Origin of the sequence: Gracilimonas tropica DSM 19535, assembly GCF_000375425.1 — a bacterium.
GTDB classification, from domain to species: Bacteria; Bacteroidota; Rhodothermia; order Balneolales; family Balneolaceae; genus Gracilimonas; species Gracilimonas tropica.
Map to the genome: position 1 here is coordinate 115344 of NZ_AQXG01000003.1, position 115343 is coordinate 230686.

Here is a 115343-nt window from a genome sequence, read left to right on the forward strand (position 1 = left end):
CCAAAATGCTTTTTCTTTAAGTTTAGCGGCCATTTTCGAAAGATCTAAGGAATGAAGATAACAAGTCTTTCAGCTCGTTTTCGTTTGAAAATAGGTCCACATTTGGCCGGTTATGTTCTTCAGACAAGCATCCTTTGTCCGGGGCCATAACTTTTTTACCGTACGATTTTGCCATATGATATCCCCCAGAAGAAAGAATTTCACGGTAATAAAATACGCAAAGATCGGCAGCGGAATAAAACCAGGGGAGATGTTCCTCCGGTATAAACTTTGCGATCAATAAGATATTTTTATGTGCTCCTGCTTTTTCGGAAAGTTCTTCGAAAAGGTTTTGATTTCCTTTTTTAACCGGTCCCACGATCATGAGTGTACAGTCTAATTTCTCTTCAATAACAATATCAGCTACCCGTTCTAATTGTTTGTAGCCACTTATGTTACCAAACATCAATAAAATTGGCGAGTGCTCTTCCAGAGCACAGTTGTAGGTTTCGTTGAGGTGTTGTATCGCCTTGTTTTTTGGGATTGGAAAAGCAGGAAAATCCGGGTGGGGAATAAGGCGAAATTTTTGAGTTGAGGTATTCAGGCGGCTACTCATTATTTCAACGGCAGTTTTACAATGCACGTGAAGAATATCAGCCCATTGCGCCATTTTTTTATGCAGAAAAGTATGCAGTTTCAGAAAACGGCGGTCATGAGGAAATTCATTGTGAAGCGTCCATACTATATTTCCACCAAGTTTGTGGAACAAGTAAATGCATAAGATCTTCCAGGGCATTCCGGCCAACGATCTCAAATCCTGAAATTCCAGCCAATGATAATGAAGAACTGCTTCTCTTTTATTTAATAAAAGGCCGACAACGATCTTAAAGTGGTTGAAGACGCTGATCGACTTAATATCAAACTCAGAATCCTCAATCAGATCTTTATAAAGCAGGTAAAGATAATCCGATTTTTTTACGTTGAACCGGATCAGGGGGACTACAAATATAGTTTTTGCCTCCGAATTAATTGATGCATAAATCTCCTTAAGAGAAGTTGCCTGCATAAATGTCCCAAACAGTCTGATTAAAATTTATACTGTAATCCGATGGAATGTACAGTTCCGTAGCCTGTATTAAAAGGGATAAGTGCATAATTAAAAGCAAGCTCACTCAATTGTAATTCTACCCCAAAAGAAACGGGACGCACTTCATCATCGGGCTTAAATCCACCGCTGACTTCAATAATTTCGGCAATGTTGAAAGCCAGGCCGAGGTTGAAGTATGGATCGCCAGCCGAATAATCAGCAAAGTCTTTTCCCTGCGTATCCTGAAGGGGATACACGTAATCGGCGAATACTTTTACAAGGATGGGAAGATCATCATTTTTAGGGGGAAGAAACCGGATCACATCTGCAGATGTACCTATCCGAAAATTTGTGGGGAGGGTTGTCGCCTCCGTGACCAACACTTGCATCTCGCCAAGATTGGAGACGGAAGCTCCGGCTCTGATCCTGTCATCCAGAAATTGACTGGCAATACCCAGGTTGAATGCATAGCCATTGGCTCTGTAGGTGTAGTTTTGTTCGTTCAGGAATTGAAAAGAGCCACCCAAAGAGAAATAATTAAAATCATAAGCATAGGCTGCTGCAATAGAGATATAACCTATGGAAAAAGTACCGTTTGAAGGGCCGGGATTGTTTCTTTGCTCATAATCATTAGCTCCGGAAGTGTAAAAGGAAAATGCAATGGCTCTTTTTCCATTTTTGAAATTAACCCCTCCAAAAATGTTATTGACGCCTGCAATCCATGCAGAATATCCGAGATCTATGGATGAAAATTCATTCATAGAAAGCAGTGCAGGATTCGAATAAATGGAGGCGGCTCCATCTGTTACAGAAACAGTGGCTTCTGCTTTGGAAAGTGCATACGGAGTAGGAGAAATGTTTAACAGCTCAAAACCTGAATTCTGAGCAAAAAGTGATACTTGTCCTGCCATTAAAAATAGCAATACGGTCAAAAAAGTTGATTTCATAGGTTCAGTCGAAGTGAGAAAACATGCATGTTTGAAATTCGATAGGGCTCTATCACAAAAGCATAATCAATAGAAGGAGAAAATACATCAAATGGCAAATGAATAGAAAATCCGGAGCTTAATCCCCAGCTATCAAAATTTGTTGTTTCCGGCAGATTCCATCCGCCACGCAAGGTAAATCGTTCGTGGGCTTTCCAGGATGCTCCTACCCGGAATTGAGTTGAACTGGTGTTGATGGTTTCGGATGAAATGATCTCTGTAAGCATTCCATTATCAACAAAAACTTCGGTTTGAGTGACCTCAGAAGTATAAGTTTGAATCTCAAAATCACCGGAAAGCGTGAACTGTTCTTCTTGCCAAGCTAATCCGAAAATAATCCGTGTCGGAAAATTGTTAATTACATTCTTGCCTTGCTCCAAATCATACAGATCCTGAGAATTCCATGAATAATTGGCAAAAAGATCCCGAACGGAACCGGCAACATTCAGCCTGGGACTAATCTCATATAAAAATCCAAGATCCACACCTACGGCTACGGCATTGCTTAATTCCTGGTGATAATCGGCCAGGTTAAACTTCAAACCAATGCCGGCATTGAATTTTTCGCTGAGCCGAATTCCAAAGTTGCTGGCCAATTGATATTCTGAAGCATCAAAAGTTCCGGTTGGATAGCCGCTGAGGGTACGGCCATCAATGTCATTCACGCCGGTTCGTAATAAGGTAAATGAAAGTCCGGCTGTGGGAGGCAGGGCAAATTGGGCTCCTGCACTTTGCAGAACCCGGTCAAATGATAATAAGCCAACGGTGAAATCGGTTTGCTGAGCTCCTCTTTCCAGCGCTGCTTGTGCGGGGTTGTAGTAGGAAAAAGCACCTTCTGAAGTTACAGCCGACATGGCATTTCCCATGGCCAACCCACGGGCAGAATAACCGAGTCGGGTGGAAGCTCCGGCAAAACCGCCATTCTGGGCAGCTACTTCGGCAGGATGGAATCCAAAGGACAACATTGCTGCCAAAAATAGCAGGAGAAAAGTATGAGAGAAAGAATTTTTCATTATTCAACCACTAAAATTTTACCGCTTATTTGCCGATTCCCCATTTCCACTACATAGATATAAGGTCCATTGGCCACTTTTCGGCCTTTGCCGTCATAACCGTCCCAAACGGCTTCGTAATTACCGGGGGAATAGGAACCATCTGTTTCCAATTCACGAACTAAATTCATTCCCACATCGAAAATACGAACGTTAACATTTGCCTGTTTTTGCACTTCAAATTTAATTCGAACGATGCGATGAACATCCATAGAAAAAGGGTTCGGATAAGCATAACTATTTACGGATTTGGCATCCGGGGCAAATATATTTCCTCCTTTCAAAGGGAAATCGACGCGTGTTATTTGCCAATCATCAAATTCTTGTCCTTGAACACAACATTGATGTGAAGCAATTCCATCATCGGTTCCGATCCATATTCGGTTGGTTGTAGCCGCAACCGTATAATATGCTGCGGAAGGTTTTATAAATGTATTGGGACTTTTGATTTGGGGAGATTTGATCCATGTTTTCCCTCCGTTAGATGAAATGAAGAGTCCATTATCGCCGGTGGCAAATACGTAGCCATCCTTGAACCCTATATCATTAATGCGTTCTCCAATCAACATTTGGGTGAACGTCTGTCCGCCATCTTCGGTAAAAACGATGCCTTGTTTTTGGGGTGATGAGGCGATCCAGTTGGTCATCCAGATTCGCCCGGTACCGGGTTCTTCTTTGATGGAGATGATCCAATCACCCAGCAACCCATCCTGTGTGTTGTCAGAGCGGATGTGCCGCCAGGAAATACTATCAATTGGAGCTTCCAAAGCATTTTCGGAAACATTAATGCCACCCGCACTACCAAACCAAACCCTTTGTTGAGAATCTACTAAAACTCCAAATCCCTTAAGATTGTCGTCATCAACGGAATTATATTTATTTATGGATTCAATACAATTCCCTTCATCATCCCTGTCAGTACAAGTTACCCAGTAGTAATTATCCCGCTCTGGCGAAAGCTCGAGTTCTGAAAAAGGGGGTAGGATTATACGCTCCCAGGTTGAACCCAGATCCATGCTTCGCAGTAAACCGGAAGCCCAGTTAGCTGAAAATAAAACATCTCCCTCAAAGTCGACGGCATACGGAGGCGACTGCTGCGGGACGGTAATTCTAATTCGGTCATACACCTGTCCGCCATAAACAAAGGTTGTATCATTATCGCCTTTTGGATCGGTGAGGAAATCATTGAAAACCCATGTTTCTCCGCCATCAATGGAGCGATAATAGCCATAAGCTGCAGGTACGCTCCCATTTTCAATTTCAGCGGTATAGCCTAACCCGGCAACCACCGTATCCTTAGCTAAATCGATAGAAAAAACGCGCCCGATTCCTGTCAATATACTATCCGCATTTTCAGGCGTGTACCATTCGGGGCGATTATCAATATTTCGATTTAAAGATGGGCTGATCCAAACCGTATCACCTATTGCTTTTATGGTACTTACACCATTTTGGCGGATGGAGTTGAATTGGCTATTTGTAGGCCCAAGAACTTGAGCAATGAGTGATAGCGGCAATAAAATGAAGAATAATGTGATCAGGTATCTCATTTACTCAGTTATATAAAAGATAGATTTTAAAGTATCACTCACTAAACCACCACGATCTACAGCATAAAATTCGACATCATACTCATCCGGCTCATTACCGGCATTGAATTGAAACCCTCTTGAGAAAACAGAATCCATAGCAACGCGGTCTCCATTTGTACCGTTGTCATATAATAAAAAAGGAGAGCTGGATAATTCGCCGGTAGTACGGCTGATCAATCTTAAGAACACTCCTTCCAGGGAAGCTAATCCCTCTTGATCAGAAACCTTTGCTTGAAATAAAACAGATTTTGCATTTTCACCTGCAGCGGGGAGCCGTACTGAATCCGGATGATTAATTTCAAGAATTTCAGGGGGAAAAACTGAAAATCCATGAATATTTATCAATCCTTCCGCATACCCAGTATTTCTCGTTGATTCCGAGATACGCGCGAAAACTTTAAAGTCGTGAAAAAAAGTAGTTGGCGTTTCAAACTCAAACTGAGTTTCAAAGCTGAGATCGTTTTCCGAAATATCCAGTGTTTCTTCTTTATACAAAACTCCTGAATTTTGATCGAAAATACTTACAACCACTTTTTGATCCGGAGAGATAAAATCAGCTTTTCCGCTAATTAGTATGGTAACAGTGGTATCTTTTATGCCATCGCTTGAGGTGAAATTTACATCAGATGGGACTATATCAAAGCTTTTGATTGCAGGTGAATCAGCCAATGGGTTTTCCGGTGAAGTAGTTGAATCGCAGGAAATAAAACCCATGGTAATAACCAATAAAATGGGGTAGATGAATAGAGATCGCAAGCTCAAGGGACTATGAAAATTAATTTCTTAATGGTAAGAATTCGTACTTCTTAAATCCAATACGTATTCACCTTTTACAAATTGTGCAGAATCAATATTGCATGTACTTGTTGAGCCTTTTATATTCTGCGCGTTATGAAAAACCGAATTGCTGAATTACATACCTGGTGGTGGCCTGTTATTGGATATAACAGTGGGACTGCTATGTAATTGAGCAATTTAGAAAGAATTAAAGAAAACCCACTGTTCAGCCGAATGGTGGGTTTTTTTGTTTGTAGTAGCATAGCCCTATTGGTTCCAACGCGGAGCGTAGGAACCAGTAATTTGATATGGAAGAAATGATATATGACCTCGTTCCACATGTTTTGCGTTGGAACGGATGAACGAATGACCAAATGAATAAAGAACAGTTTTTAAAACTTAGTAAAGTGTACACGGCGGTTCCGGTGTTCCGGAGATTGCTGGCCGATGTTTTGACCCCGGTTTCCCTCTTTATGAACATCAGGGAAGGAGCTAACTATCCGTTTTTGCTGGAATCGGTGGAAGGCGGGGAACAGTTAGCCCGATATTCTTTTATCGGACGAAATCCTTATCAGATTCTGAAATTTAACGGACAAGAAACCACACTTTCTCAGAATAACGAAACCGAAAAAGTAGAGGCTTCCTATTTCAATAAACTCAAAGAACTCACCACGGCATATTCTGAGCCAACGCTTCCTGAACTCCCCAGATTGAAAGGCGGAGCCGTAGGATTTTCAGCCTATGACACCTTTCGCCTGGTGGAAGATCTTCCCAATGTTCCTGAAGATGACCTGAATCTCCCCGAAGCCATCTGGGCTTTTTATGATGAGATCTTTGCCTTCGATCACGTGAAGCATCAGGTCGTATTGATTAAAACGGTGTTTGTGGAAGAAGAGGATGATCTGGAGGAAGCCTATCAAAAAGCACAACAGAGTTTGGATGAAATGGAGAATGCTGCCTTGGATTCCAATTACCAGAATCGTCCTTTTAGTATTGACACGGATTCCCTTGCAAGTAATATGAAGCAGGATTACTTCGAGCAGATCGTACAGAAAGGGAAAGAATATATTTACGAAGGCGATATCTTCCAGGTAGTTTTATCCCAGCGTTTTCAAGCTGATATGAGTGGGGATCCTTTTATGTTGTACCGGGCTTTGAGGATGGTGAACCCATCTCCATATCTCTTTTATTTAGATTTTGAGGGTTTTCAGCTGGTCGGTTCATCGCCGGAAGTGTTGGTGCGTGTGCAGGAAGGAGAGACAAGAGTTTTGCCGATTGCCGGAACCCGTCCCCGTGGGAAAACACATGAAGAAGATTTAGCGTTGGAAGAAGATCTCAAGAACGATCCCAAAGAAGTGGCCGAACACATCATGCTGGTGGATCTTGGCCGAAATGATCTTTCCAGAGTATGTAAGCCGGGCACGGTAAAGATGGAACGAAATCAGGTCATCGAGCGCTATTCGCACGTGATGCATATCGTCAGCGATGTAGTAGGTGAGTTGCAGGATGATCAAACTTCGGTGGATGCCCTAATGCAATGTTTCCCCGCTGGAACGGTAAGTGGTGCTCCTAAAATTCGTGCCATGGAGATCATTGATGAGCTGGAACCTACCAAGCGTGGAGTCTATGCCGGAGCCGTTGGCTATTTCGATTTTTCCGGAAATATGGACACATGTATTGCGATCCGCACGATGGTTGTCACCGATAACAAAGCGTATATTCAGGCCGGAGCCGGGATCGTCGCGGATAGCGATCCCACCAAAGAATTCGAAGAAACCCAAAACAAAGCGGGCGCACTCATTCAGGCGCTCAGTGTAGCTTTAGATATTCAATGATTTTGAACCACGGAGAACACAGAGTTACACGGAGTTTTAGAACCTGCGAGCGTTGCTCTCAAAGAAATTGAAGTAAATTTAAGAACAGATAAAACTGATCAATGAGTAAAACAAAGACCATACTTTCAGGTATTCAGCCATCCGGTAAATTGCATATCGGGAATTATTTTGGTGCCATTCGTCAACATATTGCCATGCAGGAGGAAGGCGAGGCTTTTTATTTTATTGCCAACTATCACTCACTGACCTCTTTGAATGACGGTGAACAGCTTCGCCAAAATACCATTGATGTCACCTTAGACTATCTGGCTTTAGGATTAGACCCCAAAAAAGCAACCTTCTTTGCGCAATCTGATGTTCCCCAAGTGACTGAACTGGCCTGGATCCTTGGAACCTTAACTCCGGTTTCCCTGATGGAAAAAGGCGTTTCCTACAAAGACAAGATCGCTGCGGGACTCAGCCCAAACATCGGACTATTCACTTACCCGATCCTCCAGGCAGCCGATATCCTTATTTATCATTCTGATATTGTACCGGTAGGGGAAGATCAAAAACAGAATATTGAGATCACCCGAGATCTGGCCGGGAAATTTAATCACGCCTACGATGGTGAATACTTGAAGCTTCCTGAAGAGCACATTGTAAAATCAGTGGCGGTAGTTCCGGGTATCGATGGTCGTAAGATGAGTAAGAGTTACGGAAACACCATCAATATTTTTGCAGAAGGAAAAGCACTGAAGAAGCGGGTAATGTCTATTGAAACAGATTCTACACCACTGGATGATCCCAAAGATCCGGACAGTGATAATGTTTTTGCCCTCATTAAGCTGTTTGCGGATAAGGAAACACAGGATGAGATCGCTGAGAAATATCGCGCGGGTGGGTATGGATACGGTCATGCCAAGAAGGAACTCTTAGGCATGATCGAGGATTACTTTGGTGAAGCCCGAGAACGCCGTCATGAACTGGCCAAAGATCTTGATTACGTGCATGATGTACTTCGCGAAGGAGGGAAGAAAGCCCGTGAACGTGCCGAAGAAGTCATGGAGCCGATCCGTGAAGTAACCGGCATTGTGAGACATTTTTAAGCTATGATATTGATCATCGATAATTACGATTCATTTACTTACAACCTTGTACATCTGGTAGCAGCTGAAACAGATGATTATAAAGTCATTCGTAATGATGCTATGACGCTGGATGAAGTACGTGAACTCAACCCTGATAAGATCCTTATTTCGCCGGGACCGGGTCGACCAGATGAGGCAGGAATCACCGAAGAAATTATTCGCGAGCTCGGTAAACAGACGCCGATTCTGGGAGTTTGTTTAGGGCATCAAGCTATTGGTGAGGTGTTTGGAGCAAAAGTAGTGCATGCGCCTAAACTCATGCATGGCAAAGTATCACGAGTTTCACATGATGATCAGTTTATATTTTCCGGAGTTGCCAAAGACTTCACCGCAACCCGATATCATTCTTTAGTTTTAGATCCCGATACCATTCCCGAAGTACTCCAGATCACCGCGCATTCTGATGATGGAGTGATACAAGGCGTACGACATAAGGAGTATCCAATTCAGGGAATTCAATTTCATCCAGAAAGTATTTTGACAATCGAAGGACCCAAAATCATTCAAAACTGGTTACGACAATAATGGATTTTAAAAGTATTCTTAACAAACTCTCTTTTTCTGAAGATCTCACTGAAATTGAAGCAGAAGCGGCTATGAACCTGATCATGTCAGGGGAAATTTCTGAGCCTAAGATTGCCTCATTCCTTACAGCAATGCGCTTAAAAGGCGAAACCGTAGAGGAACTCACCGCTTTCGTAAAGGTGATGCGCTCCAAGGCCGTTAAGGTTGATGTAGATGTGACCGGAGCTATTGACCTGGTAGGAACCGGAGGAGATCAATCCGGAACCTTTAATATCTCCACGGCCGCTTCTTTTATTACCGCTGCGGCGGGCGTGCCGGTAATCAAACATGGAAATCGCAGTGCCTCCAGTAAATGTGGAAGTGCCGATGTATTGGAGCACTTGGGGGCGTCCATCGAGCTTGGAAAGGAACAAGTAGAACAGGTCTTTGATGAAGTGGGTATGGCCTTTATGTTTGCCCCCATGTTCCACCCGGCTATGAAATATGTGATGCCGGCACGTCGGGAAATTGGGTTTCGTACCTTCTTTAATATTTTAGGTCCTATGGTAAACCCTGCAGGCGTTCAGCGATATGTGATCGGAGCCTTTAACAAGAATGTGGCTGAAAAAATGGTCCATATTTTAGCCAATCTTGAAACCGATTTTGCCTACACCTTTAACGCTCATGACGGACTGGATGAAGTAAGTTTAACATCTCAATCAGAGATCTTTGAGTTGAAAGATAAGGTAGTCTCAACTTCAATTATTTTCGATCCTGAATCTATTGGCTTTCAGAAAGTTGAAATGAAGGATATTATGGGAGGAGGTAAAGAAGAAAATGCTGAGATCCTGATCAATATCATGGCTAATAAGGCGGATGAGGCTAAACAGAATATTGCCTTATTGAATGCCGCTTTTGCCATTCAAGCCTCCGGCAAAGTTGAAACATTAGAAGAAGGAAAAGAACTGGCTGAAGAAGCTTTGAGATCCGGTAAAGCCCGTAAATTGTTCAATGATTTTGTGGACGCTACGAATGATGCAATGGGAACTTTTAAATATTAATTAACAGAAGACTTATAGGATATTGTAATGGAATACGGATGACACGTATCAGGCAGATTTCCGTAGATTTTTTTGATGAATCACATAATTTCAAATCTGTGACTAACCGTACCACCAGTGTTATCCGCGTTCCATTTAAGACTTTTTAATTAGAAAAATGTCGAACATTTTAGAAAAAATAACTATACAAACGGCTGAGGATCTGGCAAAAAGGAAGCGAAAAGTTTCCCTGGCAGACTTCAATTCTTTTGAAGGATATGAAAAGGACCGTATCTCATTTAAAAATGCTTTATCCGGAAATGATGCTGTTTCCATCATAGCGGAAGTCAAAAAGGCTTCGCCATCCAAAGGCATTATTCGTGCTGATTTTGATCCGGTGGATATTGCACTTAGATATGAGGAGGGAGGCGCATCTGCCATTTCTGTGCTTACGGATGAACCGTTTTTTAAGGGTGATTTGAAGTTTCTCGAAGCCATATCCAAACGTGTTCAACTCCCAGTTTTACGCAAAGATTTTATTATCGATCCCTATCAAATAAAAGAAGCACGGGCTCATGGAGCTGATGCGGTATTGATCATCGTGGCCATCACGGAAGGTAATCAGCTTACAGAACTACAACACGCCGCCCAAGAATTTGGAATGAATGCATTGGTTGAGTGTTACGATCAGGATGATTTTGACCGGCTGGATTTTGAACTGACTGATATCCTTGGCGTGAATAACCGCGATCTGAAAAATTTTGAAGTGGATGTCCACCGCGGCATCTCTATTTTACAACAGGCACCTGAAGAAACTATTTTGGTTTCTGAAAGCGGATTGTCAACCGGAAAAGATCTGGCTTTATTGAATAAGGAAAGAATTCATTCTGCACTGATAGGAGAGCATTTTATGCGGCAGAAAGATCCCGGTCAGGCCGTTAAGGATTTATTGGTACAAACAGAAGAAGAAATTGAGCGTTTATTAACAAAGGAATAGAACACGGATGACACAGATTGGCGGATATTTATACTCGTTCCTACGCTCTGCGTTGGAACTAAAATGTTAACGACGCAGAGCATCGTTACCAGTGCAAACAGAAGAATTTGAAAAGCTATTAGCGAATGACTAACACCGAACTAACAAAAATTAAAATATGTGGGATCACAAACCTGGAAGATGCCCGGTTTGCTGCAGGCGCTTTGGTGGACTACCTCGGCTTTATATTCTATGAGCCATCACCCCGATACATTGAGCCTGGAGAAGCTGGAGCGATCATTAACTGGCTGGAAGGACCGGAGAAAGTGGGCGTGTTTGTGAATCAGCCATTAGATGATGTAAATCAGATAGCCAAGCAAACGGGGTTAGATTATGTACAGCTACATGGCGATGAATCGGTCGAATATTGTGAATTGGTGGAGAAACCGATCATCAAAGTCATTCATATTGAAGAGGAAACGGTCGATTATTTGTTGAAGCATCAAATTGAGCAATATGCAGAAGTCGCGGATTTCCTGTTGTTTGACACCAAGATCGACGGACTCTGGGGCGGAACCGGAAAAAGCTTTGATTGGTCTATGATCACCGATCTGGATATTGATATCCCGTTTTTCCTTTCAGGGGGATTGAAGGCAGAAAATATCAAAGAAGCCATCGAAACGGTTCAGCCCTATGCCATTGACGTTTCAAGCAGTTTGGAGCAGAAGCCGGGATTAAAAGATTTTGCCAAGATTGAGGCTTTTATGGATGAGATCAGAACATTGGAAACAAAAGAATAGAACACGGATGACGCGGATTTAAACGATATTTAAGCTCGTTCCTACGCTCTGCGTTGGAACGAAATTGGTGGCGAGGAAGAACATCCTTACCAGTGCCAATCATATCTTTGAAGATTCGCCTCAAGCGTTTTCCATTACAGAATTATTATGAGCACACAAACCAAGACCAAAACCTACAACTTTCCCGATGAACGAGGCTACTACGGTCAGTTTGGGGGAAAATTCGTTCCTGAAATTCTTATTCCAGCCATTCAGGAACTGGAAGCTGAATTTGATAAAGCCAAAGATGATCCGGCTTTCAACGAAGAACTGGCGGGACTGCTGGATGAATATGTGGGTCGGCCCACGAAGCTTACATATGCGAATCGACTTACTGAGCATTACGGCAAAGCAAAGATCTATCTCAAGCGAGAAGATCTGTGTCACACCGGAGCGCACAAGATCAATAATGCCATTGGACAGGTTTTATTAGCCCGAAGAATGGGGAAGAAGCGGATCATTGCAGAAACCGGAGCCGGTCAGCATGGAGTCGCAACGGCTACAGCTTGTGCTAAATTTGGCCTCGAATGTATTGTTTATATGGGCGAGGAAGACATGGTTCGCCAAAAGCTGAATGTAGATCGAATGCGGCTGATGGGTGCTGAAGTTCGTAGCGTAACGAGCGGCTCCAGAACGTTGAAAGATGCAACCAATGAAGCCATCCGAGACTGGGTAACAAATGTTGACACTACATTTTATATCATCGGCTCGGTAGTGGGACCTCATCCATATCCCAAAATGGTACGACATTTTCATGAGGTGATCGGAAATGAGGCCAAAGAACAAATTCACAAAGCAGAAGATCGCAATCCGAATTACCTGCTGGCCTGTGTGGGAGGTGGCTCTAATGCCATCGGGTTTTTCTATCCGTTTATTGAAGATGAATCGGTGAAGATCATCGGTATAGAAGCGGCCGGATTTGGCGTAGATTCCGGTAAAACAGCCGCTACAATGACCAAAGGAACGCCCGGAATTCTGCACGGTTCGCTCAGTTATTTACTGCAAAGTGATGAGGGACAGATCGAACTGGCTCACTCCATCAGTGCCGGACTTGATTATCCGGGAGTCGGGCCTGAACACGCTCATTTGAAAGATCTGGGACGTGTTCAATACTATGCTGTGACCGACGAAGAGGCAATGAATGCAGTAAAGTTGCTCTCAGAAACCGAAGGTATCATTCCTGCACTTGAAACCGCACACGCATTCGCTTGGTTGAAAAAATTGATGCCTGAGACTTCAGAAGATGAGATTGTGATGATCAATCTCTCAGGAAGAGGGGATAAAGATATGGGCACGATCTCTGAATATATTCGTGAACATGAGTAATGCCAGATTGGTGACGACGCAGAGCATCGTCACCAGCGAGATTAATTCATAAGCTTAATAGAAGATACCGACTTGCTCCACACGCTCAGCGTTGGAGCGGATAATGGATAACGAAATAACCAAATGAACCGAATTCAAAACGTATTCAAAAACAAAAAAGCCGATGAAAAGCTGATGAGTTTATTCATTACGGCTGGATATCCGGACCTGGAGTCAACCGTCGATCTAATCCTGGGATTTGAGGAGAATGGAGCCGATTTGATCGAATTAGGCATGCCTTTTAGCGATCCGTTAGCCGATGGCCCCACCATTCAGCACTCCAGTGACGTGGCCATCCAAAATGGTATCACCATGAACAAGATCTTTGAGATGGTGAAGGAAGTCCGCAAACAATCCGAGATCCCGATCATTCTGATGGGATATATGAATCCGGTGTTGCGTTATGGCGTGAAGGCCTTCACCCAAAAAGCAGAAGAAGCCGGTGTGGATGGATTGATCATCCCGGATATTCCTTTAGAAGAGGATGGTATTATCAAAGAACATGCTGCTAAGAACAACCTTGATATCATTCATCTTGTGGCACCTAATACCTCCGATGAACGCATGAAACTGGCTGATGAAAACTCTCAGGGATTTGTATATTGCGTATCAGTTACCGGAGTAACCGGAGCGCGTGATGGTGAAGAAGTTTCGAATTCAGTTGGACGCTTTATAGAACGAGTACGTGCGAATGTTACCCGAAATCCGGTGATGGTGGGTTTTGGAATTAAAACTCACAAAGATGCTCAAAGCATCGCATCAAATGCCGATGGATTTATTGTGGGAAGTGCCTTAATTGATACCATCAAAAATCATTATCCGGACGAAGGCTGGCAATCAGAGTTGTTCACTTTCGTTCATTCACTGAAATTTGGAAATTAAATAACCGTTATGCGAATTTTATCAGGTTTTTTACTCTCTTTGTTGTTAGGAATGTTCATGATCTCTTGTGACGGAGACTATCGCCCGCTTGCTGAAGGTAATACCCGGGAAGTATTTGTGGTTATGGATTCAACCAAATGGAACAGTGAAACCGCTGAAGCAATTCGACTTACCTTTGGGAAATGGGTACAGACAGTTCCTAATGGAGAACCGTACTATGACCTGACCTTCACGCAGATCACATCTCAAAACCAGTTAGACCGACTCAAGAGTCGAAAAAATGTAATCTTTGCGGCACCTATTGATGAAGATTCCAATGTAGGCCGGCAAATTCGCGGGTTTTTAGATGATGAAGTAGAACAGCGCGTGCGGGAAGGGGAAAGTTTTGCTTTTCCGGTTGAAGACCAATGGTTTAAAGATCAATATGTGTTAATTCTTACCTCAACTTCTGATGAAGCTTTAGCTCAGAAGATCAAGAATACGGAAAACTCTCTTCTTAGTAACATGCTTGAAAAAGAATTAAAGCGATGGGAGTATTTCGTATATGAAAAATATGAGCAAGATGAACTTGCTGATTCACTTTGGGAGAATTACGGTTATAAAGTCCGTTTTCAGCACGATTATATTCCAAATATAGATACACTCAATTTTAACAGCTACCGGAGGTTCCTTCCTGAAAATGATCGCTGGATGTGGACCTGGCATATGGATAATGTAAATGACATCTCATTTCTGGATGATGAGTGGATCATCGCTACAAGAGATTCCCTATCTAAGCAGTACATTAAAGGTGCACGTGATTCCATGTATGTTCAAACTTTTGAACGTCCGGAATTAGGCCGTCCGGTAAAAACAAATTCATTCCAAATGGGTCGGCTGATTGTGTACGAAACTCTCGGAACCTGGCATATGGTAAATGGAGCGATGGGAGGGCCCTTTGTAAACTTCACCTATTATGATCCGGATACCAACCGGTTGTTTATGGTAGACTATAACCAATTTGCTCCCGGAGTTCGCAAAAAACTTCCTTTTGTGCGTCAGTTCCGTGCCATGGGACGAACTTTTGAGTCTGATTCTACCTGGAACTCTTCTAATACAGAGCCGGCACTTTAGTCTTATGATACCCGACCAATTTGGAAGTGCTGCTGCAACTTATCATCAGGAAGCCAAGATCCAGAGGAAAGTAGCAGATGGCCTGATGTCTTCTTTGCTTCCCTGGAAAGGGATTTTACCGGAAGGTACTATCCTTGAAGTGGGTTGCGGAACCGGGTTTCTTACCGAACAGCTGATCAAACATTTCCCCGAAAGGAAGTTCCTGATCACAGATGTTTCCCCTAATATGCTTGATTTCTGTAAGCAACGATTACAAGCGGAGGGGCTTCTCAAGGGGAAAGATATTCAATTCATCGTTTTGGATGTCCATGATTTTGAACCGGATTCCCACTCATTTTCCATGGTGATCTCCAATTTCACCCCGCATTGGTTTAAAGACACCAGTATGGTTTTAGAACGTTTGTCAGAAAGCCTTTTGCCCGGAGGATTGCTGCTAACCTCATTCCCGGGCAATCATACTTTTGAAGAATGGTATGAGCATTGTTTAAAACTCGGGTTGCCTCATACCGCCAACCCGCTGCCAAACGTAGAAGAGGTGGTTGTTAAGTTATCAATGGGGCCGATGCAGATCGACTATTACGAAAATGATCTGTTTCAGGAATTTGAAAGCTCATTAGAATTTTTTCGCCATCTAAAACGCATTGGAGCTTCTTATTCCATCAAAAAAAACTCCCTTGGTTACAAGCAATTTAAGTTACTAACAACGCATTGGGATGAAGAAGCGGATGGCAAAATAAAAGTAAAATGGCATATCGTTTACCTTGCTGCAAAAAAGGATGTGGCTTAGGAAAAACTATTTTTTATTTTTTGAAATTATAATGAGTTTTTGATCTCATAATTTATTACAATAGAAATAATCCGTTTAGGGTTTGGGTTTTTGGGGTACAACTTTCTTCTCTTTTCTTTGAGACCTCACTGTTCAATATCCTTCCTAAAAAAATCTTTTAAACCGATAAAATAATTGGACATTAAAGCATGGAATTTGGATGTTTGCTTTATGACAGATATTAGAAATCGAAAAAAAGATCACGTTGAGCTAACGGTTACGGAAGGCACACAATATCAACATCAGGCGGGTTTTGAGGAGTACAAATTTATCCACAACGCCTTACCGGAAGTTAATTTCGATGAAGTAAGTACCAAAGCAGAGCTTTTGGGCCACACCTTTGACTTCCCCTTGTTTATATCTTCTATGACGGGAGGGTATGCCGAAGCCGGACCGGTGAATGCCATCATTGCTGAGTTTTGCCAGCAGCATAACATTCCTTTTGGTGTTGGCAGTCAGCGTGCGATGCTTGAGAAACCCGAACTTACAGATACTTTTTCCATTGTTCGTAAAAAAGCTCCTGATGCTTTTATATGTGCCAATATTGGAGGAGCTCAATTGATCGGCGGTTTGCCAAAAGAACGTCTCAAACGCCTTACAGATTCTATTGATGCGAATGCAGTGATCGTTCACTTAAATCCTCTGCAGGAGTTGATGCAACCTGAGGGTGACCGGAATTTTAAGGGGATTCTGGAAGGCATCGAAAAGCTGGTACAAGACAGTAAAATACCTGTGATCGTAAAAGAAACAGGTGCAGGAATTACCGAACATACCGCCCGCAGATTATTGAATGCCGGTGTTGATGTGATTGATGTAGCTGGATCCGGAGGGACGAGTTGGGCGAAAGTCGAAAATTTTCGTACCTCAAATACGAAGGCCAATCATCAATTTAATGAGTGGGGCACACCTACTGTTGACTGCATTTTGGAACTTAGTACTTTGGAATGGGAGCGAAGCTTTGAAATTATTGCCTCAGGCGGTATAAGATCTGCATTTGATATTGCAAAATCGCTTTGTTTAGGAGCTCATTTTACGGCTACCGCTCAACCTATAATCCGGGCCGTGGTTAATGAAGGACTGGATGGACTGACAACCCTGTTCACTGAGTGGCAAAAAGATCTCAAAACCATTATGACACTCCTTGGCTGTACTCACATTTCACTGCTGAATAAGACTCATCTAAAAAAGGCAGGTCAATCCCGGGATAGGCGCTAATTTGCTCTCTTAAATTACGTATATTCAGTTATTCATCTATTATAAAGAGCCATTGAGCACAAGCAAATTACACCGACAATTACTGGAAAAAATTGAAAAAGGACTTCAGGATCTGCTTCTTCCTGATGACCCACAAACCCTCTACCAACCTTTTCGCTATGCACTTGATGTGGGAGGGAAGCGCATCAGGCCTCTTTTAACTTGTTTAGCATGCGGCATCTGCGGCGGCGATACCGAGGATGCTTTACCGGCTGCTTTGGCTGTTGAGATCCTTCATAATTTCACGTTAGTGCATGATGACATCATGGACAGTGCAGAAACCCGACGCGGTGAACCCAGCGTGTATAAAAAATGGAATGAAAATATTGCCATCCTTTCCGGTGATGTAATGTTTGCTGATGCCTACCGCCAGCTTGCCGCATATGGCCAAAACGATGCGTTCACTAAACAAGAATATACTGCTCTCCATGATGTATTTTCAGAAGCTGTGATCACCGTATGTGAAGGGCAAGCGCTGGATATGGAATTCGTGAACCGGACTTCAGTCAGCCACAATGAATACATTCGTATGATCGCAGGCAAAACAGCGGCTCTTTTAAGTGCCTCTTTAGAGATGGGGGCTATAGCAGCTCATGCATCCCCGCAAATGCGAGAGGAATTAGCTGAGTTAGGTCATGAAATGGGAATCGCCTTTCAAATTCAGGATGACCTGCTGGATGCTGTCGCTGATCCTGAAAAATTCGGTAAAAAGCCCGGAGGAGATATTTATGAAGGTAAGAAAACATATCTCACCATTCTTGCGTTAGAACGGGCGGATGAGGATCAGAAGCGCTTTATCCAAAGCGTATTAGATGCACAAGATCCAACACAGGAAGAAGTTGAAAAGGTACTTTCACTCATGGGTTCACTGAACGTTTTGGATGATGTTGCCGCTGAAACGGATCAGCACTACCAAAAGGCGCTCAATTTGTTACAATCTTTCGATTCTTCCGAATATCAACAAGAACTTAAAAATCTTCTTATCTTTTTAAGAAATCGTGACCATTAAAGCACAATTCACACAAACCATTTCAATGCAGTCAAAATTATTACTACTTCTTGGTTTTACTTTTATTCTTTCAGCTTGCCAAAACGACCGGCTTATAAAAAGGGGAGATTCCCTGGAAGTAGCCTATCAAAAAGCCATGGCCTTTTATGTTGAAGGTGACTTTTCGGAAGCTGCCAAAGCCTTTGATACGGTCACACGCGTTGGGCGAGGTACCGAATACGGGCAAGATGCTCAATACTACCTTGCAGAAAGCTACTATAAAGATAAGCAATACCTGTTGGCCGCTTCCGAATACGACCGGTATGTAAGTTACTATCCACAGGATGAACGCCGGCAAGAGATGGAATTCAAGGCCGCGATGTGCTATTTCCATCAAAGCCCGCGATACAAACTGGATCAATCCGATACCCGGCGTGCTATCGAGCGCTTTCAGTTATTCATCAATCGATATCCCGACTCTGATCGGGTAACCGATGCCGCAGACCGCATTGATGAGCTCCGCTCAAAACTTGCGCATAAGGCATATGAAGCTGCTCAGTTCTATGTAAGAAATGAAATGTATAAAGCCGCCACGATCTATCTCGATCGGGTCATCGATCAGTATCCTGAATCCAAATGGGCTGAACGTGCGTTGGTAGATCAAGTGAAGACCTATATTGAATATGCCGATAACAGCGTGGTTCAGTCTCAGGCAGAGCGCTATTCCAAAGCCATTGAGAATTATGAGAAGTTCCTGCAGCTTTTCCCTCAAAGTGACCTCCGGGGCGAGATCGAGGACTATCATGATGAAGCCCAAAGCAAACTTGCGGACATCGTAACCATTGAAGAGGAAGCTGACGAAGGGCAGAGCTAATGACTGCCCGCATCGGTTTATTCGGGGGTACGTTTGATCCTGTTCACCGCGGACATATTTCTATAGCCGAGTCTTTTCTCAATTCCGGGTTGATAGACGAGCTTTGGGTGCTGCTTACACCGTATCCTCCCCACAAACAAAAAGCCCATCAAACTCCGTACAAACTGCGGCTGGATATGCTGAAAGCCGCTTTTAAGGGGAAGGAAAAGATTGTGATCAGCACGATAGAAAACGAGCTTCCCAAACCATCGTATTCGGTTCAAACTATTCGCCATTTTAAGGAATTACATCCGGATGCGCTTTTTTACTTTTGTATGGGAGAAGACAGCCTGCGGCATTTTCATACCTGGAAAAAATACCGGGAAATTTTAGATGAATGTGAGCTAATGGTTGCTCAAAGACCCGGCGAAACTCACGACCAAGTCAGGGACGAGATTCTTCGAAAAGCGCACATGGTAGAGCATGAGCCGCTGGATATAGCTTCTTCTGAGATTAGGAAAGGCTTCAAAGAAGGAAAGAATGTATCTGCAAAACTTCCCAAAAGTGTGCTAAAGATCATTGAAAAAGAGCAGTTATATAGCTAACTACTTTCTTTCACAAAACAATATAAAAGATGGCATTTTCACGTAAAGATTTTCTCAAAAGTACCGCAATACTTGGAACCGCAGGATTAACTTTTGGAGCTGCCGGAGTTTCTCCCGATTCCCCAAAAAAGAGAGTAACCAATGCGCCCAAGATCAAACCCAAAGCTCTCAAACCCGGCGATACGTTAGGATTGGTAGCACCTGCTAGCCCCATTTATGAAGATTCTGTTTTCGAAGAGATGTTAGAAAACCTCCGGGATATGGGTTTTAAACTTAAGTTGGGAAAACATGTTAGGGATCAGCGCGGCTACCTTGCCGGAACTGATGAGAACCGAGCTGCTGATCTTATGAGTATGTTCGAGGACGACCGGGTGGATGCCATCATGTGCATTCGCGGAGGATGGGGGTGTAACCGTATCTTACCTTTGTTGGATTATGAGCTCATCAGGAATAACCCAAAAATGTTGGTAGGATTCAGCGACATCACATCCCTGCATATGGCGCTGTATTCCCAAAGCGACCTGATCAGCTTCCACGGACCGGTCGGCAAATCTATGTGGACCGACTTCACGAAAAAGGCATTTATGAACATCACCCAGAAAGGTGCTAAAACTGAATTCACGATCCCTGCGGAATTTGACGACAGTTTTGTGGTTGCTCCCGGAAAGGTCAAAGGGCCTTTGTTTGGCGGAAATCTTTCGGTGTTCAGTGCCATGGTGGGTTCTGAGTTTTTGCCTTCATTTGATGGAGCTATTCTGTTTCTGGAAGATGTGGGAGAGAGCGTGTACCGTATTGACCGAATGATCACCCAATTGAAACTGGCCGGGATCCTGGACCGGATCAGTGGATTTGTGTTTGGTAAGTGTACTGAATGTTCAGCCGGTGAAAACAGCCTTACGATGCAGCAACTTCTGGACGACCATATCAAACCGTTGGGAATCCCTGCTTTTTATGGGGCTATGATAAGTCACGAGGACAACAATATTACACTTCCAGTAGGTCTGGAAGCCGAGATCGATGCCGATCAGCGAACAATTAAAGTACTGGAATCAGGAGTTAGAACTTAAAAATCGATCAAGACAGGTCATTATATTGATACAATCAACAAAGAGAAGATCATTTCGGGTACTTTGGGTGCTGTTATTCTGTATTTTGGCACTGACTTCACAACAGTTAATAGCCCAAACAGAAACGGGAACGCTTAGCGGTTTTGTTTTTGATGCGGAGACAAAAGAGCCTCTTCCATACGCCAATATCATTATTGAAGGGACAACGCGAGGCACGTATTCCAAAAATGACGGCTCTTATTCCATTAAATTACCTCCCGGCGAGACAAAGATCCGCTATCGTTTTTTATCTTATAAGGACACCGTGGTAACCGTTCAAATAACCGCAGGGCTTGAGACTGAACAAACAGTGTATCTGAAACCCGACCTGATGTCCATGGATGTAACCGTAAGTGCAAACCGGGTTGCCCGTGAAATGCAGAATCTGGCTCGAATGCGAGATCAAAAAAACTCGAACCTGAGATCCTATTCTGCAGATTTATACAAACTGGCCATCCTGAGTAACGTAGGACGAAATTTCAGCTATGAAAAGCTGGATAGTATTGATCTGGAACCCATTGCATTCTCAGAACGAAAATCTAAACTCAAGTATATAGCTGATCCTGAAAGATATTCCGAAACACTGGTTGCCAACCGGGCAAGTGAAAACTTCTTCAGTGAATACGACTTCTTTTCAACCGGCGGTGAACCGCTTAACCTGAACGATAATGAGATCTCCCTGAGTATTTTGTCGGAAAATATCACCGTGGTAGGACCTATCTCTGCTCGGGCAGGAGACTTCTATGAACTCTATGATGAGGACGCTGACAGTAGCTGGCCTGTAGGAACCATCGAAGTTTCATTTTATCCCATCCATGACAATCGTCCTTTATTTGAGGGAAAAGCTTGGTACAATCCCGATAACAATACGATTCTTGGCGTTGACGTCATGCTGAACGACTATGCTGAGACCAACACGGGAACATTCAGTATCTCAGACCTAAGGTACCAGCAATCCTATCAAAAAGTTGGGGATTTTTGGCTGCCTGAGCGTACGGAACTTTCGGCCGTGCTGAAGTTCATTACTTCTAAAGACAAGATCCTGTATAAAGACGAATGGACGTGGACCAACCTAAAGGTGAACCGGCAATCCGAACCTCAAAATGTGAAACTGAATACGGTCAATATCCTGCCGGATGCTCATCAAAAAGAAGCCGCTTATTGGGATACGCTCTCCGGAAAGCAGGAGAACCGTAATACCCGTTTGTTGAGTGAGGTTCAGAATTACGAAGAAGACCGGGTGGCTGTGAAAGTAGGGATGTCGGTCTTTCGATCTTTTTTCCGGCTTCCTTATCAATTAGAGCGTTTCTATCTTACCAACATCAGTCACATTTATAGCTACAATCGGGTACAGGGGCATTATCTGGGACTTGGCTTACGCACGCCCGTCAGTGATAACTACGAGTATCGCGCTATTGCCGGTTATGGTTTTGGAAATGAAAACTGGAGCTATCAATTAAGCGGGTATCATTTTCCGGGCGGAATCTTCATTGGACCAGAAGTATCCTATTTCAAGCGGACTTTCCAGCAGTATCAGGATTATGAATACAACCGCACTCCTCTCGATTTTTTTGAACTTCGGCAAACTATCAATGGACTTACTACCGGAACTACCGGCAATAATTTTTTTGAGAGGGAAGGAGTGAATGCCGGTTTGCGTTTCAGGCTCGATACCGAATCCTTCATTCGTATGCTTTATATGGCGGAAGATCATCATTCCTTAAACGCTACCACCGACTTTAGCCTGTTTGGAAGCAATCTGGAACCTCAAGAATTTCGCAATAACGATCCACTTTTTCCTGCTGAGGAAGGAAGTCTGCGCGGAATCTACATGCACCTGCATCACGATACACGGCAATACCTGAGAACCCAGTTTTTACGGGATTACAACATCCGCGAATTCGGTTGGCTGGTGGATGCAGTCCTCGAAAAAGGCGTAAACAGCATGGGCAGTGATTTTGATTATAACCGCTACCGGGTAGGATTGAAGTTCTATTGGCCGGTCTTTTCCACCCATTTCTTTCAAACCGATATTATTGTGGCGGCTTCGGATGAAGGTACGCCCAATCAACGTTTATTTACCTACAACGGCTATGTGGTAGATGATTACGTCCGGTATCGTCCCTTTGCTACCGTTGATTATCGACAGCCGTTGGGGCACCGGGTTTCACAGATCAAGATCCGATACAAATTCGGGAGTTCGCTCACCCGCAGCATCCCAATTGGTTTCATTCAGAAAAGCGGGATACAAATCTCCACCATTCTTACAGCCGGCGTTTTGGATCAGGAAGATTCGCTCCAGCCATTATATCCTCATTCCAATGCGGAGGCCCAGGCCGAGATCGGCATTGCTGCCTCTAAGATCTTTGGTATCTTCTATGCCGAATTCAGCAAAAAACTTTATGGTAAGTTTGGTAATTCATACGGTATAACTCTGCTTTTTTAGAAGGTTCGCTATTCTGATACTTTGCTGCAGAATGAATCAGAAGCCCTGTCACAAAAATTTAAATCGACTTGTGAAGACGCTTCTTCTTCTGAATACTCCGGATCAGCATGACTTATCTCATACATGAAACCTTCAAACCCGTGATTCCTCCATCGGGGACACTTGAGGATCCCGGATTTTAGCCCTCACCCATCTGAAAAGCAGATATACCATAACCGACCAAACAACAAGAATGACTTCCAGCACTAAAATGTAAGTAGGCCAGGGAGGGAGGAGGCTGAAAAAAGTAGTTCCGGGTGGTTTTGCCATCACGTACATATAATTACTGCCAAGCAGCAGGTTGATCCCATAGATTATTCCAGCAGCAACATTTAGCCAACCTACGGTTCGCAGGAGGTCGCCACGTCTAAGATCCCATTTCCAGCCTACTGCAGGATATAGTGCCAACAGCACAAGTCCCATGTGAACCAGCCAATAGCGGATGGCATCATAATGGAAAAGAGAAAAATCAACCGAAGGCGTCAGATTAGCTTGTGAGACACCCAGAACGATCCAAAAGAAAAGAGTGCCCCAAACTTTTCTGCTGCCGGTAGCAAACACCCAAACCAATATAAACGGGAGGAAGTTACATAAATGCAGGGGAATGTCTTTTTCAACATCAAAGGTTCCCAGGTACAAATTCACCGGAACCTTGAGAAGTTGGGTAGCTGACAATAAAAGAGCGAATCCGAGCAGTATTTTTTGTTGCTCAGTTTCTGTACGAGAGCCTAAAACACGAAAGAAAAAGTAACCAAAGATCAAAAAACCGAGAAGCAGAAGAAGGTGTTCCGTCTCGTAGGCAGTAAACTCGTTTGTGGTTTCAAAAAGAGAATTCAAGCTTTTTATTGGTATGGTTATAAAAAAGGATGAGCTAATAACCGAAAATATAATTGAAAATAAAAGGTGCAGTGAACGGCAAAGTTGTTGATTCTTCTATAACACCCGGCTGGCGTGATCGCCCACAAACATTGCCGCATTTCCACCGTGCAGATTCCCTATCAAGTCATTATAATTTGCAGGCGAGGTTAACTTTAAAATCAAACAGGTACTGTGATGAGAAAGATCAATGTAATATCCATGATCACTTTGGATGGCGTGCTACAAGGCCCCGGAGGCCCTGAGGAAGACACTTCAAACCAATTTGAATACGGTGGGTGGGCCGCTCCGCACGGGGGTGAGGAATCTGAGGAGATCATGGCAAAGCTGATGCAACCGTCAGATTATCTTTTAGGCCGTAAGACCTTCGATATCTGGGAAGATTACTGGCCGCTCCATGCCGAAGTATGGCCGGGCATCAATGATGGGATGAAATACATATTCTCTAATACCAAAGACTCCACTGATTGGAAAAACACGAAATTCCTGAAAAACCTTTCGGATATCAGAAAGCTTAAGCAATCAGAAGGATCAGACCTGCAGGTGTGGGGCAGTGGAGAGCTTATTCAGTTGCTGCTAAAACATGATTTAGTGGACGAGTTATGGGTGATCATTTTTCCCCTCACGCTTGGGCAGGGAAAGAAGCTTTTTTCTGATGGCGTTATTCCTGCAGCATTCACCTTAAAAGAAGGAACCGTGACACCTTCCGGACTAATCATCGCCAATTACAAGCGGGAGGGAGACATAGAGACGGGTATTGCAGGAGCATGATTAAGGCCTGAATGATCTAAAAGAAACCATTCCTTTGGCAACATATAATGAAAGGAATGAAAATTTTGATCATAGTCTTGGAGATTAACTCCAATACTTATTTTTTTTGCATCAACCTATAACTGATGATGCGGGGACTGAGCGCATTGGTTTAAAAAAGCATGTACAAATGGAAATAACTGCCAAATCTGTTATCACCTGTCCCGAGTGTGGACACGCAAAAGAAGAACAAATGGCTGCCAATGCTTGCCGATTTTTCTATCAATGTGAAAATTACTATTCTATTTTAAAGCCAAAGAATGGTGATTGTTGTGTTTTTTGCAGTTATGGATCAGCTCCTTGTCCACCGGTTCAACAAAAAAGGAACGGTTGTTAGATTTTTAATAGCCTTTCGATCCCGATCATTTCTTTTCACTCTTCAAATTCCGTACAATCCCATTCCTTTTACCTGAGTAAACATTTTTTTACGGGTGCAAACCTAACTAATTCGTTTTATTCCGTAGCAGGTAATTCATAATCATAATTAACTACAAAAAACAATGAATGTGCTAAAACCAACGAATCTTTTATTCTTGGTCTTTTTGGGATTGTTTTCAGTGCAGTCTGCTGAAGCATCGTTCTTTACGATGATTCAGGATACAGCTGAAGCAGATACTAATAAGATCAAAAAGGCCGAAAACGAACTTCCCATGGAACCCGGTCGGGTCGTAGAATTCTCCACCAATGAAGGCACGTGGATGTCGCTGGATGTGAGTCCGGATGGCCAACATATCGTCTTTGACCTGATGGGAGATATCTATCGAATACCTATGTCGGGCGGAAAGGCGGAACAGCTCACTGATGGAATGGCTTTCGATACGCATCCGCGTTACAGCCCGGATGGCAAATACGTGTTGTTCACATCGGATGCTTCAGGCGAAGAAGACCTTTATTACGTAAATGTGGAAGACACTTCCGAGATCACTCAGATCACCAAAGGCGAAAATACTAGGTACACCAATGCGGTATGGACGCCCGACGGTGAGTATGTGGTGGCTTCCAAAGGCGGGCTTACCCCAAAACTTTGGCTCATTCATAAAGAAGGTGGAAGAGGAACGGCGATGATCGACGAACCCGGTTCCCTAAAGATCATCGACCCTGCGATAACCCCGGATGGACGATATGTCTATTATTCACAACGCAACGGAGCCTGGAACTACAACGCTCAGCTTCCTCAATATCAGATCGGAGTGTACGATCGTGAAGACGGATCTACCGATCGGGTAACTTCACGGTATGGCTCAGCTTTCACCCCAACCATTTCACATGATGGAAAGTGGATGGTGTACGGTTCCCGTTATGAAGATCAAACCGGTTTAGTGCTCCGTGACCTGGAAACGGGAGATGAGCGCTGGCTGGCGTATCCGGTTCAAAGAGATGAACAAGAATCTATCGCCACGATGGGTGTACTGCCAGGAATGGCCTTTACGCCGGATAACAAGAATCTGCTAACTTCTTACAACGGAAAGATCTACAAGATCAATATTGAAAGCGGAGAAGAAACTGAAATCCCTTTTGAGGCCGATGTACACCTGGAGATTGGGCCGGAAGTATTCTTCAAATATCCTATTTCTGATGAGAAAGAAATAGTAGCCACACAGATTCGCGATGCGATGCCTTCTCCAAATGGAAAGCAATTAGCTTTTACGGTTTTGAATGATCTGTATGTTCAGGATCTGCCGGATGGCAAGCCTCGCAGGATCACAAATTCTGATGTAATCGAAGCGCAGCCGGCATGGTCCCCAAATGGAGAATGGATCGTTTATGCCACTTACGATGCGGAAGCAGGTGGAGCATTGTACAAAGTGAATCCTAATGCGCGGCGGGTACGTCCCGAGAAGATCACCAGTGAGCCCGGTATTTACAGTGAACCGGCCTGGTCGTACAACAGTGATCGCATTGTAGCGCTGCGAGGTGATAATCGCAGTTACGAGCGTGCTTATGGTCCATTTGCCTTTGGTGCAAGTGATGAACTCATCTGGGTTGATGCGGATGGAGGTTCTAACAATTTCATAGCCAAAAGCAACGGCAGAGAAAATCCGCACTTCGTTAAATCCAATGATCGTATTTACCTGAACCGGGGCAACGGCACGCTGATTTCCATGCGCTGGGATGGAACCGATGAAAAGGAGCATGTGCGAATCACCGGAATCACCACAGCAGGGTTTGGAACAATGGGTACAAATTATCCTTCTCCCGATATGCTTCATCCTGATGAAAATCCGGAGGAAAGCAATCCTCCTTCAAATGCCGGTTTGATTACAATGGCTCCCGAAGGAGATCAGGCTATGGCTCTAATCAACAATGATATTTATGTGGTTACTGTGCCTAAAGTTGGGGGAGATACGCCCAATATTTCAGTTGCCAATCCGGATGGCGCTGCTTTCCCGGCCAGAAAATTGACAACCATTGGCGGACAATTCCCTCATTGGTCGGATAATGCTTCCAAAGTACACTGGTCCATCGGGCACGGTCATTTTATATATGATCTGGAAGCAGCTGAAGCTTATGAAGACAGTGTAGAAGCTGCTAAAGAGGCCGAAGCTGAAAAAGCGAAAGAAGAAGAAAAAATGAAGAAAGATGATGCCGATAACGAAGACGATTCTGCCAACGAGGAGGAAACCGAAGAAGCATCAGACAAAGAAGAGAAGAAAGAAGATGAAGGCTACAAGCCTGAAGAACTCAGCATTGAAGTGATGATAGAACGGGACATTCCGGAAAGCAAGATCTTACTGCAGAATGCCCGTATCATCACCATGAACGGTGATGAGGTGATCGAAAATGGAGACATACTCATCGAAAATAACCGTATTGTAGAAGTAGGAACTAATCTTGAGGCACCTAACGGAGCCGAAACCCGCGACCTTCGCGGTAAAACGGTTATCCCGGGTTTTGTAGATACTCACGCGCATTTAAGGCCAAGCTGGGGCATTCACAAACAACGCGTTTGGGGATATGCCGCTAACCTTGCTTATGGTGTAACCACTACCCGCGACCCCCAAACCGGAACCACCGATGTACTTACTTATTCCGATATGGTTGAAACTGGCATGATGGAAGGTCCGCGTATTTATTCTACCGGTCCGGGACTTGGGTACTGGGCATATAACATCAAAAGCCTGGAGCACGCCAAGAATGTGATGAAGCAGTACAGCAAGTACTACGACACCAAGACCATCAAAATGTATTTGGCCGGCAACCGCGAACAGCGACAATGGATTCTGATGGCTGCCAAAGAGCAGAACATCATGCCTACCACAGAAGGGGCACTGGACTGGAAACTGAATATGACTCAGCTTATTGATGGTTACCCGGGTCATGAGCATTCCTTACCGATCTATCCGATCTACAATGATGTGGTTCACGTGACGTCGGAAGCGCAAATGGCCGTTACACCTACGCTGTTGGTTTCTTATGGGGGTCCGTGGGCAGAGAATTATTTCTATTCCCGGGAAAATCCATTTTTTGATGAGAAGCTCAGAACGTTTACTCCTTATGAAGAACTGGCTTCCAAATCCCGAAGAAGACCCGGTTGGTTCCATGAAGATGAGCATGTATTTCAAAAGCATGCTGAGTTTTCCAAACATCTGAAAGAGGCCGGTGGATTATCCGGTGTGGGAAGTCACGGTCAGTTACAGGGACTCGGATATCATTGGGAACTGTGGGCAATGGCCTCAGGCGGTATGGATAATCATGATGCTCTTCAGGTGGCTACTATAGACGGTGCAACTGCTATTGGCCTTGATGGTGATTTAGGATCTATTGAAGCCGGTAAATTAGCCGACTTGGTGATCCTGAATGAGAATCCACTGGAAGACCTCAGAAATACCAATACTATCGAAATGGTAATGAAAAATGGCCGTCTCTACAATGGCAATACGCTTGACCAAGTATATCCGCAGCAAGTCACGGCCGGGCCATTTGAATGGAATCACATAAACCCCGGAAAAGTAACTTTACCCGGTGTTGAATAAAATTTCACCAAGGCAATTGTAAACTATAAAAGGCTCTCGAAAGGGAGCCTTTTTTGTTTGAGATGAATTCCAGCAAACAAGGATTGTTCTAATATCAAACCAACCATCTTGGGGAGCCTTCCAAACCCGGGAAAATTCTCTTTCTATCCCAATTGATTGATCAACAAGGAGATCTTGCAATACCTTAGCGGTTAATTTAGTTGAAATAGTGATTTATTGGTTTATTTTAGAGAGACTTAAAAGAATCTTTTAACCAACATTCCGATATGAGAAAATTACTTTTATTCCTTTTCATTCCTTTTGCATTCATAAGTTGTGCAAAAAATTATTATACAAGCTATTCACCGAATACCGCAGATAAAGAATTTGGTAGCGTAATCGTAAAATTTTCAAATCCTGTTCAAAATGTGAATGCAACGATAAATGGGAACCTGATCGCTGAAGATAAATTTACCAAACGCATTGAAGTAGATAGTTTGCCCGCAGGTGAGCATGAGATTAAAGTAATTGCCTCGAGCTGGGAACTAAAAAGAGATATCAATAAGCTAGAAAATGTACATGTTGAGCCGCATACCAAAAGGACAATGTTGGTAGAAGTCCCTCCAAAAAGTACCGGTTATTGGATCTATCAAACGGCTGCTTTTATGGTATCCTTTATTGCTTCATACTGGATATATCATTGAAAACGGCACTTTTGTCATGTTATATACACCTTTGCTGTAACCACAACATCAAATATCATTTTGCCATGTCTCGATCATATTGCCTTTTACCCATTATCATATATTTGTTCTTTATGTCCGGTTGTTCTTCAGAAGCAACTAAAGACCCGGCAATTGATTACTCCGAACTTCCTCTCATTAATACAGAAAAAGAATTCAGCATCAGTGCTTCAGATGACTTCATTCCGGCTCTGATTACACGAATAATGGTGGCAGAGAATGGAGATATTCTGGTTAGTCAACGAAGCGATCGTACGATTACGCAATTTGACAGCTTGGGGAATTATATCGCCAGGGTAGCAGGGCCTGGTCGAGGTCCCGGTGAGCTAAGTGAATACCCAAACCCGCATTTTAATGGCCAAATTTTGGTAATGAGTAACAATCACGGGATGTTAACAGAATATCAACCCAATAAAGAGGGTATTTTCGAGTACACCACCGACTATACTTTTCGGTTACCCGGGCCAATGAGAGGCATTCGTTCCGAAAAGGATTTCAGTTCCTTTTATGTACAGGTCGATTCAGCCCGAACTCCATTTGGAACTATTCCTCCCGAGTTTACCACCGATCTTGTACACCTGGTAAAAGTGGTGGCCGATACCTTACAGGTAAAAGAAAGTATCTTGTCTTTAAGAAAACATTCAGCTTTTATAGAAATCTCTGATAATGGGAATAGAATGAGTTATGAGTATCTGCCTTACCGCTATAATGATTATTTTACCCCACTGGAAAATCAAAAGATTTTGGTAGCAAGAACGGGAGAATCGCTTATCCAGATTTATGACAAAAATCTGCAGGTAGAACACGAGGTAAAACTTGATGTTAAAGACCGATTTATAACGGAAGCAGATATGGAATATCACTTTCCCGAATTGAGTCGTACTGAAAGAAGAGATCGGCGTAAACTTATTAAAGATATAAAGCCACCTTTTACAGGGGTAATTTTAGACGATCAAGATCGATTCTGGATTTGGACTGATGAAACTCAAGAGGGTAAAGAGATGGTTATCCTAAATTATGAAGGAACGCCTTTGGGCCGAATGCTTTTACCTTCAGAAAGTTCTCTACAAGCCATTAGTAATGGAAAATTGTACACAGTAAACCGAGAATCAGAAACAACCATTGAAGCATATTCTGTTTCTTTCAGTAACTAAAACCATTTTGGCATAAGAATGCAATGAAGATGAAATATATTCTTGCATTACAAAAGTATTCACTTCCAAAATTATGTATTGAGCTTATATTTCTTTTATAGTCATATTAAAGATTAAATTACTGCAATTATTATATTTAACGTAGCAAATAAAAACTTTAAAACAACATAATTATGTGGTGTAGGTGTCAGGTGATTTTACTATATACCATTTCATATTAATTAATAGGGGTTGATAAATGGCTGATAACAAAATACCTCACGGACATAGTTTTAAGTTTAAGGGTTTTGAAAACGATGAAATAGAGTATATGCTTTTGAAAAAGGGCAGTGTTTCAAAACCACCTCCGTATAAAGGAAATATAATAGATGAAAAGGTTTCTATAGAACCTGATCACGATATCCTGGTAATAAGACAACGATTTAAAAACAACAAAAGAGACGCTTTTCAGGTGAGTGAGAGAACAAGTAAAGTTCGCCTGACCGGTAACCAATATGGAATAGAAAAGAAAAAAGGAAAAGTTTACAGTATAACTGTATTTGATATTGCTAAGAGTAAAAAAAAGGATCTTAACGATCACGATGTAGATATTGAACCTCCTCAGAACCCTATTCCACTACACTAAAGCTAATTATTTGTGAAGGAATTTCTGGTTAGTATTTGCATAAGCCTTTTTGTAGCCAGTATTGGATATGGGCAATCTTTTAAAGGATTTCCTGCAATCAAAAACTTTACTTCCGGTGAATACGATGGAAGCGTCCAAAATTGGGACTTTGCGGAAGATTCAAACGGGGTTTTATATATATCCAATTTGCAAAACATCATTAAATATGATGGGGTGAACTGGCTGGATATTTCAGTGCCAAACAGCCGTTCTTATTCCATCCATTTAGCCGAAAATAATCGCTTGTTTGTTGGAGGGGTAAACGAATTCGGCTATTTGGGCCCTCCAAAAGACAGCACGCTCACAGTAGAGCAGTATTACTCTCTCAGATCACTCATCCCTGATTCATTAGAGGTCGGCCGTATATTTGATATAACCTCAAGCGGAAATGATATTTACTTTCAAACCAGCGAAATTTTGATTCGTTATGATGGAAGTAAAGCCGATTATTTTTTACCTGAAAAAGCATTCTCCTATGTTTTTAATTATAAGGGGGAAATTTACGTAAGGGAGGCTTTAGAAGGACTAAAAAAAGTAGATGGAGATTCGCTTGTACTTGTCCCAGATGGAGAATATTTCGCAGAAAGAAACATCTTTAGCTATATAGGCCATCCACAAAAAGATCTTTTTTGTGAATACATGCAATGCAGTGAATTTGTGAATGGCTCATTCCGGCTGGTAAATATGGAGGTGAATGCCTATTTGAAAACCAATTACATGGATGAAGCCATCGTTTTGCAGGATGAAACCCTTTTGTTCGCAACTCGCCTGGGTGGACTTGTCCATACAACCGTAGATGGCAAAATTTTACAGATCATTGATGAAGATAAAGGGCTTATCAGTAATATGATTTATGGAATTTATGAAGACAAAAACGGGAGTGTTTGGGCAGCTACCGTTAATGGGATCTCACGAATAGATTTTGAATTACCCCTTCGCTTTTATGATGAGAGATCTGGAATTTCCAAGGATATCCTGAAGATCACAGAACACCGAAATAACTTAATTTTTGGCACAACCGATAAGGCCTATCATATAAATAGTGACCATGAAATTGAGACCTACACCTTTACGGGAATGTGTTCTGATGATATCACTGTAAATAATATTTTTTATTTGATCTGCGACCAGAATATCCATTATTACGATGGTACAAACTATACTGCTCTTCAGGAGATTCAAGCCTATAAAATAGCATTGCTCAAACAACCAAATATGGTGTTTTTTGGAAATGCATCTGGTTTCAATGTGGCAGCTTTGAATAGAGAAAACTATAGAGTTTTATATCAGTTAACTGATCTCACAATTCTTCCAAATTCAATTTTGGTGGACGAAAGTAATACTATTTGGGTTGGCAGTAACATCGGCCTCAATAAAATTGACTTAGAGTGGGAGGGAGATACCGTTATTGGGCATAAGTTAGAGCATTATTTTATCGACGTTAAAAACATCTATGATGATAAGCGTAGCTACGTAACTTCTTTAGGAGGTGAACCTGCTTTTTTAACCTGGGGAAAAGGAATACAACGTTACGACACTCAGGATCAAAAAATGGTTCAGGATTTGAGATATGGAAGTTCTTTCTCAGATACCTCAAAACAATTTTATTTAGCCGAAGAAGATCTTGAAGGAAATATTTGGTTTAGGTACGACAGTGAATATCAAGCGGCTTTGAAGGCTGAAAATGGGGACTATAAAAATTATCAAGGGCCTCTTAGGTTAATTGATCACCAGCAAAGTAATGACATTTACACACGAGATGAGCAATTTATTTGGTTTGGTACGGATCAGGGAGCTGTCAGATATCAAAAGCATCATACGTTTGATCATCGTTTTCCATTTCATACCCAAATAAATAAGGTTTTGGTAAAGAACGACTCCCTCATTAACGGAGGCTCAAAAAACCAACGTACTGTTTTAGCTTATAAAGATAATGAAATGCGTTTCACATATGCTGCAGCAAGCTATTTTTCGCCTAAAGAAACAGAATACCGCTCCAGGCTTGAGGGTTTTGAAGAAAATTGGGGAATTTGGACGAATGAATCTTTCAAAGACTACACCAACATTCCCGAAGGAGATTATACATTCAAAGTACAAGCCCGAAATGTATTTGGAGAAATCAGTGAATCTGCCGGCTACTCATTTTCTATTTTGCCCCCATGGTACCGGACCTGGTGGGCTTATTTATTATATACGGCTTTCATAGCAGGAGTTTTATATACTGCTTATAAAATTCGGGTCAATCAACTTTTACGGGTAGAGCGCATCAGAAATCATATTGCCAGCGACCTCCATGATGAAGTAAGTGCTACGCTTTCAAGTATCACCTACTTTGTGCAAGCCATTGAAAGCGATAAAGTAAAAGGTGATAAACATCGTTTTTTGAAGTTAATTTCGGGAAGTGCAGGCGATGCAAAAGAAAAGATCACCGATATTGTATGGGCTATTAATCCAGAGCACGATGACTGGCAAAGTTTTCTTTCTAAATGCAGAAGATACGCCTCCGATCTTTTTGAGAGCAAGGAAATCAGTTACAGCCTAAAGATCGATGAATACATCCCGGGCAAGTTAGACATGCAACTCAGACAGCATTTATGGCTTTTATTTAAGGAAATGATCACAAACGTGGCCCGACACTCTGATGCAAAAAATGTGGATATCATCATGAGATATGAGCAAGCCCACTTCAAGCTGGTGGTACAGGATGACGGGAGAGGGATGGATGTGGATCAAGTTCAAAAAGGAAATGGATTGGTTAATATCCAAAAAAGAGCCGAGCAGATCGGGGCTGATATTAACCTGAAGACATCCGCTGGATTTGGTACACGATGGAACTTAAAAGTGCCGGTTTGATCCTATAAAAAAGAGCTAGAAACCCATCATTCAAAGTTTATTACCATTCATATGATCTAATACTTGTCCGTCATTGGTATGATATTCTCGCATCAGATCAGCCGTCAGGCAGGAGTGAATAGGAAATATTTGGATGGTTTCGCCTATATTGATCTTCTTGAATACCTCATTACTGCATTGTATGATGCCATGTTCCTGGGAAAGGCTTTTGAGGTATGTCTCCTTGGAAAGATATTTGAGCATCGGTTCGCCAAAGCTTTTGATGCCCCCAATTTCAATAAAGTCTTTGGAGAAATGGACGGCCCCTCCATGAATCAGAACCTGATTTCGGTCTGGGAATTTCTCAATAACCGGACATTCCATGTATACCGCAATCTCATTGGGAGAACACGAGCCGATCTCTACCTGCATCCAGTCGTAAAAAACGAAATTACCCGGGCTGAGCTGATCTGCCGGTCCAAAATCATCCAATACACTGCAGGAAGGAGTATCCCCAAAACAAATAGGAAGACCCGGAAAATGATCCTTCAATCCTTGCAGCTGACCGAGCGCTTTGGATGAAATTTCTTTAACCTCTTCAGCCGAACGGGATTGATAAGTATGTCCTGCATGGCAATAAAATCCGGCCGGATAGAAATGCTCCGATTCCTCAATAGCTGATAAAACGTTTTGGATGGTATCGGTTTCAGATACCGGAATTCCACTGCGCCCGTAATCAGGATCGATCTCAATATATAGCCCCATTTCCTGAGCCATTTTACGGTCCAATAGCCTCACTACTTCCGCGGAAATAATCAGTGTTTTCAGAGAAGCTTGCTGGGCTATATTGTCATAATATGAAGTAGCTAATACATTGGCGGGGAATGCAATAGTGATATCATCCCAACCGTCATTCAGGAAATATTCAGCCATTTTGACAGATGAAACCGTAATCCCTGAAACTCCAAATTCCCGAAACATTCGTCCAATTTTATGCGATTGGTGTGTTTTGAAATGAGGTCGGAATTCCAGGGAATGATCCGTTGTCTTTCCGGCCATTCGTTGGATGTTTGACCGAACGATATCAAGATCAACAAAAAGGGTAGGGAACGGCTTCATTTTGCGGAAATTTTAGGCTTGTGATCAGTTTCGGGTATCAAGTCGCTTTTGAAGGATGGCGTTGCGTTCGTCTTGACTTAAATCATCTTTAAAATCGAACATGGCATTTTCCCACGAGCCATACACAGGATTCGGAAGTATGAACCACTTACGACCAAAGTAATCGGAATAGCGGGTTACATAGGTATCTCTTTTATCCTGAGTGATATTCTTGGCCGGAAAAAAATCATTGAGGTCATCGCCGAAAGCCATAATCACCCTGTAATTCTCTTCAATGATCTCACGCCGTTTGATCTTGGAAGAGTTCCAACCCGGTTCCTCACCGTTTAGCATGATGTTATCCATCTCTGAGGATACCGGAAATCCAAGTTCGATCATATTACGCCGAGTGGCATCTTCAACTTCATAGCTCCGATTTGATATATAAAAGATCTGAATGCCTTGTTCTGCTGCATATTGAGTAAATTGAACCGCTCCAGGAACAGCCTCCGCATTAGCTTCCATACACCAGGTTTTCCAATCCTTACTGTTATAACTCGTTCCTTGTTTGATCATACGAGCCTGAAAGGGGGAATTATCAAGTACGGTTTCATCAATATCCAGTATAATAGCCGGGGGAAGTTGCATATATGCTTCTGTTTCTTCCTGTGAGATGGAGGCTGTCCAAAATGAATCTTCAAGAGGAAGAGAAAGACTACGTTTGGCCGTTTCATAAGCCTGATGACTTAAAGCCTGATATTCCGCTGAGTTCTGAACCCAAAGAGTAGCTTGAACCGTTTTATCTTCAGGAAATGGTTCACTGGAAGTGATTTTTTGGGTTGAACTGCAGCCAACAGCGGTTATTCCGATCAAAAAGAGCGAGATAATTTTTAGATTTATCATCAGAAATTTTTTTTAATGTTATGCTAATTTTAGGTCTAAGATATAAAATCACAGTAACAGGGAAAGTATTTTTATTTGTTAATGTGATTCACCCTTTAAAACCTTTATTTTTGTTCCCGCAATGAATTCCGCACAACAACAAATTATTGGCCGAGTAGAACAGGTAGATCTTCCTGAATGGAAATTCTATGACCTGGAAGCTAAGATCGATACCGGTGCTTATACTTCCAGTTTGCATTGCCATCATTTGGAACAATTTTCAAAGGATGGAGAACCCTGGGTTCGGTTTTATTTACTGGATCCGGATCATGAAGCGTATAACGAACAGAAACTGGAAATGCCTGTCCACGATCAGCGAGAGGTGAAAAGTTCTAATGGCGAGATCTCACTCCGGTATTTTATACAAACACGGATCTTCTTTTTTGATAGGGAATATCTGATCGAGTTTTCACTGGCCGATCGTTCTTCGATGAAATATCCGTTGTTAATTGGACGAAAGTTTTTAAAAAAAAGACCCTTTATTGTGGATGTTACCCAAACAAATCTATCACCTGCTAAAAAGACCGGGGAGTCTTAAGAATGCACATTGCGATTCTTTCCAGAAATTCTTCACTTTATTCAACCAGCCGTTTGTATGGTACGGCCAAAAAAAGAGGACATGATGTCGAGATCATTGATCACCTTAAATGCGACATTGTAATCGAGCAAGATAATCCCAAGATCTATTATAAAAGTAAACGTCTCGATTATTTAGATGCCATTATCCCGCGTATCGGTGCATCGGTTACCTTTTATGGGGCAGCGGTGGTTCGCCAATTCGAAATGATGGAAGTATTCAGTGCGGTACATTCCCAGGCTTTGGTGCGGTCAAGGGATAAACTGAGAAGCCTGCAGTTATTAGCGAGTTCCGGTGTTGGACTTCCAAAAACCGTATTTACGAATTATTCCAAAGAGGTTAAAAAGCTCATAGAATCAGTAGGTGGGGCACCTTTGATCGTTAAACTACTGGAAGGCACGCAAGGACATGGCGTTGTATTAGGGCCTACCAAAAAAGCCTCTGAATCTATTATTGAAGCTTTTCATGCTATGAAGGCACGTGTGATCGTTCAGGAATTCATTGAAGAATCCAAAGGATCTGACATCCGGGCTTTCGTAGTAGATGGCAAAGTAGTAGGAGCAATGAAGCGGCAGGGCAAAGAAGGTGAGTTCCGTTCCAACTTGCATCAGGGAGGTACCGGAACCCTGATCAAATTGACAAAGGCTGAACGAAATGCTGCATTGACGGCAGCTCAGGCAATGGACCTTCAAATCGCAGGAGTAGACATGCTACAATCCGATCGCGGACCGTTGATACTGGAAGTGAATTCATCCCCGGGCTTGGAAGGCATAGAGAAAGCTACAGAAAAAGACATTGCTGCCAAGGTCATAGAGTATGTGGAAAAAGCGGTAGAAGAACGAAAACGTAATCCCTCGCGCAAGAAGAAGGCCAAGAAGCATGCCTGAGTTTATTACCATCAATAAGGAAAAGGTTGGATTGGGAGAACGCAGGGTCATTGATCTGAATATTGCCCGATTGCCAACCTATACGACTATCGACCTGCCGGTTTTGGTTTACCGTGCTCAGGAAGACGGGCCTGTTTTACTACTCACAGGGGGCTTACATGGGGATGAGATCAATGGAATTGAGATCGTTCGCCGTATGATTGAACGGGATATCGTGATGCCGGAACGAGGGACCGTAATAGCTATCCCAATTGTAAATATTTATGGATTTATTCAAAATGCCCGCGGGCTCCCGGATGGAAAAGATATCAACCGCAGTTTTCCCGGGGCTAAAGGTGGGTCGTTAGCCAAATTACTGGCCCACACGCTCATGAATGAAATTATTCCCGAAGTGGATTATGGCATAGATTTTCATACCGGCGGTTCAACCCGGGCTAACTTTCCTCAAATCAGATGCACCTTTAAAAGTGAAAGAGGCCTGGAATTAGGTAAAGCTTTTGGGGCTCCGGTTCTAATGCATTCCGGGCTCATAGCAAGGTCATTCCGAAGTGCTGCTCACAAAAAAGGAAAAGAGATCCTGGTGTATGAAACCGGGGAATCGCTACGCTATGACGAGCTGGGTATAGAGGAAGGCATTAATGGAACTCAACGGTTGATGAAACATCTTGGGATGATCAAGGAAGCACCACAAGCCAATGATACCAGGATATTCAACAGCTCTACCTGGATAAGAACCAAAAATGCCGGTCTTTTCATTACCCGTGCAGAATTAGGAGAATCATTTAACAAACGACAAGTATTGGGCTCAATTAAGGATCCATATGGAGAACTGAATTCGAGAGTTCATGCCCCACATAATGGAATGGTAATTGGCTTAAATAATTGTCCCGTAGTAAATAAGGGCGATGCTCTGATTCATTACGCATATAACAAATAATCTGACTTAAATTGGATATAGATCTACTTTTCACCGTTGTAACAGAAAAAGAATGGCGTTCGATCTCGGAAGAAGGACAGCTTAATAATACCTTTATGGATGGCGAGAGATCCATTTGGTGTTTTGAGGGTGCTGAAGCTGAGAAGGTCATCAATCATTATTTTGAAGGCAAAGACCAGTTACTGCTGATCGTTTTGGATCCGCTCAGGATACAGTCTCCGTTTAAACGGATCAAAGAGCATAGTTTTGACCTTGTTGAGGTAAAAGATGCTGTTTCTCTGGATGCTGTTATTGATAAGATCAAACTAAATCCCGATAAAAAAGGGAGTTATTCAGTGAATGTTAAACATTTCGATTGAGCTTAAGTACTACATATTGCTTTCTGATCAATTGTGCCTCAAATGCTTATCGAGCTGAATCCCTCTTTGAACAAAAAGAGAAAGAATTATCTGATCGATTTCCTGGTTCAGAGTTCATTTATATTCGTCAAAATGACTCAATTCAAGATATAGCGGCACAAAAAGCTCAAACCTATTCTCATATCATCGCTTGTGGAGGAGATGGAACAGTAAATCAGGTTGCCAATGGTATTATTGATACTAAAGCGATATTAGGTGTGATTCCTTTAGGGAGCGGTAATGATTTTGCCCAAAGCATAGGTTTGACTGGTAGTTTTGAGCAGGCCATGGAAACACTTTCCGGCAATTCTGTCTCAGCAATTGATGCAGTTTCTACAGATACCGGATACTTTTTGAATACGTTGGGAATAGGCGTTGACGGAGCTACCAACTATTACGCTTCTAAAAGCATGTTCAGATCCGGTTTTTTGCGCTATTTTTTTGGCGGACTCAAAGCCTTGATGAACTCCAAACCTTTCGATTTATCTCTTAAGACGGACGGCAATCCAGTCGAAATTACCCATAAAGTATGGATGGTTACGCTGGCAAACGGAAGAAACGAAGGAGGGAGGTACACGATCTCGCCCACCTCAGATCATTCAGATGGTGTAGTTGAAATCATCATTGTAAACCCTGTTTCCCGATACCGTTTGATCATGGAATTCATAAAACTTTCATTAGGTATTCCTTTCAAAAACGGGGTTATTCAAATCCGAAAAGCCAAAAATTTGATTGAACTGGGAGTAAATCCTTCACAAAGAGTTCATGCTGACGGAGAGCAATTGGCACTATTTTCTCAAGGCAAATTTGAAATCAACGCCTCAAAAATCCCGGTTGTTATAGCTTAAGATTTTCACGGAAGCGCTTCATCAAATCTTCACGGTTTGTGATTATCCTCAATTAACTTCTAACACAATCGGAGGTTACCATGCGAGGTCCGGTAAAAATCATCAATCGAAAAAATGACTTAAAACAAGGATATCTGATCCGTCTTGAAATTGGGATCATAGCATCTTTGCTGATCATGATTTCTGCTTTTAAAGTGAATATTCAATCTTCCGGTGATGGCGAAGAGATCGTAGTAGATCGCCAGGAAGAAGTGTTTATGGAAGAAATCGTACAGACAAAACAAGAACTTAAGGCTCCACCGCCACCAAGACCGGTGGTTCCAGTAGAAGTACCCAACGATGAGATCATCGAAAATGAGATCATAGAACTGGATGCGGAACTGGATATGGATGCCGGCTTTATTGATATGCCGCCGCCACCACCTAAATTTGAGGAAGAAGACGAAGAAATGGAGATCTTCGTGATCGTAGAGCAAATGCCTGAGCTGATCGGTGGTTTGGCCGGGATACAGAAAAGAATTGAATATCCTGAATTAGCACGAAAGGCCGGTATTGAAGGACGTGTAGTTATTCAGTTTGTGATCGACGAAAAAGGAAATGTCAATAATCCGGTTGTAGTACGCGGAATTGGCGGAGGATGCGATGAAGAAGCTTTAAAAGCAGTACAGGAAGCTAAATTTGTACCCGGTAAGCAAAGAGGCAAACCTGTTAAAGTTCGATACAGTTTACCAATAAGTTTTAAACTGGATAGAGCCAACAATAGCAGCCGTTAGATCAAGAATGTGGTAAGTAGCGTATATCTCAGTAAGGGATAGGAAAGGTCCTGAAGGTAAAACTTCAGGACTTTTTTTGTTCTACTAATTCGATGTTTCGTTTCAGATCCTCGTAGCCCACAGGTTTAATTAAATACTCCTCGAAATCAGTTTTTTGGGCTCTTTGCTGGTGAGAAGGATCAGAATTGCCTGTTATATAAATTACAGGGGTATTGAAACCTTTTTCACGAAGCCGGATCATTACATCAATTCCATCGATATCATCTTCAAGCATGATATCCATAAGAACCAAGTCGGGAAGCAGGTTCTGAATTTTATCTATAGCGTCTTGACCTTTTGATATAACATCCAGGACTTCGTATCCAAGGCGCTGGATCATTTTTGATAACAAGAGAGACAAAACTTTATCGTCTTCAACAATTACAATCTTCATGTCAGAAATATAAATAATTACACCATTATCTCTACACAAATTATAAAGTATTAGGGATAAAGTTTTAAAACTTAGTCATACTTAATTCCTATAATTTATATTATGTAAAGTTATATTATTTCTTCAATACTTCACATGATTGATATTGAAACGAACTTTATAAATTTTGCTTCTAAGCCCCTAACCTCTTGGACTTTTAGAACTTCTGTACTGTTTTGATCAGTCTAATTGCGCTAATACTTCCTGCACTTTATTCAGGTCCGGAATATTATCGGAATTTTCGAGAATCTCTTGATATTCTATATTCCCTTTTTTGTTGATCACAAATACAGAACGTTTGGAAACACCCTGCATCCCAAAGAAATCATCATACAGTGTATCGTATTTTTTACTTACTTCTTTGTTAAAGTCGCTTAGAAGTAAAAAATTCAAGTTGTGGGATTCTTTGAATGCCTTAAGAGTGAAAAAACTGTCTACACTTATACCTATGACTTTTGCATCCAGTGCTTCGTATATCTTCATGTTATCCCTGGTCGAACATAACTCTTTGGTACAAACGCCACTAAAAGCCAATGGAAAAAATAATAACACTACGTTATGTTCGTCTTTAAAATCGCTTAAACTTATGGGTTTACCTTTTGTATTCTGAAGTGTGAATTCAGGAGCTTTTCTCATTTAACTGTATTTTAAAATTTTTTAATCGGTGGCTTTTTCTTGTTCGCCAATAACAAATCGAAATGTTGTGAAAAGAATTCCCACACTCAGAAATATCTCAGATATCCAGTTTATCTCAGATAAATTATATTGGTTAAAAATGATCCAATGCGTTAGGTAAGCGATCCCAATACAGCTAATTCCTATTATATAATACCGCCTTTTCCTTTCTTTGGCTTGATTTAAGGCAAACACTAACAACGTTACCACCAAGGCTCCTCCCTGGTATATGGCATTAATCAGATCTTTGATGACGATAGAATCAATGATCAACGGGAAAAAAAGAAAACTGACAAATGGAAGAGCCGTCAAATAAGCCGGAAAACGGGCGAAAACAGGCTTTGAATCCCTGATCAACACCAATAATCCACTTATGTAAAAAGTTATGGATATCAATTTACCCCACTCAAATAGATCAAAAGGCAAATTAAATTCAAAAAGATCAACAAAGTAAGGTACAGTGATAGAAATAGCTGCTAAACCAAAATAAGATATGAGCAGATCTTTACGCTGTATATAAAGCCTGAGCAGTGAAATGAAAACAGTTCCGAAGGATAAAGAAACAACAAGATCTATCCATTTAGCGGTATCCATCAGCTCTCAGGATTTCGGCTTTCGATCTCCCTTTGCATCTGTTTCCCGTTTTGATAGGTCATTACCAAATCTGCTATATCTTTGAGTGTGCTGCGTTCGGCACGTACCATATGGTAAACAAAATCGTACAAACTGATCGTTTCCTTTCCTTTACTAATCTCTCTCTCCCAATCAATTAGAGGTATTTCCTCAATGATTTTCAATAAAGCAACCCGGTGTTTAGAGATCTTGTAAAGTAACTTTTGAATATCTTTGGCAAGTTCCTGGTCAACCTCAAAGGTTTCTTCCGGTGCACTGTACGCATTCAGGTTTATAGGCCTTACACTTTTGAAGGCATCTTCTATCACCTTGCGATAATAATTCTGTTGAGCGTGATCCAAAAACATCAAAATCTCTGAGATGGATCTTCCACCCGGTGGTGTTTCATCGTAAGGAACTGAATCTATTACATATTTAAGGGCTTCGGCCTCATGTTCAAGATAAGCTACATCATCAACCAGGGAATCAATTTGGCTCTGTTTTACTTCCATTCTGTGATTTCTTTCCTCTTAGGTATTCCAGCTGTGTGATGCCGGAGTTGAGTCATTCTTTTCTTGCTGTTCGATCATGTCAACCAGCGATAAGCCGGTATTCCATTCACGATCTCTGTCTCGCACGGAATGAATGTTATTCTCCTCCTGGAAATCCCAGAATGAACCAAATTGACGGTTTCTATAATTCTTGAGGTATTCTAAACGATCTGAAAGATCTTCTTTGGGTACCAAAAGTCGTTCTTTGTCATAGATCGCATCTTCTCTTGATTCGAATACGATATCATAATCCTGACTCATAACAATCGCCTCTTCAGGACAAACTTCCTCACAGTAGCCGCAGTATATGCAGCGCAGCATATTGATCTCGAAGAAATCAGGATATCGCTCCTTCTCGTCATCGGTTTCCTTGGCTTGCATGCTGATGGCTAAAGGCGGGCAAGCTCTTGCGCACAAGCCACATGCTACACATCGTTCTTTTCCATGATCTTCGACCAATACAGGTCGGCCACGAAAAATTGCCGGCGGGTCCCATTTTTCTTCCGGATAATTCAGCGTAAAAGTAGGCTGAAACATTTGTTTGAAAGAATACCACATCCCTTTAAAGATCTCGGGCAGGTACAGTTTCTCGAGGAAACTGAGCTTTCTTTCCTTTTTATAGTTATCGCTGACTGCGTTTAATATCGGTTTTTCGAGGTTCTTAGCCATTCAATCAGAATCGGTTTCGTGATGAACTAATTTGCGTTGAAAATAAACCTTTGTGCACTTAGCATCAAAGTAATTTAACAGCTTTTTGGGATTATTTTTGTCTGAAGATCATGGTAATGGGAACACCAATAAAACCAAAACGTTCCCGGATCTTATTTTCTATAAATCTTCGATAATTTGACGGGAGATCATGCGGACTGTTCATAAAGAACTTGAACACCGGCGGATTGCTTTTAACCTGAGTGGCATAAGTGATCTTAAGTTGCCTCCCTCTTTTCATTGGTAAGGGTTTTGCGCTCAGCATTTGTTCCAGAAATTCGTTGAACTCGGGCGTTGGAATTTCTTTTTTACGTTCGTCGATCACTTGTTGTGCCAGATCAATTACCCTATGCACCCGCTGCTTATTCATTGCAGATATCGTAACTATAGGGATATAATACATTTGAGGCACATTGGAATAAATATATTCTTCAAACTCCTTTACTACGTTGGTATCTTTTTCCGGAACAAGGTCCCATTTATTAAGAACGATCACCAGCCCTTTGTTAAATTGTTCAGCTTGTCGCAAAACCCGGCGATCTTGAGCATCAAACCCTTGCATGGCATCAACCAGTAAGATTGCAACATCACATTCTCGGATTGCTCGTTCCGTTCTGATGGTACTGTAGAACTCAATGTTTTCTTTAACCTTGGTCCGTTTTCTAAGGCCGGCGGTATCAACTAAAATATATTCTTTGCCATCATAGGTTAGATCACTGTTTATGGAATCGCGTGTAGTACCGGCAATATTGGTTACAATGGCACGCTCATCATCCAAAATTGCATTAAAAAGACTGCTTTTTCCCACATTTGGCCGTCCTATAAAAGCCAGCTTTGGTACTTCGGATTTAGTTTCCGGCTCTGATTCCGGTAGTAATTCTACAACTTTATCTAGCAATTCACCTGTTCCGGTGCCATTGATCGATGAAACAGGAAAAAGTTCTTCAAATCCAAGCTCATAAAATTCAGAGGAATTAAGTCGACGCTCTTCATTATCGGCTTTGTTGCTGACCAAAACAACAGGCTTATCTTGTTGGCGAAGCAATTCTGCTACAGATTTATCCAATGTGTTAATGCCATCCTTCACGTCAACCACAAATAAAATAACATCAGATTCCTCCAACGCAATATGCACCTGTTCCCGGATGCCAACCACCATAACGTTCATTTCATCGGGAAGATACCCACCGGTATCAATGACGGTAAAATCTCGCCCATTCCAGAACGTTTCCCCATAATGACGATCTCTGGTTACGCCATACTCATCATGAACAATGGCTTTTCGGGAACCGATAAGGCGATTAAAAAGGGTCGATTTACCAACATTAGGCCGTCCTACGATAGAAACTACTGGAAGCATTTTAACTATTAGATTCTTAGATTAAACAAGCAATAAAGATACGCATAATTCAGCACTTAATTATACTATGCTTCAAAGCATTTATGATACCCTCGGTTTTTTCGGAGCCCTTACAACAGCTCTAATCATTTTTATCATGTTCATTTTCTGGATTGCCGGAATTGCAGGTATTACCTTGCCCTATGATGGAGGCCGGAAAAAGGGAAATGACTGGCAGATCATGTTAGCGGTATTGTTTCCACCCTACCCTATATTTTGGCTGATCTATGATATGTATATGCAGCATCGTTATATGACTAAAGACTGAATTCACTCTTCAAGCAGGTTTTCATTGCCGTCCGGGAGCTGCTGGCGATCTTGCTCTTCTTCAACCAGCTTCCATTGTTCAGTTAATTTTTCATTCATGTCTTCCAGGAAGCGAGACGGTTGTGTAAAATAATCCCCATAAACAGATTGTGCCAATACCGGATAACTGAAATACAGCATTTCCTGAGCCCTGGTTGCAGCGACATATAATAGTCTTAATTCTTCATCCAATTGTTTTTCATCATCCACAGAGTATGCGGATGGAATGATACCATCAAGGCACTGTATGATAAAAACTTGTTTCCATTCAAGTCCTTTTGCTGAGTGAATGGTACTAAGGATAAGCGGAGCCTCTTCCCTGGTTTTTTGTTCGGTATCAACTGCTGTGGCGGTAATAGGATCCAAAGCGAGTTCTTCCAACATTTTGGGAAGGGAAATAAAGCTATCTGATACATTAATAAAAGCTTCTAAGTCTTTAAGCCGCTTTGGGTAATCATCATATCGTGACTTACAAAAATCGCGGTAATAATCCACGATCAATTCCACAACTTTAGACACAGAGTGGTCATGTTCTTTCAGTTCAACAAGTAATTCACTCAGTACTTTCAATTGATCAATGTAAGCCTTGCTTGTTGTATCCGAAAGGTCAAGTTGGTAAGGATTTTTGGCCAGCCGTATCCATTCGAAAAGGTCTTGGGCCGTTTTTGGACCAATACCATCCAGAAGCATTAATACCCGATTCCAGGCAATGGTATCCATTGGATTAACTAACACCCGAATATGAGCCAAAACATCTTTGATATGAGCAGCTTCCGTAAATTTCTGTCCACCATACTTTACAAATGGAATGTTTTTACGGTTCAATTCCACTTCCAGGTCAAACGAATCCCGACCATTTCTGAACAATATGGCCATTTCGTTCAGGTCCATTCCCTGCTCCCGAAGCTGAAGCACTACTTGCGTTATAAATCGACTTTGTTCGTGTTCGCTTGATGTTTGCACTAACGCCGGCAATTCTCCCTGAGAGTTTTTTGAATAAAGTTGCTTATCAAATTTAAAATTTGCCTGTTTAAGGAGGTTATTCGCAACTTCAAGGATCTCCGGTGTAGAGCGATAATTTTCTTCCAGCTTAATGAGTTTTGTACCTCCAAAACGATTTGGAAAATCCATGATGTTTTGATGATCGGCTCCTCTAAACGAATAGATACTTTGAGCATCATCTCCCACAGCCATCACATTTCGATGAACACTCGAAAAAAGTTCGGTTAATTCAGCCTGAAGTTTGTTGGTGTCCTGGAATTCATCCACCATTACATGCTGGTTTTTCGAAGCTACTTTAATTCTTATATCATCATGCTGTACAAGCATTTCTCGGGTTTTTATAAGAAGATCGTCAAAGTCCATGACGAAGTTTTTCTCCTTATAATCTTCATATCCTTCTGCCACTTTAAGGATCTTCTCTTCTTGTTCCAAAAACTGTGGATATTCTTCCTGCAAAACGATCCGAAGATCCAGATTTTTATTCTTACAGGAGCTGATGATATTTAACAGCGTATTCTTATTCGGAAATCGCTTTTTCTTCTTGTGAAGATCGAGTTGCGTACGCACAAATTGAATAACTTCCAACGCATCAGCCGTATCAATGATGGTGAAGTTTGAAGGGTATCCAATCGCATCAGAATAACGATGAAGCAGCATGCTGCAATAAAAATGGAAGGTACCTCCCTGCACTTGCTTGCAGCGCTCATCCAAAATTTTGCTAGCGCGATTCAGCATCTCTTTGGCCGCACGACGTGTGAATGTGAGCAGTAAAATATTCGATGGGTTCACCCCACTTTCAACAAGCCTTGCTACTCTATGGACCAATGTTCGGGTTTTACCGGTTCCCGCTCCTGCTACCACCAAAGCCGGGCCATTATCATGGAATACAGCATCCAATTGCTTCGTATTGAGCAGATCGGCATATGGTATGGTATAGTCTTCGGGACGTTTGCGCGGTTCTTCTTTTTGTAGAACAAATTTTTTCATGCCGAAAGATACCAATCTGTTGTAGTATGTAAAAATTATGTATTAAAGTATTATGGAGGAATGCAGGTCGACCAGCTTGTTCGAATAATATGTTTTAAGGAAAACATTCTAAAATTGTGGCCAAACCCATTGTAACTCTTTCTTATTTAAAGCTAATTCAATTTTCAAACTCTGCAGCATGATGAATTAAGGTGATATCTCACTCCAACAGAAATCCATCACTTTTCTTCTTTCCTTTTCTCCTGCTTGGCTGATATATTCCACCTCGAAAATCTTAAGGTTCAAACCAGAATTTAAAATAGTTAATGATCAACGAACCTTCGTTAGCACCCAGGGAATTTGGCTGGATTGAGGTCGTTTGCGGCGGTATGTTTAGCGGCAAAACCGAAGAACTAATCCGCAGAGCCAAACGCGCACATATTGCAGGACAAAAAGTTGTAGTTGTTAAGCCCGCGCTTGATAAAAGATACAGTGAAGATGAGGTAGTTTCTCATAACGAAACGGCACTGCCAAGCATTTTGGTAGATACAGCCGATCAGATCGTGCTTTTAACGGGAGATGCAAAAGTGGTTTGCATTGATGAAGCCCAGTTTTTTGATGACCGGGTTGTGGATGTAGCCAATACCCTTGCCAACGATGGCAAAAGAGTGATCGTAGCCGGGTTGGATATGGATTTTACCGGCAAACCCTTTGGCCCTATGCCCTACCTGCTTGCTATCGCCGAGTACGTCACCAAACTTCATGCGGTATGCGCTGAAAGTGGCACGATGGCTCACTACTCGCAACGCGTTGTTGAAAAAGAAGGTCAGGTTTTAGTGGGTGAATACGATGCCTACGAACCCCGCGCCCGACACTGTTTCCGCCCACCGGTTGACAAAAGACGGGGACGGCCTATCACCCCATTTAAGAATATAGCTTCCTCCTCAGAAAACACCGAGGACCAGAAACAAAAACAAACAGAAGAAACAAAAACAGAGCACACCTAATGGATATAATACGAGGGATCATCGGTATCGTAAGCCTGTTGGGGCTTGCCTTTATTTTCAGCAATAACAAACGCAACATAAACTGGAAATTAGTTGCCATTGGGGTCGGGTTTCAGTTTTTGCTTGCCATCTTCATACTCAAAGCTGATGTACTTGCAGCATTTTGGGCACCATTGGGCTGGCCTATGGTGGCCTTCAAGCAAGTAGCAAGCTTCTTCGTAGTAGTATTGAACTATACCACAGAAGGAGCTTCTTTTATATTTGGCCGGTTAGGTAAAGGTCCTGAAAGTCCGGATAGCCTTGGTGTATTCTTTGCATTTCAGGTATTACCTACCATTGTTTTCTTTGCATCCCTCACGGCTATACTATACCATTATGGAATTCTCCAATTTGTAGTAAAAATGGTTTCCAAGGCCATTCAAAAACTTTTGGGTACATCCGGAGCAGAGACTTTGTCAGTTGTTTCTAACATTTTTGTAGGACAAACAGAAGCTCCACTCGTCATCAAACCCTTTATTGAGAAATTGACCAAATCGGAGTTGATGGTGGTAATGACCGGAGGTATGGCGACCATTGCCGGAGGTGTGATGGCTGCTTATGTAGCTATGTTGGGTACTCCGTTTGCTGAAGCAAATGGCTTGGAAATAGCAGTAGCCCAACAGTTGTTTGCAGAACGCCTTTTGGGAGCCAGTTTGATGGCAGCACCCGCTGCTTTGGTCATCGCAAAGATCTTATATCCTGAAGATGGTGAACCAGTTACCAAAGGGGATGTTTCCATGCATGTGGAACAAACCGATGCCAATGGAATTGATGCCGCTGCAAGTGGCGCAAGTGTTGGTCTTAAGTTAGCTGCAAATGTCGGTGCTATGTTATTGGCCTTCATTGCTTTGCTTGCCATGTTAAATGGAATTTTAGGCTGGGGAAGCGACCTGCTGGGCATCAGTTCTTTACTGGGGGAAAGCCTTACAATCGAAATGGTTTTGGGATGGGTTTTTGCCCCTATCGCCTGGCTGATTGGAGTCCCCTGGAGTGATGCTGTTAATATGGGATCGATGTTGGGTACTAAAATCGTATTAAACGAGTTTGTAGCATATCTGCAATTAGCCGAACAGGTAAGTGCAGCTTCCATCTCGCCCAAAACCATTGCAATGGCAACTTTTGCTTTATGTGGCTTTGCTAACTTATCTTCTATTGCCATTCAGATCGGCGGAATAGGCGGACTTGCACCGAGCAGGAAATCAGATCTGGCTAAATTTGGTATTAAAGCAGTTTTTGCAGGCACCTTAGCTAACCTGATGACAGCTACCTTTGCCGGAATGTTATTTTAACAAAAATCAGAATTATCAATCATCAAGAAACAAATACATATGAACCTCGCAATGGTGAACACTTCTAAATTTCTCATTTTAGGTTCCCTTCTTTTCTTACTGACCCCAAAGCTTTCATTGGGGCAATCTAATGCGAACCAGATAATTGTTGGTGAAGTTGGAAATGCTGATGTTACTTTTTCTGAACTTCAGGAAAACTATACGCAAGGCATGAATAGCGATGTACCGCTTGAAGAACTTCAGTCCTTTTTACCCATTTATCTTGATTATAAAGCAAAATTATTGGCTGCAAAAGATCAAGGGTACTATGATGACTCGACCCTGGTTGTTGAGCACAATAATTATGTGAAACAGGCAGCCTATGCCTGGTGGCTCGAAAAAGAGATCAAACCTTCTGCTTTTGAAACCTTTAAGGAAAGATCTGAAGTAGAATTAAAACCCTATCATGTACTCATTGCCTTAGATGAAAACGCAACCGAACAGCAGATCAACGATGCTATTGCGAAGTTAGAGATGGCAAGAACGGAGATTCAGCAAGGCGTTCCCTTAAAAGAAGTAGATCAAAAATATTCAACAAAAAGAGGCGGAAGAAGCATGGGCGGAGATATTCCCTGGATATCTGCCGGACGTACGGTTCAGCCTTTTGAAGATACTCTGTATGGGATGGACGTTGGGGAAGTCTCTAAGCCATTTAGAACTCAGTTTGGTTATCACATTGCCGTACTTCAGGATAAAAGAGAACGTAAACCCGCACGCTTGACAAGCCACATTTATGTACGCGGGACCGGCGATAGTACTTCTTATGATAAAATCCATGAAGCTTATGACATGCTGGAAAGAGGACGTTTGTGGAGTGAGGTAGTTCCAAATTACTCAGAAGACGGTGCTTCCGTCAGGAATAATGGCCGTATTGGCTGGGTAAGTTATCAGTCTAATTTTGCTATGGATTTTGTGGATGCCGTTATGCAACAGGATCCAGATCAAGCTTTTTCAGAACCGGTTCAAACCAATTATGGATACCATATATTCAAAATTGACTCAGTTGAAAGTTATGCTACTGAAGCAGAAAAAGACAAAGCTTTGATGAGCAGGCTTCAGGATACTCCATATTATCAAGAGAATAATCAATTTGTCATAGATTACCTGGTCGATAATTATGGAACCGAGAGCAATAGCTCGTTCTTAAATCAGTATGAAGCGTGGCTATTAGGGAAGGATTCTACGGCCCTGGCCGATCTTTCATTCCCGGCAGATCTTACAGATGCGGTTGTATTTTCCTTTTCAGGGAATAAATATAACTTAAACGACTTCCACTCCTACCTTCAGGATCGGTTTGGAGATCGTTTGGCTATTAATTATCGGGAAAACTGGTTTGAAAATTTCAAAAGATTCGAAGCTGATAAGAACCTCATCAACCTTACCTTAGATCGATATCCTCAGTTTGAAGATCAATCAGAAAATTATCTGAATGGGCTGGTGGTGTATAACATAAACGAAGACTATGTATGGAGTGCGGCAACCGTTGATACTTCCCGCTTGCGAAGTATCTATCAAAATAACCTGGATAATTACCGTTATAAAGAGCGTCCTTTTTATTATCTGGTTACAGCACGCCATGACAGTACTTTGAAGGAGGCTATTTCTTTTGTGAATGAGGGTGGAGAACTAGACAGCCTTTCTTCAAAAATTGCCAACCTTGGAGTCTCCAGCGATTCAACAAGCGGCTATTCCGAGCCTCCCTTCGATCGGCTTCAAGGTATGGATGAAAATTCTTTTTCTGAGATCTTCGAGTACAATAACCGAAAAGCCGTATTTTGGTTAGAGGATATTCTTCCTGCCCGTAACATGACTTTTGAAGAAGCTTTCAACCGTTTGCTTTCCGAATTTCAGCCACAACGGGAACAAGAATGGCTGGAAGAACTCAGAGAAACCTACAATGTGAAGGTATATCCTGAAAAATTAAAAGAAGCCTATCAAAGAAGCAGTCGTTAAATGATATACAGCAGGTTATTTATAACTTCCCTATTGGTAATGTTATTGGTTGCTGCGTGCAGTAAACCAAAAAAGACCGATACTACCGTTTTGGCTGAAGTCGGACCGACTCAGCTAACAACGGAGGAAGCATTACACCAAATACCTGCGGTTGTTCTACAATCAGACAGTCTCTCAGCGCTGCAACAATACCGTGATGATTGGATTCGAAGACAATTAATCTTGCAGGAAGCTGATCGCCTGAATTTCACCAGCCGGCCCGGTATGGAAGAAAAACTTCGCCGGATGCGAGAAGAATTTATCTTGCAACAGGTTCAGGATTATATCATCAGTGAATTTGAGGAGGATCTTTCCGTATCCGAACAGGAAGCCCGTGATTATTACCAGCAGCATAAAGACCGTTTTGTGCTTGATGAACGATATGTTCGATACCGGCACTTGGTTGCAGCATCCAATGCAGAAGCTGAAAGTGCAAAACGGGAACTAATGCAAGGCATTGACTGGGAAACGGTAGCTCGTAAATATTCAAAATATGCTGAGTTGAAAATTCGAGAATCGGAACGCTACTGGCCTATTTCTGTTGCAGGAAGTGATATCAGGATGTTAAACCGATACCTGCAGATCATCGGCCCTTCTGAAATATCACCTACTTATAGAACCGGAGGTGAATATCATTTTGTTCAACTCTTGGATGAGCGACCGGAAGGAGATCATCCCGACCTGGATTGGCTTATAGGACAGATCAAAGAATGGCTGACCCTGGAAAAAAGGAAAAGAGCTTTTAACACATATGTAAAGAATCTTTATCTTCAGGGGCAGGCGAATAATGAAATTAAAATTCATTCCGTTATTGACGGACAAACGAATCAAGCAGTCATGAAAACTGATACATTGAATACCCCTTATAATGAATAAAAACTATTTAGTACTTCCCCTCCTTTTTATTTTTGGCGTTTTAACAAATCAAAAAACTCTCGCACAGCAAAATCCACAGCTGGCAGATCAGATTGTGGCGCATGTGAATGAGAATATCATCCTTAAATCGGAGATCGACCAAAGTGTGGCCGATTATATCCGACAAGCACAAGTATCCGGAGAGAATGTGGAATTCAGCAAAGACCTTTGGTATGCATTCCTGGAATCTGCGATCGATAATTATGTGCTGCTTGAGAAAGCACAAATTGATTCCATCACCGTTTCTGATGATGAAGTGAATGCAAGAATGGACTTAAGGATGCAGCAGTTGGTACAGCAAGCCGGAAGCGAACGGGCACTGGAGCAAGCTTTTGGAAAATCCATTATACAGATCAAAGCGGATTTCAGAGAGCAGTTCCGTGAACAAATGATCACAAGTATGGTGCGGCAACAAAAAATTCAGTCAATCGAGATAACACGTCCTGAAGTAAATGAATTCTTTGAGAGCATACCAACCGATTCCCTCCCAACCATTCCCGAACAAGTAGCTCTTTCACAGATCGTTATCATCCCTCCTGCTAAAAAAGATGCAGAAAAAGCGGCCCTTGAATTTGCCCAACAATTGAGAGACTCTATTATGACTCATGGAAAATCAATTGAAGAACTGGCTCGCCGATACAGTGATGACCCGGGGTCGGCTCAAAATGGCGGTAAACTACCTATGATGGGACTCAGTGAATTGGTTCCTGAATATTCTGCAGCTGCATCTGCTCTTAAGCCGGGAGGAATTTCTAAAGTAGTAAAAACCCAATTTGGCTATCACATCATTCGGTTAAATGAGCGGGTTGGCGATCAGATCTCGACCAACCATATTTTGATCTCGATCGAGGATGATCAGGTAGATGAGCAATATGCTATAGATCGTTTAAACACTTTACGGGATAGTATTCTTGCTAATCCTGACGTTAAGTTTGCCGATATCGCCCGTAAATTCAGTGAAGATCCGAATACAGCCAATCTTGGTGGTAAAGTTTTTGATCCACAATCCGGAGAGCGGCTGATTGCCCTTAACCGACTTGATCCTTCAATGTACCGCATCGTGTTGTTGATGGATGAAGAAGGAGCGATTTCTGAACCAAAACCGTTTACCCTTCAGCGTCAAAACAAAAAAGCATATCGAATTGTCCGTTTGGACCGGCAAATTCCGGAACATATTGCCAATTTGAAGCAAGACTATGAACGCATCAAGAATATAGCTTTGCAGCAAAAACAGTATGAGATCATGGATAAATGGATGAAGGAATTAAGGGAAACCGTGTATGTTGAGTACACGATCAAAGTTCCAGGAAAAGAAGAAATTGAGGAAGTAATGCCTGAAGCTGTCCCTGCTGCAACGGAGGGTGCACAATGAGTTCAACCTCTAATTCGACTGAGACGGTAAAACTTGCCGATGAATTTCACGCGGTTTTCCAACAGATCAAAACTGAGATTCATAAAGCCGTTATTGGACAAGATGATATCATTGATCTGCTTTTGATTAGTTTGTTTTCAAAAGGACATTGTGTCTTGATCGGTGTTCCCGGATTAGCTAAAACATTACTCATCAGAACGTTAGCTGATTCACTGAATCTTTCTTTTAATCGTATTCAGTTCACACCGGATCTTATGCCGGGTGATATTACCGGGACTGAAGTGATAGAAGAAAATAAAGACTCGGGGCGTAAAGAATTTACGTTCATAAAAGGTCCTGTTTTTGCGAATATCGTTCTGGCAGATGAGATTAATAGAACCCCTCCCAAAACACAGGCTGCGCTCCTCGAAGGTATGCAGGAATATCATGTGACCACGGGAGGGAAAACGTATGACCTGGATCTTCCTTTCTTCGTTTTAGCTACCCAAAATCCGATTGAGCAAGAAGGGACTTACCCACTTCCCGAAGCACAGCTCGACCGTTTTATGTTCAATATCTGGGTTGACTATCCTACTCTTGAAGAAGAAAAAGAGATCGTAAGTAAAACAACCGCGCACCAGGAATATAAAATTGAGCCTTTAGTGAGTAAAGAGAAACTCAAAGAATTGCAGAAATTGGTGCGGGAAGTTCCCGTTCCTGAAAGTGTTCTCGATTATGCCGTTGAATTGGTTTCCAAAACACGTCCGGGTTCAGACTTAGCTCCCGATTATATCAATAAATATATGAGTTGGGGAGCCGGTCCCAGGGCATCACAATATCTGATACTTGGCGGAAAAGCTCGTGCTCTTTCCAGGGGAAGATATCACGTAACGGAAGAAGACATCAAAGCTCTGTCTATCCCTGTACTTCGACACCGTATCGTTAATAATTACGCAGCAGAGGCTGACGGCTTTACTACCGTAAAGCTAATCAATATGTTGATCGGCGAAGCTTAATAGCCTATGCTAAACAGGATTTAATGTGGAATTTCAGGGCTTTCAACATATCATTTCGCCTGTACTGATTGTCATTGCAGCCCTGTTTTTGGCAGGACTTTCCTGGTACGCTTATCGCAAGTTCACTAGCCTCACACCGTGGCTAAAATGGACGCTGATTTCTTTACGAGCCTCTGCCCTTCTACTGTTGCTTTTTCTACTTCTAAATCCCTATTTCTATTCGGAACGAGAAGCTGACATCCCCCCAAAGATCGCTGTATTTCTTGATAACTCTGAAAGTATTGGAATACAAAAAGGAGACTATGACGGTCTTCAGTCTTACAGAAACGTACTTCAAGACATCTCTTTTGAAAATCTTGGGAATGCTTCGATCTCATATTTTTCCATAGGTGAAGAAGTACGCCCCTTTTTTCCTGATTCTTTAAACGCATCGGAGCAGCGAACAAACCTGTCGGCTCCGGTTACTTCCCTCCTTGATATGGAAGAGGATGTAGAAGCCGCTGTTTTTATTACTGACGGCATTATTACATTTGGCCGAAATCCTGCAATTAGTGCCTTTAATTCTGCAATTCCTATTTATACGGTGGCTATTGGAGATACCTCCCGGGTTCGGGATGTATCGGTTACGAATGTGGTTACGAATAGCACCGGGTATACCAATACGATTCACGCAATTGAAGCTGAGATCTCACAAACCGGCTTTGCAAATAATACGGTTAACGTCCGTTTAGAGTCCAATGGTGAAGTTCTGCAAGACCAACAAATTACTTTTGATACTGACAATCAGCTTAAGCAGGTAAGTTTTGAACTGGAACTGACGGAAGCCGGATTGAAACAATACGAGATCAGGGTTGAACCATTGCCTGATGAATGGACGGACTCCAACAACAATAGTGTTTTTTCGATCGATGTTTTGGACAGTAAAACCAAAATTCTGCACGTAGCTTACCAAATTCATCCTGATGTGAAAGCGGTTCGATCGGTTATTGAACGCGATGAAAGCAATGAACTGACAACCCTGACCTGGCTTGGCGAAAATAATTTTATTGAAGAACTTCCCGATACAGATGAAGAATTTGATCTGATTGTTATCCAAGGCTTTCCAACTGATAACAGGCCGTTTCGGTTTCTTGATGAGCTGGACAATACTCCTACATTATTATTTTCATTAAGCCCGAATGTTGGAAATATTTCACAACAATTGCGGCCTGCTGTACTTATTGACTCAAGGGATCGCCGTACTGTTCCAGTGCTTTTATATCAATTATTAGATGAAAGAGATCATCCGATCCTTGAACTTTCCGAGATCAACCTTTTGGAAACTCCTTACTTGCAATCGCCTCTGAGAGCCTCACTCGAGGAACCGCAAAGTACTGCTCTCTTTAACGTACTATACGATGGTATCGAAACCGATTATCCGGCGATCGCAGTTTCTGAAATAGGAAATATACGCCGTTCGCAGGTATTACCCTGGGGATGGTTCAAATTCACACAAAGTATCAATCAAAGCCACCGCGAGTTTGCTGTTGATCTAATTTCAAATCTGATTGCATGGACCTCCAGTGACCCTGATAACCGATTGCTGCGTATTTCTCCCCAAAAGCAATCCTTTAGTACGGCTGAACATCCATTTTTGGGGGCAAGCCTTCAAAATGAACAAGAACAACCGGAAGAAGATGCGATCATAGAAATCGAAATAGCCGGGCCAAATGGTCAGGCAAGAAGTTTCAATATGGAAAATGCGGGGAATGGAAACTATCGGTTAGATCTGCCCCGACTCTCGGAAGGACTTTATGAGTATGAGGCTACAGCACGTAAAGGCGATCGCGAATTGGACCGACAAAATGGAGAGTTCCTGGTTTCAAATTCCAGTATGGAACTCACCAATACTATTCGTAATGACAAACTGTTACAGGATATTGCAAAGAACTCCGGCGGAGCATTTTTCACTTTCAATGAAGCTGCTTCTTTGCGAGATAGTCTGCAAGCTGCAAAATTATTGGAAATGCAAACAGAAACCATCGAAAATTACTTTTTCCCCGTACGATCCATTTTTTGGTTCCTGATCGTAATCGTTCTGCTTGCAGGCGAATGGTTCCTAAGAAAATATGCTTCTCTTCCCTGACCTAATAGGTTTCTTTGCTATCTACAATACTTCCATCTTCATGAACCTTTACAATGAAGTAAGTCCCATATTCTTCTTCCGGAAACGCGTCGTATTTTTCGGATCCAAGCAGAAGATTCACCAACATTGGTGTACTGTTTGAATGTCCTACGATCAGTACAGCAGATCCTGCATAACGCTCTCTCGCAGATGTTAAAAACCGGAGGGGATCACTGAAATCATAAATTTGGATGGTGAGTCCCAATTGATCAGCCAAAGGCTTTCCCGTATTAATCGTCCGCTTATAATTAGTACTGAAAATTGCGGCTATATCGTAATTATCTGATAATAGTTTTGCCAGCTTAACAGCCCTGGATTTTCCAAGATCATTTAGCGGCGGATCATTAGTTCCGTCATCCGCTTTTTCAGCATGCCTTACAAAAATAAGGGTGGTTTCAGAATCCAAATCCGCATTGTCTTGAGCCTGCACAAAATTTGCAGAAAACAATAGTAAGAGAACGGTTAAAGTATATTTCATAGAGGTGAGCTAAAGATTGAATAAATGTTCGTGAAAATAAAAAAAGCCGGCAATAATACCGGCTTTTTTAAGAAAAGTTGCAGGTTTTATCTGCGTGCTAAAACTATGATCAATCCAACAATGGTGAGTAAACTGATTCCAAATAGGATCGGAATCAGAAATGATCTGGGTTGAGCATGTTCTTTCCACGTCATCATTTCATTGTCGATGGTGGATATCTGGCTCATTGTCAAGACTTCTCCTTCCTGAACAAACTTGCCCCAGTCGTTCTTGATCTTCCCATTCCAGATATCATGAAATACCTGAAACGTTTCGTAATTTTCTTCGGTGAGTACTTTATCACGACTTGCTTTGGTAGCATTGGTCACAAAGTTCTCGATAGCCCGATAGAAACTTTCGTTATTATCAAAAGCTGACAATTCAACATTGTTGTTCTCGAGATAGGCATCCAAGGATGACCACATATTTTTGGATGCACTTGCTCGCCAGTCGCTAAGTGCATTTTCCATATTATTCTTCCACTGAGTCTTGTTATCGCCTCCATACATTTGAACAAGATCTCCACCGATCTGATCCCAAACTTCATCAAAACGATTTTGGACTACGTACATGCGGAGATAATCTTCCGTTTGTAATGAATTACCGGCCGATTTCAATGTGGCAATATTCTCATTGATCACCGACTGTAATACCTGTAGAGGGTTTTCCGATTCCTGAAGAATACGCTGCTTCTCTTGATTAGCGATCTCCTGGAATTTATCACTTTGGATATCTTTATAGGTCATGAATAGTGAATCGATCATGTTTAGCATGAATTCATCACGTTCTTCCATGCTTTCCCGATACCGCTGAACCAATGCAGAAAGGTCTTTTTCGCTGCTTTCTGAATTACGGATGGCCATCATCAGCGAATCTGTGCGGCTGTTCAATCGGTTTACTTCCGACTTATAAGATGAAAGTTCATCTGACAGGGATGCGAGTCTCTCGTTTTGATCCTCGATCACCATAACCTTTGATTTTGAAGACCGTGCAAGCTGCTTGAGCTCTTCGATGCTTCCTTGAAAAGTCTGTGGATACAAAGCATCATCCAAAAGAGAGCTTTTAGCATCATAATTTTCCTGAAGATCGGAAATCTCCGATTGCAAGCTGTCAAGTTCAGCGGTTGAACTTGCCATAGTTACAGCTGTTTTAAGCTGGCTGTATGTGTTTTCAAATTCCTTCTTTACCTGGTAATCTGAGGTTTGAGCAAATGCATTCAAACCTCCTAACACCAAAGTAAATGCTATAACAGTAACTTTAGTTAGACTTCTCATGACTTGGTCTCCTCTTCTTTCTTAGAATTTTCTTGAATCCCTTTTTCATTCAGGGTAAACGATTGGTTCGTTTCTGTTTTTATTAGCTGAACCTGTCCGTCTCTCATGTTAAATGCGGGAGCTGCAAGCCCTTCTTCCGACACTTTTATCTTATTCTTGAGCTTCAGCTCGCCTTGCCCGGGTTTCATCACATATACATGCTTAAATTGTTGTGCAGTGATGTAGTAGAATCCGGATGCATTTCTGATCAGGCGAATTTCATCAACCGATGCCGAATCACCTTCACCAAATTCTTGCTTCTCAAAAGGCTGTACATTAAAAGTAATACCGTGACGAATATCTTCCACAGTTCCATTTTCATCAGGCGTTAAAACAGACTCAATGGAATGAGAGTAATTCACGTTCTCGACCACAAACCTATTGCAGGCTGTTCCTGCCAACATGGTGGCCGCCAACAAAAAGACGGGGAATAGATTTTTGAAAGTCATATTTATGTCCTCAATTGATTTTAGATTTCAATCAATTGTAGGCCAGTAAACGGGATTTGTTCCCTTTATTCTATGATGATACTCTCTACCGGGACATTCTGGATCAGTAATTCTCTGCCATTCAAAAAAGAAAGCTCAATGATAAAAGAATAGCCGATTACCTCCCCTCCGAGCCTTTGGATCAACTTTGAAGCGGCAGACGCCGTTCCTCCGGTAGCGATCAGATCGTCATGGATGATCACTTTGGCGCCTTCAAAGATCGCATCATGATGGATCTCAACAGCATCTTCCCCATACTCTAAAGCATATGTTTCGGAAAGAGTTTTCGCGGGAAGTTTACCGGGTTTTCGCACCGGTACGAATCCTGCATTCAAATCCTGAGCAAGATTGGTTCCAAATAAAAATCCACGCGATTCCAGTCCCACTACAAAATCCACCGATTTATTCTGAAAAGGCTGCGCCAGCATATAAGAAGTGAGTTCCAGTGCTCGCTTATCCTGAAGCAGCGTGGTGATGTCTTTGAACTGAATGCCCTTCTTTGGAAAATCCGGAATGGTACGAATGGTTTCGGATATAAATTCTTTTATGCTTTGCTCTACTTTTTTCATCAAAATTGGATTAAGTTCGCGCCAAAGTACTTAAAACGAATGATAGCAATCAAGTAATTATGCGTGAAATAGACCTCCCGGTTTGGCAAAAACACCAACGATTTATGGCCCGGGCTTTTATGCTGGCTGAACAAGCTCTTGAAGAAGGTGAAGTGCCGGTCGGGGCGATTGTAGTTCATAAAGACCAAATCATCGGAAAAGGATATAATCAGGTAGAACGACTCAATGATCCAACGGCTCACGCCGAAATGCTGGCTATTTCTGCCGCCTGCGAAACCCTGGACGAAAAATATCTCTACGAATGTACCATGTATGTAACACTTGAACCGTGCCCTATGTGTGCGGGAGCATCTGTTTGGAGTAAGTTGGGCAGTATTGTTTACGGAGCCTCCGATTCAAAAGCCGGAGCTTGTGGAAGCTTGTTCAACATCGCTTCCAATAATAAATTGAATCATCAGGTAGAAGTAATCCAGGGCGTTATGGAAGCGGAAAGCGAGCACCTTCTTAAAGCCTTTTTTAAAGAACGCAGAGATTGATATATCCCTATACTACTGGTGACGCACTCTTCACCTATTAGCTACAACGCAGAGCGTGTGTAGCGAGATCAATAGCATTGCTAATGGAAGAATTGTTGTCACTCTTGTAGATGTCAGGTAATTCGATCCCAACCGCTGGTTGGGAACTCATGTTTGGACATCTGGTCCAAAGACCATCTAAATAAGATATGAACCCGAATTCACGTGAAAAGTCTGTCCGGTGGCGTGCGTGAGTTTACCTTCAGCCAGTAACGTTACGATATTAGCAATTTGTTCGGGAGGAGCAATAGAATCGAGTGCCAAACCTTGGGTGAGATATTCTTCTCCATACACTTCTATAGATCCTTGCGCCATATCCGTGTTTACGAATCCCGGGGCGATGGTGTAGGCTGTTATTCCATGCTTCCCAAAGCTGCGGGCAATACTCTTGGTGAACGCCACCATGCCTCCTTTACTGGCCGCATAACTCGCATATTCTCCCGTATCTCCACGATAACCGGCCCGGGATGAAATGTTGATCAGCCTCCCTTCTATTTCATGTTTGGTCCAGGCATTAAGTGCCCATTTCGAAAGTAACGCCGCCGAGCGTAAATTTACTTGTAGTGTTCTGTCCCAGTTTTCAAGCCATGCTTCATCAGAATCATCGAATTCCACTTCTGCAAACATCCCGGCATTATTAATGAGCACTTCAGGGACTTCATCTCCCTCAAATACCGACTTTAATTGCTCTACATCTCCCTGCTGGGCAAGATCACATTTTATATGCGTGTAGTTTTGGTGATTAGGAAATGGGGAATCCGTGGATCGGGAAGTACCAGTGACTGAATAGCCTTTTTCTAATAACTGTTCTGCGATGGAGTGACCTATTCCGCGGGAGGTGCCTGTGACAAAAGTAATCATTTACAAAAATTCATTATTATAAGTTCAATAAAAAAACATAAGGAATATGCCTGACATAAATAGTTTTCGACTCAATTACTGGACTAGCGGTCTTATGAATGAAATGTTTCAAGTAAGAACAATCTATCATTATTTATCTAATAAAGAACATTATGAAGAATTTTACTCAGATATTTGGAGCTTATTAGATGAGGATGATACAGATAAATCTGACAAATACTGGACATATTTAAAGGATCAGACTTATGATGAGATGAGAAAAAGAACAATGAATAATTATCTTGTCTATTTATCAAGCATGATTGATTCTCTATTCAAAGAAATACTTTTTTTAATTTTTTCACATGACAAGAATAAAATATACTATTTAGCTAAAATGAATCACATTGAAGCTTCTGATTTAGAAAAAGCTCTGGGAATCGACCTTAAAAGCTTAATTACATCTAGTGAGCAAAATATAGAGTATTTTTTAGAAGGAGTTTCAGAAAATGCAGCTAATATATGTGCAAATGGTAAATTTGAAAGTGTTATTAGAAGAATATCAGAACTAACAAATATTGATTTTGATGAAAATGTAGTTGAAAAAATTCAAGATGTTCAAAATAAAAGAAATAATATTCTTCATGAGATGGTTATGTACGATCTTGAACTAGAAGACTTTCAATCAAGGATAAAAAGTGTCATAGACTTCATTATGGAAATAATAAAATACTTTGAATCAAAGAAAATACCCATTAATAGATAGTACTTATTTCCGCCACACCGGTACATTCGAACACGCTTCCCCGTACATGATCTTTTTGGCGTGTTTCATGAGTTTATTGGTTGCGTAGAGATAGATGGAATCCGGTACGTGCACATCTCCGCAGCCTTTAAGCAGAACGAATTTATCCTGATATTCTGACCAATCTTTTTGTTCTAAGGCTCTTTTATAAAGCTCGTATTGAAAAGCGTCTTTTCGTCCTTTGTACACTTCCTTAGCAAATTCAGAAGCGTGAGAAGTAATTAGCATCCAGGCCCATGGAGCGATTATAGCATCCGTACTACAGTGAACAGCAAGATATTTTCCTTCAAACTGTGACCAGTCAAAATCCTTTAGCTGCTGACGAAAATCTTTCTCCTTCAGCAACAATTCCTGAAATAAAAACTGCTTGATATCCAACTCTTCGATGGGCGTATCATCGTGGAATTTCTGCAGGTCGATCGTCACCAACTTTGTGTTCTGCTGTATTTTGTTGACTATCTCTTCAGCCATGGAAATTTTGAATTAGAAATGTTGAATTTTGAATTAGAGTTAAATTCAAAACTCAACATTCAAAATTTATAATTACTTATATAGAAAAAGATTCTCCGCAAGAGCACGTCCGCGAAGCATTCGGGTTTTTAAAGTGGAAACCTTGTCCGTTCAGGCCTTCGGTGTAATCCAATTCAGTTCCGGCCAGATAGAGAAAGCTTCTCATATCAACCAGAACTTTCAGGCCATCCACATCAAAGATTTTGTCGTTCTCTTCGGGTTGAACGTCTGAATTGAATTCGAGGTCGTAAGTCAAACCGGAGCAACCGCCACTAACCACACCAACTCGCAGAAAGGCATCGTCCGGAACATTCTGTTCTTTACGGATCAAGTTGATGCGTTTCGTTGCTCTTTCTGTAATAGAGAGTTCTTCCATGATACTTCTATTTATGAATTAAACAGAAACAACCTGAATTTCTGGATCAATACGCTTCACCATGCTTTCGATGGCATATAGTGTACCGGTTGTAGCTGTTGGACAGGTTCCGCATGCTCCCTGATAGTGAACCTTGAGACGATTTTGCTCAAGTCCAAGCACTTTTAAACCACCTCCATCTGCAAGCAGATAAGGGCGAACTTGTTCATCCAGCATCTGTGTGATTTGCTGCAAACGTGGATCATCAGATCCTTGTACTTCTTTACTCAGGTGCACATCGGTGTCGTCTTCTTCATGTGTGATCGGCTGAGCTTCTCGAATGGGAGGTGCCAACTTACGCAATAATTCCGACCAAACCGCTTTACCGTCTTGCGTAACAGTGATATACTTATCTACATAATAAACATTGATCACGTTATCGACTGCAAAAAGTGCGGATGCCAGTTCATCGCCTTCGGCTTCCTGCGCATTCTCAAAGGAACGAGTGGTTCCATTGGTCAGCGGTTCAGCCAATACAAAGCGCATGGCATCTGGATTTGGGGTGCGTTCTATTTCTTTAATTTTAGCCATTGTTGATCTCCTTTGTTGTCAAAAAAATTCTTGTACATATTTAATTCCATCCACCAACCGATCAATGTCTTCCTCATTATTATAAAAGGAAATGGAAGCTCTTGCCGTACCGGGGATCTCAAAACGATCCATGATAGGCTGCGTGCAATGGTGTCCTGTTCGCACCGCAATGCCCTTTTGATCTAAAATAGTGCCGGCATCAGTGGGGTGAATATCCTTTAGCAAAAACGAAATAACGGAAGCTTTGTTTTCCGCCGTTCCTACGATTCGAAGTCCTTCAATTTCATTCAGTTTGTTCGTTGCGTAAACCAATAATTCCTGTTCCCGGGCTGCAATGTTTTCCATCCCAATTTCTTCCAGGAATGCAATAGTTTCAGCAAATCCAACTCCGGCTGAAATCGGTGGAGTTCCAGCTTCAAATTTGTGGGGAAGGTCGTTCCAGGTGGTTTTTTCGAATGTCACCTTATCAATCATGTCCCCCCCTCCTCTATACGGAGGCATCTCATTCAGCAACTCTCGTTTTCCATAGAGTATACCAAATCCGGTTGGCCCGCACATTTTGTGAGCCGAGAATGCATAAAAATCAGCGTCCAGCTTTTGGACATCCACCACCGAATGAGGAACTGCTTGAGCACCATCGATCAACACCGGAATATCTTTAGCGTGAGCAGTTTTGATGATCTCCTCCACCGGATTAATGGTACCCAGTGAATTTGAAACATGAACCACAGACACCATTTTGGTCTTCTTAGAAAGAAGATTATGGAATTCATCCATAAGCAATTCACCGTTATCATTCATGGGAATCACTTTAATGGTAGCTCCGGTTTGCTCCGCAATAAGCTGCCAGGGAACAATATTGGCATGATGCTCCATAGCGGAGATCAAGATCTCATCGCCTTCTTTGAAGTTTTTACGGCCGTAACATTGCGCCACCAAATTAATGGAATCGGTGGTGCCGGTCGTATAAATAATTTCTTCTTCATGCCGGGCATTGATGAATTTCTGCATTCGCTTTCGGGCTAATTCATACGCATCGGTAGCTTTTTGGCTGAGGGTATGAATGCCCCGGTGTACATTGGCATGCTCTTTGGAATGATATGCGTTGATTCGATCAATAACCCGCTGTGGCATCTGCGAAGAGGCCCCGTTATCCAGATAGACCAATTTCTGTCCGTTTACTTCTTGCTGAAGAACGGGAAATTGACTGCGAATGGTTTCCCAGTCGATATTGGTTTTGGTCTCTGTTTTCAGGGTTTCTTGCATGATAATAACATCTAATAATTCGAGGTTTTGGTCAATTCAGGCAAGTTTGCCCTCATCGACACCCTCTGCCAGACTTCACATTCGTTCAGTCCGGCATCTGCCTTGAGGGAGGACTTTTACGTTCCCACGCAGAGCGTAGGAACGAGTATATAAATTAACAACCCATACTGTACTCGTTACGATCGCTCTGCATCGTAGCGAATCAGGGCGAATTACTTCCCTACTGCAACAAATTCTTCGTCGCGAGAGGTGTACTTCACAACCTCGTCCAGCAATAATTTGTGGACGGATTCCACTTCCATCGTTTCAATGCTTTCGAGCGTAAAGGCGTAAACCAGAAGCTCACGAGCTTTTTTCTTGGTCAATCCACGGCTGTGGAGGTAGAAAACCTCGTCTTCATTCAAGTGACCGATGGTTGCTCCGTGTGAGCATAATACATCGTCAGAGAAGATCTCAAGCTGTGGTTTGGTGTTTACGGTTCCGTTCTCTGAAAGCAATAAATTTCTGTTTTCCTGGAAGGAATCGATCTTTTGGGAATCTTTGCGAACAAAGATCTTTCCGTTGAAAATGGAATGTGCATTGTCATTCACTACCACTTTGTGCAGCTGGTGACTTTTCGCATGCCAGTGTCGGTGATCGATCGCAGAATGCGTATCTGCAATCTGATCTCCGTCAATCAGTACCAAACCGTCAATAGTGAAATCCACTTCTTCATCGTTTTGAACCACTCTTGGGTCGTTGCGGAATAATTTCGCTCCCAAGCAAATGGTGTAAGAATGATACTCAGCATATTTGTCGAGATGAGCAATCGGACGAGAAATATGATTCGCCTTTTTACTATCACGCTGAATACGAGCGTGGTGAACATGAGCTCCTTCAAACAATTTAAACTCATTCACAGTCACGTTCAGATATTCATTCTGAGTCAATGCCACATGCTCTTCAACGATCGTAGCTTTGGAGTACGCTTCACCCACAAAAAGTACTCGCGGAGTTGCGTAAAAAGCTTTTTTAGCATCCGTAAATACATTCAGAATATGGATCGGAGCTTCGACTTTAGTCTCCTTAGGAACGTAAATGAACGTACCATCCTTGAAATTCGCATCATTCAATGCAGCAAATACATCCTGATCTTCATCATAATTGGTGTACTTGCCCAAATGCGTTTCCAGGATGTCATGGTCGCTGTATGCAGCCATGTTTCCGACTACAACATTCTCAGGGATATCCTTAGTGGAAGACAATTCAGGATTATACTCGCCATTCACAAACACAAGGCGACTGTTGGTTGCTTCCGGTAGGTAATAATCACTGATATCACCGATGGATTCAGCTCCGGCCTCCGCAACAGGTACAAAGTGATTACGGCTGATCGATCTTAGGTCGGTGAATCTCCAATCTTCATCTTTACGGGTTGGAAACGGAAATTCAGAAATATTTCCGGCTCCTTTCTCATTCAATCCGGCGATGGCGGGAATGTTTGATACGGACCCAAAATCGCCGTCCAAAAAGTTCAGTATGGTTTCTTTTTCTTTAACTGCTACACTCATTACTGAGCCTCTCCGTTTAGGGAAAATTCTTTTTCAAGCTGCTCGTATCCTTGATCTTCAAGCTCAAGGGCCAGCTCTTTACCGGCAGATTTCACGATTTTACCGCCCATCATCACGTGCACATAATCAGGTGTGATGTAGTTTAACAATCGCTGGTAATGCGTAATAAGTACGATCGCATTTTCTGGTCCAGCTATTTTGTTGATTCCATCCGAAACAATCTTAAGCGCGTCAATATCGAGCCCGGAATCGGTCTCATCCATGAAAGCCAGCTTAGGATTCAGCACGGCCATTTGGAAAACCTCATTCTTTTTCTTCTCACCACCTGAAAACCCGGTGTTGATACTACGCTCGAGGAATTCATCTTTCATGTCGATGACATCGAGTTTTTCCTTCAGATAATCATCAAATTCAATAGGATCGAGCTCTTCACGTCCATTTTCGCGAGCTATGGTGTTGTACGATTCGCGAAGCAATGTTCGGTTGGTGATCCCCGGAACCTCAATAGGATATTGGAAAGCGAGGAACATTCCGAGGTGTGCTCTCTCATCGGCATCCAGTTCAGTGATATCTTCGCCTTCGAATAAAATCTCTCCATCGGTAATTTCGTACTCAGGATGGCCGGATACTACTTTGGCCAGCGTACTTTTACCACTTCCATTCGGACCCATGATTGCATGGATCTCTCCTTTATTGATGGTGAGATTTACACCTTTAAGAATTTCCTGATCTTCGCCTTCAACTGAGGCATGTAAGTTTTTGATCTCTAACACGTTATTGTTCGTTTTGTCTTTTTTGATTATTTAATTTCGTTTTTGCATCTACGCCTGGTGACATATGCTCTGCGTTGTCACCAACCGCTAAGACGCAGAGCGTTCGTAGCGAGGCTTGGTTCGTAAGTGTGACTTACCCGACACTACCTTCAAGTTTCACATCAAGTAATGCATTCGCTTCGGTGGCAAATTCAAGTGGTAGCTCTTTCAGCACTTCCTTTACAAATCCGTTGATGATCATGGAGATCGCATCCTGTTCGCTGATTCCACGCTGCATCAGGTAAAAGATCTGCTCCTCTCCCACGCGTGAAGTTGAAGCTTCATGCTCCACACTGGCCGTAGGATTCTTGGATTCTATATAAGGAAAGGTATGCGCGCCACACTCCTGCCCGATCAACATCGAGTCACAAACGGAGTAATTACGAGCGCCATCAGCTCCTTTGTTGATCTTCACTTCTCCACGGTAACTGTTGTTGGAACGTCCGGCAGAAATACCTTTTGAGATGATGGTACTCTTTGTGTTCTTTCCGATATGGATCATCTTTGTACCGGTATCAGCCTGCTGCTTTTTATTGGTTACCGCTACTGAGTAAAACTCGCCAATGGAATTATCGCCCTGAAGGATCACACTTGGATACTTCAACGTAACGGCTGAACCGGTTTCCAACTGAGTCCAACTGATCTTGGAATTCTTACCGCGGCAAGCACCACGCTTCGTTACAAAATTATAGATTCCGCCTTTTCCTTCTTCATCGCCTGAATACCAGTTCTGAATAGTAGAATATTTGATTTCGGCATTATCCATTGCTACCAACTCAACTACGGCGGCATGCAACTGATGCTCATCATACATCGGAGCAGTACAGCCTTCGAGGTAACTCACGTGAGAATTATCTTCCGCAATGATCAGCGTTCTTTCAAACTGACCAGAATTCATGTTGTTTATCCGGAAATACGTAGAAAGCTCCATCGGGCAGATCGTATCTTTAGGAACATAACAGAATGATCCGTCGGAAAATACAGCTGAATTCAATGCTGCATAGAAATTATCACGAGCCGGGACGACAGAACCCATGTATTTCTTCACCAACTCGGGGTGATTTTTGATCGCTTCTGAAATTGAGCAAAATATCACACCCGCTTCAGCAAGCTTTTCTTTAAAGCTGGTGAAAACAGACACACTGTCAAAAACAGCATCAACTGCTACACCGGCCAAGGCTTTTTGCTCTTCCAAAGGAATTCCCAGTTTCTCGTACGTTTCACGGATCTTAGGATCAACCTCATCCAGGCTGTCAAGTTTTGGTTTGTTTTTGGGAGCTGAATAATATTGGATATTCTCGAAATCCGGCTTTTCATACGTTGCGTTGAACCAGCTTGGCTCTTCCATTTCGGTCCACGCACGATAAGCTTTTAAGCGGAATTCCAGCATCCATTCCGGCTCTTCTTTACGTGCCGAAAGTTCACGGATGATATCCTCATTCAATCCTTTGGGAAAGTCTTCATATTCAACATCAGTAGAAAAGCCATACTTATACTCTTCACCGATCATTGATTCTAAGGCTTGCGTCTCGCTCATTCGTTGTTTGGGTTTTTAAATTTTTGTCTTAACTGCTTCAGAAAAAACAACCTCCTAATACATTGCGATCGTTGTTTTTCGAGCCTATTTAGAATGAGTTCAAATATACGAAATCTCCTTCTCTTAACTAAACCGAAATGATTGAGAATTTCTATCGAAGCAATTAAGCCAAACCAGTAATGTGAAGTGAGTTGTTTTTGGGCCTTTATCTCATTGTAAGAAAGTCATGGAAAGATCATTAATCCTGACTCATTAAAGAACAAACACAAGCCGTATTTACAATATCTTCCCAGCTGCACCCTCTTGACAGGTCCATCATAGGTTTGGCAAGTCCCTGGATGATGGGGCCGGTTGCTGTTGCTCCTGCTAATCGTTCGGTGATCTTATAAGCAATGTTACCGGCATCCAGGTTGGGGAAAATAAACACATTGGCTTGACCGGCTACTTTGGAATCAGGGGCTTTTCTTTTGGCGATCTCCGGGATTATAGCTGCATCAAACTGCATCTCTCCATCAACAGAAAGTTCAGGATATTGAGCTTTCACGAGCTCCAGCGCTTTGCGAACCAGATCGATCCTTTCATGCTGGGCACTTCCTTTGGTAGAAAATGATAACATGGCTGCTTTAGGTTCCTCTCCCGTTACTTTTCGATGCGTATCTGCAGAATCTGAAGCAATGGTAGCCAACTGTTCAGCATTGGGATAAGGTACCACCGCGCAATCTCCATAAGTGTATACCCGTCCATCTTCGAAACTCATTAAAAAGACGCTCGATACAACATTTGAGCCCGACTTTAAGCCAATGACCTGGATTGCCGCACGAAGTACATCACCGGTTGTTGAAACGGAACCCGCAACGGCTCCATCGGCATCTCCGGAGGCTACCATGGATGCGGCAAAAAACAAAGGGTCCTGTACGATCTTTACAGCTTCTTCTTCGGTGATTCCTTTGTGTTTTCTGCGCTCATAAAAAGAATGCGCATAGGCCTGCAGGCGATCATCGGTGGAAGGATCTACTGTGGTAATATCGTTGGGTATTACGGCATCATTGTTCTGCAATAGAATAGGTTTTGCCAATGCATGATCCTGAAGATATTCGGCCGCCTGTATAACCCGCGGATCTGATGACCGCGGTAAAACGATCGTTTTAAGATTATTTGAAGCTCTTTTTCGAATGTTTTTAATGATGTTCATTATCCTACTAATAAAATGAGTGAGATGATTGCGATAGCCAAACCCGACCATTGTTTAACGGATGGGCGATCTTTCCAAAACCAAATTCCAATTCCTGTACCCAAAACCACCAAACTCACATTAACAATTGGAAAAACCAGCGAGCCGGGCATCAACTTCAGGGCATATATCAAAAATATGGATGAATACAGATTCACTACTCCGGTAGCGAAACCATATCCTATTTCTTTGAAAGAAAAATGAAGTTCCCGTCGTTTGATCAGGATTCCAAATCCAATTAGAAAAGAAACAAAGAAGATTCCGGAAACAAAAAACTCTTCGGAAATGCTGCTTGAAAAGATACGTTCATACACCTTCAACCCCGAATCTGCAGCTCCTGTCATAAAAAAGATAAGTAGAGGTAACCATGCATCAGAGAGGCCGGATATCTGCCGGGTTTTAATTCTTGGCACCATAAGTAAAAGAGATGCTAACGCCATAATTATGCCTAGATATTTCACCCCTACGATCTGTTCTCCAAATACAAACAGGCTGACTCCAATTGGAAATACCAGCGACATACGCATGGCCGCAATACTCACCCCCATCCCCACCCGATCAATAGATTTGCTGTACACCACCATGTTTGCAATAAAGATGAAGCCAAGCATTCCTATGAGCAGCATGAGCCACAGTGGAAGATCGACCTTAATACCGAAAAACATAGTCAGCTCAGAAGAATTCATTAGGCTTAAAGCTGAACCGGATAAGTAATTGATGACCAATATATTAAGGACTCTCATTTTTCTGTTTTCAGCCAGTTTTAAAATCTGTGCAATGGCTAATGAACACGAAACACTGAGAGTGATATATATCAGGGCCATCAGTCGGTCAGTTCCAGGTCTCGGTTTCCAAACAGTAGAGGATCCTGGGGCCGGTCGTATAAACTTCTGGATGTAAATGGGACGTTGCGTTCCAGATAGTTTAATATTTCACTCATGTTCAGTTTCTTCTGCTTCCAGGCATCAGCCAGGAAATAAGTGAAAAGACTATGCCTGTTTTGAGAACCATTCGATGAGGAATAAATACCTGATTGCTGATCCGGGCGAGAGCTGAATATAACAGATACGTTGGGGTTTTGATCAGTAACGATACGGGCAAGATCTTGAAGAGCCGTTACATTGGCCCCAGAATTATTGAAATCCAGATCAGCTAAAATGACCAGTTTTTCCATATCAAGGTTATTCAACGCTCTGAAAAACTTATGCAGATCAATGATATTAGGGGCACCCTCTTTCGGATCAGTTCCTATCAAATACACCTGTTGCGATCGAATTTCTGCATACCCGTTTATATAAACGAATAAAGTCCGCTCCTCATTCTGAACGGCACCGGCCATTCGGGTGTAAGCTCTTTCCAGGATTTGATCGGATGATATATTCATCGCTTTAAAGATATTTGCAGGCCGAACACCAAAGCCTTGCACTAAATACTCTTCTATCAGTTTTGCATCTCTTTCCCCGTAAATTCGCTCCGAATATTCTCCTTTATAGCTGTTATTGGAAAGTATAAAAGCAGCTTGGTTGAGCCGGCTTCGACCTAAAACAGGAATATTGCGTTCAACATCCACTGTTCCGAATGGTACGTTTGGAATGGCGATAACGGATAGATCAGATGAGAATTCCGAAGGTCTCCAGATCACTCTCACATCATTTGCAGCTATCCATGTTTCTGAGATCCCGTAGAGTACCTTGTACCAGCTTCCTTCTTTTGAAACCAGCTTAAGCTGACTGCCCTCCCCTAATTCCGTAAGAATATTATCCGCTTCATTTTCCGGTTGATTGCGAAGGGCTGTGATTTGATTCTCAACCACTACAAACCGCTCAAATATGGAGCTCACCGCAACTTTCCGGGAAGAACTTAGGCTATCATAAAATGCTTCAACTACTATTTGGTCTTCCGGGTTTTCTTTAAAGATACCTGCATCAATTTCTTCTGCAAGATTGACCGAAATTTGACCGTCAATAAACTGCCATTCGGCTTTGGGTATCAATGTATCGCCTTTGTAACTGATCCGAATAAAAGGATTTTCGAGATTGTAAGGACGAGCTGTTGTAGTATCCATTTCCTGGGCGGTTCCGGTCTCTCGCAGTAATCGCCTCTCTCCGGTTTTTGTAGGCTCACCTACCGGCTTCATATTCATGAATGAAAGCGTAGTAAGAATGGCTCCGGCTCCTGTCAACGCATATTTTTGGGGATTGGTAGGCCTGTTCAATAATTGATCAGAGTATGCCGCATAAAAAGATAAACCCGCTCCGGCAGTACCCAGCAGTACATACCCCAATCTCGGGCGATAGCGCTGAATATAGCGCTCAGTGAGTACTCTTTGGGTATACTCGTACGTATTGATCGATTTGATATCAAATCGTATTACGGGCTGTTCAGGAGTTATGGCATTGGCACTTTGCAAGTAAAACCGAGCATCCACCTTTTGATACTCATTAATATCCATCGCTTTGTCATCTACTACTTCCCAACTGGTAGTGGAACACGACACGAGGAATAAACCGGCTAACAAGAAAGCCGATATAAATTGTATGGAATACTTTAAGCCCATGGTGTTTGTTTTGAAGCCGTGGCTATTTTTGCGGCGTCTATTGCAATCACAAGTTCTTCGTTGGTTGGAATAACCTGTACATCAACTTTTGAATCATCGCTGCTAATTTTTGTAGCTCCTTCCGCATTCATATTCTTTTGCTCATCCAGTTTAATGCCGGCGTAATCCATTCCTTCAAGGATCTTCTGTCTGACGGGTGCTGCATTCTCACCGATACCTCCTGTAAAAATAATAGCATCTACGCCATTCATGGAAGCAATATACGAACCGATATATTTTTTCACCCTGTAACAAAATACCTCAATGGCTTCACTGCATCTTCGATCACCGCGTTCGGCTTCTTCCAAAAGATCGCGCATATCAGCTGCATAACCGCTAAGCCCTAAAAGACCGCTGTGTTTATTCAATAAAGCATGAACGTTAGCAAGGGATAATTCTTCTTTTTCAATGATATAAAATAAGATAGAAGGATCGATATCTCCACTTCGTGTTCCCATAACAAGTCCCTCTAACGGAGAAAATCCCATACTGGTGTCGTATGATTCACCGTCTTTGATGGCTGCCACAGAACATCCATTGCCCAAATGACAAGTAATGATTTTAGAACCCTTTTTTGGAGTATCAGACAATTTGTAATATTGACGGCTCACATAATAGTGGGATGTTCCATGAAAGCCGTACTTTCTGATCTTATAGCGACGGTATAACCGGTTTGGAATTCCATATAAAAACGCATGCTTGGGTATGGAATGGTGAAAGGCCGTATCAAAAACTGCTACATGAGGCACATCGGGCAAATGCTTTTTGGCAGCCCGGATTCCATCCAGATTTGGCGGATTATGCAGTGGAGCGATATCAAAAGCCTGTTGAATGGCTTCTTCAACATCTTCATCAATAAGAACCGAATCTTTAAAGGTCTCTCCGCCATGCACCACGCGGTGACCTACCGCTTCAATCTCATCCAGTGATTTCAGATGGTCATTATCGGCTTCCAACAACAATTCCATTATGGTTTTTAAGGCGGAAGCGTGATTTTCGATCACCATAGTTTTCTTCACCGGTTTCTCCCCTTTGAACTCCTGCTTGATGATCGACGTCACAGCTCCAATACGTTCAACTAATCCCTTACAAAGCCTATCACGATTTTCCGTGTTAATAAGCTGATATTTTATGGAAGAACTTCCACAGTTAATGACGAGAATTTTCATAATGAGTGCGTGATTTTAGAGTGAAATTACCGCTCCGATACCTAATATTCCTCTGAATTCAAATTGAGACAAGTCTGAGTCTGCAGGCCCTAATGGCATTAAACCATTTGGATCTGAAACCCAAAACGGCATATCATACCTGATAGCGAATCCACGGTCTTTGCCTAACCAGTCAGGGATATTAACTGAAAATTCAAATCCCAACCCCGCATCTGCAAACATCTTATCGACATTAAGTACCATGTCTGCTTGGTATACAAATGCATTAAACGTACCTACATCGTAAAACAGGTAAGAATTCAGGTGAACAAAGTTCCCAATAATACTTCTGTTAAGTAAAGAATTTATGTAGTTAGGGAAAACAAACTCGGCATTTAGAGAAGCTCCTTTATCTATGTTCCCAGCATAACTTACTTTGTGATCTTCCGGGTATCCGGGATAAGAATAGTATCCCTGATAATATCCTACCGTATTATTGTACCCTCGCATGTTAAATCCACCGGCCAGCTGAACCACACCATTTTCAAAGAAAGAATCGGGAATAGTTCCTTTTGCTCTCATTAGTCCATTTTCAAGTCTGGATATTTGACTTCGATTAGCCAGGCTATTTTTGTATTCAGAAGGAGTTCCAGAGTTTGTTAAAGCTCCATAAAGCCGCAGATTCAATTCAAAGCCTTTTCCAAGATTCGAGAGGTGGGTCAGCTCCCCTTCCCCAATTGAAAAATTTCGGGAACCAACATTCTGTTTTAACGACAAGTTAGCTTTCAACTCACCCATTGGGGTAAAACCATTGGTCGTGATACCTAAACCAAGCAGTGTTTTCCAATTTATTTCTTCAAAAGGAATCAACTGGTAGGCATTGTCAATGACTTTCTCTTGATTCAAGCTAACCGAGATCTCTCTAAAAACCAATTCATTAAATCCGGGCTGCCAACGCTTATTCAACGAAACTCCGTGCTGACTGTACCCCGTTCTGATACTACTTTCGAATTGTACATTCAATTCATTTCCTGGTAAAGCGTCTCGGTTCAAAGGTTCTGTAAAGGAAACGTAGTACGAAACTGGCTGATCCGGGAAATTCGTCCCCAGCCATACACCTGCATCCAACCGGTGCGGACCACTTTTGAATTCGCCTTCCATCTCTCCCAGTACAAACCCGCCGATGCGAACGCCATCCACGCTGTTATACCAAAGATCAGGATAGATATTCAGGTCATATGAATTGGATTGAGCCACCCCTATTACTGGGAAGAACAATAAAAACAAGATCAGGCAAGTTCGATTTTCCATTCCGGAAGGATCTCAAGAAATTGATCGGTTAAGATATCGTAAGTCAGCTTCATTAAACGTCGCTGTTCGGGCCAGGGAATAAAGGTTTCAACCTCCTCTATTCCCACCCATTGGTATTCGGTATGCTCCTCGTCCAGTTGTATTTCGGCATCCTCATCCACTTCAGCCCCAAAAGCCGGAATGGCATATATCATATCCGTTTTGGCTTCATAAAACTGATTTATGGAGGGTAAAGTCCAGAAGGCAACCGGCTGTAAGCCTGTTTCTTCTTTGAGCTCCCGTAAACCGGCTTCCCATCTTGTTTCACCATCTTTGACTTTACCGCCCACCATCCGCCATTGATTGGCATAGATCTTTTTCTCGGAGCGTCTGAAGATCAAAAATAATGGGACTCCGTTTTTGATCTTGTAAGGGTAAACGTCAATTAGCTTTTTCATGAAGGTGGTTTTTCAGGTCATTTACTACTCAGATCATTCAATAGTAATATCCTTTACTTCTAACTCAAGCGTTCCGGCGGGAACTTCTACTTCTACGGATTCCCCTTTTTCCCGGCCCATCAGCGCTTTACCTATGGGCGATTCAACGGAGATCTTCCCGGCTTTGAAGTCAGCCTCATTTGGAGAAACGAGCGTATATTTCATCTCTTTGCCCATCTTTTTATTCAAAATAGTAACCGTGGTTAATACCCTTACTTTTGAAAGGTCAAGATCATTTTTATCCAGTACACGGGCATTTGCTAATGCATCTTCAAGTTTGGTTATGCGATCTTCAAGGTGACCCTGTGCTTCTTTGGCTGCATCATACTCTGCGTTTTCACTTAAATCTCCTTTAGCACGGGCTTCAGCAATTTCTTCAGCAATTTCTTTTCGTCCACGGGTCTTCAGGTCTCTTAATTCCGCTTCCAGCTTATCAAAACCTTCCTGAGTCAGATATTGAACTTTACTCATAATTTGTTTCCTTTGTTCGGTTTCTACAAATAAAAAAAGCAATCTACCAGCGGCAGATGGCTTTTCATTTCAATTTAAATTGTCATCTAAAATAAGAGCTTATTCCCTGTTTTTCCATGTTGATTTATTGAACGTTTTCTTGCTGAATCAATTTTATATCATTAATCAAATAGATCACATTCGAAAATCCATCATTATCTGATATATACATTATGTTTGGAATAGCGCCTGAGATCTTTTTCGTGTACGGGCTGATTATACTTGCAGTCCTCCTTTTTGTAAATAAACGCATTCCTTTCGATGTCACTTCTCTGATTCTCCTTGCCATTCTTGTGGTATCTGGAATTCTGACCCCAAAAGAAGGACTTTCAGGCTTATCTAATCCGGCTACTGTTACTATTGCATGCATGTTTATTCTGAGTGAAGGATTGCGAAGAACCGGAGCTCTTGACATAGTTGGAGAGTATTTATCTAAACTGAGTAAGCTGAATTACCGGTTAACAACTTTCATCATAATGGCAGTAATTGGGGGAATATCAGCATTCATTAATAATACAGCTGCTGTTGCAATCTTCATTCCCGTTATCATAAGTTTATCACGCGATATGGGGAAGAGTGCTTCCAAATTATTGATGCCTATGTCGTTTGCAGCGATGTTTGGGGGAGTTTGCACACTCATAGGTACTTCTACCAACTTACTGGTTGATTCGATAGCAAGAGATAACAATTTGGCAGGTTTTGGAATGTTTGAATTTGCCCCGGTGGGCATCATTTTCTTTGTCGTTGGTTTGTTCTACATCTTTACGGTTGGTATGAAGATTATTCCCGGTCGAAGAAAAGATGAGTCCCTGACCGATACATTTGAAATGCAAAGCTACCTTACGGATGTAGTTTTACAACCGAACTCTCCTTTTGTAGGAACTCCACTTAAAAACACGCATCTGATCGAAAACCTTGATCTCGATATTGTGGAAGTGTTCGATGAGGAAGGAAATTCCAAGTTAGATCGTGGCGCTGTTGAATTGCAAGCGAACGATATTCTTAGAATTCGAGGCGGCGTTAAAGAAATGAATAAACTTCTTAATCGCGAAGATGTTCTTATAAAACCTTCTGATAACTGGGAGGATCAAGATTTTGAGGCCGGTAATGCCCAGCTGGTAGAAGCTGTGGTAGCGCCAGAATCTTCCTATGAAGGGAAAAAGTTGGACGATTTAGACCTTTTTCATCAGTATGAGGCTATGGTTTTGGCTATACGTCAACAAGGAAAAGTACAGCAAGAACATTTGGGAAATATCAGGCTTCAAAGTGGCACTTCTCTGCTCCTATTTGCCAAGAATGAACGAGTGAATGATATAAAAGTTTCTGAAGAGTTTGTTTTGGCTACCGAAATTGAACTTCAGGAAGTGAAAAAAGCCAAAATACCGATAGCGCTGGGAATCATTGCAAGTGTTGTAGGATTTGCCGCTTTTGGAATACTACCTATCGTTGCGTCCGCAATTTGTGGAGTCATTTTGATGATAATGACGGGTTGTATTACCAATGAACAGGCTTATCGGTCAGTGAACTGGAAGGTGATTTTTTTGCTTGCAGGTGTACTCCCTTTGGGAATCGCCATGCAAAAGACCGGTGCAGCTAAATTACTGGTAGATAACTTGATACAACAACTCGAGTCTTTTGGTCCAACAGCCGTATTATCCGCTTTCTTCTTTTTATCAATGATGTTGACCAATTTGATCTCAAATAACGCAACCGCGGTTTTATTGGCTCCAATTGCTATCGAAGCAGCTACAGGTATAGGAGTGAATCCAACCCCAATGTTAGTTGCTGTAACCCTTGCAGCATCATTAAGTTTTATGACCCCTATAGGCTATCAAACCAATACCATGATTTTCGGCCCCGGCCAATATACGTTTACCGATTTTGTAAAGGTAGGAACTCCATTGAATCTTTTATTCTGGATAATTGGTACCTTTGCCATCCCTTATTTCTGGCCATTTTAATACAAGCATGAAGGATATATTTTTTAAATACCTGCCTGTCGTTCAAACAATAAAGACGTATGATCTACAAAAATTTCGGGCCGATCTGATTTCCGGTTCTACCGTTGGAGTTGTTCTGATTCCGCAGGGTATGGCGTACGCTGTAATTGCAGGACTACCTCCCATATATGGACTTTATGCTGGCCTTGTTCCCCTTTTTATCTATCCAATACTCGGAACTTCAAGGCACATTTCAATAGGCCCGGTGGCAATAGACATGCTCATATTAGCGGCAGGACTTGGTTTTCTTGCTGGTGGAAATATTACCGAAAAAGTAACACTGGCTGTGATGATCGCTTTTCTGACCGGAGTATTTCAGGTTTTAATGTCAGTTTTCAAACTTGGGTTTGTATTTAATCTCTTTTCAAGGCCTGTGATCTCCGGTTTTACGATTGCAGCTCCTATCATTATTATAGCCAGTCAGCTTGGAACCCTGCTCAAAATTCAAACTCCAAATTCTCAATATGTTCATGAGATCCTGATACAACTTTCCCAACATTTGTCCGACATACATTATCCTACTCTTGGGCTTTCTGTTTTCTTTATTTTGTTTCTGATCTTAATGCGGAGATATTTTTCCAAGCTCCCGGAGTCTGTACTCCTGGTTACCTTAACCATACTCGTCGTTTCATTTATCACCATATCTGAATGGGGAATACAACAAGTTGGAAGTATTCCTCACGGACTCCCTGAATTTTCTTTACACAATCTTTCCATAGAGTCTTTTAAAAAGCTTGCCCCCAATGCCTTAGCGCTTGCACTTGTACAGTTCATGACCGTTGCTTCACTTTCAAAATCTTTTGCCAGAAAGCACGGTTATACTGTAAATCCCAATCAGGAGTTGTTAGCTGTAGGAACCAGTAATATTGTCGGAAGTTTGTTTCAGTCATTACCAGTTTCTTCCAGTTTTTCACGTTCTGCTATTGCTGATCAGTCCGGTTGTGAAACTTCTCTGCATAACATATTTGCCGGCATTTTGATCTTATTTACCCTGCTTTTTTTAACGCCTCTTTTCGAAATCCTGCCCAAACCATTATTGGCAGCCATAATCGTGGTTTCCGTCAGCAATCTGGTTGACATCAAGGAACTTAAATTCCTTATAAAAACTAAACGCAGGGATGCTCTTGTGGCATTTGTAACATTTGCCAGTGTGTTAGCTATAGGCATTCAGGAAGGCATTCTGATTGGACTTGTTACCTCTGTAATGGCTCTCCTGCTAAAAATGAGCAAACCTACAGTTGCAGAACTTGGACTGATGCCGGGTACCCGTGATTTCAAAAATAAAGAGCGATTTTCAGAAGCCCAATCTATTCCCGGCGTACTTATCCTCCGTGTTGATGCCCCATTTTCTTTTGTGAATGCCGAGTTCTTTAAAAACTATATTTTAGGGCAAAGCATGAACGGAAAAAAGGCTCCCAAATACGTGATCATTGATGGAACCACGATTGGAGATATGGATGTGTCTGCCATGGACTCTCTGCTCATGATCATAGAAACCCTAAACAGAGAAGGAATTGAGCTTTATATCTCCGGGTTGATCGGCCCGGTTCGTGATGTGATACGAAAATCTGACATCAGCACTTTTGTGAAATCAAACCGTTTTTTTAATACGGTACACGACGGTGTTAAAGCTGCTTTAAAAAAGCAAGATGACCAAGACGATGGCACTCGACTCAAAGAATACCTGGATAGCTGCGCCTGATTTGGAACACCCAAAATACTTCATCAAACTAACCTGAAAGGAAGTAACAACAATCATATCTTTAGTTAATCTTAAATTGGTTATCCTTAGTGAATAAACTTACAACAAAAGAAATCCTTGAGGAAAATCTCTCCAGAACAGCACCTCATAAGCTTCGATCCCTAAAGATCCTGGTTCCTAACATCAGAAGTTTGCATAATGTTGGTTCAATTTTTCGCTCCGCAGATGCTTTTGGAATTTCTGAGATCATCCTCTCTGGATACACTCCTACCCCTCCCCGGCCTGAAATAAACAAAACAGCCATTGGGGCCGAAGAATTTGTAGACTGGCGGTACGAAAAAGATGCAAAAAAAACAGTACACCAACTTAAAGATGAAGGATATTGCATTGTTGGTTTAGAACAAACAGATGACAGCACCGACCTTCCTGACTTTGATGCAGCTGCCCCTGAAAGGATCTGTATCATTTTGGGAAGTGAAGTTTCCGGAATTGAAGAAGAACTCCTCCCCCATATTGATGAATTTGTAGCCATTCCTCAATTTGGTCGAAAGCATTCGCTAAATGTCTCTGTAGCGGCCGGTGTCGTCTTGTACGCCATGCTTGAGAAATTGTGGAATGGTTGATTTTCGATCATGAAGTCATCTATATGTCTGAACCCTAATATTGTTAAAGTTGGATACTCGACTTTTACCGACGATCAGATTTTTGGTTCAAGAATATAACTTCCTACTCGATCTGACCGATGAATTAGGAGCCAAATTTTTGATATTTCTCTGTCCCAGTCATTTTATATTTAGCAAAAACATTGCACCATGCCTGATCCTAAAGAGCTCATTGAAAAAGCCGAACGATTCCTGAAACAGCAAATGGATATGTATGGGGATTTCTCAATGAAATTTCCTGATAGTACTTCCTTAGAAAATCAGAACCTTCAAAAAAACAATAAACCTACTAAAGATCAGGTTCGCGAAGTTTCCAACAATTACCAGGTTGAAACTGGCCAGGATTCGGTTCAACCCGAAAAACCTGAAAGAGAGTTAACTAAGCAGGAGAAAATAGCAGCATGCGACACGTTAGAAGAACTCCGGACTTTATGCGAAAATGCCGATGAACTCCGCACCGACCTGGATGGAACCAATCTCGTTTTTGGCGTGGGCAATCCCAATGCAGATTTGATGATCGTTGGCGAAGCTCCCGGTTATAATGAGGATCAGCAAGGCGAACCTTTTGTGGGCGAAGCGGGTCAACTACTGGATAAGATTATGGCTGCTATTGATTTTAAAAGAGGCGATATTTACATAGCCAATATCCTGAAGCACCGGCCACCCAATAACCGAGATCCTAAACCGGAAGAACGGAAACGAAGCTTGCCTTATTTATTGCGCCAAATTGAGCTGGTTGATCCGAAAATTATTCTTTGTGTGGGCCGTGTTTCTGCAACCACGTTATTGAATGAAGACACTTCTCTGAGCAAGCTCAGGGGTAAATTTCATTCCTTCCATGGGCGAGAACTTATGGCTACTTATCACCCGGCGGCTCTATTGAGAAATAAACAATGGAAACGCCCAACCTGGGAAGATGTTCAGAAATTGAGAAAGCGATACGATGAGCTTGGCGGAAAGTGAAGTGGAAGTAAAAATTATGGATCAAAAATTGAAGATTATGCGGGGTTTATGAAAGTGACAAAAAATTCCTACCAGCTTTTAACGAACAGACTCTTCCTTCTTCCTGTGGAAGATTCCGATATTGAAAATATTTATCGCGGACTTTCTCATCCTAAGGTGATCAAACATTATGGGGTCAGTTTCAAAACATTGGAAGAAACAAAAGAGCAGATGGAATGGTATCGGCAGCTCAGAGAAAATGAAACGGGATTTTGGTGGAAAATTCTGCTGAAAGATTCTGAGGAATTTGTGGGTGCAATTGGTTTGAATGACATCAAAAAAGAACACCAGCGCGGGGAAATTGGATTTTGGCTCTTACCTGAATTTTGGGGGATAGGAATTTCAGTTGAGGCTCTGCCAAAAGTGCTTTCTTACGGATTTAAGCAATTGAATTTACATCGTGTAGAAGCTTGGGTAGATTCACAAAATGAAAGCAGCAGAAAGGTTCTTGAAAAAACAGGCTTCCATTTCGAAGGGACTCTGAAAGACTATGAGCTCAAGAATAATGAGTTCATTAACATCGACATTTTAGCCCGGATTGTGGATAACACTGTATAAAATTTGTTGAAAAGAATCTGCATTTGCATCAGATTTATACCTATTTTCAGGGTTCACTTTTTTCAAGAATTAGCAATCGGTTTTTCTTTCACACATGGCAAAAAAGAACGGCTCATCCTACAACAAATATCAGCGAGATGATTCAAAGTCCCTTGAAAAAGAAGGACGAATTCCGCCACAAGCCGTAGAAGTTGAAGAAGCCGTTTTAGGGGCTATGCTTATTGAACACGGAGCAGCTACCATTGCCCTTCAAATGCTGAAGCCCGAGGATTTCTATAAAACCGCCAACCGACACATTTTTGAAACGCTTTCTAATTTATATGAACGAGATAATCCACTTGACCTACTAACGGTTGAGAATGAACTCAAAGATAATAACCTGCTTGAGGTTTGTGGCGGGCCTACTTACCTGTCCGACTTAACCCGTTCTGTAAGTTCATCGGCAAATATCGAGTATCACGCTCAGATCATCATTGAAAAAGCGATCAAGCGTAATTTGATTCTGGCGAGCAACGATACCATTAAAGAAGCTTATGACACCACTTCAGATGCATATGATGTACTGGATCACGCCGAACAAAGTATCTTTGACCTTTCCAACCAAAAGAGCCGAAGTTCTGCCGTTCCGGTAGAAAAGTTACTGAAGGACACGCTTTCTTATCTCGAAGATCTGCGGGGTAAAGATTATGGCATTACCGGAGTTCCCACCGGCTTGGCTATTGATGATATGACGGCCGGCTGGCAAAAAGGTGATCTGATCATTATAGCGGCACGGCCATCTATGGGTAAAACAGCTTTTGTGTTAACCGCTGCACGCAATGCGGCCATGCATCCTGATGAAAATCTGCGTACTCCAATTGCTTTGTTTAGTTTGGAGATGTCGAATCAGTCTTTAGTTCAGCGTTTGTTGACAATGGAAGCGCGGGTTCGTGCCGATGAAGCTCGCAAAGGAACTTTAAAAGACGAAGATTTCCGCCGGCTTATTGATGCAGCCAGTCGCTTGTTCAGTGCCGAAATTTATATTGATGATACGCCTGCCATTAGCTTAATGGAACTTCGCACGAAATGCCGTCGGCTAAAAAGTGAAAAGGATATTGGATTGATCGTGATCGATTATCTTCAGCTTATGCAGGCCAACTCCAAAGACATTGGCAACCGTGAGCAAGAAATTGCAACCATTTCACGGGGACTAAAAGGACTTGCCAAAGAATTGGATGTTCCGGTGATTGCCCTGGCTCAGCTTTCCCGTGCGGTAGAGCAACGTGGCGGAGACAAACGGCCTCAACTTTCAGATTTGCGTGAATCAGGATCCATTGAGCAGGATGCCGATATTGTAATGTTCTTATATCGACCTGAATATTATGGAATCACTACTACCCCTGAAGGCCAGTCAACTACCGGACTTGCCGAAGTAATTATTGGAAAACAACGTAATGGTCCGGTGGGTAGTAAGATGCACTATTTCGTAAAAGAATATGCGCGATTTGAGAATCTGACTTCCGCTCAAAGTGATAATCCCATGCTGGGTGATGGCGGTGGTGGAAATAATGGTGGCCCCAGTTTAAATAATGGTGGCAACGACGGCCCTCCTCCTATGCCACACAGCCCGGCACCTGATGAAGATGCTCCCTTTTGATATCCTTCTTACCCACTCGAAGTTGGGTTTGAGCGTGCTTATGAAACGATAGAAGATTGATTAGTTTTACCTGCCTCAACCATCTCTTCAAAAAGGCGATCAAAATCTTTGATTCGCTTCGACCACTCCAAGTGCTTATTGATATTTTGCAAGGAAGATTTCGGCAGAGGCTTGGTTTTTCCGGTCAGTAAATCCTTCATGTGATGAAAAAGATCATCCTCCGTATCATATAAAACTGGAGCGTGCAACAATGGATTATGCAAACTCTCAGGGATAAGCTCAGGATAATGCAATCGGTTCGGCACCAGCGGATGACATCCGCAATAAATGGCTTCCATAATAGCTACACAGAAAAATTCATAGCTGGCTGTTGAAACTACAATATCCCCGGAATGTAGCAGCTTACTATAGTTTTCCTTGTCATCCACATATCCAAAATGAGTAATCTGCTGCCCGAATCTTTTCCAGGCTTTTTCAAACTCTTCCGGTTTTTCATGCTGAGTGTCACCGGCAAGAATCAGATCAAACTTAAGATCAATATCATTTAACCGGTTCAACACCCGAAAAAACATGGCTGGATTACGATCAAACTGCCATCGTTGGTTCCAAACGATCACCGGGTTTTCATTTTGAGAACGCGTATCCGGTTGTTTATCGAAACTTTTTAGATCCAACCCAGGGTACATAACGATACTTTTCTCACGGATCTTTTCAATGGTTCCATAATCACGGCCATCCGGAAAATTATCCAGGAATTTTGGCAAAGCATCCAAAAGATCTTCAAGGTGAAACCTGGATGAAAATAAAAGTCGGTCGGCAACCAGCATGCTCAAGTAGTTGATGTAACAATAGGTAAGATCCCGGTTCTCTCCTTCCGGAATAGGCCTCGTAAACTGATTTTCATGCATGTACATAATAACGGGCGTATGAGAGAACCGCGGATTGGTTAAGGCCATAAACGCAGGGAGATTGGTCATGCTGCTAGTTAAAAGCAGGTCAATATTCTCTTCAATGTGATTGGTCATTTCCGTCAAAGTAACCGAGTCTCCGTGCATGCGCCATTTCCAGCCTTTATAATTCAATTTGATCGGAATGATATTATGCGAAGAATTTTTTTCCAGCCCTTTTAAAAAGGCTTTATGCGATCCGCTGTAAAAAGGTTCAACCGCCAGAATGTTCATCTATATATGTTTGAAAATTAGAAATGTCAGTATAACAAATTTATGAACGAACATGATTTCTTTTAATAAAAGAGGGAACAAAAATTCCTGTTAAACATTAAAAAGTTCTAATCAATCTGTAACAGATTTCATTTTCATCACTCTTGAAATAAAAAAATAGGAGCAAATAATGGTAAAGTATCTAATGTTTTGTGTTTGCGTAGCTGCAGGATACGTCATGTATAGCTCTTTTCCGGTATCTCACGGCCCCGGCATAACTGCGCAAAATGAACCGAAAATTGACAGACTTACATGGCAAGAACCCTTCACCTTTAAAGGTGCAACTTTAGAGCCCAAAAGAATCATTGAAGCGGAAGTAAGAGTATTAGACAAAAAAAGATATTTCTTTGACCCTTTTTCACGATTCTCTCCTTCAGATTTGGTAGTTGGATGGAAAGAAATGTCAGATGAAAGGAATATAAGCTACATTTATCACACTCTTTCTGAAAGAACTTTTGAGTCAAGGTTTACCAAGTCACCCATTGAAGAAACTATGATTCAAAAGCAAAGTGATCTTTGGCACCTGATCCCGTCCACTTCGGTAATCGATGAAAAAATCAAACAACTCCGCGAAGGCCATATTATAAAAGTGCGCGGTTTACTGGTAGATGTGGAATATGATGCAGAATTTAAATTCAAAACCTCTGAAAAGCTCTCAGATCGCCCAAATAGGAATGGTTTTGTAGTTTGGATCGAGGATTTTGAGATCCGTTAGAGGTTAATTTTTAGATTTGATTGTATTCCTGCCAAAAATTATTTTCACTTAAGTACAACATACAAGTAAGATTGTATTTAAATTTTAAAATAATGAATGGGTTTTGATATGTCAGATAAGCAAAAGGGTACGGTTAAATGGTTTCATAATTCAAAAGGTTATGGATTTATAAGTACTGATACCGGCGATGATGCCTTTGTTCACTATTCCGAAATACAAGCTGATGGGTTTAAAAAACTCAGACGCGGTGAAGAAGTAGAATTCATTTTAGATGAAGGTGAAAAAGGATTACATGCCAAGGAAGTGGTTTCTCTAAATCCGGCTGAAGATCATATTGAAGAAGGTTAATTAATGAGTTGGATAAAGGATGCTGTAGTAGATGTGATCATCCTGTTGGTGATCGCAACATATGCGATCACTTTAAACGAGATCTTGCAAGTAGTTTTATGGGTTTATACCGGCTTACTCTTAATAAGCAAACTACTTGCTTTTTTTATGCCTTCATTGCAGCGCAGAGCAAATAAGTCACAGGTTCCAGAGTATATTTATCATATTATATACGCATTAACCGTTGGCATGCTTATCTTTGCACAGGATTTTTATTTTGCAGGTACTTGGGGAATTATTTGGATATTTTCGTTGATTCAAAGTATATCCTCCGGTAAAAATAAATCTTAATCCATTGAATAGATAATTGCGCAAGACCTCCCTCCTTTTTTTATTTATTGCCTTTTTTTGGGCCTCCGAAACTATTTCTGTACAAGCACAACAGAATAGAAATATCCAGTATACTTTTTGGGGTGGTTACTCTTTTACCTCCATTAAGTTTTTAGGAAAAACACAGAATTCCGAATCCCAGATTCTAGCCATCGGATTTAAACGTCAGATCAAGGAATATTCCGAACAAAAAACGTTGTGGTTTACCGCCGATCTGATTCCATATCTGCACTATTATTATCCGAAACGTGATGAGGGTGATCGATTTGTGGAACGCTCCGGTTTCGGAATTTCTCCCATAGGCTTTATGATGAAACAACACACCGATTATTTTTTTGATCCATACATCCAAACGACTGGTGGCTTGATTTATATGGAGCAAAATTTCCCAACTGATCGTGCCAGAAAGCTTAATTTTACTTTCGATATTACTGTTGGGGCAGACATTCCAATCAGTAATTTTACGGGAATTTCTTTAGGCTATAAATTTCACCATATTTCGAATGCGGAGACGGGCGATGAAAACCCCGGACTCGATTCTAACTTTCTTTTTATCACCTTTCACATACCATAGAAATTTATTATGAGTATTAAAGCAAAGATCAATACTTCAAAAGGTACTATATCCATTAAGCTATTTGCTGAACGAGCACCCAAAACGGTTGCCAATTTCATAAACCTGGCCTCCCGAGGGTTTTATGATGACCTTAATTTTCATAGGGTGATCAATGATTTTATGATACAGGGAGGCTGCCCAAATGGAGATGGCAGAGGCGGTCCCGGCTATCGTTTTGAGGATGAATTTCACGACGAGCTGATCCATGATCAACCCGGAAAATTATCCATGGCCAATGCCGGGCCCGATACGAATGGCAGCCAATTTTTTATCACTCATGTCCCTACCCCTTGGCTTGACGGAAGACACGCGGTTTTCGGAGAAATTATTTCGGAAGAAGATCAAGAGGTCGTGAACTCCATTACACAAGGTGATTCAATAGAATCGATCAACATAGAAGGTGAATACGAAGAATTGCTTCGAAAAATTGATGAAGTCCACTATTGGAATGAAACTCTCGATGAGCAGTTTGAAAACCTGAAGCCACCAAAAGTTTAGAAATACATTTTACTCGTAAACTTTTTTTATTTAGCAACGTAGTGAGTACCAAATTTTATCACTAACAAGGTATTACACACGTTATGTTTAAACGATATTTTTCTTTAGGCGTTTTTATGGCAGGAGCTCTCCTCTCCTGTACTACACTACAAGCCCAGGATACTGAAAACCTGAACTATCGAAAATGGAGGGTAACTTTATTCCCTCCATTAAGTTCAAATGGCACTAACGCAGTAGATTATACTGCCCGATATTCCATCAACCTACTGGTCGGCTATCATGGCGGATTGGATGGTGCAGAATTCGGTGGTTTGGTCAACTACAACAAATATTACGCAAATGGATTTCAGCTTGCCGGCTTAGTAAATGGCACCGGTGGTGATATGGCCGGTGTGAATATTGCGGGACTGTCAAACTTTTCTTCCGGAGATATGTCCGGTATTCAGGTTTCTGGATTAGCCAACATTTCCGGGGATAACCTGGAAGGAATCAATGCTTCCGGCCTGCTTAATTATGCAGAAGGGAATTCCAGCGGATTGCAATTTGCAGGTATAGGTAACCTGGCAAAAGGTGATATCGAAGGACTTCAGGGCGGTGGAATTTTAAACGCCTCTTGGGGAGATATTTCCGGATTACAAGTAGCTGGTGTAGCAAATATTGCCCGAAACTCAGTAGAAGGATTGCAGGTTTCCGGGGGAATAAACCTTGCGGGTGATGATCTTTCCGGATTGCAAGTATCAAGTGGGGCGAATTTAGCCTGGGGCAACATCGAAGGGTTAATGATCACAGGTGGCGTGAATGTTGCAAGAGGTGATGCCAGCGGTTTGTTGATATCAGGAGGGTTGAATATCGCCAACGAATTAAATGGAGCCTCGATCTCAGGAGGTGCAAATATTGCCAAAGAATTGACAGGACTCCAATTTGCCGGCCTTTTAAACGCATCAGAAAAGGCTACCGGACTTCAGATCGGACTCATAAACGTTGCTAAAGAATTCAATGGTGTGCCTATAGGATTGATCAGTTACTATGGAAACGGGCGTAAAAATATTGACGTCAGATTTTCTGATGGAGGCTTTACTGATCTTGGGATCACGTTAGGAACGCACAGAGTTTATAATTCAGCCATATTGGGATACAACACCCTCTTAGACAGGAATGTATACCGTATAGGACTTGCCGTTGGTTTGGAAAAAAATATTCAGGATTCCTTTAGAAACTGGCAAAACGAAACGATGTATGTAAATCAGGAATTTGCGGTCACCCATCAGTTTGAGGAAAAATGGTCTGACAGGCTCAACCTGATCTATTCCTATAAATTCTTATTAGGAAAACGGTTTGGGAATGGCTTTTCGGTCTATGGCGGCCCTTCTTTCAATGCGCAAGTCACCAGAGTAGCCGGAGCAAAAGATTACACCTGGTATAGCTTGTGGTCACCCGAATGGAAAGGACGGGACTACCGTTTTTGGGTTGGATTTACTGCAGGAATCAGATTGTTCAAGCAAAAAGCACCACAACGTTTCGAAGACGAGTTTAACAACTGGGATATTGAATGGTAATGATAATCTAATAACACAAGATTTAAAGCCACTGAGAATTCAGTGGCTTTTTTAGTTTAAGGCCAATCCGGACAAACTATTTTTTCGTAGTTAAAGTTATACTCCTGAATCTCTCAATGAATAAGTTATTAATTATGAAATATCCGTTTATTTTCGGCTCTGTTTTGGTAGTTGCGCTCGGTATCGCATTTATATTGAGTTCCATATCCCATGTGGTTGAACCTGTACAAGCTGAACCGTTTAAAGTTTCTGCTGTAGCCGATACCCTTCCCAAAGGTGAATTCCCATTCAAGAAAACCGATTCCGAATGGAAGGAAATTCTTACTGCTAAAGAATTCCGTATCTTAAGAGAAAAGGGAACTGAGTTACCTTATATAAATGAATATCATGATTTTAAAGGAGAAGGTATTTATGTATGCGGAGCCTGTGGACAAAAGTTATTTTCTTCGAAGCATAAGTATGATTCCGGGACTGGATGGCCAAGCTATTGGCGCCCTATTTCTGATTCTTTGGTTACAGAATTAGAGGATAATTCTTTCTTTATGACCAGAACAGAAATTGTTTGTTCTAATTGTGGGAGTCATATTGGACACGTTTTTGATGACGGCCCACGTCCTACCGGATTGCGATACTGCATGAATTCTGCTGCTCTCGATTTTATACCGGAAAATGAACTTTCATCAGCTCAAAACTAACGTTCAGACTTGGAACTCACCGTAACTTTATGGATAATAAGGCGTCTTTAAATAGCGCCTTTTTTTATTCACCCATACTAAGTTCATGAGTCCCAAAGCCACTATCCTTAGAAAAGCCGAATTCAATCCAAAGATCAAAACGTACATTTTGTGGTATGGTGTTTTGTTATGCACTTTCAGTGTAGTTTTGATCCCACTCATCCCATTATGGCTGCTCTTCGCTTCCATTTATTTGAACCGCTACTTTGAACGTTTGGAATGTGAGCTTACTACCCGGTCTTTGCGCTTCAAAAAAGGCTATATCTTTCAAACTGAAAGAACTATCCCTTTGGATAAGATCCAGGATCTTACATTCAAGGAAGGTCCCTTGCTAAAGTATTTCGGGTTAAGTGTCCTTAAGATAGAAACAGCCGGTAATACCGGTCAGGGCACCTCAGATCTGTCATTGATCGGCATTATTGATGCTTCTGAATTTCGTTCAATGGTGTTTGAGCAACGCGATAAAGTTACTGATAACACCGCTTCAACTTCCTCATCAGAAAACACCGACCCTGGAATTGAAATTTTGAAAGACATCAGAGACACTTTAGCCAGAATTGAAGTGAAACTAAGCTCAAACACCGATCAATAGATGATATTCGTATTTGATCTTTGTAAAAAATTCCTTGAATTCCTGTGAATGAAGTCTTCAAAAATTAAATTCATCCATTGTAAACACAATCACATGTAAACAAATGAAGATATCCATTATAGGAGCAGGAATCGGAGGATTAGCATCGGCATGTTTGCTTGCAGCCAAGGGACATCAGGTAAAAGTATTCGAAAAAAATGAGAATGCCGGTGGCAAAATGAATCAGGTTGTAGCTGAAGGCTTTAGGTTTGATACCGGCCCGAGTTTACTGACCATGCCTTTTGTTTTAGATCGGTTCTACAAAGCGTGTGGATCATCTTTGGAGAATGAACTGGAGCTGAAACCTTTGGAACCGCTCTGCACCTATTTTTATAAAGATGGTACTGTTTTCAGGAATTTTGATGGGAAGAAAAAGAATGTTGAGGAGATCAAACGAATTGCCCCGGAAGATCTAAAAACGTTTGAGCAGTTTCTGAATTATGCCGAATCTTTATACCGGAAAACTTCCGATGCTTTTATCTTTAATCCCCTTTATGACTTTTCGGATCTAAAACAGCTCGACCTGCTCAGCTTTTTTGGCATCGATGCATTTACTACCGTAAGTAAGCGTATCGATTCGATGTTTAGCTCATCCTATTTACGACAATTCTTTAAGCGTTTCACCACATATAACGGTTCCTCTCCTTTCCAGGCTCCCGCCACATTGAACGTTATTCCACATGTTGAGATCAATCTGGGAGGATACTATGTGCAAGGAGGCTTATACAAGCTCGCTGAATCTATGCTTAAATTAGCAATGTCAGCTGGCGTAGAATTTCATTTTGGAGCTGAAGTTGATCTAATCTTAACAGAGCAGAAAAAAGCCACAGGACTACAATTGAAAGATGGGAAAGTAGTTAAAAGTGACCTTGTTCTTTCTAACAGTGACGCAACAGAGACCAAAGTTCATCTTCTAAGCGATCAGGCTATATCCCAAAAAGCAAAAGAAAAAGCACGCAACATAGAACCTTCTTGCTCGGGGTATGTTCTATTACTTGGCATCGATCGTAGCTATGAACAGCTTTCGCATCATAACATATTTTTTACAGGCGATTATGAAACTGAATTCAGGCAGATCTTTAAAGAAAAAGTAATGCCAGAAGATCCAACAATTTATATTGCAAACACTTCTTATTCGGATCCCTCCCATGCTCCTAAAGGAGCGTCAAACTTGTTCATCCTGGTAAATGCTCCGTACTTATCAAAACATTATGACTGGGAACTGAATGAAGAAAAATATGGAGATAAGATCATTACCGAATTAGAGAAAAGAGGCTTAGATGAGCTTTCAGATCATATTCAATTCAGGAAAAGTATCACTCCCGTAGATTTTTATGAAAAGTACTATTCCAATAAAGGAAGTATTTACGGGACTTCTTCGAACAGCAAGTTCTCAGCATTTGTGCGACCAAGAAATAAATCGAAGGAGTTTGAGCATTTATATTTTACGGGCGGTTCAACTCATCCGGGCGGAGGAATTCCTCTCGTTGTTCAATCTGCATTCAATGCCGTTGAACTGATTGAGCGCTATGAAGACTGAGTTGCTTTTTCTGCCTTTTCTTCCTGCTCTATATCTAAATTGACTACCTCAACATTGTGGAAATTTCCGTCAACGATCTCAAATCGAATAATAGTTCGCTGCTCTTGAAAACCTTGCTTACCGGCTGCTCCGGGATTCATATATAGCATTTTGTTGTGTTCCTGATCTCGTGCTATTCTGAGAATATGAGAGTGGCCACACACAAATAGATCAGGGGGATTTTCGTCCATCTCCTTTCGAATTGGCAAACAATATCTGCCGGGAATTCCACCGATGTGCGTCATCCAGACCTTAATTCCTTCACGCTCAAAATGTTGGTGTAGAGGATATTCATTGCGAATATCCTGCCCGTCAATATTACCGTAAACCCCAACTACAGGTGCAATTTTCTTGAGTTCTTCTGCAATCTCTATGGTACCGAAATCTCCTGCGTGCCAAATCTCATCGCAATCAGAAAAATATTCGAGGACCTGTGGATCAAGGTAATTATGCGTATCTGAAATCAGCCCTATTTTGATCATACTTTTTGTATCATCTAACTTCTTTGATAAAGGAGAACAAGAAAGCGTTTTTTATTTTTTTGTTCCACTCTAATTATAAAACATTTGCAAAAAATTATTCATTCATTGAAAGGCTTTAGTATTGTCATTGTTACCTGGAATGCGCTTGAGCACCTAAAGAAGTATCTGCCTTCGGTAGCACAAACAGAGTACCCCGATTTTGAAATTATTATAGCTGATAATGCCTCCATTGACGGATCAAAAAAATGGATCAGGAAAAATTTTCCTGATATAAAGATTGCAACATTTGACGACAATTATGGTTACTGCGGTGGCAACAACAGGGCCGTACCTTTTGCGGAGAAAGAAATCCTGGTATTTTTAAATAATGATGTTAGAGTTAGCAGTGATTGGCTTCATGGCCTCAATGCTGCTTTTAACAACTCGGAAGTGGCTGCCGCACAGCCAAAATTGAGAGCCGATCTCCAGCCTGATTATTTTGAATATGCCGGTGCAGCCGGAGGCTTCATTGACCAATACGGTTATCCTTTTTGCCGGGGAAGGATCTTTGAAGAAGTGGAATTAGACGAAGGCCAATATGATGACAAAGCTAAAATCTTTTGGGCCTCAGGTGCCGCTTTGGCTGTGCGCAAAGATCTGTTTTTAGAATCGGGTGGTTTCGATGAAGATTTTGAATTTCACATGGAAGAAATTGACCTTTGCTGGCGCTTACAAAATCAGGGACATTCCATTGTTTATACTCCCTCAAGCCTAGTTTATCATTTAGGCGGTGGGTCATTGCCCATGGGATCCCCACGAAAAGTTTATTACAACTTCAGAAACAGCCTGTTCATGTTGTGGAAAAATTATTCTTCCGTAAACCTTCGCAAACGGTTTATCATTCGTGTATTGCTTGACATCGTTGCTGCATGGAAAGCATTACTGAGCGGAAAACCCAAAGAGTGGACTGCTATTGCAAAGGCACATATACATTTTCTTCTGAAGATGGGCAAGATCAACAGAAAACGAAAGGAACTACAGCAGAAAAGAGTTTCTCATAATGATCCGGAGACGATGATGAGGTTGAGCATTATTTGGAAACATTTTGCTAAAGGCCTTTCCCGATTTCAAGACCTTCCCAAAAAATACCTTGCGAAATAAGAGTTTTTAGATCTAAGAAGCTTTTTTCTTTTTGAAAGTGTTGATCACGCCTCCGTCAAGAATGGCTTCTCTTTGCCTTTCACTTAAACTGTGCTTCACTTCATATTTTGTACCTTTTGTGACATTGATCAACTCAGCAGAATTTCCGGTTTCTATACTTTGGCGAATGTTTTCTACCCTTAGAATATCTCCCTGATCTATTTCATCGTAATCTTCAGGATTCACAAATTCGAACGGTGGAATTCCAAAATTAACCAGGTTTTGCCATCCTATGCGGGCATAACTTTTGGCTACAGCGGCTTTCTGTCCCAGGTACCTCGGAGCAATAGCAGCATGTTCCCTGCTGGAACCCTGCGCATAATTCTCTCCGGCTACTACCACGTGACCGCCATACTCGTCCCTGGCTTCCATTGCCCTTTCATAAAAATTATCATCAATCACGGTGAAAGAAAATTTACTGATCTCAGGTATATTGCTTCGAAAAGGAAGTACTTCTGCCCCGGCCCTCAAGATCTCATCAGTAGATATATTATCATCCATTTTAAGGAGAACGGGCACTTCAAAATCCTGCAGTTCTTCAAAGTCGGGCATGGTTGAAATATTTGGCCCTTTTTTAATTTCAACATCTTTTCCATTCTCAACGGGTTTTTTGAGCATCTCTTTGTTGACAATATATTTAGAGGGTTCTTTGAACTCAGGATAACTCATTCCAAAAAGATCTTCCAGATCACGCGGATCAGTTATCTTACCGGTAAGGGCGGATGCTGCCGCAGTCTCTGGGCTCACCAAAAATACAGAATCTTCGGGCGTACCAGAACGATCCGGAAAATTACGCGGTACGGTTCGCAGACTGTTTCTGCCGGTTGCGGGTGCTTGCCCCATTCCAATGCAACCATTGCAACCCGCCTGATGAATTCGAGCCCCTGATTGCACTAAATGAAACATTACATCATGCTTAACCATATTCTCGATGATCTGCCTTGAAGTTGGGTTGATGTCAAAAGAAACCTCATCATGAGCCGTTTTGTCTTTGACGATCTCAGCAGCAATCCAAAAATCCCTGTATCCGGGATTTGCTGAAGAGCCTATGTACGATTGATAGATTTCCTTACCCTCAACTTCTCGCACTTTTACCACATTTCCCGGACTGCTTGGCAATGCAATCATGGGCTCAAGGGTACTCAGATTCAATTCATCATGTACGTCATATTCCGCACCTTCATCTGCGGTGAGTTTCTGGAATTCATTTTCTCTGTTATTCTGTTTCATGAACCGTTTCACCTCATCATCAGCTGGAAAAACAGTAGTGGTAGCACCCATTTCGGTTCCCATATTGGCGATCACATGACGATCCATTGTGGAGAGCGAATCTAATCCCGGACCATAATATTCAATCACCATACCACGAGCGCCTTTTACATCATAACGGCGCAGCATTTCAAGGACCACATCTTTTGCACTTACCCAATCGGGAAGTTTTCCGGTCAGTTTCACCCCTAAAACCTTGGGCATTTTTAAATACATCGCTTCTCCGGCTATAGAAAATGCAACATCAAGTCCACCAGCACCCAATGCAAACATTCCCATGCATCCGTTGGCAGGAGTATGGCTGTCGGAGCCTGCTAAGGTGCGTCCCGGTCGCGCAAAGTGTTCCCCATGTACGGCATGGCTTACGCCATTTCCCGGCCTGCTGTACCAAATACCAAAGCGATCAGCAGCTGATTTCAGGAACAGATGATCATCCGGATTCTTGTAATCCGTTTGAAGCAAGTTATGGTCCACATACTGGCAGGATAGTTCGGTTTTAGCTTCATCCAGTTCCATTGCTTCCAATTCAAGCATCACCAGTGTTCCGGTTGCATCCTGGGTCAACGTCTGGTCGATCCTGATACCAATTTCCTCACCGGGATTCATCGCTCCTTCAATTAAATGGCTCTGAATTAATTTCTGGGTAACATTAAGTGCTTTACTCATATCAGTAAAAGTTGTTCAATATTTCATTAATCACTACTATTTCAACTCGATTACATTCAAAATGATTCAATACGTATGCAGATCGACTATGAGATCTTGTTAGATAAATCGTTGCCTTACATAAAGAAATGGTGGTTTTCGGTGGTCTGTATTCCTTTTTGTCTCACGCTGGCAGATCAATATTGGATGGCCTTAAAATGGGAGATCTCTTTTTCCTGGAGGTACGACTACCCTTTTTTCCTTTCTCCTTTCTTTTTCCTGATCGATAATTTCCTGCTGATCATCCATGAGGCCGGACATACCTTTTTTGGTTTCCTGGGTTCGAGATTCATCACCATACTTGGGGGCACTTTATTTGAAATACTGCTCCCTTTTTTGATTTTTATATATGGTTGGTGGAACTATCACCGGTTTGTAGCGCAGTTAGGTTTGCTTCTAACAGCTTTTGCCTGGATCGAATCAGCAGCGTATGCAGCCGATGCCCTGGAACGCAGAACGCCGCTGATAGGAAATCTTCCCAAATCATCACACGACTTCTATAATCTTTTTTCCATGCACGGTGCTTTAGATTCTTATATGTTCTTTGCTTGGCTTATGTATTTCATCGGCATTGTCACCCTCCTCCTGTTCCTGGTCTACCCCTTCATAGAAAAAGAACAATACGCCTATGTTGACATTGAGATGGATCTGTGATTCGGTTCTCAAATATTTACGAATCAGGTTCTTTATTGAAAATGCCATTTCTTATCTTCGCGGTAATAAAAAATGAGACGTTATGATCCCAAAGGAAATTCTTAAAAAGATTAAAAAGCTTGAGATACAAACAAAGGGTATTGTAAACACCCTGTTTGGCGGGGAGTATCAGTCCGCTTTTAAAGGCCGCGGAATGGAATTTTCGGAGGTACGTGCTTATACCTACGGAGATGATATCCGGCAGATTGATTGGAACGTAACCGCACGAACCGGTGACCCATTCATTAAGGTGTTTGAAGAAGAGCGCGAACAAACCCTTATGCTTTGTATCGACATCTCTCAAAGCGGAACCTTTGGCAGCAAGAATCAAAGTAAGATGGATCTTGCCATTGAATTGTGTGCAGTGCTGGCTTTCAGTGCTATTAAAAACAGTGACAAGGTGGGATTGGTTTTATTTAGTGATCACATTGAAAAGGTGGTCCCGCCTAAAAAAGGCCGCACACATGTATTACGTTTAATCAGAGAGTTATACACTACCAAACCAACAGGAACGGGCACGGATATTGGGGATGCTCTTTCCTATATCAATCGGCTGTTAGATCGAAGAGCTATTGTTGTACTTACCTCCGACTTTCAGGACAAAGAATTTGATAAACAACTGCGTATTACAAATCAAAAGCATGATTTGGTAAGTATTTTGATCAATGATCCGCTGGAAGACGAACTGCCAGACCTTGGCCTTGTCAAGATCAGAGATGCTGAAACCGGACAAAAGAAACTAATCGATACTTCAAGCCAAAAAGTGCGTAAAGCGTATAAGATTCGCCGTTTGGAACAAAAAGCACATCTTCACGATAAATTATTGAAAATGAAAATCGATGCGGTCGAAGTTCAAACCAATGAATCTTATGTGAAGCCGTTGATGAATTTTTTTAAACGAAGAGTGAACCGATACTGACCTAAAGTGAGGCTACAGCTGAAGGATTTTCTTCTTCATTTAATAGGCTTAGTCGCTCCTGCAGCACTTTTACTTTTTTGCGAAATGTATCCAGATCTTCTCCCTGAAGTGCTTTTGAAGGAGGCAGGTCTACCGTTAGCGGATTCACGGGCTGACCATTTTTATAGATCCTGTAATCAAGATGAACACCGGTTACACGGCCTGTTTTTCCTACATACCCTATAACTTGGCCTTGTTTCACACGCATTCCACTTCGTATTCCTCTCGCAAAGCCATTCAGGTGTAGATAAGCTGTGGTATACGTGCTGTTATGGCGAACTTTAACAATATTTCCATTAGCACCACGATATTGTGCCTCTATAATTTCTCCATCACCCACAGAGAGAACAGGGGTTCCTTGTGGTGCGGCATAATCTACACCGTAATGAGGAATTCGTCGTTTTAAGACCGGATGAAAACGATTGTGAGAAAATCCGGAACTGATACGCTGAGAGAATTTGAACGGAGCTTTTAGCAAAGCCTTTTGGACGCCATTACCTTCACTGTCGTAGAAACCGGCAGTCTCATCTCCATCATAATAAAAAGCGTCATAGCTCTGATCTTTACTGGTGAACTCAGCGGCTACAATATCACCGATACCAAAAAATTCACCGTCGACAAATTGTTCTTCATAGATCACTTTAAAATGATCGCCGGGATATAACCGGAAAAAATCGATCTGCCATGCAAAGATTTCGCTAAGTCGCAGCCCCAATAAGGTAGAAACATCTTTCTCCATCAATGTCTCATAAAGTGAAGACTCGATCACACCGGCGGTTTGAGCTATCTTTGTGGTAATTTCTTTTCTGCCGGTTGAAACCGAAATGTCATCTTCCCAATCAAAAACAACATATTCTAAAGAATTTGCATGCAAAATCAATCGGTGAGCACCTTCTTCATTTTTGTAAGCAAGATATTTTTGTCCCGGCTTCACCCGGTTACTTTGAAAAATACCCTTAGACTTTTGGTTGATCTCATAAATAGTTTGAGGCGACACATCCAAGTCTCTTAAAATCAGGTATAAACTTTCATTTCTCTTTACTTTACCCTCTTCCACTTCCATGTTCATTCTGTTGAAGCCGTAGCTATCCAGTTCTACATCTTCAGTTATCTCAACCATATTTTCGGAAGAGATAGTAAGATTAGGTATTGGTTTTTCTTTGTTTACTTGAAATGCAATGGCAACAGAAATCAGAATCAAACATAAAGATATCCCAATTCCCCGTAGTAAGTTTTTCTTAGACATGTAAAGGCTGTAGATTTTTTAGTCGTGAAATGATAAGAATTAATAGGTTTTTTTCATAAATCTTAATTTGTGAGAGTTTTGTAAAACATTTACATCACTTTGTTTTATTTTCAGTCCTCATCACAAACGGTAATTATTCAGCAAAATAAATTTAATGAACATCACCTTTCTGAAGTCATTGCAACTACGGCTACTGACTTTATTGGTTTCAAGTTTATGTTTTTCTGCGGCCTCTGCTCAGAACCTGAATACCCACACCGATACGGATTCAGTTTCAGTAGGTGATATCTTCAATTATTCTATTTCATTGAAACTTGATCAGGAATATCAAGCCATCCAATTTCCTGATACAGCTCTATTTCCCACTTCTTTGGAACTAGTGAACAGGCAAAGATTCAGAGTTTCTGAGTTTGCAGACAGTATAAGTTATCAGTTCCAATATTTTGATAATGATGATGTTCAAATCCCACCCTTAGAGGTCACTTTGATCTCAGAATCCGACTCTGTCATCTTAAAAACACAACCTGTTACCTTATTTTTTAAAAACGTGGTTGCCGAAGGTGATACCACTTTAAAGCCCATGCGACCTAATTTTAAATTTCCTAAGCCCTGGTGGCCGTGGATATTGGCAGCCATTGCGCTCGCTGCATTTCTTATTTGGTGGTTTAAATTCAGATCACAGCCGGAAAGCGAACCGGAAAAAACTGCAGTTACTATTGAGCCTTTTTACAATCCTTTAGAGGCATTGGAAAAACGGCTTGCAGAGGTTAAAGAGCATTCCAATATCGCAGTAACAAAAGATTTCAAAGGATTTTATAGTGAAGTTGGTGATGCAATTCGGGCATATTTCGAAGAATTGTATAACATCCCAGCCCTTGAATCCACTTCAACGGAATTACTCCGCTATCTGGATGCATACGGCGTTGATGAAAATCTGATCGAGAAAACCAGAACAGTTCTGAGAAAAGCCGACCTGGTAAAATTTGCGAAATTCACACCTACTTTAGATGACGCCAGGAATACCTTAGATGAAGCATTTGCTTTTGCAAATAGAGCTAAGTTGGCCGATTCTGCACGTATTTCCCGTTTACGTGCTCAGTATAACGCCCGGATTGAGCAGTTACATGAAGAGGATGAAGGCAGAAAACAGGAGGAATCGTAATGGAATTTGCTAATCCACAATGGTTTTGGGCGTTATTGATCCTTCCTTTGATGATCGGGGTATACCTGTACCGGTATTTTTCTGACCGGGAGACGTCCTTTACTTTTTCATCCTTGAATTTGTTAAGCGACATTCCCGGAAACTGGAAAGCGCAGTTACATTGGCTGCAGGCCGCTTGTTTTTGGGGGGGAATTGCTTTGTTGATCGTTGCCCTTGCACGTCCTCAGGAGCGTCTCACAACCGTTGAACGTAATGCCGAAGGTATAGATATTGTGTTGGTGCTCGACCTTTCCACATCCATGCGGGCTGAAGATCTTAAACCCAACCGATTTGATGCTGCACGACAGGTAGCCAAAGACTTTGTTGATAAAAGACAATCAGATCGTATTGGATTGGTTACCTTTGCTATGAAAAGCTTCACGGTGGTACCTCCAACCCTGGATTATCGTTTGCTCAAAAATCTGATCGATGAGCTTGAAATGGGCATTATTGAAGACGGTACCGCTATAGGAATGGGTATAGCGACGGCTATTAACCGCCTCAAAGACAGCGATACAGAAAGTAAAGTGATCATATTGCTGACGGATGGGCAAAATAATGCCGGTGAAGTTGACCCTGTAACTGCGGCAGACCTCGCTGCAACCTATGGCATTAAAATATATACCATTGGTGCCGGTACAAGAGGAACCGCTCCCTATCCTATCCAGGATCCCATTTTTGGAAGAAGGTATCAAAATGTGCAGGTGAACATTGATGAAGAGATGCTTACCAGCGTAGCAGAATTAACCGGCGGTCGATACTTCCGGGCAACTGATGCTGAAGAACTTCAGAATATCTATGCCGAGATCGATGCCCTTGAAAAAACAGATGTAGAAGAATTGATCTATACCGATTATAAAGATCTTTATGTCCGCTTTCTTTCCATTTCGTTAATCTTATTTTTATCGGGATTTATACTCAAAAAAACCGTGTTAAGCGGTGTTGAAGACTATTGATCATAATACTTCAATAATTTCTCTTTATTGCCAATAGAACTGAAATGGGCTTATCTTTAAAAGATAAATTTAGCTTTTCAAAATTAATTTATGAGTCTGACTTTTATACGGGAACAGCTTCAAAAGAATGGTGTTTTCGATCATGTTTATGATCGACTTTCCCAAGAGAATTCCTTAACCCTCAAGAAAAGTATCGGGGCTTTAAACAGCTTTCTGCTTGCCGAGCTTTCATTGAAAAAGTCCACCCTTTTGGTGCTGTCAGAAACAGACGAAGGTGCTCGATTCTTAAAAGCTGATCTTGAGGTTATCACTGATGATAAACCCATCATATTCTTTCCTTCTTCAAATCGAAAACCTTATGACCAGCAACAACTTAAGGATACCAGCTTATTAGTACAGCGGTCAGAGGCATTGCAAGCTATTTCGGATCATACGGATAAGATCGTCATTACTTCGGTTGAGGCTATCAACGAAAAGATTGCTCCTCCCTCTGCTTTGGATGAGGTAAGCTTGCTGATAAAAAAAGGGGAAGAATTCGAGTTAGAACAATTAAAAGCTGAACTTGTTGGCCAAGGATATAATCCTGTCAAGTTTGTTGACGAACCCGGTGAATTTGCGATTCGCGGAGGTATTCTTGATGTATTTCCCTATTCCGGCGAATATCCTCTTCGGCTGGAATTTTTTGGTGATGAAGTAGATACTATTCGGGAGTTTGACGCTGATTCTCAACGTTCTATAGCTTTTCTGAATGAAGCTCGGATCATTCCGGATCTTACAAACCTCCCTGAAAAAGAGAAATCTTCTTTCCTCTCTTATTTCAACGAAGAAACGCTGCTTGTTACTTCCGGTAGAGACGTAATTCTATCAAAGATCGCAGAATATTACTCAAAAGCTGAAGATGCCTACGATGATCTTGAAAAAAAAGAAGATTTTCCTTTGCCTGAAGATCAGTATCTATCTGAGCCCGCTTTTGAAGAAGAAATAAAAACTTTTACTCACCAACTTTTTGTGGGTGATGTAGGTGCTCTTGAATCTGATTCCAAAACACTTACCCTGCAGACAAAGCCTCAGCCTGATTTTCACGGCAATTTCAAGCTGCTAAGGGATGACATCAGCAAAAATTCCAAAGCGGGAATTTCAACCGTAATCCTTTGTGACAATGAAGGTCAGCGGGAACGTTTTGATGAATTATTAGGAGAAGCCAGTCAGGATTTCAAATACAGGTTGGTTGTGCAGACGTTACATGAAGGTTTTGTTTATGAACCTGCCGGGATTGCTGTTTATACTGATCATCAAATCTTCAATCGTTATCACCGGCCAAAGACCAAGCGACGACGATTTCATGGGGGTATCTCATTCAAGGAATTGAAAGATCTGAATCGCGGTGATTTTGTAGTTCATGTTGATTATGGGATCGGGAAGTTCATGGGCTTCAAAAAGATCAATGTGAAAGGCTCTGAGCAGGAAGTGGTGGTTTTACAGTACAAAGACGACTCCACGCTGTATGTGAATGTTACCAGCCTTCATAAACTCCAGAAATACTCCGGTAAAGAAGGAACAGCACCCCGTATTACCAAGCTTGGATCAGGCGCCTGGGCCCGGAAAAAGGCTCAGACGAAGAAGAAGGTCAAAGATATTGCCAGAGAGCTTATCCAGTTGTATGCCAAGCGTAAAGCTGAAACAGCACACAATTTTTCTCCAGATAATGAATGGCAAATTGAGATGGAAGCGAATTTCCAGTTTGAAGAAACGCCCGATCAGCATGATGCCATAGTTTCTGTAAAAGAGGATATGGAAAGTGAGCATCCTATGGATCGTTTGGTGTGCGGTGATGTTGGCTTTGGAAAAACGGAAGTAGCTGTCCGGGCTGCTTTCAAAGCTGTACTTGATCATAAACAAGTAGCGGTGTTGGTTCCCACAACAATATTGGCTGAACAGCACGCCAAAACCTTCATCAAAAGAATGAAACAATTTCCGGTTAAGGTGGAGGCTCTGTCCCGGTTTCGTTCTTCCAAACAGCAAAAAGAGTCTATCCAAAAGCTAAAAGCCGGTGAACTTGACATCGTGATCGGAACGCACCGGTTACTGTCAAAGGATGTAGAATTCAAAGACCTGGGATTGATCATTGTAGATGAAGAGCAACGATTTGGAGTGGCTGCAAAAGAAAAACTGAAGAATTTCAGAGCCTCGGTAGATGTGTTAACACTCACCGCTACGCCGATCCCCAGAACGCTTCAGTTTTCGTTGATGGGCGCTCGCGATTTAAGTGTGATCAACACCCCTCCTCCCAACCGGCAGCCTGTATACACCGAAATTCACAGCTTTGATGAAGAACTGATCCGAGATGCGATTCTTCAGGAGATCTCACGGGGTGGACAAGTATTCTTCATCCATAACCGCGTCAAGAACATTCAGGAGATTGCAGAGATGGTCCGCAGACTCGTGCCGGATATCCGGGTGCGGGTGGGACACGGACAGATGAGTGGGAGTCAGCTCGAAAAAATTATTGGTGATTTCTATCATCACAAGTTTGATGTACTGGTTTCCACAAATATTGTTGAGAACGGAATTGATATATCAAATGCGAATACCATCATTATAAATCAGGCAAATAATTTTGGTTTGGCTGAATTACACCAGCTTCGTGGACGTGTAGGAAGATCTGACCGAAAGGCATTCTGTTACCTCATCACAAGTCCTATTAGAACGCTGAGCACTGAAGCGCGAAAGAGGTTGTTGGCACTTGAAGAATTTTCAGACCTTGGTTCCGGATTTAATATTGCCATGCGGGATCTTGACATTCGCGGAGCCGGTGATATTCTCGGAGCTGAGCAAAGCGGTTTTATCAATGACATTGGTTTCGATCTTTACACCAAGATTCTCAATGATGCAGTAAAAGAACTGAAGCAATCAGAATTCAGCGATATGTTTGACGATGTTGAGATCGATCCTGAATTACCCGAAACTATCATTGAATTCGATGAGACTGCACTTCTTCCACAGGATTATGTCTCAGATAATGTAGAGCGGTTAAATCTTTACCGAAAGCTTTCTGAGGCTAAAAACGAAGAACATATCAAAGAATGGAAAGAAGAGATCAAAGATCGGTTTGGGCCTGTTCCTAAAGAAGCCGAATTCTTAATCCTTGCAAGCAAAGCCAAGCTGTTTGCTTCCAAAAATTTCTTTACCAAGGTAACCGTCCGGGCCGATCGTATGTGGCTGGTTTGTCCAAAACAAGATTCTGAAATGGGAAAATCCTTTTTTGATTCGGGTCGGTTTCATGAAGTATTAGAAAAATTGGAAGTGTCCAAAAAAGGCAAATTTCAAGTTATACAAAAAAAAGACACTGTACGCTTTGTAGTGCAGGATATTCCTCATCTTGAAGCTGCTGTTGAATATCTTCGAACGCTGGTGCAAGAAGAGGTTCCGGCCTGATATCTGACGCATGAATTTAGATCAATACATACAACTAATAAAAGCCGGTGAAATAGTCGCATTCCCAACAGAAACCGTATATGGACTCGGTGCGGATGCCTGGAATCCATCTGCCATCCAAAAAGTGTTTGAAACAAAAGGCCGCCCGGCCGACAATCCCCTCATCGTTCATATTTCAAATCAGGATCAGGTTTTTGACTTCGTTGAGAAGATACCGGAGCGGGCTAAAAAATTGATGGATGCTTTTTGGCCGGGACCACTCACCATTGTGCTTCAAAAAAAACCAAAAGTATTAGATCTGATCACCGCCGGACTTGATACCGTTGCTATTAGAATGCCGGATCATCCCATTGCGAAGTCATTTATTGCTCAGACCGGTCCATTAGTAGCTCCAAGTGCAAACAGATCCGGACGACCCAGCCCAACTAAAGCTGAACATGTGAGAGCAGATTTTGGAGCGAAGTTCCCGGTGATAGATGGAGGAGCAACAGAAGTCGGCTTGGAATCCACGGTTGTTGATTCAAGCGGAGAACAAATAGTGATCCTTCGACCTGGAAAAATCGGCCTTTCTGATCTTGAACCTGTTTTAGGAGAAAAAGTAGCGATCGCCTCAAAAGCAGATTCGGAAGTACCGAAAAGTCCCGGACAGAAATATTCCCATTATAAACCCCAGGCTGCCGTTTATTATGGTGAAATAGATTCAATAATGAGAGAGAATCTTTATTTAGTACAAACAGATACGATTGGAAAAGAGAAAAATGTCATCAATTATAAAGGAGATCTGATCAGATTTTCTAAAGAACTTTATGACCGCTTTCGTCAGGCAGACCTGGAGGGGTACAACTCTATTTTCATTGAGAATATAGATGCATTTAGTAAGAAAGCTCCGGCTTACTACGCTGCCCTGCTGAATCGAATTGAAAAAGCTTGCTCAAATAAATAATGGCATTTATTCTCCGGGAATCAGCTGATCTTTATACTGTAGCTCATAGAGTTTTTTATAAATCCCTTCATCTTTAAGAATGAGCTCTTGATGACTTCCGGACTCCCGTACCTTTCCCTTATGCATTACCAAAATTGTATCCGCGTGTTGGATGGTTGACAGACGATGAGCAACCACTATTGAGGTCCTTCCTTCCATCATCAGCCTGCTGGCCTCCGTTACCAGGGCTTCTGTTTCAGAATCCACACTTGATGTAGCCTCATCGAGTATCAGGATCTCAGGATCATAAACCAATGCCCTGACAAAACAAATTAGCTGTCTTTGTCCCATGGATAAAGAAGCTCCCCGCTCCTGAAGAACGTAATCATACTTTTCAGGCAACTTTTCGATAAAACGATGCGCTTCTACTTTGTGAGCCGCCTCTACCACCTGCTCACGAGTTATATTCTGATTACCAAGGGTGATGTTCTCTAATATGGACCCGGAAAATAGAGCATTATCCTGTAGAACGAGCCCAAAATGAGAGCGAAGATCTTTTAAAGTGAGGTCGCGTATGTCAACTCCATCAATCTTGATGCTGCCTTTTTCGATATCATAATATCGCAATAATAAATTGATGATCGTTGTCTTTCCGGCTCCGGTAGCTCCTACTATTGCAATATCCTCACCTGGTTCCGCAGTAAAAGAAACATCCTTCAATACGTAATCTTCTTCTTCGTTGTACTTAAACCAAACATTTTGAAACTCGATCTTCCCTTTTGGATCGGTGATCTTTTTGGGATTTTCAGTTTCCACAACTTTAGTCTCTGTATCCAACACATTAAATATTCGTTCGGATGAAGCCAAAGCCGATTGCAATGTATTGAACTTCTCCGAAAGTCCCTGAATGGGCCGGAAGAATTGCCGTGCATACTGTATAAAAGCTACCAATACGCCAAAGGTTACGCCATCCATAAGAGCTCTGGCCCCACCATACCAAACGATCAGCGCCATGGCCAAACTTGCGGTAACTTCTACGATAGGCCAGAATATGGCAAAGTAAAAAATGGTTTCGATGTAAGCATCCCTATGACCGGCGTTGATCTTCTCAAACTTTTCTTTCTGTTTTTCTTCGCGGTTGAAAAGCTGCACCACATCCATCCCATTGATGTGCTCCTGAACGAAAGAATTAAGCTGGGCGATCTTGTCCCGAACTTCCAAAAAAGTAACCCTGACTTTTGCCTTAAACCAGAAAGTTGCGTAAAAAAGGATAGGTAATACCGTAAGCGTTACCAGGGTGAGTTCCCAGTTCATGGAAAACATGAAGTACAGGATAAAGATGATCCTGAACATATCTCCGATGATAGTAACCACCCCATCCGAGAGCAACTCGCTGAGGGCCTCAATATCACTGGTAGTTCGGGTGATCAACCTTCCAATTGGGTTCTTATCAAAAAACTGAACATTCAGGTTTTGGATCTTTTCGAATACCGTATTACGGAGTGAATACAACGAATTTTGCCCAAACCAACGAGTGATGTACGTATTAAATACCAGCAAAATAAATTCGCCTAATAATGCTCCACCTAATAATGTGATGATCCACCAAAGACCTTCAAAGTCATCGGTTGCTATATATTCATCAACTGCAATTTGAGTGAGCTTTGGACGTATAGTACCCAAATAAGCTGCTGATAGCGTTAAAACTACAGCCAGAATAACGTACCATCTGTAAGGTCTCAGAAAAAAATAAAGCCGCCGAATCAAAGTTCTGTCGACGGCTTTAGCGTTAGATTTATTACTCACTTCTTATGATTTTAGAATCTGTCAAAATCATCATACGAAGATCTTGGGGTGATCTTACGATGTGAGTTTGAATCAGAATCATCTTTCTTATCTTTGATATTAGCGCTGTACGTACTGCTTCCGTAGGTTTTACGCTTCTTGTAATTGCTTCTTCCAGAAGAGCTGTTAGAACTGCTTCTACGGTTTCCTTTACCGCCTTTTCGGCTGCGGAAGTTTTTCTTGGAACCGCCTTTATGACTACTTCTTCCCTTACTTCCACCACTTGATTTCTTATTGAGCTCATTCAACTCAACCTTTGGTGTTATGATGCCTCGTTCGTGAGTTGGATCTGTAAAGATGGGTCGCAATTCATTAGCGATCCAGGCAGGATAAAATCCTTCCCTGGCTTCCTTCAAAAGATCATGCTCGTTAGTGTATCGGGCTGAAAAGTGACCAATTACCAACAATTTGGTTTGTGCTTCGGTAGCTACACGAGCGGCATCAGCGGTAGAAGAATGTCCGGTTTCTTTGGCTTTATCTTCAAGGTCTTTACCAAAAGTAGCTTCGTGGTAAAGAATGTTGGTATTCATCGCAAGCTTAACAGCCTGGGGCGTGTATTCCGTATCCGTTACATAAGCAAAGCTGTCGCCAGGTCGCGGGTGACCTACGATCTCATACGATTTCACAACGGTGCCATCATCTAATGTCACATCTTCGCCGGCTTTCAGAGCCTTGTACTGCTCATCTTTATTAATGCCCAGCTTCTCAGCTTTATCTGCATCTACTTTACCGGGACGATCTTTCTCTTGAAAACGATAACCTACACAAAATTTGGTATGGTTCAGAGGGCGGGCTTCTACATAGTATTCCTCTTCGTCAAAAACAGTTTCTGCATCAGATAGGTCGTGATCGATCTCGTGAAAGTTGATTTCATAATTCACATCGATCTCAGCAAATTTCAGATTGAATTCTACAAAATCTTTTAATCCCTTAGGCCCTACCAATGTTATCGGTTTATCGCGGCGTTGTAATTGCAAGGTAGCCAACAGTCCCAATAGCCCACCAAAGTGATCTATATCGAAATGCGAAATAAATACGGCTTCTATTTTTGAGCGTTTTATTCCGGCTTGCAGCATGCGCATTTGTGCATTTTCACCGCAATCAAAAAGGAATACACTTCCTTCTCTCCATAGTGCTACTGAGGGTAGGTGACGAACTGCGGTTGGGGTTGCAGATGCTACTCCTAATGGTACTACTATCATTGTTATATCTCCCGTTATGTGATTTTTTATGGGCTATGCGTTCAAACAATCAGCCCTGGGTTATTTTTTATATTTCTGCTAATTCTTGTTCTAATAGCTGTTTGTTATACATGGCGGTGTATCTGCCGTTTTCAGCCAACAGGTCCTCATGCGTTCCTGATTCTACAATCTGTCCTTCTTCTAAGTAGTAAATTTTATCAGCGTCCTTAATAGTCGATATTCGATGACTAATCATGATAGTTGTTCTGCCGCTTAATTCTTGTCTCAGATGTTTTAGTATTGCGTCTTCTGTTTTTGTATCTACCGCACTCAGAGAGTCATCAAATATTAAAATCCTGGGGTCCTTGATCAATGCTCTTGCGATGGCTGTCCTTTGCTTCTGCCCACCGGATAAGGTTATACCCCTTTCTCCAAGCATGGTCTGAAATTTTTTCTCAAAATCCAAAATATTCTCTTTTACCTGTGCTTTTTCTGCAGCAGTTTCGATCAACTCTTCCGAAGCATTTTCAACTCCAAATGCAATATTTTCGCCAATCGTGTCTGAAAATAAAAAGGTTTCCTGAGGAACGAAACCCATAGCTTGCCTTACTTGCTTCAATGACCATTTTCTTAGGTTTTCTCCATCGAGCAATATTTCACCTTCGGTGGGGTCAAACAATCGTGGAATTAACTGAACAATGGTAGATTTTCCGGATCCGGTTCTCCCTACAATGGCAATATTCTCTCCGGGTTGAATGGTTAAATTGATATTTTGGAGCACCGGTTCAACAGATCCCGGGTATTTAAATCCAACATTTTTAAACTCAATAAGTCCTTCTACCTCCCGATCGATCTTCTCCTCACTGTCTTTGATCTCAACAGGTTCATCCATTAATTCTTTAATACGATGCCATGATGCCAGAGAACGTTGAAACCTGTTCGTGGTGTAACCTAATGCCGCTACCGGCCAGATCAAATAGGCTACATAAATTAAAAATTCAGCAATATTACCTACCGTTAGTGTCCCGGCAATAACCATCTCCCCTCCTTTCCAAATTACGATCAACAGGGAGATACCGATCAAAAAGTTCAAGGCCGGATGAAACATAGATTCGATCATATCTAACCGCAATTTTTTCTTTCGGTAAGACTCACTTTCCTTTTCAAATAACATCTGTTCATGATCTATCCGGTTGTAGGCTTTAATGAGCCGGATGGCAGAAAAAGTCTCTTTTGCCCTTCCCGCAAGCGTAGAATATTGTTCCTGTATAATGGTGGAATGTTTATGAATGAATCCGGTGATCCAATATGCGAAAACAGAGATCAAAGGCAGGGGTATAAGCGCCCATAATGTCAAAGTTGGGTTTACAAGAAACATCATGGTTAAAACAAAACCCGCTCTTGTAACGGTGTTGATACTGTACATGATCACCGGGCCGTAGTAATCCCGCACCTTGCCTACATCTTCGGTGGCTCTTACATAGGTTTCTCCTGATGAATGTTCGGCATAATACCGCTGAGGAAGAGACATCAATTTATCAACAATATCGTTACGGATATCAAATTCTACCTTCCTTGATGTTACGATCAATGTTTGCCGTGTAGCAAACAACAAAACACCATAAAGCATCACGGTGCCAATCAAAAACAAAGAATTGGTAGCCAGTATTTTAGAGGCTTCAGATGCAAATAGCGTTTGAAGAAAAGAATCAGGAATATCGAAGTTCGAACCACCCAAAGCTTCCACTTCATCCATTGTCTGCCGGATCAAAACGGGAATCCAAACAAGGAAAAAGTTCGATGCAGTCAGAAATAAGGCACCTAATATCATAGTGCCCTTATATTTCCTTAAGTATTTATTTAGCTCTTTTAATGCTCCCAAACCTGTCCTTTAGTTTGGTATATGACGATTTTTATTATTTTTTCAATCGGCAAATTGTTCAACCCAATGCTTGCCTAACCTCAATCCGGATAAATAAGCTGATTCCACGGTATTGCCATTCATATAAGATCCAACCAATGCCAATGGCGTCTCGTTTCCTTTTATTTCCATAAAATCATGGGGAAGTGGATTTTTAGCCTGACTATATCTCCAGAAATGAATTTGACTCCACTCAGGCAGCGCTGCCCAACCTCCAAGAATTGTACTAAGCCGGTCAAGTATTATCTCTTTCACTTCTTCACGATCCGTGTAAATGTGTTCTTTTGCGAATTCTGATGAGGTTTGAATAACCAGGTTTTTAGCACCGTCTGTTCTTTTTGTGGATTCGTTTGAAATCCATTGAATTACCTCATCATCACATTCCAAAGCATTCCAGGAAGGCAAATTTGCTTCCTCATAACCAGCCATCACTGTATATTGAGAATCATATTCCACTTCATCAATCTCTCTGATCAGTTTCAACGTCTCGATCTCATCAATGGTGGTATTTAGCAAAGCGTAAGCTTGGCGTGCCGGAGCTGCGATAATAACAGCATCGGCACTTTCAGTGAGTGCAGTTGGAAAATTCAGCATCCAGCTTTTCTTTTTGCGACGATTCTCTCCAATGTGAGTGAGTCCTCCCACCTTTTCATTCAACCGAATATCGAGATTTCGTCCAAGGTATTTTCCAATGGAATTCATGCCGTTAGCGGCAATGTAAAAAGGAGTATCGTGATCAAGATCACTGATGTCTCCATCTTCATTGCGTTTAGCAAAATGGCCTTCCCAGGTAGTCAGGATATTTTTTGCGGCCAACTCTGTAACAAACTTTTTAAACTCGGATGATTTAGCCGTAAAGAATGGTACCCCGTGGTCTAATTTTTGTGAAAGATCTTTACCGGCATACCGTGTTGCAAGCCGGCCTCCATATCCACCGCTTTTTTCATAAACTACAACTTCATGTCCGGCATTAGCTAATTCCCGCCCGGCTGCTAATCCTGAAATTCCTGCTCCGATTACCGCAATTTTCATGTATCTATAATTTAAAAGTTCTGTATTTGATGAATTTTAGTCTATCTCGAATAATGATACGCGTGGTTTGACTGCCTTTTTATCTAATAAGGCAGGCCAATAAGCCACAACTTCACTTGCTTTTGGGCGCCCTCCCGCAAAACCTGTGACTCCGCTGGGACCTGTTAAAATAAGAGGTGCAATTTCCATCCCAAAGCGATTCAAATCGTTTTTATTTTGGCCGGAAACGGATATCCTCATCTGGATTTCATCGTAATCGGTATTTAATGCTTCTTCTGTTACCGGTTTCTCATCATTTCCGTTATAGCCAACATATTCTTTGTGGAATTCTTCAAAATTCAATCCAAGCGCCTCTGCTCTTTTTTCAAGAATTTCAGCTCCTTTTACCGCTTTTTTCAGTGCATCTGGCCAACTGTAAACCAAGGTTGAGGAAAGCTTAAATCCATCATTATAACTTGCCGACACTTTATATGTTGGCGTATCCGGATGTCCTTTTATCCCGGATACTTTTACCCGATTGGGGCCTGTTTCCTCAACATGAATAGAAGTAAAATCGGCGATCACATCAGGCGTAATATATTCGGCAGGATTTCCGATCTCGTACAACAGCTGCTCCTTGACGGTCATTTCACTTACCAAACCGCCGGTTCCTTCATGTTTGGTTACATAAAAATCGCCATTTGGATATGCTTCAATGATCGGAAAACCTATATCCACAAAATCTTCTACTTTTTCCCAATCCGTAAAATTCCCACCGGAAACCTGGGCACCACATTCAATGATATGGCCGGCTATGGTACCAACCGCCATTTTATCAAAATCTTCGGCATCCCATCCAAACTCGTGAATCATGGGAGCAAGAGTCAAGCCGGTATCTGTAACACGCCCGGTAATGATGACATCCGCCCCTTTATTCAGAGCCTCTACAATGGGTTGACATCCGAAATAAACATTCGCACTTAAAAGATCTTCTTTAACCTCTGCGATCGGACGGCCGTCGTCCATGTTTTTTAGTTCGTGTCCGGCCGAAACCAATTCATCGATACGGTCTAAAATGTTATCCCCGTCAACAACTGCAACTTTGAGTCCGTGATATCCTTTTTCTTTGGCTATTTTCAGAATCTCATCTTTACAGGCATTTGGATTAACTCCTCCTGCATTGCTGATCACCTTGATGCCATCATTCTTGATCTCAGGAAGTACCTGTTCCACTACATTCACAAAATCACGTGCATAGCCCCATTCGGGATTTCGCATTTTTTGTTTTTGCATGATGGACATTGTCACTTCAGCGAGGTAGTCCATTACCAAATAATCAATAGGACCTTTTTTAGCCTGCTTGACGGGGGCATTTGGCAGATCTCCCCAAAACCCTTGACCGGATGCAATACGAATAAAATCTTTCATAAATACTGCTTGATTGAAACAACTTAAATTCGCGAGGAATATCGGGATATTTTTACTGCATTTGAAATAAAAAAACCCTGTCTTTGTCAAAAAGACAGGGTCTGTGTCTATTAGGTTAGTGTAGTCGGAAGGACTAACGTTCTTGTAAGATAAAAATCAGGTTTGAGAAGATAACCGCATGGACATGTGGTCTTACATACAATCAGTACAAAGTCTTTATTTTGCAGAAAATTAATCTCGATCCGGGTTTATAATTCTTTTACTGATTCCCTTGGCAATAGCTTCCGAACGGGAATGGACTTCCAGTTTTTGGTAAATATTTCGAATGTGATGGCGAACACCATCTACAGAAAGAAAGATCTTTTTACCTATAGCAGCATATGATCGTCCTGTAGCCAATTCTTTCAAAATTTGAATTTCCCGCTCAGATAATTCTTCCTCGAGATCGGCCGCTTTTTGAAAGGTTGCTATAACCTTACGGGCTATGTTTGGGGTAATGGGGGAACCTCCATTATGGGCATCACGAATAGCACTGACCATCTCATCTGGGGTTACTTTTTTCATCAGATATCCAACTGCTCCTGCTTTAAGGGCATCAAAAATGTGATCGTCGTCATCATGAACCGTAGCCATTATAATATTCACATCAGGATGATGTTCTCTCATATAATTAACTCCTTCTATTCCGGACATTCCGGGTAAACCAATGTCCATAATCGCTACATTGATTTTGTTGATCACTTCAGACTCAAATGCTTCCTCACAAGAACCAAAGCTTCCTATTACTGTGAGATCATCTTCAAAATCGATGAATGTCTCCCACCCCTCTCTCATATACTCGTTGTCTTCTATTATGCCAACTTTTATCACAGCAAATAAAATAAATTAATGTTTTGATTTTAATATAGACTCTTAATCAATTAAACTAACTGCATAACTATGCGGTATTTACAGGTTAACCTTCAGTATCCAGCGAGTTCCAAAGCCGGCAGAGGTCTTGAGGCTGATTTCTCCATTAATCAGGTCTGCTCGTTTATTGATATTGACCAGGCCATTTCCCTTCTTTACATGATCTATATCCATCCCAGTGCCATCATCTTGCACAACTAATCGGAAAATACCATCTTCATATTTGATGATCACATCTACGTTTTTTGCTTCAGAATGCCTTGCAGCATTGGTTATCATCTCTTTGAATATCAGCCACAAATGTTGCCGAAGTTGCATATCTAATTTTCCGGGGATAAAATCAGTGATCTTCAGACTGTAATCTATGTTTTTACTTTCCAATAAGTCGGAGGTAAAACGCCTGCATTTTGAAAGAAATTCTTTCCAGTCATCATGCTCCGGGTTAATAGCCCAAACTATATCCGTTATCTTCTCTTTCGCATCTCCTGCACTATTGGCGATCAACCGAACAAACCGATTCTTATCTCCTGTGATCTTCTCACTTTCTATTGCTTTGGCAAAATAGCTTATACTTGAAAGTGTAGCACTCACCTCATCATGCAGATCACTTGCAATGTTATTTCTGATTCGCTGCACACGCAACAGCTGATTAACTCTTACCCTATAAATGAGATACAGCATTCCTGAAATGAAGATCGTATACAGCAAGTAAGCCCACCAGGTTCTATACCACGGGGGAAGAATTTGAAAAGTTACTGCATCCGAAGAACCTGCAACATCATATGCATTTTTACTTCTTACAAGAAAAGTATAGGTGCCCTCAGTAATATTAGTATAATCTTTTTGTGTTTCAGAAGTCCAGGAACTCCATCCTGAGTCGAACCCCTCCAGCATCACCTGGTATTGATTTAACTCCGGGGCAATATAACTTGCAGCTGCGTAACTGAACCTCAGCTCATTATGTTTAAAGGGCAGAATAATAGGTTCTCTTGGTTCACCATAACCTCCATAAATGAGTGAATCTCTGTTTATGTAAATACCGGTTATGTTGGTCCTGAATTCAGAATCGTAAGAAAATTCAGATTCTTTTAGATGAAAAAGACCATTTGTACCTCCAAACCAAACGCCTGATGGTACACATGCTATAGAGAAAATACTTTCCACTGCGTTCTCTCCTTTTATTAAGCGGTAGGATGAAGTGTTGATATTCCAACTTCCGGATTCTTTAAAAGCTCTGATAAGTTTTAAATTAGCGATGAACCATATTTCTGAATCTGAACATTGTTCAAAAGTGAACACCTGATCATTACTAAACTCCGGAAACCCGGAAAGAAAATGATTCGGGCTCATTAGTCCATTTTGAGGCTTAAATCTAAACAACAAATCTGGCGCATCATCTCCTTCAGCTCCCACAAAAACCTCGTTATTAATAAAATCGATTTCATTATAAACATTAATAGCCTCTTCGTTTCCACTGAATGGAATGTTATACACGCTATCTTTTAAAATTAACTGCAGACCAAGGGAAGAATTTAAAACAAAAAGGGAATCTCCCTTAGAAAGGGCTTGAGTAGGATAATTTATTTCCGGCAGCGTTTTCTCTTTTAATTGAATGCCATCAAATTGAATCAGCTTTTCCCGGTTCACCAATGTAATCTGTTTGGATTCTTCCTTTACATTTACTTTTACAAGGTACGGCTCATCGATCACCTTTTTAAAACTCCAATCGTCCTGAACTTCATATAAACCTGTACTTGAAAGCGCATAAAACTGTCCGTTTCGGGTAAAAACATCACTAAATCGTTCCGGGGCATCGATTTCTGCAAAATGTATGGTTTGTTCGGGTTGAATTTTCTCCCCTTTAAATATTCCAAATGCTGTATTAACCAACAACCGCTGGTTATTCA

107 protein-coding genes (2 of these 107 cut by a window edge) are annotated in these 115343 nt (G+C 41.8%); 61 read left to right on the plus strand and 46 right to left on the minus strand.

Going from position 1 to position 115343, the window contains the following annotated elements; translation table 11 throughout:
- The 6 genes in view from B151_RS0106945 to B151_RS0106970 are tightly spaced (at most 20 nt apart) and all read right to left on the minus strand, a layout consistent with a single transcriptional unit that may run on beyond the window.
- A protein-coding gene (locus tag B151_RS0106945) for an oligosaccharide flippase family protein (protein ID WP_020402890.1) crosses the window boundary here: on the minus strand, nucleotides 1-33 show its 5' portion. It extends 1374 nt beyond the left edge of the window; the window shows 33 of its 1407 coding nt (coding positions 1-33); its start codon is at nucleotides 31-33; the stop codon falls past the left edge of the window.
- Nucleotides 23-1045, minus strand: coding sequence for a glycosyltransferase family protein (locus tag B151_RS0106950; RefSeq protein WP_020402891.1), 1023 nt, complete (start codon nucleotides 1043-1045; stop codon nucleotides 23-25). Before B151_RS0106950 ends, B151_RS0106945 begins: the two co-directional genes overlap by 11 nt.
- A gap of 20 nt (nucleotides 1046-1065) precedes the next feature.
- On the minus strand, nucleotides 1066-2013 hold the full coding sequence (locus B151_RS0106955; RefSeq protein ID WP_020402892.1) for a PorV/PorQ family protein: 948 nt from the start codon (nucleotides 2011-2013) through the stop codon (nucleotides 1066-1068).
- Nucleotides 2010-3065 (minus strand): OmpP1/FadL family transporter, encoded by a 1056-nt coding sequence (locus B151_RS0106960; RefSeq protein WP_020402893.1) that lies wholly within the window; start codon nucleotides 3063-3065, stop codon nucleotides 2010-2012. The genes B151_RS0106955 and B151_RS0106960 overlap by 4 nt, the downstream gene beginning before the upstream one ends.
- Nucleotides 3065-4654 carry a FlgD immunoglobulin-like domain containing protein gene (locus B151_RS0106965; protein WP_020402894.1) on the minus strand — a complete coding sequence of 530 codons (1590 nt, stop codon included), beginning with the start codon at nucleotides 4652-4654 and terminating at the stop codon, nucleotides 3065-3067. Before B151_RS0106965 ends, B151_RS0106960 begins: the two co-directional genes overlap by 1 nt.
- Nucleotides 4655-5452 carry a hypothetical protein gene (locus B151_RS0106970; protein WP_020402895.1) on the minus strand — a complete coding sequence of 266 codons (798 nt, stop codon included), beginning with the start codon at nucleotides 5450-5452 and terminating at the stop codon, nucleotides 4655-4657.
- 395 nt (nucleotides 5453-5847) lie between these two features.
- On the opposite strand from B151_RS0106970, the gene trpE reads away from it, so the two are divergent.
- The 16 genes from trpE to B151_RS0107050 all read left to right on the plus strand — a co-directional run bounded on the left by trpE (nucleotide 5848) and on the right by B151_RS0107050 (nucleotide 23235).
- Entirely contained in the window at nucleotides 5848-7308 is a 1461-nt protein-coding gene (trpE, locus tag B151_RS0106975; protein ID WP_020402896.1) for an anthranilate synthase component I, read from the plus strand.
- 101 nt (nucleotides 7309-7409) lie between these two features.
- Complete coding sequence (gene trpS, locus B151_RS0106980; RefSeq protein WP_020402897.1) at nucleotides 7410-8396, plus strand: tryptophan--tRNA ligase; 987 nt, start codon at nucleotides 7410-7412, stop codon at nucleotides 8394-8396.
- Between the two features lie 3 nt (nucleotides 8397-8399).
- Complete coding sequence (locus B151_RS0106985) at nucleotides 8400-8963, plus strand: anthranilate synthase component II (protein ID WP_020402898.1); 564 nt, start codon at nucleotides 8400-8402, stop codon at nucleotides 8961-8963.
- Entirely contained in the window at nucleotides 8963-10003 is a 1041-nt protein-coding gene (gene trpD / locus B151_RS0106990; protein WP_020402899.1) for an anthranilate phosphoribosyltransferase, read from the plus strand. Before B151_RS0106985 ends, trpD begins: the two co-directional genes overlap by 1 nt.
- Nucleotides 10004-10160: 157 nt before the next feature.
- Nucleotides 10161-10979, plus strand: coding sequence for an indole-3-glycerol phosphate synthase TrpC (trpC, locus tag B151_RS0106995; RefSeq protein WP_020402900.1), 819 nt, complete (start codon nucleotides 10161-10163; stop codon nucleotides 10977-10979).
- 125 nt (nucleotides 10980-11104) lie between these two features.
- Nucleotides 11105-11758, plus strand: a complete 654-nt coding sequence (locus tag B151_RS0107000) for a phosphoribosylanthranilate isomerase (protein WP_020402901.1) — start codon at nucleotides 11105-11107, stop codon at nucleotides 11756-11758.
- 147 nt (nucleotides 11759-11905) lie between these two features.
- The gene (gene trpB, locus B151_RS0107005) at nucleotides 11906-13123 is read left to right on the plus strand and encodes a tryptophan synthase subunit beta (RefSeq protein ID WP_020402902.1); all 1218 of its coding nucleotides are present in this window, start codon (nucleotides 11906-11908) and stop codon (nucleotides 13121-13123) included.
- Between the two features lie 123 nt (nucleotides 13124-13246).
- A complete protein-coding gene (gene trpA / locus B151_RS0107010) occupies nucleotides 13247-14044 on the plus strand; it encodes a tryptophan synthase subunit alpha (protein WP_020402903.1) in 798 nt (265 codons plus the stop codon).
- Between the two features lie 9 nt (nucleotides 14045-14053).
- Complete coding sequence (locus tag B151_RS0107015) at nucleotides 14054-15157, plus strand: DUF4837 family protein (RefSeq protein ID WP_020402904.1); 1104 nt, start codon at nucleotides 14054-14056, stop codon at nucleotides 15155-15157.
- A gap of 4 nt (nucleotides 15158-15161) precedes the next feature.
- Entirely contained in the window at nucleotides 15162-15944 is a 783-nt protein-coding gene (locus tag B151_RS0107020; RefSeq protein ID WP_020402905.1) for a methyltransferase, read from the plus strand.
- A gap of 174 nt (nucleotides 15945-16118) precedes the next feature.
- The gene (gene fni / locus B151_RS0107025; RefSeq protein WP_245550370.1) at nucleotides 16119-17198 is read left to right on the plus strand and encodes a type 2 isopentenyl-diphosphate Delta-isomerase; all 1080 of its coding nucleotides are present in this window, start codon (nucleotides 16119-16121) and stop codon (nucleotides 17196-17198) included.
- 52 nt (nucleotides 17199-17250) lie between these two features.
- The gene (locus B151_RS0107030) at nucleotides 17251-18246 is read left to right on the plus strand and encodes a polyprenyl synthetase family protein (protein WP_020402907.1); all 996 of its coding nucleotides are present in this window, start codon (nucleotides 17251-17253) and stop codon (nucleotides 18244-18246) included.
- Between the two features lie 25 nt (nucleotides 18247-18271).
- Nucleotides 18272-19099, plus strand: a complete 828-nt coding sequence (locus tag B151_RS0107035) for an outer membrane protein assembly factor BamD (protein ID WP_071594692.1) — start codon at nucleotides 18272-18274, stop codon at nucleotides 19097-19099.
- A complete protein-coding gene (nadD, locus tag B151_RS0107040) occupies nucleotides 19099-19683 on the plus strand; it encodes a nicotinate (nicotinamide) nucleotide adenylyltransferase (RefSeq protein ID WP_020402909.1) in 585 nt (194 codons plus the stop codon). The genes B151_RS0107035 and nadD overlap by 1 nt, the downstream gene beginning before the upstream one ends.
- 29 nt (nucleotides 19684-19712) lie before the next feature.
- The gene (locus B151_RS0107045) at nucleotides 19713-20750 is read left to right on the plus strand and encodes a S66 peptidase family protein (protein ID WP_020402910.1); all 1038 of its coding nucleotides are present in this window, start codon (nucleotides 19713-19715) and stop codon (nucleotides 20748-20750) included.
- Nucleotides 20701-23235, plus strand: a complete 2535-nt coding sequence (locus tag B151_RS0107050) for a DUF5686 and carboxypeptidase-like regulatory domain-containing protein (RefSeq protein ID WP_020402911.1) — start codon at nucleotides 20701-20703, stop codon at nucleotides 23233-23235. The genes B151_RS0107045 and B151_RS0107050 overlap by 50 nt, the downstream gene beginning before the upstream one ends.
- A gap of 132 nt (nucleotides 23236-23367) precedes the next feature.
- Here the strand turns inward: B151_RS0107050 and B151_RS0107055 are convergent, their stop codons facing one another.
- Nucleotides 23368-24111 (minus strand): YwaF family protein, encoded by a 744-nt coding sequence (locus B151_RS0107055; protein WP_020402912.1) that lies wholly within the window; start codon nucleotides 24109-24111, stop codon nucleotides 23368-23370.
- 216 nt (nucleotides 24112-24327) lie between these two features.
- On the opposite strand from B151_RS0107055, the gene B151_RS0107060 reads away from it, so the two are divergent.
- The 7 genes from B151_RS0107060 to B151_RS0107095 all read left to right on the plus strand — a co-directional run bounded on the left by B151_RS0107060 (nucleotide 24328) and on the right by B151_RS0107095 (nucleotide 34327).
- Nucleotides 24328-24921, plus strand: a complete 594-nt coding sequence (locus B151_RS0107060) for a dihydrofolate reductase family protein (protein ID WP_020402913.1) — start codon at nucleotides 24328-24330, stop codon at nucleotides 24919-24921.
- Between the two features lie 169 nt (nucleotides 24922-25090).
- Nucleotides 25091-25297 carry a GDCCVxC domain-containing (seleno)protein gene (locus tag B151_RS20395; protein ID WP_071594693.1) on the plus strand — a complete coding sequence of 69 codons (207 nt, stop codon included), beginning with the start codon at nucleotides 25091-25093 and terminating at the stop codon, nucleotides 25295-25297.
- Nucleotides 25298-25460: 163 nt separating this feature from the next.
- The gene (locus B151_RS0107070) at nucleotides 25461-28934 is read left to right on the plus strand and encodes an amidohydrolase family protein (RefSeq protein ID WP_020402915.1); all 3474 of its coding nucleotides are present in this window, start codon (nucleotides 25461-25463) and stop codon (nucleotides 28932-28934) included.
- A 266-nt stretch (nucleotides 28935-29200) separates the two neighbouring features.
- Nucleotides 29201-29617 (plus strand): hypothetical protein, encoded by a 417-nt coding sequence (locus tag B151_RS0107080; RefSeq protein WP_020402917.1) that lies wholly within the window; start codon nucleotides 29201-29203, stop codon nucleotides 29615-29617.
- Nucleotides 29618-29682: 65 nt separating this feature from the next.
- Nucleotides 29683-30810 carry an NHL repeat-containing protein gene (locus B151_RS0107085; protein WP_020402918.1) on the plus strand — a complete coding sequence of 376 codons (1128 nt, stop codon included), beginning with the start codon at nucleotides 29683-29685 and terminating at the stop codon, nucleotides 30808-30810.
- A gap of 238 nt (nucleotides 30811-31048) precedes the next feature.
- Entirely contained in the window at nucleotides 31049-31435 is a 387-nt protein-coding gene (locus B151_RS0107090) for a hypothetical protein (RefSeq protein WP_020402919.1), read from the plus strand.
- A gap of 12 nt (nucleotides 31436-31447) precedes the next feature.
- Nucleotides 31448-34327, plus strand: coding sequence for a sensor histidine kinase (locus B151_RS0107095; protein WP_020402920.1), 2880 nt, complete (start codon nucleotides 31448-31450; stop codon nucleotides 34325-34327).
- A 30-nt stretch (nucleotides 34328-34357) separates the two neighbouring features.
- Here the strand turns inward: B151_RS0107095 and B151_RS0107100 are convergent, their stop codons facing one another.
- Together B151_RS0107100 and B151_RS18180 are read right to left on the minus strand one after the other, a co-directional pair.
- On the minus strand, nucleotides 34358-35425 hold the full coding sequence (locus B151_RS0107100; RefSeq protein WP_020402921.1) for an alanine racemase: 1068 nt from the start codon (nucleotides 35423-35425) through the stop codon (nucleotides 34358-34360).
- 24 nt (nucleotides 35426-35449) lie between these two features.
- The gene (locus B151_RS18180; protein WP_020402922.1) at nucleotides 35450-36307 is read right to left on the minus strand and encodes a 5'-nucleotidase, lipoprotein e(P4) family; all 858 of its coding nucleotides are present in this window, start codon (nucleotides 36305-36307) and stop codon (nucleotides 35450-35452) included.
- Between the two features lie 121 nt (nucleotides 36308-36428).
- On the opposite strand from B151_RS18180, the gene B151_RS0107110 reads away from it, so the two are divergent.
- From B151_RS0107110 to B151_RS0107135, 6 genes are all read left to right on the plus strand, one after another.
- On the plus strand, nucleotides 36429-36884 hold the full coding sequence (locus B151_RS0107110; protein ID WP_020402923.1) for an ATP-dependent zinc protease family protein: 456 nt from the start codon (nucleotides 36429-36431) through the stop codon (nucleotides 36882-36884).
- A 2-nt stretch (nucleotides 36885-36886) separates the two neighbouring features.
- Nucleotides 36887-37810, plus strand: a complete 924-nt coding sequence (gene rimK, locus B151_RS0107115) for a 30S ribosomal protein S6--L-glutamate ligase (protein WP_020402924.1) — start codon at nucleotides 36887-36889, stop codon at nucleotides 37808-37810.
- Nucleotides 37803-38747, plus strand: coding sequence for a succinylglutamate desuccinylase/aspartoacylase family protein (locus tag B151_RS0107120; protein WP_020402925.1), 945 nt, complete (start codon nucleotides 37803-37805; stop codon nucleotides 38745-38747). The genes rimK and B151_RS0107120 overlap by 8 nt, the downstream gene beginning before the upstream one ends.
- Nucleotides 38748-38758: 11 nt before the next feature.
- On the plus strand, nucleotides 38759-39106 hold the full coding sequence (locus B151_RS0107125) for a hypothetical protein (protein ID WP_020402926.1): 348 nt from the start codon (nucleotides 38759-38761) through the stop codon (nucleotides 39104-39106).
- Nucleotides 39103-39993 carry a diacylglycerol/lipid kinase family protein gene (locus B151_RS0107130; protein ID WP_020402927.1) on the plus strand — a complete coding sequence of 297 codons (891 nt, stop codon included), beginning with the start codon at nucleotides 39103-39105 and terminating at the stop codon, nucleotides 39991-39993. Before B151_RS0107125 ends, B151_RS0107130 begins: the two co-directional genes overlap by 4 nt.
- An 80-nt stretch (nucleotides 39994-40073) precedes the next feature.
- A complete protein-coding gene (locus B151_RS0107135; RefSeq protein ID WP_020402928.1) occupies nucleotides 40074-40766 on the plus strand; it encodes an energy transducer TonB in 693 nt (230 codons plus the stop codon).
- Nucleotides 40767-40830: 64 nt separating this feature from the next.
- Here the strand turns inward: B151_RS0107135 and B151_RS0107140 are convergent, their stop codons facing one another.
- From B151_RS0107140 to der, 6 genes are all read right to left on the minus strand, one after another.
- On the minus strand, nucleotides 40831-41199 hold the full coding sequence (locus B151_RS0107140) for a response regulator (protein WP_020402929.1): 369 nt from the start codon (nucleotides 41197-41199) through the stop codon (nucleotides 40831-40833).
- Nucleotides 41200-41418: 219 nt separating this feature from the next.
- Nucleotides 41419-41874, minus strand: a complete 456-nt coding sequence (locus B151_RS0107145; protein WP_020402930.1) for a redoxin domain-containing protein — start codon at nucleotides 41872-41874, stop codon at nucleotides 41419-41421.
- 21 nt (nucleotides 41875-41895) lie between these two features.
- Nucleotides 41896-42507: a hypothetical protein gene (locus tag B151_RS0107150; protein ID WP_020402931.1), complete on the minus strand. Its 612-nt coding sequence runs from the start codon at nucleotides 42505-42507 to the stop codon at nucleotides 41896-41898.
- Nucleotides 42507-43037 carry a hypothetical protein gene (locus B151_RS0107155; protein ID WP_020402932.1) on the minus strand — a complete coding sequence of 177 codons (531 nt, stop codon included), beginning with the start codon at nucleotides 43035-43037 and terminating at the stop codon, nucleotides 42507-42509. The genes B151_RS0107150 and B151_RS0107155 overlap by 1 nt, the downstream gene beginning before the upstream one ends.
- Nucleotides 43038-43055: 18 nt before the next feature.
- Nucleotides 43056-43745, minus strand: coding sequence for a NuoI/complex I 23 kDa subunit family protein (locus B151_RS0107160; protein WP_020402933.1), 690 nt, complete (start codon nucleotides 43743-43745; stop codon nucleotides 43056-43058).
- Between the two features lie 91 nt (nucleotides 43746-43836).
- Nucleotides 43837-45144: a ribosome biogenesis GTPase Der gene (gene der / locus B151_RS0107165; RefSeq protein WP_020402934.1), complete on the minus strand. Its 1308-nt coding sequence runs from the start codon at nucleotides 45142-45144 to the stop codon at nucleotides 43837-43839.
- A gap of 136 nt (nucleotides 45145-45280) precedes the next feature.
- Here der and B151_RS0107170 point away from each other — a divergent pair, with 136 nt between their 5' ends.
- Nucleotides 45281-45451 carry a hypothetical protein gene (locus tag B151_RS0107170; RefSeq protein WP_245550372.1) on the plus strand — a complete coding sequence of 57 codons (171 nt, stop codon included), beginning with the start codon at nucleotides 45281-45283 and terminating at the stop codon, nucleotides 45449-45451.
- A 2-nt stretch (nucleotides 45452-45453) separates the two neighbouring features.
- Here the strand turns inward: B151_RS0107170 and B151_RS0107175 are convergent, their stop codons facing one another.
- Complete coding sequence (locus tag B151_RS0107175) at nucleotides 45454-47478, minus strand: ATP-dependent helicase (RefSeq protein WP_020402936.1); 2025 nt, start codon at nucleotides 47476-47478, stop codon at nucleotides 45454-45456.
- A 305-nt stretch (nucleotides 47479-47783) separates the two neighbouring features.
- On the opposite strand from B151_RS0107175, the gene B151_RS0107180 reads away from it, so the two are divergent.
- Genes B151_RS0107180 through B151_RS0107210 form a run of 7 tightly spaced genes read left to right on the plus strand, consistent with a single transcriptional unit; the run spans nucleotide 47784 to nucleotide 57230 of the window.
- Complete coding sequence (locus B151_RS0107180; protein WP_020402937.1) at nucleotides 47784-48464, plus strand: thymidine kinase; 681 nt, start codon at nucleotides 47784-47786, stop codon at nucleotides 48462-48464.
- A complete protein-coding gene (locus tag B151_RS0107185) occupies nucleotides 48464-49792 on the plus strand; it encodes a NupC/NupG family nucleoside CNT transporter (RefSeq protein WP_020402938.1) in 1329 nt (442 codons plus the stop codon). The genes B151_RS0107180 and B151_RS0107185 overlap by 1 nt, the downstream gene beginning before the upstream one ends.
- A 39-nt stretch (nucleotides 49793-49831) precedes the next feature.
- Nucleotides 49832-51784: a peptidylprolyl isomerase gene (locus B151_RS0107190; RefSeq protein WP_020402939.1), complete on the plus strand. Its 1953-nt coding sequence runs from the start codon at nucleotides 49832-49834 to the stop codon at nucleotides 51782-51784.
- Nucleotides 51785-52699 (plus strand): peptidyl-prolyl cis-trans isomerase, encoded by a 915-nt coding sequence (locus B151_RS0107195; protein ID WP_020402940.1) that lies wholly within the window; start codon nucleotides 51785-51787, stop codon nucleotides 52697-52699. It abuts the gene before it with no gap.
- On the plus strand, nucleotides 52692-54110 hold the full coding sequence (locus B151_RS0107200) for a peptidylprolyl isomerase (RefSeq protein WP_020402941.1): 1419 nt from the start codon (nucleotides 52692-52694) through the stop codon (nucleotides 54108-54110). The genes B151_RS0107195 and B151_RS0107200 overlap by 8 nt, the downstream gene beginning before the upstream one ends.
- Nucleotides 54107-55105 (plus strand): AAA family ATPase, encoded by a 999-nt coding sequence (locus B151_RS0107205; protein WP_020402942.1) that lies wholly within the window; start codon nucleotides 54107-54109, stop codon nucleotides 55103-55105. Before B151_RS0107200 ends, B151_RS0107205 begins: the two co-directional genes overlap by 4 nt.
- A 25-nt stretch (nucleotides 55106-55130) precedes the next feature.
- Nucleotides 55131-57230, plus strand: coding sequence for a hypothetical protein (locus B151_RS0107210; RefSeq protein ID WP_020402943.1), 2100 nt, complete (start codon nucleotides 55131-55133; stop codon nucleotides 57228-57230).
- 1 nt (nucleotide 57231) lies between these two features.
- On the opposite strand, the gene B151_RS0107215 is transcribed toward B151_RS0107210, so the two are convergent.
- The 4 genes from B151_RS0107215 to B151_RS0107230 form a co-directional block, all read right to left on the minus strand.
- On the minus strand, nucleotides 57232-57747 hold the full coding sequence (locus tag B151_RS0107215) for a SixA phosphatase family protein (RefSeq protein ID WP_020402944.1): 516 nt from the start codon (nucleotides 57745-57747) through the stop codon (nucleotides 57232-57234).
- Nucleotides 57748-57833: 86 nt separating this feature from the next.
- Nucleotides 57834-59060: a coiled-coil domain-containing protein gene (locus B151_RS0107220; protein ID WP_020402945.1), complete on the minus strand. Its 1227-nt coding sequence runs from the start codon at nucleotides 59058-59060 to the stop codon at nucleotides 57834-57836.
- Nucleotides 59057-59548: a hypothetical protein gene (locus B151_RS0107225; RefSeq protein WP_245550374.1), complete on the minus strand. Its 492-nt coding sequence runs from the start codon at nucleotides 59546-59548 to the stop codon at nucleotides 59057-59059. The genes B151_RS0107220 and B151_RS0107225 overlap by 4 nt, the downstream gene beginning before the upstream one ends.
- A 65-nt stretch (nucleotides 59549-59613) precedes the next feature.
- On the minus strand, nucleotides 59614-60156 hold the full coding sequence (locus B151_RS0107230; RefSeq protein WP_020402947.1) for an adenine phosphoribosyltransferase: 543 nt from the start codon (nucleotides 60154-60156) through the stop codon (nucleotides 59614-59616).
- Nucleotides 60157-60215: 59 nt separating this feature from the next.
- Here B151_RS0107230 and tadA point away from each other — a divergent pair, with 59 nt between their 5' ends.
- On the plus strand, nucleotides 60216-60692 hold the full coding sequence (tadA, locus tag B151_RS0107235) for a tRNA adenosine(34) deaminase TadA (RefSeq protein WP_157470757.1): 477 nt from the start codon (nucleotides 60216-60218) through the stop codon (nucleotides 60690-60692).
- Between the two features lie 177 nt (nucleotides 60693-60869).
- Here the strand turns inward: tadA and B151_RS0107240 are convergent, their stop codons facing one another.
- Nucleotides 60870-61592 carry an SDR family oxidoreductase gene (locus tag B151_RS0107240; RefSeq protein WP_020402949.1) on the minus strand — a complete coding sequence of 241 codons (723 nt, stop codon included), beginning with the start codon at nucleotides 61590-61592 and terminating at the stop codon, nucleotides 60870-60872.
- Nucleotides 61593-61638: 46 nt separating this feature from the next.
- On the opposite strand from B151_RS0107240, the gene B151_RS0107245 reads away from it, so the two are divergent.
- Nucleotides 61639-62337: a hypothetical protein gene (locus B151_RS0107245; protein WP_020402950.1), complete on the plus strand. Its 699-nt coding sequence runs from the start codon at nucleotides 61639-61641 to the stop codon at nucleotides 62335-62337.
- A 3-nt stretch (nucleotides 62338-62340) separates the two neighbouring features.
- Here the strand turns inward: B151_RS0107245 and B151_RS0107250 are convergent, their stop codons facing one another.
- The 14 genes from B151_RS0107250 to greA all read right to left on the minus strand — a co-directional run bounded on the left by B151_RS0107250 (nucleotide 62341) and on the right by greA (nucleotide 76230).
- A complete protein-coding gene (locus B151_RS0107250) occupies nucleotides 62341-62847 on the minus strand; it encodes a DUF2480 family protein (protein ID WP_020402951.1) in 507 nt (168 codons plus the stop codon).
- A 76-nt stretch (nucleotides 62848-62923) separates the two neighbouring features.
- Nucleotides 62924-63262 (minus strand): HesB/IscA family protein, encoded by a 339-nt coding sequence (locus B151_RS0107255; RefSeq protein ID WP_020402952.1) that lies wholly within the window; start codon nucleotides 63260-63262, stop codon nucleotides 62924-62926.
- An 18-nt stretch (nucleotides 63263-63280) separates the two neighbouring features.
- Nucleotides 63281-63832 carry a NifU family protein gene (locus B151_RS0107260; RefSeq protein WP_020402953.1) on the minus strand — a complete coding sequence of 184 codons (552 nt, stop codon included), beginning with the start codon at nucleotides 63830-63832 and terminating at the stop codon, nucleotides 63281-63283.
- Nucleotides 63833-63850: 18 nt separating this feature from the next.
- Complete coding sequence (locus B151_RS0107265; protein WP_020402954.1) at nucleotides 63851-65098, minus strand: aminotransferase class V-fold PLP-dependent enzyme; 1248 nt, start codon at nucleotides 65096-65098, stop codon at nucleotides 63851-63853.
- Between the two features lie 212 nt (nucleotides 65099-65310).
- The gene (gene sufD, locus B151_RS0107270; RefSeq protein WP_020402955.1) at nucleotides 65311-66648 is read right to left on the minus strand and encodes a Fe-S cluster assembly protein SufD; all 1338 of its coding nucleotides are present in this window, start codon (nucleotides 66646-66648) and stop codon (nucleotides 65311-65313) included.
- Nucleotides 66648-67421, minus strand: a complete 774-nt coding sequence (sufC, locus tag B151_RS0107275) for a Fe-S cluster assembly ATPase SufC (RefSeq protein ID WP_020402956.1) — start codon at nucleotides 67419-67421, stop codon at nucleotides 66648-66650. Before sufC ends, sufD begins: the two co-directional genes overlap by 1 nt.
- 133 nt (nucleotides 67422-67554) lie before the next feature.
- Complete coding sequence (gene sufB, locus B151_RS0107280; RefSeq protein ID WP_020402957.1) at nucleotides 67555-68997, minus strand: Fe-S cluster assembly protein SufB; 1443 nt, start codon at nucleotides 68995-68997, stop codon at nucleotides 67555-67557.
- Nucleotides 68998-69235: 238 nt separating this feature from the next.
- Nucleotides 69236-70189 (minus strand): phosphate acetyltransferase, encoded by a 954-nt coding sequence (pta, locus tag B151_RS0107285; RefSeq protein ID WP_020402958.1) that lies wholly within the window; start codon nucleotides 70187-70189, stop codon nucleotides 69236-69238.
- Nucleotides 70189-71052 (minus strand): hypothetical protein, encoded by an 864-nt coding sequence (locus tag B151_RS0107290; protein ID WP_020402959.1) that lies wholly within the window; start codon nucleotides 71050-71052, stop codon nucleotides 70189-70191. The genes pta and B151_RS0107290 overlap by 1 nt, the downstream gene beginning before the upstream one ends.
- Nucleotides 71052-72785 carry a caspase family protein gene (locus B151_RS0107295; RefSeq protein WP_020402960.1) on the minus strand — a complete coding sequence of 578 codons (1734 nt, stop codon included), beginning with the start codon at nucleotides 72783-72785 and terminating at the stop codon, nucleotides 71052-71054. The genes B151_RS0107290 and B151_RS0107295 overlap by 1 nt, the downstream gene beginning before the upstream one ends.
- Nucleotides 72776-73993: an acetate/propionate family kinase gene (locus B151_RS0107300; protein ID WP_020402961.1), complete on the minus strand. Its 1218-nt coding sequence runs from the start codon at nucleotides 73991-73993 to the stop codon at nucleotides 72776-72778. The genes B151_RS0107295 and B151_RS0107300 overlap by 10 nt, the downstream gene beginning before the upstream one ends.
- A 15-nt stretch (nucleotides 73994-74008) precedes the next feature.
- On the minus strand, nucleotides 74009-75283 hold the full coding sequence (locus B151_RS0107305; RefSeq protein WP_020402962.1) for a hypothetical protein: 1275 nt from the start codon (nucleotides 75281-75283) through the stop codon (nucleotides 74009-74011).
- Nucleotides 75262-75720 carry an NUDIX hydrolase gene (locus tag B151_RS0107310; RefSeq protein WP_020402963.1) on the minus strand — a complete coding sequence of 153 codons (459 nt, stop codon included), beginning with the start codon at nucleotides 75718-75720 and terminating at the stop codon, nucleotides 75262-75264. Before B151_RS0107310 ends, B151_RS0107305 begins: the two co-directional genes overlap by 22 nt.
- A 33-nt stretch (nucleotides 75721-75753) precedes the next feature.
- Nucleotides 75754-76230, minus strand: coding sequence for a transcription elongation factor GreA (gene greA / locus B151_RS0107315; protein WP_020402964.1), 477 nt, complete (start codon nucleotides 76228-76230; stop codon nucleotides 75754-75756).
- A 212-nt stretch (nucleotides 76231-76442) separates the two neighbouring features.
- On the opposite strand from greA, the gene B151_RS0107325 reads away from it, so the two are divergent.
- The 6 genes from B151_RS0107325 to dnaB all read left to right on the plus strand — a co-directional run bounded on the left by B151_RS0107325 (nucleotide 76443) and on the right by dnaB (nucleotide 83829).
- A complete protein-coding gene (locus tag B151_RS0107325) occupies nucleotides 76443-78230 on the plus strand; it encodes a sodium:proton antiporter (protein ID WP_020402965.1) in 1788 nt (595 codons plus the stop codon).
- Between the two features lie 7 nt (nucleotides 78231-78237).
- Complete coding sequence (locus B151_RS18185) at nucleotides 78238-79971, plus strand: SulP family inorganic anion transporter (protein WP_020402966.1); 1734 nt, start codon at nucleotides 78238-78240, stop codon at nucleotides 79969-79971.
- A gap of 89 nt (nucleotides 79972-80060) precedes the next feature.
- The gene (locus B151_RS0107335; protein ID WP_020402967.1) at nucleotides 80061-80594 is read left to right on the plus strand and encodes an RNA methyltransferase; all 534 of its coding nucleotides are present in this window, start codon (nucleotides 80061-80063) and stop codon (nucleotides 80592-80594) included.
- Nucleotides 80595-80783: 189 nt separating this feature from the next.
- Nucleotides 80784-81596, plus strand: coding sequence for a uracil-DNA glycosylase (locus B151_RS0107340; RefSeq protein ID WP_020402968.1), 813 nt, complete (start codon nucleotides 80784-80786; stop codon nucleotides 81594-81596).
- A gap of 48 nt (nucleotides 81597-81644) precedes the next feature.
- A complete protein-coding gene (locus B151_RS0107345; protein WP_020402969.1) occupies nucleotides 81645-82193 on the plus strand; it encodes a GNAT family N-acetyltransferase in 549 nt (182 codons plus the stop codon).
- A 94-nt stretch (nucleotides 82194-82287) separates the two neighbouring features.
- Nucleotides 82288-83829, plus strand: coding sequence for a replicative DNA helicase (dnaB, locus tag B151_RS18190; protein WP_020402970.1), 1542 nt, complete (start codon nucleotides 82288-82290; stop codon nucleotides 83827-83829).
- 38 nt (nucleotides 83830-83867) lie between these two features.
- On the opposite strand, the gene B151_RS0107355 is transcribed toward dnaB, so the two are convergent.
- The gene (locus tag B151_RS0107355) at nucleotides 83868-85010 is read right to left on the minus strand and encodes a tRNA-queuosine alpha-mannosyltransferase domain-containing protein (protein WP_020402971.1); all 1143 of its coding nucleotides are present in this window, start codon (nucleotides 85008-85010) and stop codon (nucleotides 83868-83870) included.
- 169 nt (nucleotides 85011-85179) lie between these two features.
- Between B151_RS0107355 and B151_RS0107360 the strand changes: the two genes are divergently transcribed.
- From B151_RS0107360 to B151_RS0107400, 9 genes are all read left to right on the plus strand, one after another.
- Nucleotides 85180-85764 (plus strand): hypothetical protein, encoded by a 585-nt coding sequence (locus B151_RS0107360; protein ID WP_157470763.1) that lies wholly within the window; start codon nucleotides 85180-85182, stop codon nucleotides 85762-85764.
- Between the two features lie 108 nt (nucleotides 85765-85872).
- Entirely contained in the window at nucleotides 85873-86112 is a 240-nt protein-coding gene (locus tag B151_RS0107365) for a cold-shock protein (protein WP_026166547.1), read from the plus strand.
- 3 nt (nucleotides 86113-86115) lie between these two features.
- Complete coding sequence (locus tag B151_RS0107370) at nucleotides 86116-86442, plus strand: hypothetical protein (RefSeq protein WP_020402974.1); 327 nt, start codon at nucleotides 86116-86118, stop codon at nucleotides 86440-86442.
- A 16-nt stretch (nucleotides 86443-86458) separates the two neighbouring features.
- On the plus strand, nucleotides 86459-87055 hold the full coding sequence (locus B151_RS0107375; protein ID WP_020402975.1) for an acyloxyacyl hydrolase: 597 nt from the start codon (nucleotides 86459-86461) through the stop codon (nucleotides 87053-87055).
- Nucleotides 87056-87064: 9 nt separating this feature from the next.
- Entirely contained in the window at nucleotides 87065-87595 is a 531-nt protein-coding gene (locus B151_RS0107380; protein ID WP_020402976.1) for a peptidylprolyl isomerase, read from the plus strand.
- 83 nt (nucleotides 87596-87678) lie between these two features.
- On the plus strand, nucleotides 87679-89151 hold the full coding sequence (locus B151_RS0107385) for a hypothetical protein (protein WP_020402977.1): 1473 nt from the start codon (nucleotides 87679-87681) through the stop codon (nucleotides 89149-89151).
- Between the two features lie 134 nt (nucleotides 89152-89285).
- The gene (gene msrB / locus B151_RS0107390) at nucleotides 89286-89846 is read left to right on the plus strand and encodes a peptide-methionine (R)-S-oxide reductase MsrB (protein ID WP_020402978.1); all 561 of its coding nucleotides are present in this window, start codon (nucleotides 89286-89288) and stop codon (nucleotides 89844-89846) included.
- Between the two features lie 85 nt (nucleotides 89847-89931).
- Nucleotides 89932-90477: a PH domain-containing protein gene (locus tag B151_RS0107395; protein WP_020402979.1), complete on the plus strand. Its 546-nt coding sequence runs from the start codon at nucleotides 89932-89934 to the stop codon at nucleotides 90475-90477.
- Nucleotides 90478-90580: 103 nt separating this feature from the next.
- Nucleotides 90581-92056: a phytoene desaturase family protein gene (locus tag B151_RS0107400; RefSeq protein WP_020402980.1), complete on the plus strand. Its 1476-nt coding sequence runs from the start codon at nucleotides 90581-90583 to the stop codon at nucleotides 92054-92056.
- Here the strand turns inward: B151_RS0107400 and B151_RS0107405 are convergent.
- Nucleotides 92044-92577: a metallophosphoesterase family protein gene (locus tag B151_RS0107405; RefSeq protein ID WP_020402981.1), complete on the minus strand. Its 534-nt coding sequence runs from the start codon at nucleotides 92575-92577 to the stop codon at nucleotides 92044-92046. The genes B151_RS0107400 and B151_RS0107405 overlap by 13 nt on opposite strands.
- A gap of 84 nt (nucleotides 92578-92661) precedes the next feature.
- Here B151_RS0107405 and B151_RS0107410 point away from each other — a divergent pair, with 84 nt between their 5' ends.
- Nucleotides 92662-93717, plus strand: a complete 1056-nt coding sequence (locus B151_RS0107410) for a glycosyltransferase family 2 protein (RefSeq protein WP_026166548.1) — start codon at nucleotides 92662-92664, stop codon at nucleotides 93715-93717.
- Between the two features lie 12 nt (nucleotides 93718-93729).
- On the opposite strand, the gene B151_RS0107415 is transcribed toward B151_RS0107410, so the two are convergent.
- Nucleotides 93730-95691, minus strand: coding sequence for an aconitate hydratase (locus tag B151_RS0107415; protein ID WP_020402983.1), 1962 nt, complete (start codon nucleotides 95689-95691; stop codon nucleotides 93730-93732).
- A gap of 75 nt (nucleotides 95692-95766) precedes the next feature.
- On the opposite strand from B151_RS0107415, the gene B151_RS19460 reads away from it, so the two are divergent.
- Nucleotides 95767-96384, plus strand: a complete 618-nt coding sequence (locus B151_RS19460; protein WP_020402984.1) for a hypothetical protein — start codon at nucleotides 95767-95769, stop codon at nucleotides 96382-96384.
- An 82-nt stretch (nucleotides 96385-96466) separates the two neighbouring features.
- Nucleotides 96467-97342 carry a DUF58 domain-containing protein gene (locus B151_RS0107425; RefSeq protein WP_020402985.1) on the plus strand — a complete coding sequence of 292 codons (876 nt, stop codon included), beginning with the start codon at nucleotides 96467-96469 and terminating at the stop codon, nucleotides 97340-97342.
- Nucleotide 97343: 1 nt separating this feature from the next.
- On the opposite strand, the gene B151_RS0107430 is transcribed toward B151_RS0107425, so the two are convergent.
- Nucleotides 97344-98627 (minus strand): peptidoglycan DD-metalloendopeptidase family protein, encoded by a 1284-nt coding sequence (locus B151_RS0107430; RefSeq protein ID WP_020402986.1) that lies wholly within the window; start codon nucleotides 98625-98627, stop codon nucleotides 97344-97346.
- A 154-nt stretch (nucleotides 98628-98781) separates the two neighbouring features.
- On the opposite strand from B151_RS0107430, the gene B151_RS18200 reads away from it, so the two are divergent.
- The 4 genes from B151_RS18200 (at nucleotide 98782) to B151_RS0107450 (ending at nucleotide 105162) form a co-directional block, all read left to right on the plus strand.
- The gene (locus B151_RS18200; protein WP_020402987.1) at nucleotides 98782-99789 is read left to right on the plus strand and encodes a hypothetical protein; all 1008 of its coding nucleotides are present in this window, start codon (nucleotides 98782-98784) and stop codon (nucleotides 99787-99789) included.
- Nucleotides 99789-100784: a vWA domain-containing protein gene (locus B151_RS0107440; protein ID WP_020402988.1), complete on the plus strand. Its 996-nt coding sequence runs from the start codon at nucleotides 99789-99791 to the stop codon at nucleotides 100782-100784. Before B151_RS18200 ends, B151_RS0107440 begins: the two co-directional genes overlap by 1 nt.
- A 90-nt stretch (nucleotides 100785-100874) precedes the next feature.
- On the plus strand, nucleotides 100875-104219 hold the full coding sequence (gene mfd / locus B151_RS0107445) for a transcription-repair coupling factor (RefSeq protein WP_020402989.1): 3345 nt from the start codon (nucleotides 100875-100877) through the stop codon (nucleotides 104217-104219).
- A gap of 10 nt (nucleotides 104220-104229) precedes the next feature.
- Entirely contained in the window at nucleotides 104230-105162 is a 933-nt protein-coding gene (locus B151_RS0107450; RefSeq protein ID WP_020402990.1) for an L-threonylcarbamoyladenylate synthase, read from the plus strand.
- A gap of 6 nt (nucleotides 105163-105168) precedes the next feature.
- Here the strand turns inward: B151_RS0107450 and B151_RS0107455 are convergent, their stop codons facing one another.
- The 7 genes from B151_RS0107455 to B151_RS0107485 form a co-directional block, all read right to left on the minus strand.
- A complete protein-coding gene (locus B151_RS0107455; RefSeq protein WP_026166549.1) occupies nucleotides 105169-106947 on the minus strand; it encodes an ABC transporter ATP-binding protein in 1779 nt (592 codons plus the stop codon).
- A gap of 11 nt (nucleotides 106948-106958) precedes the next feature.
- Complete coding sequence (gene rnz / locus B151_RS0107460; RefSeq protein ID WP_020402992.1) at nucleotides 106959-108188, minus strand: ribonuclease Z; 1230 nt, start codon at nucleotides 108186-108188, stop codon at nucleotides 106959-106961.
- A 67-nt stretch (nucleotides 108189-108255) separates the two neighbouring features.
- Nucleotides 108256-109998 carry an ABC transporter ATP-binding protein gene (locus tag B151_RS0107465; protein WP_020402993.1) on the minus strand — a complete coding sequence of 581 codons (1743 nt, stop codon included), beginning with the start codon at nucleotides 109996-109998 and terminating at the stop codon, nucleotides 108256-108258.
- 93 nt (nucleotides 109999-110091) lie between these two features.
- Entirely contained in the window at nucleotides 110092-111120 is a 1029-nt protein-coding gene (locus B151_RS0107470) for an NAD(P)/FAD-dependent oxidoreductase (RefSeq protein ID WP_020402994.1), read from the minus strand.
- A 36-nt stretch (nucleotides 111121-111156) separates the two neighbouring features.
- Nucleotides 111157-112527 carry an acyclic terpene utilization AtuA family protein gene (locus B151_RS0107475; protein WP_020402995.1) on the minus strand — a complete coding sequence of 457 codons (1371 nt, stop codon included), beginning with the start codon at nucleotides 112525-112527 and terminating at the stop codon, nucleotides 111157-111159.
- A gap of 231 nt (nucleotides 112528-112758) precedes the next feature.
- Nucleotides 112759-113397, minus strand: a complete 639-nt coding sequence (locus B151_RS0107480) for a response regulator transcription factor (RefSeq protein ID WP_026166551.1) — start codon at nucleotides 113395-113397, stop codon at nucleotides 112759-112761.
- Nucleotides 113398-113475: 78 nt separating this feature from the next.
- A protein-coding gene (locus tag B151_RS0107485; RefSeq protein WP_020402997.1) for a sensor histidine kinase crosses the window boundary here: on the minus strand, nucleotides 113476-115343 show its 3' portion. The gene runs 1021 nt beyond the window's last position; the window shows 1868 of its 2889 coding nt (coding positions 1022-2889); its start codon lies off the right edge, out of view; the stop codon is at nucleotides 113476-113478.

Excerpts from the sequence above, each read along its gene's own strand:
- B151_RS0106950 (WP_020402891.1), bottom strand. The coding sequence starts at position 1,045 with ATGCAGGCAACTTCTCTTAAGGAGATTTATGCATCAATTAATTCGGAG.
- B151_RS0106955 (WP_020402892.1), bottom strand. The coding sequence starts at position 2,013 with ATGAAATCAACTTTTTTGACCGTATTGCTATTTTTAATGGCAGGACAA.
- B151_RS0106960 (WP_020402893.1), bottom strand. The coding sequence starts at position 3,065 with ATGAAAAATTCTTTCTCTCATACTTTTCTCCTGCTATTTTTGGCAGCA.
- B151_RS0106965 (WP_020402894.1), bottom strand. The coding sequence starts at position 4,654 with ATGAGATACCTGATCACATTATTCTTCATTTTATTGCCGCTATCACTC.
- trpE (WP_020402896.1), top strand. The coding sequence starts at position 5,848 with ATGAATAAAGAACAGTTTTTAAAACTTAGTAAAGTGTACACGGCGGTT.
- trpS (WP_020402897.1), top strand. The coding sequence starts at position 7,410 with ATGAGTAAAACAAAGACCATACTTTCAGGTATTCAGCCATCCGGTAAA.
- B151_RS0106985 (WP_020402898.1), top strand. The coding sequence starts at position 8,400 with ATGATATTGATCATCGATAATTACGATTCATTTACTTACAACCTTGTA.
- trpD (WP_020402899.1), top strand. The coding sequence starts at position 8,963 with ATGGATTTTAAAAGTATTCTTAACAAACTCTCTTTTTCTGAAGATCTC.
- trpC (WP_020402900.1), top strand. The coding sequence starts at position 10,161 with ATGTCGAACATTTTAGAAAAAATAACTATACAAACGGCTGAGGATCTG.
- B151_RS0107000 (WP_020402901.1), top strand. The coding sequence starts at position 11,105 with ATGACTAACACCGAACTAACAAAAATTAAAATATGTGGGATCACAAAC.
- trpB (WP_020402902.1), top strand. The coding sequence starts at position 11,906 with ATGAGCACACAAACCAAGACCAAAACCTACAACTTTCCCGATGAACGA.
- trpA (WP_020402903.1), top strand. The coding sequence starts at position 13,247 with ATGAACCGAATTCAAAACGTATTCAAAAACAAAAAAGCCGATGAAAAG.
- B151_RS0107015 (WP_020402904.1), top strand. The coding sequence starts at position 14,054 with ATGCGAATTTTATCAGGTTTTTTACTCTCTTTGTTGTTAGGAATGTTC.
- B151_RS0107020 (WP_020402905.1), top strand. The coding sequence starts at position 15,162 with ATGATACCCGACCAATTTGGAAGTGCTGCTGCAACTTATCATCAGGAA.
- B151_RS0107035 (WP_071594692.1), top strand. The coding sequence starts at position 18,272 with ATGCAGTCAAAATTATTACTACTTCTTGGTTTTACTTTTATTCTTTCA.
- nadD (WP_020402909.1), top strand. The coding sequence starts at position 19,099 with ATGACTGCCCGCATCGGTTTATTCGGGGGTACGTTTGATCCTGTTCAC.
- B151_RS0107045 (WP_020402910.1), top strand. The coding sequence starts at position 19,713 with ATGGCATTTTCACGTAAAGATTTTCTCAAAAGTACCGCAATACTTGGA.
- B151_RS0107050 (WP_020402911.1), top strand. The coding sequence starts at position 20,701 with ATGCCGATCAGCGAACAATTAAAGTACTGGAATCAGGAGTTAGAACTT.
- B151_RS0107060 (WP_020402913.1), top strand. The coding sequence starts at position 24,328 with ATGAGAAAGATCAATGTAATATCCATGATCACTTTGGATGGCGTGCTA.
- B151_RS20395 (WP_071594693.1), top strand. The coding sequence starts at position 25,091 with ATGGAAATAACTGCCAAATCTGTTATCACCTGTCCCGAGTGTGGACAC.
- B151_RS0107070 (WP_020402915.1), top strand. The coding sequence starts at position 25,461 with ATGAATGTGCTAAAACCAACGAATCTTTTATTCTTGGTCTTTTTGGGA.
- B151_RS0107080 (WP_020402917.1), top strand. The coding sequence starts at position 29,201 with ATGAGAAAATTACTTTTATTCCTTTTCATTCCTTTTGCATTCATAAGT.
- B151_RS0107085 (WP_020402918.1), top strand. The coding sequence starts at position 29,683 with ATGTCTCGATCATATTGCCTTTTACCCATTATCATATATTTGTTCTTT.
- B151_RS0107090 (WP_020402919.1), top strand. The coding sequence starts at position 31,049 with ATGGCTGATAACAAAATACCTCACGGACATAGTTTTAAGTTTAAGGGT.
- B151_RS0107100 (WP_020402921.1), bottom strand. The coding sequence starts at position 35,425 with ATGAAGCCGTTCCCTACCCTTTTTGTTGATCTTGATATCGTTCGGTCA.
- B151_RS18180 (WP_020402922.1), bottom strand. The coding sequence starts at position 36,307 with ATGATAAATCTAAAAATTATCTCGCTCTTTTTGATCGGAATAACCGCT.
- B151_RS0107110 (WP_020402923.1), top strand. The coding sequence starts at position 36,429 with ATGAATTCCGCACAACAACAAATTATTGGCCGAGTAGAACAGGTAGAT.
- rimK (WP_020402924.1), top strand. The coding sequence starts at position 36,887 with ATGCACATTGCGATTCTTTCCAGAAATTCTTCACTTTATTCAACCAGC.
- B151_RS0107120 (WP_020402925.1), top strand. The coding sequence starts at position 37,803 with ATGCCTGAGTTTATTACCATCAATAAGGAAAAGGTTGGATTGGGAGAA.
- B151_RS0107135 (WP_020402928.1), top strand. The coding sequence starts at position 40,074 with ATGCGAGGTCCGGTAAAAATCATCAATCGAAAAAATGACTTAAAACAA.
- B151_RS0107140 (WP_020402929.1), bottom strand. The coding sequence starts at position 41,199 with ATGAAGATTGTAATTGTTGAAGACGATAAAGTTTTGTCTCTCTTGTTA.
- B151_RS0107145 (WP_020402930.1), bottom strand. The coding sequence starts at position 41,874 with ATGAGAAAAGCTCCTGAATTCACACTTCAGAATACAAAAGGTAAACCC.
- B151_RS0107150 (WP_020402931.1), bottom strand. The coding sequence starts at position 42,507 with ATGGATACCGCTAAATGGATAGATCTTGTTGTTTCTTTATCCTTCGGA.
- B151_RS0107155 (WP_020402932.1), bottom strand. The coding sequence starts at position 43,037 with ATGGAAGTAAAACAGAGCCAAATTGATTCCCTGGTTGATGATGTAGCT.
- B151_RS0107160 (WP_020402933.1), bottom strand. The coding sequence starts at position 43,745 with ATGGCTAAGAACCTCGAAAAACCGATATTAAACGCAGTCAGCGATAAC.
- der (WP_020402934.1), bottom strand. The coding sequence starts at position 45,144 with ATGCTTCCAGTAGTTTCTATCGTAGGACGGCCTAATGTTGGTAAATCG.
- B151_RS0107170 (WP_245550372.1), top strand. The coding sequence starts at position 45,281 with ATGTTCATTTTCTGGATTGCCGGAATTGCAGGTATTACCTTGCCCTAT.
- B151_RS0107175 (WP_020402936.1), bottom strand. The coding sequence starts at position 47,478 with ATGAAAAAATTTGTTCTACAAAAAGAAGAACCGCGCAAACGTCCCGAA.
- B151_RS0107180 (WP_020402937.1), top strand. The coding sequence starts at position 47,784 with ATGATCAACGAACCTTCGTTAGCACCCAGGGAATTTGGCTGGATTGAG.
- B151_RS0107185 (WP_020402938.1), top strand. The coding sequence starts at position 48,464 with ATGGATATAATACGAGGGATCATCGGTATCGTAAGCCTGTTGGGGCTT.
- B151_RS0107190 (WP_020402939.1), top strand. The coding sequence starts at position 49,832 with ATGAACCTCGCAATGGTGAACACTTCTAAATTTCTCATTTTAGGTTCC.
- B151_RS0107195 (WP_020402940.1), top strand. The coding sequence starts at position 51,785 with ATGATATACAGCAGGTTATTTATAACTTCCCTATTGGTAATGTTATTG.
- B151_RS0107200 (WP_020402941.1), top strand. The coding sequence starts at position 52,692 with ATGAATAAAAACTATTTAGTACTTCCCCTCCTTTTTATTTTTGGCGTT.
- B151_RS0107205 (WP_020402942.1), top strand. The coding sequence starts at position 54,107 with ATGAGTTCAACCTCTAATTCGACTGAGACGGTAAAACTTGCCGATGAA.
- B151_RS0107215 (WP_020402944.1), bottom strand. The coding sequence starts at position 57,747 with ATGAAATATACTTTAACCGTTCTCTTACTATTGTTTTCTGCAAATTTT.
- B151_RS0107220 (WP_020402945.1), bottom strand. The coding sequence starts at position 59,060 with ATGAGAAGTCTAACTAAAGTTACTGTTATAGCATTTACTTTGGTGTTA.
- B151_RS0107225 (WP_245550374.1), bottom strand. The coding sequence starts at position 59,548 with ATGACTTTCAAAAATCTATTCCCCGTCTTTTTGTTGGCGGCCACCATG.
- B151_RS0107230 (WP_020402947.1), bottom strand. The coding sequence starts at position 60,156 with ATGAAAAAAGTAGAGCAAAGCATAAAAGAATTTATATCCGAAACCATT.
- tadA (WP_157470757.1), top strand. The coding sequence starts at position 60,216 with ATGCGTGAAATAGACCTCCCGGTTTGGCAAAAACACCAACGATTTATG.
- B151_RS0107240 (WP_020402949.1), bottom strand. The coding sequence starts at position 61,592 with ATGATTACTTTTGTCACAGGCACCTCCCGCGGAATAGGTCACTCCATC.
- B151_RS0107245 (WP_020402950.1), top strand. The coding sequence starts at position 61,639 with ATGCCTGACATAAATAGTTTTCGACTCAATTACTGGACTAGCGGTCTT.
- B151_RS0107250 (WP_020402951.1), bottom strand. The coding sequence starts at position 62,847 with ATGGCTGAAGAGATAGTCAACAAAATACAGCAGAACACAAAGTTGGTG.
- B151_RS0107255 (WP_020402952.1), bottom strand. The coding sequence starts at position 63,262 with ATGGAAGAACTCTCTATTACAGAAAGAGCAACGAAACGCATCAACTTG.
- B151_RS0107260 (WP_020402953.1), bottom strand. The coding sequence starts at position 63,832 with ATGGCTAAAATTAAAGAAATAGAACGCACCCCAAATCCAGATGCCATG.
- B151_RS0107265 (WP_020402954.1), bottom strand. The coding sequence starts at position 65,098 with ATGCAAGAAACCCTGAAAACAGAGACCAAAACCAATATCGACTGGGAA.
- sufD (WP_020402955.1), bottom strand. The coding sequence starts at position 66,648 with ATGAGTGTAGCAGTTAAAGAAAAAGAAACCATACTGAACTTTTTGGAC.
- sufB (WP_020402957.1), bottom strand. The coding sequence starts at position 68,997 with ATGAGCGAGACGCAAGCCTTAGAATCAATGATCGGTGAAGAGTATAAG.
- pta (WP_020402958.1), bottom strand. The coding sequence starts at position 70,189 with ATGAACATCATTAAAAACATTCGAAAAAGAGCTTCAAATAATCTTAAA.
- B151_RS0107290 (WP_020402959.1), bottom strand. The coding sequence starts at position 71,052 with ATGGCCCTGATATATATCACTCTCAGTGTTTCGTGTTCATTAGCCATT.
- B151_RS0107295 (WP_020402960.1), bottom strand. The coding sequence starts at position 72,785 with ATGGGCTTAAAGTATTCCATACAATTTATATCGGCTTTCTTGTTAGCC.
- B151_RS0107300 (WP_020402961.1), bottom strand. The coding sequence starts at position 73,993 with ATGAAAATTCTCGTCATTAACTGTGGAAGTTCTTCCATAAAATATCAG.
- B151_RS0107305 (WP_020402962.1), bottom strand. The coding sequence starts at position 75,283 with ATGGAAAATCGAACTTGCCTGATCTTGTTTTTATTGTTCTTCCCAGTA.
- B151_RS0107310 (WP_020402963.1), bottom strand. The coding sequence starts at position 75,720 with ATGAAAAAGCTAATTGACGTTTACCCTTACAAGATCAAAAACGGAGTC.
- greA (WP_020402964.1), bottom strand. The coding sequence starts at position 76,230 with ATGAGTAAAGTTCAATATCTGACTCAGGAAGGTTTTGATAAGCTGGAA.
- B151_RS0107325 (WP_020402965.1), top strand. The coding sequence starts at position 76,443 with ATGTTTGGAATAGCGCCTGAGATCTTTTTCGTGTACGGGCTGATTATA.
- B151_RS18185 (WP_020402966.1), top strand. The coding sequence starts at position 78,238 with ATGAAGGATATATTTTTTAAATACCTGCCTGTCGTTCAAACAATAAAG.
- B151_RS0107340 (WP_020402968.1), top strand. The coding sequence starts at position 80,784 with ATGCCTGATCCTAAAGAGCTCATTGAAAAAGCCGAACGATTCCTGAAA.
- B151_RS0107345 (WP_020402969.1), top strand. The coding sequence starts at position 81,645 with ATGAAAGTGACAAAAAATTCCTACCAGCTTTTAACGAACAGACTCTTC.
- dnaB (WP_020402970.1), top strand. The coding sequence starts at position 82,288 with ATGGCAAAAAAGAACGGCTCATCCTACAACAAATATCAGCGAGATGAT.
- B151_RS0107355 (WP_020402971.1), bottom strand. The coding sequence starts at position 85,010 with ATGAACATTCTGGCGGTTGAACCTTTTTACAGCGGATCGCATAAAGCC.
- B151_RS0107360 (WP_157470763.1), top strand. The coding sequence starts at position 85,180 with ATGGTAAAGTATCTAATGTTTTGTGTTTGCGTAGCTGCAGGATACGTC.
- B151_RS0107365 (WP_026166547.1), top strand. The coding sequence starts at position 85,873 with ATGTCAGATAAGCAAAAGGGTACGGTTAAATGGTTTCATAATTCAAAA.
- B151_RS0107370 (WP_020402974.1), top strand. The coding sequence starts at position 86,116 with ATGAGTTGGATAAAGGATGCTGTAGTAGATGTGATCATCCTGTTGGTG.
- B151_RS0107380 (WP_020402976.1), top strand. The coding sequence starts at position 87,065 with ATGAGTATTAAAGCAAAGATCAATACTTCAAAAGGTACTATATCCATT.
- B151_RS0107385 (WP_020402977.1), top strand. The coding sequence starts at position 87,679 with ATGTTTAAACGATATTTTTCTTTAGGCGTTTTTATGGCAGGAGCTCTC.
- msrB (WP_020402978.1), top strand. The coding sequence starts at position 89,286 with ATGAAATATCCGTTTATTTTCGGCTCTGTTTTGGTAGTTGCGCTCGGT.
- B151_RS0107395 (WP_020402979.1), top strand. The coding sequence starts at position 89,932 with ATGAGTCCCAAAGCCACTATCCTTAGAAAAGCCGAATTCAATCCAAAG.
- B151_RS0107400 (WP_020402980.1), top strand. The coding sequence starts at position 90,581 with ATGAAGATATCCATTATAGGAGCAGGAATCGGAGGATTAGCATCGGCA.
- B151_RS0107405 (WP_020402981.1), bottom strand. The coding sequence starts at position 92,577 with ATGATCAAAATAGGGCTGATTTCAGATACGCATAATTACCTTGATCCA.
- B151_RS0107415 (WP_020402983.1), bottom strand. The coding sequence starts at position 95,691 with ATGAGTAAAGCACTTAATGTTACCCAGAAATTAATTCAGAGCCATTTA.
- B151_RS19460 (WP_020402984.1), top strand. The coding sequence starts at position 95,767 with ATGCAGATCGACTATGAGATCTTGTTAGATAAATCGTTGCCTTACATA.
- B151_RS0107425 (WP_020402985.1), top strand. The coding sequence starts at position 96,467 with ATGATCCCAAAGGAAATTCTTAAAAAGATTAAAAAGCTTGAGATACAA.
- B151_RS0107430 (WP_020402986.1), bottom strand. The coding sequence starts at position 98,627 with ATGTCTAAGAAAAACTTACTACGGGGAATTGGGATATCTTTATGTTTG.
- B151_RS18200 (WP_020402987.1), top strand. The coding sequence starts at position 98,782 with ATGAACATCACCTTTCTGAAGTCATTGCAACTACGGCTACTGACTTTA.
- B151_RS0107440 (WP_020402988.1), top strand. The coding sequence starts at position 99,789 with ATGGAATTTGCTAATCCACAATGGTTTTGGGCGTTATTGATCCTTCCT.
- mfd (WP_020402989.1), top strand. The coding sequence starts at position 100,875 with ATGAGTCTGACTTTTATACGGGAACAGCTTCAAAAGAATGGTGTTTTC.
- B151_RS0107450 (WP_020402990.1), top strand. The coding sequence starts at position 104,230 with ATGAATTTAGATCAATACATACAACTAATAAAAGCCGGTGAAATAGTC.
- rnz (WP_020402992.1), bottom strand. The coding sequence starts at position 108,188 with ATGATAGTAGTACCATTAGGAGTAGCATCTGCAACCCCAACCGCAGTT.
- B151_RS0107465 (WP_020402993.1), bottom strand. The coding sequence starts at position 109,998 with ATGATATTAGGTGCCTTATTTCTGACTGCATCGAACTTTTTCCTTGTT.
- B151_RS0107470 (WP_020402994.1), bottom strand. The coding sequence starts at position 111,120 with ATGAAAATTGCGGTAATCGGAGCAGGAATTTCAGGATTAGCAGCCGGG.
- B151_RS0107475 (WP_020402995.1), bottom strand. The coding sequence starts at position 112,527 with ATGAAAGATTTTATTCGTATTGCATCCGGTCAAGGGTTTTGGGGAGAT.